Source organism: Dyella sp. AD56 (assembly GCF_002878475.1).
Lineage (GTDB): Bacteria > Pseudomonadota > Gammaproteobacteria > Xanthomonadales > Rhodanobacteraceae > Dyella.
Genome location: NZ_NRDP01000003.1, coordinates 57,672 through 173,014 on the forward strand (window position 1 = coordinate 57,672; position 115,343 = coordinate 173,014).

The following is a 115,343-nucleotide window of genomic DNA, read 5'->3' on the forward strand; positions in this document are numbered from 1 at the left end:
GGCCGCATCGCGTTTCGATGCGCAGTTTGGAGCGGATCAGCATGCATCGGTTATGTTACTTGGCCAGCGATCGTCGCACCTGACAGCATGACGATCGCCCGCGCTGCAGTGGATGAATCGCATCCGCAAGCAATCGGCGCCGCACGCATCTTGTTAAAGCATTTAGTCGACCGACTAAGCAGCACAGGACCGCGCCAATTGAAACTTGAAGTACCGCCGAACCAATCGCATTTGCGAGAGGTTGGCTCTGTGCTCGGCTTTGTGGGGTCACCGCAAGGACATCACTTCGTTAAGTCTGCCCTTGGTCAAGTTCTAACGCAGGCGACATGGAGTGCTGGTCAAGCGGCGTTGGCCGCGAAGGGTGGTCCGCGGCTGCCTGCTCAAGCACCGACATATAACGGACCTGATCAACAATTGATTGCGCACACCCCCGATGGCAATCGCGTCCATGTTTCCCTAGATCGCCTCGAATCATTGTTGGCACCAACATTGTTCTGCCTACCCGGACGACCAGCGATAATTACCCCCGTCCGGCGCGTCTATGCAGAGCCATTGCTTGGGCACTCACGCCAAGCCTCACTCCTGCCCCAGACGTCGGCATCGCTATATGCCGATCGGATTTATTTAAGCCAGCCGAGCACCTTGAAGCACTTTAAACGCGGAACACTGATGTTTTTCTACGAGTCCGGCAAGGATGGTGGCCGGAGCCAAGTGGTCGCAGTGGGGCGGGTGCGAGAGGCCTATCTCAGGGCGTGCGACGCGCTCGATGTATCTGACCTTCAGCAGTCTGTGCTAACTACAACAAATCTTACCGACATTGGCAGGTCAGCCATGAAAACTGTCACCATTTTCGACAACATATTTCCTCTTCCCAATCCAGTTGATCTCAAAGTGCTCAAGCGATTGGGTTGCGGTCGCCCGAATGATTTGATCACTACCCACGCAATTTCCGACGAACAGCTGCAGGCTATTCTGAGCGAAGGCTTCGGTCGTGGTTAATAACGAACACATTCTGATCTCTCTGGAACCACGGCACGCCGATAACATTTTCGCAGGGCGCAAGCGTGTTGAGTTGAGGCGGCGAACGATGAACGTTTCGCCAGGAGCTACGCTTTGGATTTACGTCAAGCTGCCGGTCGGGTCGATTGTGGGGCACGCAAAAATCGAGAAGGTCCATACGTCTTCGCCTGCTGCACTATGGAGGCGCTACGGATCAGTGTCTGGATTGTCGAAGCATGAGTTCTTCGCCTATTTTGGCGATGTAGAGCAAGGAATTGCGTTGGTTCTTGAGCAATCCACTCGGCTACGAATTTCCCTTTCACTGGAGACGTTAAGAAAGGTGGCTGGGGGGTTCCAACCGCCACAGTTCTTTGCCCGTTTGACTTCCGAACATCCATTGCATGAAGCCGTGACTGCCTCAAACTAGAGCGATCAAGCACAGTGAAGACCCGGAAGCGACGTCCCCCCGCTTTCAGTAGCGGGACGAATTAGAGCCCAGTGTCACTTTAGCTGCTTCGCATAGTCGGCGGGCGTGAGCCCGCCCAAAGCCTTCTTGGGTCGTTCTTCGTTGTATTCCCGGCGCCAGGTTTCGATCTCGGTGCGTGCGTGAAGCAGGCTGGGAAACCAGTGCTCGTTGAGGCATTCATCGCGCAAGCGCCCGTTGAACGATTCGATGTAAGCGTTCTGGTTGGGCTTGCCAGGCTCGATCAACCGCAGTTGCACGCCGCGCTCATGGGCCCACACCACCATGGCCTTCCCGCAAAACTCCTTGCCGTTATCACTGCGAATGATCTTCGGTAGGCCGCGTGTGAGCGCCAAGCGATCCATCACGCGAGCGACGCCGGCACCAGAAATGGCACGCTCTACTTCGATCACGACCGACTCGTGTGTGGCGTCGTCAACCACGGTGAGGCACTTGATCACACGGCCTTCGGCCGTGCGATCAAATACAAAATCCATCGACCAGACCTCGTTGGCCTTGGCAGGGCGAAGGAGAGGCTGACGCTCGGCCACAGGCACCTTCTTGCGCTTTCGCCGGCGCACCTGCAGCTTTGCTTCCTGATACAGCCGCTCGACGCGCTTGTAGTTCACCACGAGTCCTTCCTGCCGAAGCTTCAGATAGATCATGCCGACGCCATAGCGTCGGTGGCGTTGGGCCAAACCGACGATGCGCTCGCGCAGCGCCATGTTGCGATCGGGGCGACCTTGATAGCGATAGGCGCTCGCGCTCATGCCGACGATAGCCAGCGCCCGACGCTCGCTCAGTTCTCTGCCCACCATGTAACGCACCAGCTCACGTCGGGCCGGTGCGTTCACCACTTTTTTCGCAACGCATCCTTGATGACTTCGTTCTCCAGTACCTGTTCGGCCAGGAGCTTTTTCAGCCGCCCGTTCTCTGTCTCCAGATCCTTCAGTCGCTTTGCTTCGGGCACGCTCATGCCTCCGAATTTACTGCGCCACAGGTAATAAGAAGCCTCACTGAAGCCGTGCTTGCGGCACTGCTCCTTGACTGGCATGCCGGCTTCAACCTCTCGCAGGAAGCCGATGATCTGCTCTTCGGTAAAACGCTTCTTCACGTCCAATCTCCTTCGGTTGGGGGATTGGACTCCAAATCGAATCGCTACTCAAAAGCGGGGGGACGTCGGGTCGGCAGCACCATTGCCGTTGTCAACGGCCCCATGCTCGCGGCGGGTTCACAGACGAACTCCAGCACCTGGATTGCGCAATGCAATACACCCAACGGCACCGTCAACGGTGTTCTGACGAGCACGCCATGGCCGCAAATCAGTCCAGGACTCTATGGCACCAATGTCGCCGGCATCGGTGTTCGCATACAGCGTGGTGGTTTGACCATCCCCGGCAGCACGACCTATACGATTGCGAATTTTCCGGGTGCCACAGCGGCGCCCTATGGTTGGTACTGGTTTGCTGGACCGTCCATGGTCTACACCTTCGTAAAGACCGGACTCGTTACGGGAGGGAGCGTCAAGGCAACCGATATTCCCAATTTCAGCGAGAACTTTGATGGCACGACGACCTTCATCTACTCGGCAACGAGCGGTCAGATCACATTCTCCGCGGGCGCATGCACAACCCCAGACGTGCCCGTGACGTTGAAGCCCATGCCAGTCAGCAGCTTCGCCGGCATAGGCAGTACCGCGGGGGCGACGCGATTCGTCATTGCTGTCAACGGCTGCCCGCCGGGGCTGAACTCGATTCAGTACAGCCTGAACGCGGCATCAGGGGTCGGCGTACTTGACGCCCAGTCCGGCGTCATTGGCCTTGGCAATAGCTCTTCTGCCACCGGTGTCGGGTTGCAGATCAGTGATGCCAACAACCACCCGGTCGAGCTCGGCGCCCTGGTCGCTGCGACCGGATACAACTCTGGCTTGGGGGGTAACTTCAACATCCCGCTCAGCGCTTCGTACTATCGGGTTTCATCCGCAGTAACACCGGGCACCGTGGTCTCCGCGGCCGTGTTCACCATGAGCTACCAATAGGCGCTTCTTCCTGACTAATCCGGAGCAGCTCGCCACGTCCAATTACTCCATCGATCATGCATCACATGTCGTTCCATGCGAAGCGACATACGGGCGATGGTCATGTCGGTGGCGTCTGGTGCGGGATTAAAGTCCATATGGTGCGGCCACGTAGAATGCTTGCGTAATCGGTGAGGAAGCAGGTTGGAGCTCTTCTTCTTGCTTGTCTTATCGCTGTCTATGGATATGTTCTTGTCTATTTAGACGTCTGTAGTAACTCAAGTTCCGATCATTCAATTAGGTAAGTATGAAATGCGATCTTTAGGTGTAATCCATGGATTACAACCATTGAAGGTTCATGCCGCGACATTAATTTTTCTTCTCCATTGGCATTGTTTCTAGTGCCGAACGCAGCAAGGATGTGGGTTGCCAATGCATGATTGTCTTGGCCGATCAGTTCATCGCTGCAGCCTTTGTCTGTCTGTCTGTATTGTCCTGATCTGGCAATTGCATCAGCTCGGTGCGATCGCTTGACGAGGCGAAGTGATCAGCGTTGGCACCTTATTGTTCACTGACCGGTTTGGAGTTGATGTATGAAAAAGATCGATAAGAACGATTTGGCCAAGGCTGCTGTAGCTGGTGGCTGCTGCAAGTGTCCTTGCACAAAGACCCCCAGTGGCGGCGGTGGAATCTAAGGCGCCGCTTTGCATGAAATGAAGGCCGGTCACGACGATTGTCGTGACCGGCCTTTACATGTTCGTGTTAATTGCGGCGCATCAAGGGAGTACTTGCGCTGGTTGATGTTTCGGGTAAAGGATCAAGGCAATGGAGGTGCGGCAACTACCCCTTTTTCGAGATATCGGTTGGCGATGGCTTGCCTATGCAGCCTCGGCCATTGTGATCACTATGGTGATCCTGGCGAGTAGCTTGAAAGTAGAGTTCAGGCGTGACGTCGCATGCGAGGTGGTTTCGCCCTCCATGCATCGAATCCACGGCGAAGGTGGATGGGTATCAGACATTTATGTTGACGCGGGGCAATCTGTGAAGAAGGGCGAGAAGCTTCTTGCGCTGCGTAGCAAGTTTTCCGACTCGGCGGACACGTCCGATCGAGCGACCACCATGCTTGCTCCGAAAGACGGGGTTGTCTTATTCGTCAATGCTCGAAAAGGGCAGTTTCTTCAGCAAAACGACACCGCCATCGTCGTTGAAGAGGCGTCGCGAGAACCACTGTTCGTGGTTATGCGCATTCCTTCTGAACAGCGCGGGTTCATTCGATCAGGACAGCAACTAAGGATTAAACTTGATGCTTTTCCCTACGGGCGCTTCGGTACACGGAGTGCGACGGTTGACTCGATATCGCTGACGACGATTGGGAGCGCTGCCGCTACGCGAATGTTTGATGACAGCGGAATCTTCAGCGGCGCAGACGGTGACTATGTTGCCTGGGCGAAGCTCGGCGAGCGTTCGTTTCGCTATGGTGGCGAGGAGCTTGGCATACTTCCAGGGATGCGCGGCAAAGCCAGCGTTGTCGTTGGTCGTATGACGATCGCAGAGTGGCTCTTCGCTCCGTTGTTAAATGTAGAGCGAAGCTGACCTATGCGTGTGATCTATCAGAACGAGGTCGCCGAATGCGGTTACGCCTGCCTTGCCATGGTTCTTACGCATTTTGGTCGTGCGACTGAGGTCAAAGAAATATCGGCGTTTCGCCCCATTTCAGCAAATGGTCTGAGCCTGCTCGATCTGTATGACGTGGCCACGGATTTCGGTCTCGAGGTGGAGGCCTACCAGTACAGCCCGGACCATATCGGTGAGATTCGCCGGGGCGCTATCCTGCACTTTGGTGGAGCGCATTTCGTCATCTTTGAGAGCGCGCGGCGTGGCTATGTCAGGGTGATTGACCCCGCGGTAGGCCGTCGGCGAATTGCCTATGACGTTTTTTCTGCTGCGGTGTCAGGTTATCTGATTCAGTGTTCACCATCGCCGGATATGCCGCGTGTAAAAGCACGTTCAAAAGTACGAGCGTCGCTAGAGCGCGTGCGCCTGCTAAATCCCGAGCTCACTGCCCGCATACGCAAGGTATTGTTCGTTGCCATCGGCACGCAGTTCGCGATTCTTGCCACGCCGTTCTTCGGAGGTATGGCACTCGACTACGTCGTGGCATCCGACAATATCGACTTGTTGGGAACACTGGTTCTCACATTCGCTAGCATCTTTGCCATGGGGACGCTCGGTCATTTCGTGCAGGGCTATCTGACTGAGGTGGTGTTTGTTGGAGTGCGGATGAACATGGCCGAGGGTCTCGTTGGCCATCTGTTGAGAAACCCCACTTCTTTCTTCGAAAAGAGGAATGTCGGCGATCTCTTTGTGAAGGTCAAAATGCAGGAGGAAGTGGACGAATTTGCGACACGAACGGCCGTGTCCATGCGGGTCGATACCGCGGTTGCCCTGCTTGGCGTGGTGCTGATGGTACTGGCCAGCACCATGCTCACCGCAATCACTTTGAGTCTCTTCTTTATTTATGTGGCGGCAGCAATGCTGATCTTCGTGCGGATGCGCGATATGCACGCCCTGGTCATGGAAGAGTCGGGGCGCTGCGACGACGCTCTCATCGAGACCATTCGTGCCGCGTCACTCATCAAGCTTTCGGGCGGGGAGACACGTCGGGTCGGTCAGTTCATGACTCGGTTCCGTGGTTATATGTCGGCAGTGCTCGAAAGATCGCGTCTCGTCACCGTTCGCGAGTCCATTCAGAAGTTACTGGGTTATGCGGATGTGCTGGCGGTCACCTGGTTCGCTTGTAAGTTGATGTTGTCCGGAACGATCTCGGTGGGCGTGTTTTATTCGTTCATGATCTACAAGTCACTGGTGACGGAGCGGCTGACCCGCGTCATCAATGGGTTAATCACCCGCGGTCTGTTGGCGTCGGCGGCAGAACGCATCGCGGACATCGTCGATACGGATGGCGAACATTACAGCGCGCCCGAAGCGTTGCATCGAGCGCCAGAAATGCGTTCGTTCCATTCGCTTGATATGCTCAATGTGAGCTTCCGCTACGGCGTCTCCGACCCATGGATCCTGCGGGATACGAGCTTGTCACTTCGCAAGGGGGACAAGGTTGCGATCATTGGTGCGTCGGGAACTGGAAAGTCGACGATCTTCAAGCTGCTGGCGGCTTCTGAGTCGTTTCAGGAGGGCGAGATCATCCTTAATGGTGTTCGATGGCCCAATCTGGCAGTCGACGAAATTCGGCAACACGCTGCACACATGAGGCAGGGCGACATCATTCTCAACGGCTCCATTGCCGATAACGTGTCCATGTTCATTGGGCGCACTGACGAAAACCGCGTCCGTCGTGTGCTGGAAGAGGTGGGCTTGATGGATGACGTTATGCGCTTGCCTATGCGTGCACGGACGATTGTCAGCGATTCCATCGCGAACATATCCGCAGGGCAGCGTCAGCGTTTACTGCTCGCCCGTGCGTTATACATGGATCGCGAACTGTTGTTGCTCGATGAGCCGACCTCGAATCTGGACTCTGCCTCAGTTGATCGCATCGCAAGGCTTTTGTCTGGCCTTGATCGAACGGTCGTGGTCATTACGCATGACCATGCCCTCGCCGCTCATTTCGAAAGGCGCTTCGAGTTGATCGACGGTCAGCTACAGCCTGTGTGTCCCGAGGGTGACAAGGCATTCGCGGCGGATACTCAGGTCGACTATGAGGCACGCGTTCAGAGTGGATCTCCTGAGATGCCCGGACGACTTGTGCAGGATGGCCTTGTGCATGCGTAGGGGCAGGTGGGGTGATACATGGCGGCGAATCATGGAGGCGATCTGGCGCGCTCAGCGCATGATAACGAAGAGTCTTGCGCGTAGATGGCATAGGCGCATCTACGCGTATCACAACTGGCTGCTTCTGCGGGTTTCATTTGCCACGATCGCACGTTGGGCAAAGGTACGTTGGTTGTGCCGAAGCATCGTCGATGTGCGCTGGCGATGGAACGGTATCGTTCGATATGAAACGGGCCGGGACTTGTTTTCGCTTGATCGTGGCAAGTGGCTGGCGGCCATGTCGAGCGGCGTTCTGGAGAGCCTGATCGACCGACGTATCCATGTTGGGCAGCAGAAATCGGAAGGTGTGGAGCATCTACCGGATATCGTCGCGGTCGGTGACCGGATCGCTGGTGTGGTCGCGCAGCTATGGATGGAGCAATCTGGGCGGCTGGTGATCCTTTCGCCCTTCCATTACGTATCGCAGTACGCAAATGTGCTTGCCGTGCATGAAGTGCAGCGAGCGCTTGGTGTGGTCAATGTCGCGATCGTCTCGGGCGTGCCACATGATCAGTTCGGGAGCGATGAAAAGTTGACACCGGGATTGGAGATTTTGCACACGCAGGGCGACGGCGTTCGAAATAGCCTGGGAATTCGGTTTGCGCGTTCGCTGGTACGCGACAAGATGGCGGTTCTTTTCGCCGATGCCGCACCTTATTCAATGCACAGGTATCCGATGGACACGGTGGGGGTGAGCATTTTCGGTCGCCCATCGCGTATTCACGATGGTGTTTTTCGCCTTGGCAAGCGGATGCAGGTTACGTTGCTCCCGTACTACCTGACATTCACTCGTGGAAGATTTGATGTTGTGATGTTTGAGCCTGTTCCGCTTGATGTGGATGATGCCGCCCAGCGCGTAGCCGACTGTATCGGCAGTGCGTTGTCGCACAGCTACGAGGGCAGCCTGTTTGCGGGCTATCCCACGCTCTATGGATTTGCCGCTACCCGCTAATTGGGCCGTGCTTTGGCAAAAAAGACGTCTGTGTCGCAGCGTGTACCCATTCTGGGTTCTGCCAGCGAATCGCACGACACGGGACATTCTCGCTGCCAAGAAAAAAGGCGGGCCTGAAGGCCCGCCTTTTCGAAGTACTGCACTCTTTCGAGCTTAGAACTTCTGGTTGTACGACACGTACCAGTAACGGTCGATGTCGAACGCCGGGTTGTACGGCGAGCTGCCGGTGCCCGAGGTCGTGACCGCGTAGTAGTACGGACCCTTCTTGTTGAAGATGTTGTTCACACCGACCGAGAACGTACCCTTCCACGGAGCCGTGTAGCGGATCTGCGCGTCGTTGAACGCCACCGAACCCTTCTGGCTCACGCCGTAACCACCCAGACCCGGGGTCGTGTAGTTCGGCATGTTGCACTCCACCGTAGCGGTGTAGCACTTGTCCTTCAGGCCCGAGTAGTAACGGACCGTCCAGCTTGCGCCGAACTCGCGGTAATCCCAATCCAACTGCAGGTTGGAACGCAGGCGGTACATGCCGTCTTCACCGAAGAGGCTGGTGTTGCTGGTCATGTAGCCGACGTGGTTGATCGGCGTGGCGCCCGGGCCGCTGGCCGTTTCGTACTTCGTCAGGTAGGTGCTGTCCGAAGCGATGCGGAAGCGACCGAACGAGGTTTCCGGCAGACGGTAGTGGATACCGACGTCGTAGCCCTCGGTCTTCAGCGTGCCGAGGTTGGTCAGGCTTTCGTTGAGGTTGTTGATCGAACCGGCCACCAGGTTGGAGGTCGGGACCGGGGTGCGCGTGAAGCGGTTGCAGTACGACGAATCGTTCTGCACATAGCACAGGTTGGCGATGTCGTTGGCATCGACGCCGGTGATGATGTTCTTCACGTAGATGTTGTAGTAATCAACCGAGAAGTCCAGGCCTTCGACCTGATGCGGGCTGTAGACCAGGCCCAGCGTACGGGTGATCGAGGTTTCCGGCTGCAGGTTCGGGTTCGAACCGGACAGGAAAGCCGTCGGCGTCTGACCGCCAGCCGAGCTGGTGATCTGGGCGCCGGTCTGGTCGATCTGGCGGTAGCCAGCCGGCACGCCAGCGGCGGCGCAACGCTGAGCCACGGAGGAGTTGCTGGCGGCAGCGCCGAACTTGGAATCACACGGATCGAGGAAGGTCTCGAAGCTCTGACCGGTGCCACCGTACAGATCGCTGATGGTCGGCGCACGGAAGCCCTGAGCCCAGGTACCACGGACCAGCAGGTCCGCGAACGGACGCCAGCGGAAGCTGTACTTGTTGTTCGTGGTGCTGCCGAAGTTGCTGTAGTGCGAGTAGCGGCTGGCGACGTTCAGGCCCAGCTCCTGTGCACCCGGCAGGTCACGCAACAGCGGCACGTCGAGCTCGGCGTACGCTTCGTTGGTGTTGTATGCGCCGGAGGTCGGGGCGCTGGCGAGGTTGGACGTCAGGCCGGCAGCGTCGTTAGCGTCCGGGCGGAAGTCGCCCTTCTCACCGCGATGCTCCACGCCCACAGCCAGGCTCACCGTGCCAGCCGGCAGGTCGAACAGACCACCGGAGACGTTAGCGCTCCAGTCGGAGGTGTAGCTGGCCTGGCGATCGGTGCCCACGTAGTTCACGTAGTTCAGCACCGACTGCGGGGTGCCACCCGGACCGGCGAGGATGTTCCACGGCACGCAACCGGCGGCGCGATCGGCGGCGCTGGCGCAAGCCACCTGGCCGTTGATCATGGTCGTCGGGCCCAGAGCCGCGCGTGCATTCGGCAGGTAGATATTGCCGGTGGTGCGCATGCGGATGTGGTTGGCGTCGTAGGTGAAGCCCGCGTCCCAGCTCCAATCGTGATTCAGGAACTGGAAGTAGCCATCGACGCCCAGGTCGATGTGCGCCAGCTTGGACTGCGTGTCCGTGACGCGGGGCATTTCCACCGTGCGGCGGAAGAATTCGGCGTCCTCACCCGGGAACGGGTTGTAGGCGTTCTGACCGCTGATCAGGATCGGCGTGTCAGCCGAACCCGACTGGAACGGGTAGCCGGAGAGCTGGCTGGACGTGTCACGGGTGCTGTAGCTGGCAGCGCCATGCAGCGTGATGTTGTCGGTCAGCTTGTAGCGATCCTGCAGGTACAGGTTCTTCAGCTTGGTGCCGGCGCGGAAGGTCATATCCCGCTGCGTGTTGTACTTGTCGGCCGTGCTGGTGGGATCGTACAGGTGGTAGTTCGACAGGTCGCCGGTGGCGGTCGAACCGTGGTTTATCACGTACTGGTCACCGGTGGTCGGATCGACCACGCGGCCGTACTGGCCCAGACCCAGACCAGCGGTCGGGTGACGCGGACCCTGGGCGTAGGAGGTCTCAGGACGCTCCTTGTTCCACATCGGGTCGACGTTCTGGTACGAGGCGCCGACGATGATCGAGTTCTTCTCGGTGCTGTGGCCCCAAGTGAAATCGTAGTTCTGCGTCTCGCCGTCGCCCTTGCCGTTCTGGCCGTAGTAGACGTTGGCTTCGGCGCCGTCGAACTTCTCGCGGGTGATGATGTTCACCACGCCGCCGATGGCGTCGGAACCGTAGATGGAGGAGGCGCCATCCTTGAGGATGTCAATGCGCTCAATCATCGAGACCGGGATGGTCGACAGGTCGGTCAGGCCGGACAGGCTGGTGCTCCAGCGGCGACCATTGACCAGCACCAGCGTGCGCTGCGAACCGAGGTTGCGGATGTTGACGTAACGGCCGCCGACGTCTGCACCGTTGGACAGCGTGTCCTGCGGGGTGATGTCCGGCGTGCCGGCGGACGGCATGCGGGCAAGGATGTCGTTGACATTGGTCAGACCGGTCGCCTGGATGGCGGCCTTGTCCATGGTGAAGACCGGCTGAGAGGTCTCCACGTCCACGCTACGAATGCGCGAACCGGTGACGGTGACGGTTTCCAGGCTCTTGGCTGAGGACTGATCAGCTTGGGCGGGGGCAGCATCCTGTGCGGCCACCGACCACGTCTGCAGCACCAGCGCTGCGGCGATGGCAGTAGCCAGCAGTGTCTTTTGCTTCATTGTTGGAACTCCGAACAAAAAATAGCCATCAGCCAGCTCGCGAGGGCTGGACATCTGGATATGGGATGGCGCGACCAGCCTTGGGGAAGGGGTGCGTGCCGTGGCATCGCCGGGCTTGGGGGACAGGCGATGTAATCCCGAAGTTAAAACAAAGTGACGTGTAGGTGCAAGCCTGCTGCAACAGTCAGGTGATAGTTGGTTTTAGTGTGGAGGGGGCGGCGGGGCCGCGCCAAAAAAGTGAGTTGAGGCGCATGACTCGCGACGATCGCCCTCCTTTCGTGGGTGATCACAGCCACGATCCCTAAGGAGTGCGTGGCCCGCTACACTGGCGCTTTGTCGCTACCTGCTTGCCCATGACGCAGCCCTTTATCGTTGCCTTCGACCCCGTCGCCTTCAAGCTGGGGCCGCTACAGATTCACTGGTATGGCCTGATGTATCTGACTGGCTTCCTCGGTGCGTGGCTGTTTGCCGAGTACCGCCGCCAGCACGGCCGCCTGCCAGTGACCCGCGATGCGCTGGGTGACCTGGCGTTCTACGTGATGATGGGCGTGATCATCGGCGGGCGTATCTGGTACATGCTGTTCTACGCCGACATCCATTGGATATGGCAAGACCCGCTGGCGCTCTTCCGCGTGTGGGATGGCGGCATGAGTTTCCACGGTGGGTTGCTCGGCGTGCTCACCGCCGGCCTGTGGTGGTCGCGCCGTAACCATATGCATTTTTTCGACACGGTCGATTTCGTTGCGCCGCTGGTGCCAATCGGGCTGGGGCTGGGTCGCCTGGGCAACTTCATCAATGGCGAGCTGTGGGGCAAGCCGGGTTCAGTACCCTGGGCAATGATTTTCCCGAACGCCCGCTCGGCTGACGTGGATTGGGCCGCCACGCATCCGCAGTGGCAGGCGGCGTTGGCTCAGTTCGGCGGCTTGCCGCGCCACCCTTCGCAGCTCTATGAAATGCTGCTTGAGGGCGTGGTGATGTTCACCGTGTTGTTCCTCGTGTCGCTAAAGCCGCGTCCGCGTTACCTGATTTCCGGCCTGTTTGCATTGTTGTATGGCTGTTTCCGTTTCGGCGTAGAGTTCGTGCGCGTGCCCGACCCGCAGCTGGGTTACCTCGCGTGGGGCTGGCTGACCATGGGCCAGATCCAGTCGTTGCCGTTGATCGTCATCGGGCTGGTGTTGGTGGTCATGTCGCGCAAGGCGCCGACCATGCGCCTGTACAACGTCTCGATACCGACCAAGGAGTAAGCCGTGCGAGCCTATCTCGACCTGCTGCAGCACGTGCTCGATCACGGCGCGGAGAAGGCGGACCGCACTGGCACGGGCACGCGCAGCGTGTTCGGCTGGCAGATGCGCTTTGACCTGGCGGAAGGGTTCCCGCTGGTCACGACGAAGAAGCTGCACTTGCGGTCGATCATTCATGAGCTGATCTGGTTCCTGCAGGGCGACACCAATATCGCCTACCTCAAGGACAACGGCGTCAGCATCTGGGATGAATGGGCCGACGAGCATGGCGATCTCGGCCCGGTCTACGGGCAGCAGTGGCGTGCATGGCCTACTGCCGACGGTGGCGTGGTGGACCAGATCCGCTGGGTAGTGGACGAGATCCGGCGTAATCCGGATTCCCGTCGGCTGGTGGTGAGTGCGTGGAATGTCGGGGAGCTGCCGAAAATGGCACTGATGCCGTGCCATGCGCTGTTCCAGTTCTACGTTGCCAACGGCAAGCTCAGCTGCCAGCTTTACCAGCGCTCCGCGGACATCTTCCTTGGTGTGCCTTTCAACATCGCCAGCTATGCGCTGCTGACCCACATGATCGCCCAGGTGTGTGATCTGGGCGTGGGTGATTTCGTGCACACGCTGGGTGATGCGCACCTGTACAACAACCACGTGGAGCAGGCGCGCTTGCAACTGACCCGCGAGCCACGGCCGCTGCCACGGTTGCAGCTCAATCCTGACGTGCGCTCGATTTTCGATTTCCGCTACGAGGACATCGCTATCGTGGGTTACGAGCCCTACGGCGCCATCAAGGCCCCGGTGGCGGTATAAAAAAAGCGGATTAGAGTCAGCGCGGACGGTCGGGCGTGGGCTCCGGGGGTGTCATTTGAGCGGGATGGTTCACGCATCCTGCTAAGATCGGCGCCGCGCGACGGCCCCTGGCTGGTGGCGCGGGGTCAATACCGTCGATGATTCAAGGATTTCCATGGCTATTTCGCTGATTGCCGCGCTGGATGAGAACTTCGCTATTGGCCGAAAGGGCCAGTTGCCCTGGCACCTGCCGGACGACCTGCGCTGGTTCAAGGAGCTCACGCTCGGCAAGTACGTGCTGATGGGCTACAACACGGCCGTGGCCATCGGTCGCCCCTTGCCTGACCGTACCAACCTAGTGCTTAGCCGCAAACACGAGGCGCCGTTCCCGGGCCAAATTACGGTGCGCTCGCTCGCCGAGGGTTATGCGCGCGCGGGTGGCACGGGTCTGATGGTGATCGGCGGCGGCGAGGTCTACACCGAAGCCCTGCCCAAGGCGCGACGCTTGTATCTCACCTGGGTCAATGCAGCGGTTGATGGGGCTGATACGTTCTTCCCGGGCGTGCATTTCAGCGACTGGACCGAAGTCTCTCGCGTGCATCACAAGAAAGATGACAGCCACGCCTACGACTTCGACATGGTCGAATACATCCGCAACGCCTGAGCGAGTCAACGCATGACCGCTACGACGGCCGGCGCCATGCATGTCATGGCCGGCGTCATGCTCGATTCCCTGGGGCGCGTACTACTAGCGCAGCGCCCGCCCGGTAAGCACCTGGCGGGCCTTTGGGAATTTCCCGGCGGAAAGCTGGAGGCCGGGGAGGCGCCAACGGATGGGCTGGTGCGTGAACTTCATGAAGAGCTCGGCGTGGAGGCGACCGTCAGCGAATCGCTGATTCGTGTGCCTTGGCGCTACGGCGAGCGTTCGCTGCTGTTGGATGCACGCGTCGTGCGTGTGTGGCGCGGTGAGCCAGCTTCGCTGGATGGACAGGCGTTGCAGTGGTGCGACCCGCATGCGGTTGACCTGGACCTGCTCGCGCCGGCGGATCGGTATATCCTCCGCGCGCTCCAGCTACCTGCACGCTACGCCATCACGGCGGATGTGCCGCCCTCGGCAAGCGACGAATGGCGGCAGCGTGTTCGTCACGCCATTGCTGCCGGCGAGCAGATGATCCTCCTGCGTTTTCCCCAATGGCCGGTAGCTCTGGTGAGAGCGCTGGCGGCGGAGCTGCTGCCTGAGGCACGCACTCAAGGGACGCATTTGCTGTTGAGCGGTGACGTCGAGGGTGCGCTGGCGTTAGGTGAGGGCGTAGGCCTGCAGCTAAAGGCCGCGCAACTCTCGACGTTCCATGTGAGACCGTTGCCACCCACCCAGCGGATTGGTGCGAGCTGCCATCACGCGGATGATCTGCGTCGGGCGCTGGGTGTGGCCGACTTCGCTACCTTGTCGCCCGTCGCTTTGACGACGACGCACCCAGACGCCGCGCCGATGGGTTGGGCGAGGTTCGAGGCGCTGGTCGATGAATCAGCCTTGCCGGTTTACGCACTCGGCGGCATGAGTTCGGCGCAGATTGACACGGCGCAGCAGGCTGGCGGGCAAGGCGTGGCGGGTATTCGCGGCTTTTGGTGAGCGCTCAGTGCTTCGCTTGTGCGAGCGACAGATAGCGCGCATGCAACTCCGCCACGGCTTGGTCGAGCGCGGCTTCGTCGCCGCTGTTTCCGATCACGTCGTGGGCCAGTGAGAGCCGATGCTCGCGTCGCGCCTGGCGCTCGATCATGCGTCGCGCCAGTTCTTCGTCGATGCCATCGCGTTGCATGAGGCGTTGCAGTTGCAGCGATTCGGGGGCGTCGACGACGAGGACGCGATCCACCCAGCGATAGTGCTCATGGTTCTCAGCGAACAACGGGATGGCGAGCAGGCAGTAAGGGCCACGATCAGCCAGTACGCGCTCACGTAGCCACGCACGCACGCGCGGATGGGTAATGGTCTCCAGGGCGTGTCGTTCCGTGTCGTTGCCGAAGATACGTTCGCGCATCGCCGCCCGGTCGAGCTGGCCGTCCGCGTCAAGCACACTGGCCCCGAAGTGGGAAACGATAGCCGCCAACCCTTCCGAACCCGGTGCCACAACCTCCCGAGCAGCGACGTCGGCGTCGTAAGCGTGGACGCCCAGCGCTTCGAACCGTCGGGAGACCGCGCTCTTCCCGGCAGCGATGCCCCCGGTGAGGGCGACGACGTAGCCCGGGCGGGGCGTCATGACAGTCCCATCATTTGCATGTACTGCTGCAATAGCCAGCCGCCCGCGACGAACCAGAGCCAGCCGGCCGCCGCAATGAACGGGCCGAAGGGCATGGGAATGTCGCGACCGTGTTTGCGCAGCGCGATCAGGCTGCCGCCGACAATGGCGCCGATGAACGAGGAGAGCAGGATCACCGGTAACAAGGCCGTAGGTCCCATCCATGCACCCAGGGCGGCAAGCAGCTTAAAGTCGCCGTAGCCCATGCCTTCCTTGCCAGTGAGTAATTTGAACAGCCAGTACACGCTCCACAGGCTGAGGTAGCCGATGGCCGCGCCGAGAATGGCCGTTCCGGGCAGTACGAACATGGGCAAGAGACTCAGCAGCAGGCCCAGCCACAGCAGCGGGTAGTTCAGCTGATCGGGCAGGTACTGCGTGCGAAAGTCGATGCCGGCGAGTGCAATAAGCGTCCAGGTGAAGACCAGCCCGGCGAGCCCCATCCAGTTAGGACCAAACTTCCAGACGATCACTGCGCTGGCCAAGCCGCTCAGCAATTCGACCAACGGATACTGGATGGAGATAGGGGTCTTGCAGTACCGGCAGCGTCCACCAAGCAACACCCAGCCGAACAGCGGAACATTGTCGCGGATCGCGAGTGGATGCTTGCAATGGGGGCAATGCGAGGGTTCGCGCACGATACCGGGCGGCAGTGCCTCGCCATCAGGTTCCATGGACAGAGTGTCAAAGGCATCCAGTCGCCATTGCGCCATCAAGCGGGCAGGCAGGCGAAGGATTACAACATTCAGAAAGCTGCCCACTAGCAGGCCGAGCACGCCGGCGGTAACGATCCAGGCCCAGAGGGGAAGTGCGATCATGCGAACATCCGATGGCTATAAAAAAGCCCCTCTCCCGGTGGGAGAAGGGCCTGACGGTAAGGCAGGTTCCAAGAGCTTACACGGTGCTGGCGAGCTTGAAGATCGGCAGGTAAAGCGAAATAACCATGCCGCCGACGAGCACGCCCAGGATCACCATGATCAGTGGTTCGAGCAGCGTGGAGAGCGTATCGACTGCGTTATTCACTTCTTCCTCGTAGAACTCCGCCACCTTGAACAGCATGTGGTCCAGCGCACCAGATTCTTCACCGATCGCCGTCATCTGTACGACCATGTTTGGGAACAGACCGGTCTGACGCATCGACAGCTGCAGCTGGTGGCCGACAGCCACGTCCTCTCGCATCTGCTTGACCGCATCGCCGTAGACCACGCTGCCCGTGGCGCCCGCCACCGCATCCATGGCTTCCACCAGGGGCACGCCGGCGCGGAAGGTCACTCCTAGGGTGCGCGCGAAGCGGGCAATCGCGGACTGACGGAGGATGCTGCCGATGACCGGCACTTTCAGCATGACGCGATCGAGGAAGTGCGCGAACTTGATGGAGCGGCTCTTGGCCATGACCAGGGCGACGATGCTGCCGATGATGCCGAACACAACAATCCACCAATAAGACTTCATGAACTCCGAGGCATTGATGACGATCTGCGTTGGCGCAGGAAGCTCGGCACCGGCGTCCTTGAACGTCTGCGCGAACACCGGCACCACGAAGAGCAGCATGATCATGCTGACCAGCAAGGCAACGGTGAGCACCGCGATCGGATAGAACAGGGCTTTCTTGATCTTGGCCTTGATGGCTTCCGTACGTTCCTTATACGTGGCTACGGTGTCCAGTACCGAGTCGAGTACACCTGAAGCCTCGCCCGCATGGACCAGATTTCGATAGAGCTCGTCAAACTGGACGGGATACTTGGCCAGCGCCTCATGGAGCGCGGAACCGCCCTCAATGGTCTGCTTGACGTCCGTCAGCATGTTTTTGAAGCGGATGTTCTTCTGGCCGTCGGCGATGATTTCGAACGCCTGCACCATCGGCACGCCAGAGGCCATCATGGTGGCGATCTGGCGACTGAAAATGGCGACGTCGCGAGGCTTGACCGAGCTGCCGGACGCACCGAACAGGGGCTTGCCCCGTTCCTTCACGGTCTGCGGGTTCATGCCCTGGCGGCGTAGCTCGGCTTTGACGAGCGAGGCGTTCTTGGCCGCCATGTCGCCCTTCATGCGCTTGCCACGCTTGTCGAGTGCCACCCAGTCGTAGGTAGTCAGCTTGCTGATCTCAGCGCGCTGGGCGCCAAGCGACTTGACGTTCTTAGCGGTGGCCGCAGCCATGGCATTTCCCCCTGCTGGTACGGTCGGGTTGCCTCAGGATGGCAACCGTCTAATCGATACAGCTTAAGTCATTCCCCTGGACCAATTCGTGGCACCTGACGCAACTTTGGTGCGATGGGTGGTCCATCCCACGTGGCAGATGGCCGCCGACGGCGTGTTTAGTCCTTGGTGACGCGGTCGATCTCGGCCAGGCTTGTCACGCCTTTCTTGACCTTGAGCAGGGCGGAGGCACGCAGGTCGTTCACGCCGGCCCTGCGGGCAGCTTCCCCGATCTGCAGTGTGTTGCCGCCGTGCAGGATGATCTTCTGGATTTCCTCCAGCATGGGCATCACCTGGTAGATACCCAGGCGGCCTTTGTAGCCCTCATTGCAGTTGTCGCAACCTACGGCTTCGTAGACGGTTAGGCCGGCGTCGATATCTTCCTGGGTAAAGCCAGCGTCCAGCAGCACCTGCGGCGGCAGGTTGATCGGCCGCTTGCAGTCGTGCAGGCGACGCGCCAGTCGCTGGGCAATGACCAGGGTCACTGACGAGGTGATGTTGTAGGGCGCGATACCCATGTTCATCAGGCGGGAGATCGTCTGCGGCGCATCGTTGGTATGCAGGGTCGACAGCACCATATGGCCGGTCTGTGCCGCCTTGATGGCAATCTCGGCGGTTTCCAGGTCACGGATTTCGCCCACCATGATCACGTCCGGATCCTGACGCAGGAAGGAGCGCAGGGCGGCGGCGAAGGTCATACCACGCTTGACGTTCTGCTGGACCTGGTTAATGCCCTCGACGCGGATTTCCACCGGGTCCTCCACCGTCGAGATGTTCCGTTCGTTGGTGTTGAGGATGTTGAGCGCCGTGTAAAGCGAGACCGTCTTACCCGAGCCCGTAGGGCCGGTGACCAGCACCAAGCCGTAGGGCTTGTGGATGGCGTCAACGTACAACTGTTTCTGCGCGTCCTCGTAGCCTAGGACGTCGATGCCGAGCTTGGCTGCCGAGCCGTCGAGAATACGCAACACGATCTTCTCACCGAACAGCGTGGGCAGTGTGCTCACGCGGAAGTCGACCGAACGGCTCTTGGACAGGTTGAGCTTAATGCGGCCGTCCTGCGGTACGCGGCGTTCCGCGATATCGAGGCCGGACATCACCTTGATGCGCGACGAGATACGTGCGGCGAGTTTCATCGGCGGGCTGGCGACGGCTCGTAGCATGCCGTCCATGCGCAGACGCACGCGGTACTGCGTTTCGAACGGTTCGAAGTGGATATCGGATGCGCCACGCTTGATGGCATCGACCAGGATCTTGTTGACGAACTTGACGACGGGCGCATCGTCATTCGCGGTGGCATCAATGCCGGTGGATTCGGCTTCTTCGTCGCCGCCTTCTAGCGAAAGCTCGTCGAAATCCCCGCCACCCATGTCGGGCACGGCATTGCTCAGGGCAGTGAGCGCAGTGTCGATGACCTTCAACAGTTGGCTACGCTCGACGAGGATCGGTTCCACCATGCAATTGGAGTGGAACTTGATCTCGTCCAGTGCATGCGACTGCATGGGATCGGCGATGCCAACGAACAGGCGTTTGCCGCGCTTGAACAGGGGGAGGGCGTGGTGCTTCTTGATCAGCGCCTCGCTGATCAGGTTCACGGGCATGCTGGGGATGGCCAGCGCGCTGACGTCCATCATCGGCATGCCGAACTCGTCGGATGCGATACGGGTGAGTCGCGCGCTCTCCACCAGGCTGTTGTCCAGCAACCAGGCCGCGAGCGAGGTCTTGCTCTGGGTTGACTCGGCAACGGCCCGGCGCACGTCCGCCTCGGGCAGTACATCTTCCGATACCAGCCTGCGCGCAAGCCCGGTGAGGCCCGCGAGCGAGGGTTGCATTAGCGTTGACATGGCGATACGGGTCCAGCCCCCTGATAGGAAGGGAATTTACCCCAGTTGCGGGGGTAGGTCACCCGCCAGGATCAGGGCATGGGCCCCGGGGGTGATCGGGCGCACAGATCACCGTGCGGTCCGGCGCCAGAACATGGGCATGCAACGGGCGTGCCTTCCGCTGGTCGGCGTGGACGCCGCAGCGAGCTTGGGATAGAAAGACCAGCCACCTTGAAGAGCTGGACCGTTCGTGACGCAGCCTGACACCCCTTTGCCCTTCCTGGTCTTTGGTGCCCCTCGTATCGAAGAGGATGAGATCGCCGAGGTCGAAGCCTGCCTGCGCTCAGGCTGGCTAGGCACGGGGCCGCGCGTGGCGCAGTTCGAGAAGGACTTTGCCCAGTGGCGTGGCGTACAGCCCTCTCAGGTGGCGGCGGTAAATTCCTGCACGGCTGCCCTGCACGTCAGCATGGTGGCTGCCGGTCTAGAGCCGGGTAGTGAGGTCATCACCACCCCGCTGACGTTCTGCGCCACGGTCAACGCCATTCTTCATGCGGGCCTGATACCGATGCCGGCTGACGTTGACCCGATGACCCAGAACATTGACCCTGATGCCATCGAGGCCGCCATCACGCCGCGCACGCGTGCCATCCTCCCTGTGCATTTCGCGGGCCGCCCCTGCGCCATGGACCGGATCATGGCGATCGCCCAGAAACACGGCCTGATGGTGATCGAAGACTGCGCGCACGCCATCGAGGCGGAATTCCAGGGCCAACCCGCTGGCACCTTCGGGGATTTCGGCTGCTTCAGCTTCTACGTCACCAAGAACGTGGTGACTGGCGAAGGCGGCATGATCCTGGGTCGAGACGAGGAGCACATCGCCCGAGCTCGCGTGCTTGCGCTGCACGGCATGAGCAAAGACGCGTGGCACCGCTTCGGTGACCAGGGCTATCGCCACTATCAAGTGGTCGAGTGTGGTTTCAAATACAACATGATGGATCTGCAGGCGGCGATTGGCATCCACCAGCTGGCGCGGGTGGAGAAGAGCTGGGAGCGCAGACGCCAGATATGGCAACGCTACGACGAAGCGTTTGTTTCTCTGCCGATTGGCCTGCCAGAGGCGCCCGAGGAAGGAACCCGCCATGGCCATCATCTCTATACGGTGATGATCGACGCCGCTCGCTCGGGTATCGAGCGTGATGATTTCCTCGAGGCCATGACCGCGCGGCGCATTGGTACGGGGGTTCATTACCTATCGGTCCCGGAACATCCGTACTACCAGCAACGTTTCGGCTGGCGGCCGGAGCAGTGGCCGGCCGCCATGCGATTGGGACGGCAGACTGCGAGCCTGCCGCTGTCGCCGGCTATGTCCGATGGCGACGTCGAGCGGGTGATCGAGGCGGTCCGTTCGGTCATCGCGGCCTGACCTTTCCGCTGGTGCTGTCGGGCCTGGCGTGATGTGACTCAGCGCCCGCAATTTCACGCGGGAAGCTGCGCCCGGCGGATAGGCGTGGCGCTCAGGTTATGATGCCGGCTCACTCTCGGGGACACGCTCTTGAATCGTCTAAGCATCATCCTGCCCGCCAAAAACGAAGGGGCGGCGCTGAAGGATCTGTTGCCACGACTGCGCCAGGCCCAGCCAGTGGCGGAGATCATCGTGGTGGACGACGGTTCTACTGACAACACACGCGACATCTGCGCGGCCGCAGGCGTGACCTGCCTGTCGTCGCCGTACTCGATGGGCAATGGCGCGGCGATCAAGCGCGGTGCGCGCGCAGCGACCGGTGACGAACTGGTGTTCATGGATGGCGACGGACAGCACGACCCGTCGGATATCGCCCGTTTGCTGGAGAAATTGGAGCAGGGCTACGACATGGTGGTGGGCGCACGCGACTGGAGCAGCCAGGCGGGCGTGGGGCGCGGTGTCGCCAACACCATCTACAACTGGCTCGCCACACGCATGACCGGTCATCAAGTGATGGACCTCACTTCCGGCTACCGTGCCGTGCGTGCCGACAAGTTTCGCGAATTCCTGCATCTGCTGCCCAACGGGTTTTCCTATCCCACCACCAGCACCATGGCGTTCTTTCGTAGCGCGTACCCCGTGGCTTACGTGCCGATCAAGGCGGCACAGCGCGTGGGCAAGAGCCACATCAAGCCGCTCAAAGATGGCGTGCGATTCTTGTTGATTATTTTCAAGATTGCGACGTTGTACTCGCCATTGAAGTTATTTGCGCCGGCGAGCGCGGTGTTTTTCTTGCTGGGGTGTGCAAATTACGCGCGGACATTCTTCGTGGATGGACGGCTGACGAACATGAGCACGCTGATGTGGAGCGCGGCGGTGATCGTTTTTCTGATTGGCTTGATCTCCGAGCAGATCACGTCGTTGATCTACCGACGCGATGCCTAAGTCGATCTGCACGCCGCGATCATGAAGAAACTGCGCATGCTCGCCATGACAACGTCATATCCGTTGCACCCGGGTAGTTCCGCAGGCGTCTTCGTCCAAAGTCTCTATCAGCAATTGTCCGCCGGATACGCGATAGACGTGGTTTGCCCCGCCGATTCGAACCCCATAGAGGTGCCATTTTCTGATGGCGTGACGCCTGATATTCGTATTCATGCCGTGCGTTACGCGCCCAATGCGTGGCGTACGCTCGCCCAAGGGGCAGGTGGAGTGGTTACGGGCCTGCAGCGCGCGCCGTGGCGGATATTTTTGCTGCCGGGATTGCTGCTCGGATTGTTCTGGCGTGGCCTGCAGTGTGCGGGTGACGCAGATCTGATCCATGCCAACTGGTCTGTATGTGGGGCCATGGCAGGCATCATCGGGCGTTTGCGCAGGAAGCCCGTGATCACGACATTGCGCGGCAGTGATGTGGCGCGCGCAACGCGTTCGAGGTTGGATCGAATGATCCTTGGTTTGGCCGTGCGCAACAGTCGGATCGTGATCTGTGTTTCGGACGCGATGGCGGAACGACTTCGTGTGCAATTCCCGCATCGCGCTGCAGATATCCATGCATGCCTCAATGGTGCCGATGAAGCCTTCTTTCAGGTCGATAGGGCGGTTTCCGAGGGCACTGGCTTGCGGGTGCTGGCGGTCGGCAACCTGATTCGTCTGAAGGGCTTCGATGTGCTGATCGAGGCTCTCTCTCGCGCGCGTCATAGCAACCGAATGCATGTATGTATCGTCGGCGATGGCCCCGAGAGGGAGTCGTTGCTCGCTCAAGCGGCATCCCGAGGCGTGTCTTCCTGTTTCACATTTGTTGGAACCGTGCCGGCAAGCGACATGCCGAAGCGCATTTCCGACGCGGATGTGTTCGTTCTTTCCAGTCGCTCGGAAGGTCGACCTAACGTGGTCGTGGAAGCCCTTGCTGGCGGGTTGCCGGTGATTTCCACCGATCTGGAGGGTGTACAAGGAATGGTTAGAAATGGTGACACCGGCTGGCTGGTCGCAGTCGATGATGCAAATGCATTAGCCGCTGCACTGGATCAGGCGGCTGCTGATCGCGCGGAACTTCAACGCCGCGGCGAACGCGCACGTGCGTTCGCGTGCACCCAGATTGGAACATGGGCGGATACTGCGCGCTGTTACGAGTCGTTGTTCCAGACAGCCATGAACGTGGACGAGAGGCAGCGTTCCTCATGTGCGGAATAGCCTTTCTCCAGGCCCCGACGGTCTCGCCAGCGGAGCGTCGCGAACGCATGGACGAAGCCTTGCAGAGGCTGAGGCAACGCGGTCCCGATGAATCCGGCTGCTTTGTCGGCGACGACTTCATCGCCGGACACACGCGCCTAGCGATCATTGATGTCAAGGGTGGCCACCAGCCCATGCGTGATCCTAGTGGGCGTTGGGTTCTGGTATTCAACGGTGAGATCTACAACTACCGGGAACTGCGGGCGCAATTGGCGGAGCGATGGAATTTCCGGGATGACAGCGACACTGAGGTGTTGCTGGCCGGGTTGGTCACGGAAGGTGCACGGTTTGTCGAGCGCCTGGATGGTATGTGGGCATTCGTGTTGCACGATTCCGCTTCCGGCGACGTGTTGCTTTCAAGGGATCGCTTCGGCAAGAAGCCTCTGTATTACCGCCGCCACGGCGCGACCTTTGCCTGCGCGTCCGAGCTGCCGGCACTGGCGGTGCTGACTCCGGATGTTGCTGTCAGGGAAGATGCTGCGGGCATCGCGGACTATTTCCGCTACGGTTACGCATTGCCCGGAAAGACGTGCGTGGCCGGTGTCAGTGAGATTTTGCCGGCCCACACTCTGCGGCTGCGCGCGGATGGCTCGAGCGTACATGAGCGCTATTGGGCGCCATCGGTCGAGCCCTGGACGGGCAGTTTCGGGGAGGCGGCCGAGCAGATCCGCGAACTGTTGACGCAAGGCGTGCGCCGCCGTCAGTTGGCGTCTGATGTGGAGGTCGGGGCGTTTCTTTCCGGCGGAGTCGATTCCACCACCGTGTGCGCGCTCGCACAGGCATCGGGGTTCGGAAGGCTGCGAACGTTCACGGCGGGCTTTGCCGAGCCAACCTTCGATGAGCGGGCGCCAGCGGCCCGGGCAGCCGCCGAGTTGGGCACGCTGCACACGGCTGAAGAGATCAAGCCAGATATGGCGGCGATCCTTGCAACGGAACTTCCCCGTCGCATGGGCCAGCCGTTCGGCGATTCCTCCCTGGTTCCCAGCGCATTGGTCGCTTCGGTGGCAGCCCGGCACGTAAAGGTGGTTCTTACGGGCGATGGCAGCGATGAGATCTTCGGCGGGTACGCCAGATACATGGGCCGATTGCTCCGCCAGCGATATCACATGCTGCCGGCTTCGTTGCGTTCGATGATCGAGCGTGGCGTGCTAGCGACGCCAGAGCCCTACGCGCATCACAGCGGCAGCCTTTTGAAACGTGCGCATCTTTTCGTGAGGTTGGCTCGAGAGGACCGGGATGCCTACATAGGACCGCCGGCCATCCGCAAGGAAACGCTCGCGCAACTAGTGCCCGGGTTGGGCGCAGGAAACTCGATGTCCGATCGACCCTGGCCAGATGATCCGAATGAACTTCGGCACATGCTGCTGCAGGATTGCTTGGTCTATTTGCCCCAGGACATCCTGCAGAAGGTTGATCGCGCGACAATGATGTATTCGCTCGAGGCTCGCAGCCCCTTCCTGGACAAGGCGCTTTTTGAATTCGTGATTCGCCTGCCCTGGCAATGGCACTTCTCCGGCATGCGAGGAAAGCGCCTGCTGCATGCAGCCATGCGCGGCCGCGTGCCCGACTTCATCTGGAAGCGTCGCAAGCAGGGATTCGCATCGCCGGTCAGTCACTGGCTGCGCAATTGGCTGGGAGATGAACTGCTCGCCATGACGGATTCGGAAGACACGGGTGTCGTGGATGCGGCGGGGTTGCACGCGTTGCTGCGCGAGCATCGTGCAGGGCGTGCTGATCATTCCCAGCCCCTGTGGCTGGCCTATGCCTACCTGCGCTGGCGCGCAGGTTGATCGCGTGATCACCCGCGCCCACCGCATACTGCTCGTCTTGCCGAGCCTCGATCGAGGCGGCGGCGAGCGTGTGTTGCTGCAACTGGCGGAATCGTTCGTGGCGGAGGGACGGGAAGTTCACGTGGCTGCCTTGCTGGGCGGTGGCCCGCTGCGCTCGGCTGTTCCAGCGGCTGTGACGTTGCATGAGTTGATCGATGCGGTTGATGCACCCAAGGGGCTTGCGCTGGCATGGAAGGCACTCCCCAGGCTGGCATCGCTCATCCGCACGGTGAAACCGCATGCCGTGTTGAGCACGATCACAGGCACGAATCTGTTGACCGTCCTGGCTTGCATGCACGCGCGCATGCGCATGCGGCTTGTCTTGCGGGAGGCATCGAGTCTCGTCAACACCAAAAGTGCCTTGAAACGACAAGCGATGCGCTGGCTCTACAAGCGCGCTGACGGACTGGTTGCGGTGTCAGAGGGGGTTGCCCAGGATCTGCATGGGCTGGGTCTTGCGGATGACCGTATCCACGTCATACGCAATCCGGTCGATGTCGAACGGTTGCGTCAACTCGCGATAGCCGACTTGCCGGCAGCGGTGCAGGACAAAGCACCATATATTGTCTCGCTGGGGCGTTTGACCGAAGCGAAAGATTTTCCCACCCTGTTGCAGGCGTACGCCATCAGTGCGTTGCGCAGTAGCCATCGCCTCGTCATTGTGGGGGGCGGCGAACAGCGTGCGAGCCTGGAAGATGTTGTGCGAAATCTCGGGCTGACGGATCGTGTCGTCTTCACCGGCGCGATGGACAACCCGTATCGCGTGTTGGCGGAAGCTGATTTGCACGTTCTTTCCTCCCGCTGGGAGGGCTATCCGAATGTCCTGCTGGAGGCCTTGGCGTTGGGTGTTTCCGTGGTATCCACCGACTGTCCTCATGGGCCCCGTGAAATACTCGAATGCGGGCATTATGGCCGCCTCTCCCCTGTGGGTGATGCAGCGGCGTTGACGGGTGCAATGGATGCGGAGCTGGCGCAGCCGTCGCCCCGCGGTGATGCGGTGATCGCCGCACACAGCCCCCAGGTCATTGCGTCACGCTACCTGGCTTTGCTGGACGGTGGGGCGGGAGTGCTGCAGTCATGAGTCGGCCGTGGAGAATGTGGCGCAACGCGGCGTATGTCGTGCTCGTCATCATTGCGGCGGTGTTGGTCGTGCATTGGTGGCCGGAACTTGCAGCGATCTGGCGCAAACAGGCGCTGACCTTCGTCGGCACCATCGTGATCATGATCTGCGGCACGCTGGTGCAGGCGCGCAACTTCCTGGTGTTCCTCGATACCCCTGTTCGTCTGCGAGTCCGGCGCTTCGTGTCGGTGTGGGCATGGGGGGCGTTGGCGAACTACGTGGCCCCGTTCCAGGCCGGCGGTATCGCGATTCGTGTGGCATGGCTAGGGCGGCACAAAGTGAGTGTTGCGGACAGCCTGCTGGCAACCTGGCGTCAGCTCGCGTTGAGTTTGTGGGTCGCACTTGCCGGGCTTGCGATTGGATTGCTACTTATCGGCGACCCACGCGGCCGCTGGCCGGCCACCGTGCTGTTTCTGCTGTGGCTGGCCGCTTTCTTCATGCGCAAACTATGGTTGAAGTGGTTGGACAACCTGACGCGTCCGGCATGGCTGGCGAATCGAAAGCAACTCATGCATCGGGCTGTTACTGGTCTATCTCCAAGTGGACTCATGGGTGTCGTTGCCCAGTACGTTCTGGGCACACTGTTACTGTATTGGGTGTATGCGGGGTTTGATGCCTCGATAGGTTTCGGGCAGGCGCTTATTTTGGCGTGCTTGGTGTATGCGTCATCCCTCGTCTCTATCTTGCCTGGCAACCTGGGAGTGACCGAGGCGATCTACATGCTGGGTGGTCATGGGTTTGGCCTGGATCTGGCGCAGGCAGGTGCTTTGGCGATATTGATTCGCGCTGCGCACGTGGCGACGAATTTGCTGATTGCACTGGTAGGTATGCAGTTTGGCGGGGATGGATCTGGGGCAGTGCATGAATAGTTCTTGGCAAAACCGGCTTGGCCAACTTCCGGTTGAAACGGTGCGGGATTGTTTGCTGTGTGAGGGCGAGCACGGAGTACCCGATCGGCGATGGTACGAGTACCTCGATCTCATGCCGCCCTTCGATGTGGTGCGTTGCCCCGTTTGCTCCTTGCGCTGGCTGAGCCCCCGGCCTAATGCGGAGGGCTACGCAACGCTCTATACGGATGCCATGTACTTCGGTGGCGCCGGAGCCTCACCGGCCGATTACGAGTCCGCGACGAAGGCGCGGCTCGACTATATGCGTGCCAGAATTTCGCGCATTGAACGCATGTCCAACAAAGAAGGGCCGTTGTCGATTCTCGACTACGGCGCGGCGACTGGTGATTTTGTTCGAGCGGGTCGCGATGCGGGGAATGATTGCATTGGCATCGAACTGTCCGCGGATGCTCGGGCTGTCGCAGAGCAGAAGAATGGTGTGACCTTGCTGTCGATCGATGCCGTCGAAGAGATGTTCGGCCCACGATTCGACGCCATCCATATGAATCACGTGCTTGAGCACATGCCCGATCCGCTTGCGCACGCGCGCTGGTGTGCGCAGGTTCTCAAGCCAGGCGGGCTATTCGTGCTCGAGGTGCCGCAGCAATTCGACAATGACCTTGATCGGCTTCGTCGTGGGCTTCGTGTTGGTGGAAAGCAATCGCGATTCGATGCTTACTCGCTACACCATACCTATTTCTTTACTCCATCTACGATGGAGGCCCTGCTTGTCAAAGCGGGCTTCAAGGTTCAGAGCTTGGCTACCTTCAATAAAGCCAAGACGCCTCTATGGCCGTTGTCGCCTAAAAATTACGTGCTCAGGCCGCTTCTCGGTATGGCGGATAGATTGCATGCGGGCGGCAACATCATTGAAGTATTCGCACGACGAGTTGATTAAGGCGGCGGCGGTGAGGATGGCCAATCCCAGTCACGCATGGCCGTTGTGGATCTATATGATCGATCGAAATTCTGCAGCCCTTTGAACGCCATAGCATTGGGTTAACGCCATAGCATTGGGTTGCTGCTTTCCAAAAGAAATCACCGTTTCATGATGACGCCCTGGCCAGTGGCCAGGTGCAAGACCTGGATGCCTTCTGACGCTGCCAGCTCATCCGCGGCGCGCGTTGCACCGGGACAGGTCTTGAATCCATAGTCATCCATGACAATAACGCCACCCTTGACGAGTCGAGGATAGAAGAAATTGAGGCTGTCGCGGGTCGGTTGATAAAGATCGACATCGATGTGAACGAGCCGAAATTCACGATCGGCCACTTCGGCAAATCGCTCGGGAATCCAGCCAGGCAATATTTCGACAGAGTTGTAGCGGGCAAGGTTATGCCGCACGGTCGCCTCGCTCGCAGTCAGGTCGCCGCCGCCTTCGGACCAAGGCATCACGGACTCCGCGACGTTTAGATCCGTTGCTTCCGGCGCGGAAAGCCCTTGGAATGAATCAAACAAGTACAGTTTTCCATGCGTGGATGCCTGTGCGATGAAGAACGCAGAGGTGCCGACGTAACAGCCACATTCGGCCAGGTCTCCTGGCAGCGCATTGTTGAGCTTCACGTACTCGCGCAGTGTCCACTTTCTGTCCTGCGAGTATGGATTTTCCGGTGACATGCGGTTGAAGTCACCCAGGAATGCCTTGTCGTCACGCCAAAGCTTGTGGTCTTCGCTGATTGGGAAATCTCCGAAGATGGCCGCAGTAGCGCGAGCCATTTCCTGGCGTACTCGCCTGCGTTGCGCTGGGTTGCCAGCGACAAGCCATTTCACGGCTCTGCCCAAGCGGGTTGGAGTGATCATCATGACGGGCGATTCCGGTGCTTGAGGTAATATTTGTTGGCAGAGAGTTGATGTGCGGATGCATCCAAGTGGATGCGTTGGGCAGCGTCAGGCTCGGCGCTTGAAGACGAATTCGTTGCAGCCAAGTCCATGGGTGAGGACTTGTCGCTGCAATGCAAATCCCTTCGCTGACAGCAAGCTCACGACATCTTCCGGTTTGGCGACTTCGAATGGATATCCGCCCAGCCAGTCGCTCCAGTCGTGCGTGATCGACATGCCCCGTTTGCGCGCATAGTTGCGGATATGGCTGCCGGGAAATTCTCGTTGGCGGACGTCCAGCGCCAAACTGTACAGCCAGAACAGTGGAAAGAACGTGGCCTTGACCAGCCAGCGTCCAAGGGTGCCCCTGCAATAACAACGCTTGATGCTGTGCCAGATCCGAGAGCGCATGCCCTGATCGTTGTACAGAGCAATTAGCAGCGTTCCGCCGGGAGCGACATCCTGCTGCGCCAGATCAAGGGCTTGCCACATTGCGCCGGTGTGATGCAGTACGCCCCACGAATAGACCAGATCGAATGTCCCGAGTGACTGCATGAAAGCCGTATCGAGCACAGAGCCCTGCGTCACGGTCCAGCGTTTGTCGCCGACGCCGTAAAGCCGGTGCAACTCTTCGGTGCAGTCTACAGAGTCGGGGTCGTAATCGAACGAGACCACTTCGGCGCCAAGCTGATGCATGGCGAGACTGGACAGGCCACTGCCAGAGCCAATATCGAGCACGCGCCAGCCCCGCAGATTCTCTCGACCCAGCAACTCGCAGATGGCGGTGCGTGACTGATTAATCCGATGCTCATCCAGCAAAGACAGGAAGGAACGCCAGTTTTTTCCGAAAGCGAAGCGCATGAATCGTGTTTTGTCCTGTTGGGTATTGCCAGTATCGTGATGGTCGATGTAGGTGCTTCGAGTTCGTGGTCACGAATTCTATCGCAGCGTGTCGCTCGAGGCCGGTGGCGCGGGCTTATCGAGAAGCGCCTGCAGTGACTGGATGGTGGCATCCAGTCTTCCGCCTAAATTCATGGTTTGCAGCTGTTCTAGTGCCGTACGCGCCTTTGCGTCGTCTCCATTAGCTGCCAGCATGCGCACCAGTGTGACGCGGTAGCTTGGTTCACTAGGAGAAGAATTCACCGCGCCCTCGATCATGTGGAGCCCCAGGGTGTGATTGTCCAGCACGTTCCAGGCATAGCTACTGTAGGTGGCCTGCAATCTGGCGCTGGGTGCAGGATGTGAAAGCGCCACTTCGAATGCCTGCACCATGCGATCGGTGGGAAGGGGGCAGGAGCCATCCCGGGCGCATTCTGCCAATGCGGCCAATGAGCTTTCGTCCTGCACGCCGGATTTTCGCGCCTTGAGCTTGGCGATCATGCTGTCCCACCACTGTGCCTTCAGTGGTAGCCCCATGCGTGAGTTCATGAAAATCAGGGCCTGCTGGGGCAGGATCGACGATTCGGGGAGGTTTGCCGCTCTTTCCAGTGGAGCGTAGGCCAGTTTGGTATAGGGCGAGGCAGAGTCGTAGTGCGAATAGATAATGTACGTGCGCCCCAGCTCGTATTGCGCACGTGGCGAGTCAGGCGCCCGCTCGGCAAGCTCTTGCGCAAGGCGCAGTGGATCGCTCCAGGCATAGGCGGTGAGGGCGGTGAGGCCTGTCCACCACAGCATCAAGCCGGCAAGCACAGTGCGACTCAGGTACGACGGCGTCGCCGAGCCGCTCCCGGTCTCTGCCAGCCAAGGCACGACGGCCAACAACACGCCGAAACTGGCGAAGTAGTTGCGATGTTCGTACACGAGCTCCAACTGCAGGATGGTGCCGGTCAACAGCTGGCAGCCCAGGAACAGGGCAATGCCGAGAGCCACCATCGGTCGCCGCTGGCGTAACCAAAACACCAGCACGACAAGCGCGGCCAAGACGAACAGACTGGCCAGTGTGGTCCAGGGCGAAAGCAATCCGGTCGAGATGCGGAAATCGTCGTGGTAGAACGACAAGGCATGCGGTGTGGGCAGCACCGTCCACACTAGATAGTCGCAAACGACACGTGCCTCGCTGAGTAGTCGCTGGCCGAGTGTGAAATCTCGAGCAGCCCAGTTGGCGGGATTCAATACATGCGGAATCTGCCACGCCAGTCCGGCGATCATCGGGATGATCAGCAGTACTATGAATAGGCTGATGATGTATCCATTCTGCGCCCCGTCGCTGGCGGTGTGCGTTTGATCTTGGCGGCGGAAACCGAACACGATCCATTCGATCAAGAAAGCATACAGCGGCAGCATCACCGCCGTTTCCTTGGCGAGCATGCCTATGGCAGTGGGGATGATCAGGCTCGTAGTGCAAATCCAGAAGCCGCCCCATTCTGATTTGCTCTCGTCGGTAGTGGTGGTGCTGGCCAGCATCCATTGCCTTCCCGCCACGTAACCAATCAGTCCCAGAAGCACAAATAGATTGGCCATGCTCTCCTCGCGCTGCACCACATACAGCACGCCGGTGAGATTGATGGGCAGAAGCATCCATCCGGCGGCTGTCAATGCGGCAACGATGGAAACAGGAGAGGCTTCAAGCCCGCCTCTTGTGTGTTTGTTAGCAGCAGATGGGGCCGTTCTTACGATGGTGAGCAAACGTCGCGTGAGCAAGAAGACCAGCACGCCGTTCAACAAGTGAATGATGAGGTTGATCAGCTTCCAGCCGAACGGATCCAAACCACCCGCCAGATAGTTCGCGGCGAAGCTCAGCGAAGCCAGTGGCCGCTTGAAATCGCTGGCCGGCGAGGACAGCGCGGCTCGTACGAGGACGGGCACACTTACCTCATGCGGCTGCACACCGGGGTTGTCCACGATGTTGGGGTTGTCGTCGAACAGCCAGTAACCCTGGAGGCCGGGCCAATAGACGATCATGACAATGAGCAGCGAGAGAGGCAGGAGCCCACGCGCGGCATACGCTTTCCAGGAGGAGCTCATTTCGTTGAAGTTGAGGGCTGGACGGCTATTGTGGCGCACAAAGCGCCACAATCAGACTATCTGGCTTTCCCGGCCGTTTCGTGTGGATTCTTGCGCATCTTCTCGATTTCAACGATTTCGTCTGCATTGATTGCACGATCATCCACCAACAGGCGGCGCAGCAGCGGCAGGCGGTTGTAGTCGGTGCTGTGTAATACGCTTATGGCCTGGTCGTACAGGTGGGCGCTGACCAGGTATTTGGCCTCTAGGCGTGGAATATTTGCGTCTGGGTCGTTCTGGTAGGTGGCCTCAAGCTCGTGAATGGCCATGCCAAGGTTTCCCTGGCTGACCGCCCAGTAATGCCTCTGGTAGTGCAGGAAGCCGGCTGCAAAGCCGTTGTCGGCGTATAGAGGGTTCAATAGCAGTGCATCGGTGAGGCCAAGCCAAGCCTTAGACGTAAGCACAGGGCACGACCCTTGGGTCGCCATCGTGCGCAGCGTTTCGATGTTCTCTAATCCACCCTGGTCGAAACCTGTCGCGCGTAGTAGTGCGTCCAGCTCGTCCAGATCAGTCTGCGACAGGTCGCCTTGTGCGCATTTGAGCAGGGCGCGATCTTCGGCCAATGAGATGTCGTTTGGGTGTTGTTGAAAGGCCTTGTCGAGTACTTGCATGGCGGCGGTCGGCTGGCCGTGCTTGTAGAGCCGATCGACGAGATAAGTCTGTGCACGAATCGAGTCCGCTTGGGAGTTGGCCCAGATCAAGGCCAGACTATCTTCCGAGGCATACACACGAGCGCTCAGTCCGGTCGTGATGCAGCAGGCCAGTAGCCAGAGGCCGGAAATCATGTACAGCGTGCGTTGCTGTCGCTCTTGCTCTTGGGGTAGCCGTGCTGCGCTCAGTGCAAAAGCCATCACGGGACCGACCAGCGGCATGTAGTTGCGGTGCTCGAAGTACAGCTCCAGCATCACCGTGGAGCTTTCCAGCAATTGGCCACCGCTATACCAAAGTACCGCTAGCGCGAAAAGCGGCCACCGGCGTAGGCCCGCCAAGGCTGCCACCAGCGCCGCGATCAGTGCCAGCAGGGCGGGCAGCGTGGTCCATGGTGAAAACAGACTGCGCGACACGGCATAGCCGTCGTGATACAGGCCGTACAGTCCGAAGCGCGGCAGGAAAATCTTGCCGAGGTAGTCGAACAGGATGCGCGGTTCGGTCAGTAGACGCTGCCCCACGGTGAAGTCGCGTGTGCCGGCGTGTCCCCATTCGTTGGGAAGTGTCCAGAGCAGATAGCCGATCACGAATAGCACGACAGGCCAGATCAGTAGGCGTCGCAGCCAGGCAACCATAGTGGGGAGGCGCTGAACGTCCGAACGCAATAGCGTGGCATCCAGCACCAGCACATACACCGGCAACAGGATGCCGTTCTCCTTGCTGAGGAACGCTAGGCCCATGCATGCACCCAGCCCCAGCAGCATCCACATGCCACGTCGCCATGCAGGTGCTTCGGTCGCTAACAGTCCCCGCGTGTAGGCCAGCAGGCCAAGTAGCATGAACATGGCCATCAGCAGAGTCATGCGTTGCACAACCAGCACCACGCCCGAGAGCTGGATGGGGTTGAGTAGCCAAGCCGCGGTCGCCAAGCATGCGGCGACGTTTGCGCGGTTGTCGAGCGAATCAGGCGTGATCTTGTTGAGTAAGTAATGGCGTGCGACTCGCCGGACCAGAGCGAACACCAGCAAGCCGTTGAGCAGATGGATGCCAAGGTTGACGACGTGGAACGGGAATGGATGGTCTGGCCAAGAGGCTTTCTGCAACAGAAAGCTCAGCATGGCCACAGGTCTGCCAGGAAAATTGCGCGGCTGGGACAAGTAGATGCCCAAGTCTCGCCAGCTTGATACGAGATCGATGCTGTCCAGCGCCGCCAGGTTGGGAAAGTCGTCAAATAGGAAGGGGCCATGCATGGCCGGCCAGTACAACAGTGCACAGGCGATCAGCGTGATCGTCAGCCCAAGCAGGGCGCGTGTTCGGGCGGACATCAGAAATCCCAGTAGATCAAAGGGTGGCGTAGCCATTAGGGCTATGCCGGGCAAAGGCTACTGGCAGGTTTGGGGAAGGTAAATCAGGTCCGCATCGCTGGTGCACTGCCAGTTTATGGCGCCGTCCGCGCTTCCAGTCATGGTGAGCTTGACCTGTTTGCCTTGTAGCCTGGGGGCCACGGTTTGGTTTCGCATCAGGGCCGTGATCACGCAGCCAGCGCCGCCTGCCGTGATGTTGATGCTGGCTACGTAGTGGCCACTATAGCTGGCTGCTGCCGGTAACCCGTTTGCCCCGGGCGTTGGGCAGCCTCCGGTCTGGGTGTAGTAGTCGGCCACATCGGTTTTCATGCCATCCGCGAGCGTGAACGCCTCGCTCAGTTGCGCCTTTCCGGTCGAATTGGTGTAGACCGAGATCGCGATGCTGGCAAGGATCGCGATGATGGCTACCACGATCATCAATTCGATCAAACTAAAACCGCGCGCATGTTTCATTTTGGTATGCCCCCTGATGATGCCGCAAGCTGAAGCAAGTGGCAGGCCAGCGGTTGTTGTTGAACGTGCGCGACATCGCAAGAAAAGAAAACCCCTCGAATGAGGGGCTTTCGGATGGAGCATGTACGTGCGTGCTGTATCAGTTGCCTACACAGGCCGTCGGCTCGTACTTGGTGGGGATCTTGCTAGCATTGCCCTGGTCGCAAAGCCAGCTGAACGAGCCGCCGTTGTCGGTGCCGGCGATGATTACCGTTGCGCCATTCAGCGGCGTCGAAACCGACGGCGAAGCCTTGAAGAGGACGGAGATTTCGCAGCCAGTCTTGGCAGCGTTCGGTGCGACAGTCGCGGACTTAACGTACTTGCCGCTGTAGCTCAAAATATTGGAAGCTAGGCTGCCATTCGTGCCATTTGCGCCGCCGACCGCCGGGCATGAGCCTGTCTGGTTGAAGTACTCCACGATCGGTGTCTTCAAGCCGTCAGCGATGGTCTGCGACTCGGAGAACTGCGACTTGGTGATGTAGCTCTGGTACTGCGGGATAGCGATGGCGGCCAGGATCGCGATGATCGCCACGACGATCATCAGTTCGATCAGGGTAAAGCCCTTCTGCACGTTCTTCATGGTGGTTCCTCTGTTTTTGGTTAGCTAACCGGTAGTGCCCCCTGAGCCCCGGTCCCGATTCCCCCTAGGCGGGAACGGACCCCTTTACGCGGTCTGGAACGACCAGGAAGCTCGTGACGGCTGCAGCATGTTCTATGCCACGTTTGTCATTTGGTGGTTACCCGCAGTGTGGCGGGTGTGTGGATTGTGCATAGGGTCACGGGCCCGGACAACCTGAAAAGGCCTACGTTCTTGCAGGATTGTCGAGCATGTCTCGGTGCGCCTATGTCGCCTGCTTCTGCAGGGCAGAAAGTGACGCTGCGCGTCAGTGGATTATGAGACGCCCGTCTCGAAGTGCTCTGGATGGTCACTGTGAGATGGCTTCAGGGGCGCTTTGGCCCTTTGGACCTTATGGTCTGAGATGGTGGTGTCGGCCACATACGCAGTCAGGCGAGCGCTTGTCGCACCGTGCCTTGCGTCAAGCTTCCCTGCCTCTTACCGTCGATGTTTTCGCAACATCCAGGAACTCCGCTCATGAAAACCCTGTTTGTAGGGCTGGCGCTCGCGCTAGCTGCTACTTCCGCCGTGGCGGCCGAGGTCGAAAGCCACGGCACCCATCCTTTCGGTATCCGTGATCTGGTGATGATGGATCGCGTCGGCGACCCGCAGCTCTCGCCCGATGGCCACCAGGCGCTGTATACCTTGCGCGCCACCGACTACGCCGCGAACAAGGGCATCACCTCGATCTATGTGCTCGATCTCGCCAAGGGCAGCACGCCGGTCAAGTTGGCGGAGAAGGCCTCTTCGCCGCGTTGGTCTTCGGATGGTTCGGCGATCTACTACGTGGCAGAGAAGGACGGTGTGTCACAGCTCTGGCGTCGCCCGCTCGGTACATCAGCCACCGCAACGCAGGTGACGCATGCGCCGATTGATGTCGATGGCTACAAGCTCTCACCGGATGGCAAGAAGGCACTTCTGACCTTTGGCGTGTTCACTGATTGCGCCGATCTTGCTTGCACCAAGGAGCGTCTGGACGGCCGGGAGAAAGACAAGGCCTCGGGCACTGTGTACGACAAGCTTTTGGTGCGCCATTGGGATACGTGGGCCGATGGCCGACGCGCCCAGCTCTTCATCACCGACCTAGATAATCCGTCCGAGCAGCCGATGCGGCTCACGCGCGGCATCGATGGCGACGTGCCAAGCAAGCCCTTCGGCGACGACGGCGAATTCAGCTTCTCGCCGGACGGCAAGACGGTGTACTTCGATGTGCGCATTGCGGGCAACAGCGAGCCGTGGTCGACCAACTTCGACGTCTACAGTGTGCCGGCGGATGGTTCGGCCGCGCCGCGCAACCTGACAGCGGACAATCCGGCTTGGGATGCGTTCCCGGTGCCATCGCCGGATGGCAAGACGCTGTACTACCTGGCCATGAAGGTGCCGGTGTCCGAAGCTGACCGCTTCCGCATCATGGCGCTGGATCTTGCCAGCGGCCAGAAGCACGAAGTAGCGCCCAATTGGGATCGCTCTGCAGGCGGCATGCAGGTTTCGGCGGACGGCAAGACGCTTTATGTGACTGCCGACGACAATGGCCAGCATCCTCTGTTCGCCGTGGACGCTGTCAGCGGCAAAGTCACCACGCTCGTCACCAATGGCGAAGTGGGTGCCTACTCCTTAGGTAAGTCGTCGTTGCTGGTGCAGCGTGACGATCTGAAGCGTTCGGCTGATCTCTACACGGCTGACCTGCAGGGCAAGGGCCTCAAGCAGGTGTCGCATTACAACGTCGAGCGCCTCAAGAAGACGCAGATGGGTGAGCCCGAGTTCTTCACGTTCAAGGGGTGGAACAACGAAACCGTGCAGGGCTACGTGGTTAAGCCGGTCGGTTACAAGTCCGGCAAGAAGTATCCGGTCGCCTTCATCATTCATGGCGGTCCGCAGGGCGCCATGAACAATGCGTGGAGCTATCGCTGGAACCCGCAGACTTACGCGGGCCAGGGCTTCGCCGTGGTCACCATCAACTTCCACGGCTCCACCGGCTACGGCCAGGCGTTCACCGATTCGATCTCGGGTGACTGGGGTGGCAAGCCGCTGGAAGACCTCAAGGCTGGATGGAGCGCCGCGCTGTCCAAGTACGGCTTCCTCGATGGCGATCGCGCCTGCGCACTGGGCGCCAGCTACGGTGGCTACATGATTTACTGGATGGCTGGCGTGTGGAACCAGCCGTGGAAGTGTCTGGTCGATCATGACGGCGTGTTCGATGCGCGCGCCATGTACTACGACACCGAAGAGCTGTGGTTCGAGGAACGCGAGAACGGCGGCACGCAGTACGAGCACCCAGAGAACTACGAGAAGTTCAACCCCGTCAACCACGTCAAGGATTGGCGCGTACCGATGTTGGTGGTTCACTCGGCCAAGGATTTCCGCATCCCCGATACACAGGGCCTGGGTGCATTCACTGCGCTGCAGCGTCGCGGCATTCCCAGCAAACTGCTGCATTTCCCCGACGAGAATCATTGGGTGCTCAAGCCGCAGAACAGCGTGCAATGGCATGAGACGGTGAATGCGTGGCTGAAGGAGTGGACGGCGAAGGACGCTTCGGCGACGCCGGCCAAGTAATCACCGCGTTCTGAAAGTAAAAACGGCGACCTAAGGGTCGCCGTTTTTACTTCGTTGTCGGAGTGCTTTGGCGCGCCCCCCTAGGGTCAGAGCCAGCGATTTCGCTTGAGCGTAATGTAGATCGTCACGACGATCGTAAGCACCAAGCCGATGATCACTGGATAGGCCCATGGCTTGGCGAGTTCAGGCATGTGCGTAAAATTCATGCCGTACCAGCTCGTGATCAGAGTAGGGGCGGCGAGCATGGCCGCGTAGCCGGCCAGGCGCTTCATCACCTCGTTCTGACCAAAGGTGACCAGGGACAGGTTCACGTTGATAGCGGCGGCGAGCATTTCACGCATGGCGCTGATCGATTCGTTGACGCGAAACACGTGGTCGTATACGTCTCGGAAATAAGCGCGCAGTTCGTCGGGAATGAGTTGCGGGTGCTGGCGTACCAACTGGCTGATGATGTCCTGCATGGGGGCTACCGCCAGCCGCAACGTCATCAGGTCGCGCTGCATATCGTATAGGCGGCGGATGGTGCTGCGCTTGAAGGTGTCGGAGAAGATGTCCTTCTCTAGTTCCTGCAATTCTTCGCGGAAGTCGCGCACGATGGGGAGCAAATTGTCGACGATGAAGTCGAGCACGCCGTAAAGGCCATAGGCTGGGCCGAGCGCTAGCAGCTCGGGTGTGTGCTCGCAGTTACGCCGGGCGGGGGCGTAGGAAAGCGAGGCACCGTGGCGTACCGTGACCAGATAACGCGGCCCCAGGAAGACGTGCGTTTCGCCGAAGGCGATGTGTCCGCTGACCAACTGCGCGGTCTGTACCACGATGAACAGTGAATCGCCGTAGGCTTCGATCTTAGTGCGCTGATGCGCGTGCTGGGCGTCCTCGATCGCAAGATCATGCAGATCGAACTCTTCCTGGAGCTTTTGCAGCAAGGTCTCATCTGGCTCATGCAGCCCCACCCAGACGAACGTATCGGGTTCTTTCAGCACTTCGCTGATGTCATCGAGGCTGGTGTCGCCGATGCGCTGCCCGTCAAAACGATAGGCAACACAATTGACGACCATTGATGAGGGCGCTGACTCAACTGTGGGTTTGGCGACGGTCATATGCATAGGCAAATGATGCGCCGCCATCGAAGTCTGGGCAACGACAGCAGCTCAGGCAGTCGGGTTGCTCGGCTCAGAATGACGACGCATGCACCACGCCATCACAAGCCATACCGGCAGCGCGAACAGCAGCCAAGGCTGGTTCTGTTGCACCACGCCGGGCAGCAGATGCATCAGGCAGGCGGCCAGTACGGCTAGCAGTTGCAGGGCAATCAGTCCGTTGGCCAAGCGCGAAACGGCGAGGCGCTTGCGCGAGCGCCACAACGCGGGCAGCAGGAAGAACGCCAGCGGGTTGAACAGCAGTAGGTTGGCGTTGGCCCACGCCGAATGATGTGTAGTGAGCGCCCAGAGAATTAGCAGCGTTACGCCGACGAAACCGGCCAGTACCAGATAGACACTGCCCAGCAGGGCGTAGACGATCGGTGCGAAGCGGCGGGTGGCGAGCAGTAGGGCAGCGAAGACGAGGCCGGCCAGAGCCAGCGGTAGGCGAAGGTCGGGCGCCGTGGCCGGCGGTGGAACGAGGCGGTTCGGTGAGAGTTCCTGCTCGTCCAGCACTAGCTGCTGCGCTTTACCTTCGACGCCAGTCACGGTGACGTGGCTGATCTCGTGTTGCAAGACCTCTGGCAGGAAGCTCTCCTGCCAGGCATTGAGCGGCTGGTCGGCATAGGGGCCCAGGCCGAGATCGAGGATCAGCATGAGCCAGGCCTGCTGGCTCATCAGGCGCGCTGTCTGCTGGCGGAACGTCATGCCGCCCGGGCGCGCTTCGAGCTGCGGTTTCAGGGTGCCGCCGAGTGCCTTGTCCAGCGCGTCACGCACGCGCGTGGCGCAATTCCGAACGTAGTAGTCGTATTCGTAGCGCACGTTTTCCGGCTGCAGATTCCACAGCAGGTAGTCGCGCAGGTCGGCCGCCTGTGCCGGCGTGAAGGCGAGGTGCTGGCGCGTTACCGAGCGTCCGACGTCGACGTAGTAGTGCTGGTCGACGTCCGAGGGTGCGGCGTCCATCAGGTAGTGCATCTGGCCGCGTGCAAAATTCAGCAGAAAGCCGCTCTCATCGAAGTCGAACACGCCGTAGTTGAAGGTGACGGCTTCACCGCTCACGGTGTCGCGCAACTCGATGGCGTCGTGCCCAAAGCGCTCCCAGTAGGTGTCGCCCGGTCCGTAAGTGATCAGCGACACTTCCAAGTTGCTGCCGGGCGCGTTGGCCACGCCCGCACGGGCGTGCGATGGCCAGAGCAGCGCGCAACACACGACCAAGCCGACGAAACCGCTGATGAAGCGGCGCACGATCGATGCCGCCGGCATCCTGCCCCGATGGTGCACGATCAACCGTCCTTGAGGCGTGTTACGCGGAAGGCCTGCACGCGCCGGTCGTCCGCTTCGGTGACGTGAAATTGGTAGCCGCCTATGGTGATTTCCTCGCCCACTTCCGGCAGATGGCCAAATTCGGAGGTACACATGCCGCCGACCGTGTCGAACTCTTCATCGGAAAAGTTGGCGCCCGTCTGTTCGTTGAAGTCGGCGATAGGGGTGAGCGCGCTGACGGCCCAGCCCCCGTCCGACTGCTCGTGCATCAGCGTGGGTTCTTCCTCGTCGTCGTGCTCGTCATCGATCTCGCCGACGATCTGCTCAAGCACGTCTTCGATGGTGATCAGGCCGGCGACGCCACCGTATTCGTCAACCACCAGCGCCATGTGGTTGCGTGTATGGCGGAACTCCGCCAGCAGCACATTCAGGCGCATGGATTCGGGAATGAGCACGGCCGGGCGCAGCACGCTGGCGATGTCGAAATGGTCGCCATTGCCGACGAAGCGAAGCAGGTCCTTCGCAAGCAGGATGCCGAGGATGTCGTCCTTGTCTTCGCCGTGTACGGGGAAGCGCGAGTGGCCGGATTCGACGACGGTGTCGAGAATCTCGCTCAGCGGTGCCTCGGCGGAGAGCATCACGATCTGGGTGCGCGGGATCATGACGTCATCCACGCTCAGCTCGGTGACCTTAATGGCACCCTCGACCATGGTCAGGGTGTCAGGAGACATCAGGCCATTGGCCTGGGCGGTGCGCAGCTCGTCGATGAGCTCCTTCCGGTTGCGCGGTTCGCCGGAAAACATGTGGCCCAGTCGATCCCACCAACTGCGGTGGGCCGGGCCGCTGGTACTGCCAGGGTCCTCGTTCATTACTCGTGTAGATGCTGCCCGATACCGGGCGGAACAGTCAGTCTAGCCGAAAATTCGTGACGATTCAGGAACAAGGAGCGGGAGGGGCGAAGCCGGGACCGGGCCGGGGGCGCTAGGCAACCCGCTCCTGCGGGTAGTGGGCTCGTGGCTGGCTCATCGCGCCTGTTCCGTCGGGTTGATGGCTTGCCCGGTGAGCGGGTTCCAACCTTTGGCAGCCAGGGCGGTCCACGCGGTCGCACCGAGGTGCGGCTGGTGGTAGTAGAAGAAGTCGGCGTAAGTAGAGGTGGGGCCGATCGCGAAGTCAGTGGCGATGCGCGCCTGTGGCGTCGCGTAGAGCATGCCGCCAGCGCTGCGTTGGGCTAGGAGCAACCGCCACAACGTGTCGGGCACGGGTTTTCCGCTGGCGAGCAAGGCAGTGGCGACTTGGGCCGTTCCTTCTGTCCACACGCCGTCGGGGTGGCGCCGATAGCCGTAGCCGTCACCACTGCGATGCTGCGATTCGACCCACGACCACACCTGGTTCCATTCGACGGGGTGCGGGTTGAAGGCAAGCAGCGGCCAGACTTGTGCATCGAGGCCCGACTTGTCGCGGGAGAGTGTCCTGCCGTCGTCCAGCGTACCGACCAGGAAGCGGTGCTGTTCCGGGTCCCACATCGACTTCACGAAGTCACCCGCTGTCTTGGCTTGTTGGGCCAGCGCGGCATCGCGGGTGTAGCGCCCCGCCCAGGTAGCGGCGGCATAGACGTCCAGGTTGTGTTCCGTGGCCTTCCAGTGCTGTTGGCGCTGCGCGTTGTCGTAGCCAAATAACCCGCCTTCGTAGGCGGGTGGCGCGCTACCGAGCGTATGTGCCTGGATCCAGCGTAACTGGGCGATGGCGCCGTCGAGATAGCGCCGATCGTGGGTGCTGTCGTACACGGTGAGCATCAGCAAGGCGGCCCAGGCCGCATTGCCGGTGGCGGTGCCTACTTGATAGGGATCCTGGCTCCAGTAATTGCCCTGGCTTTGCCAGTAGCCGGGGAGCTCGACTTTCCCGCTACCTATCGAACCAGCGAGATAAGCGTTGCGCAGTCGCCCGTCGTTGAAGGTTGGGTCGTGCGATGCCGCAAGCAGCAGCGCGTTGGCGATGCGACGGGCCTGAGCCTGGTCGCCACAGGCAGTGAGTGCGATGCCCGCGAGGGCGTTGTCGTAGACGAATGCCACGTTTTCCAGCGCGCGAACCGAACCAGGTGGTAAGCCCGGATAGCTAGGCAGAAGCATCGGCCCATCGCCCGGCACGGATGCGGCCGCTGCATGCATGGCACTACATGTCGCCTGGGCTAGTGTCTGCCGAAGGGCGTCGGTCGACAGCGCGGGCGGGGAAGCGATCGCCGCCAACAGAAGTCCCATGGCGAGCAGAAGACGTCGTTGCATTTGTATGCCTGCTTCCATCGCGCTGCTTAGTGCCGGCAGATACGCTGCGAAAGGGCGTGCCGGCCGGCGTGCTTGTGGACGAGTCGTATTCAGTCGGCGTCGTCGACGGTGTAGGGATCATCAATGCCGAGTCCGGCCAGCACTCGTGTTTCCAGCGCCTCCATGGCCTCGGCCTCGTCATCCTCGATATGGTCGTAGCCGAGAAGGTGCAGCACGCCGTGCACGGTCATGTGCGCCCAGTGGTTGCGGGCTAGCTTGCCTTGCTCGGTGGCTTCCTTGGCAACGACAGGCGAACAGATCACCAAGTCGCCGATCAATGGCGATTTGACGCCCGGTGGCAACTCGACCGGAAACGACAGGACGTTAGTGGCGTAGTCCTTGCCGCGATAGTCGCGGTTGAGCGTACGGCCTTCCTTCGCATCGACGATGCGGATGGAAAGCTCCGTTGCCTTGCGCCGTTTCGCACCGCGCAGAGCGGCTTCCACCCACTGGCGGAAACTGGCCGAGGTGGGAACACCCTTGCGCGAGGCGGCATAGCCGACGGACAGCGTTAGTGGCGTACTCACCTCGGCGGCTCCTCGGAACTCTGTTCGAAGGCCTCGTAGGCGCGCACGATCTTCGCCACCAGCGGATGACGTACTACGTCGCGCGATGTGAAAAAGGTGAAGCTGATGCCGTCCACGCCGCGTAGCACTTCAACGGCGTGGCGCAGACCGGAGCGGACGTTGCGCGGCAAATCGACCTGGCTCACGTCACCGGTGATTACCGCGACCGAGCCGAAGCCGATGCGCGTGAGGAACATTTTCATCTGCTCGACGGTGGTGTTCTGCGCTTCGTCGAGGATCACGTAGGAGTCGTTGAGCGTGCGGCCGCGCATATAGGCAAGGGGCGCAATTTCGATTACGTTGCGTTCGATCAGCTTGGCCACCTTTTCGAAGCCGAGCATTTCGTACAGTGCGTCGTAGAGTGGCCGCAGATACGGATCGACCTTCTGCGAGAGATCTCCTGGCAGGAAGCCCAGCTTCTCGCCCGCCTCTACCGCGGGACGCACCAGCAGCAGGCGCTGCACGCGATTGGCTTCCAGCGCTTCAACGGCACTGGCCACGGCGAGATAGGTCTTGCCAGTGCCGGCGGGGCCTACGCCAAAGCTGATGTCGTGCGTGGTGATGGCGTGCAGGTAGCGTGCCTGGTTTGGGCCACGCCCCTTGATGACACCGCGCTTCACCTTGATGCTGACGTCCTGTGCGCTATCGGCGGCGTCGTTGGCGATGGCGTCAATGCCGGACTCGGCAAGGTGTAGGTTGATCTTCGCGCCGTTGAGCGACTCGTTCTCGGTCACCGCATAAAGCGCGCGCACCACCTTTTCGGTCGCGCGCGAAGCACCTTCTTCGCCGATCACCTGGAATAGGCTGCCACGGTGGTTGATTTCCACGCCCAAGCGCAATTCGATCTGGCGCAAGTGCTCGTCGAAGGGGCCGCAGAGGTTGGAAAGCCGGGCGTTGTCTTCCGGCTCGAGGGAGAAATCGCGTTGATTGAGGCCGTTAGTCATGTTTTTGTGTCAAAGATGCCGATGCATCACGTAGACATCGGTCGGGCCATGTGCAGCGTGGCGGAACGCGCCCGGCACCTGCCCGACGATGCGGAAACCGTGGCGCTGCCATAGGCGCACCGCGGTGGTATTGGTTGAGACGACAAAGTTGAACTGCATAGCGGTGAAGCCCGCGTCGCGGGCCTGCATCATGGAGTGCTCGCACATGGCGGAGGCTACGCCCTGTCCGCGTGCCGCAGAGGAGACCATGTAGCCGGCGTTGGCCACGTGATCGCCAAGTCCAGGTTGGTTGGGGCGGAGCATGTAGCAGCCAAGCACGAGTTTCGCTCGTTCGGCGATGAAGCAGTGCGTGGGCGGCGAAGTCCACCAGTCGCGCGCCTGTTCAAAACTCAGGTCGGGCGGGTAGCTATAAGTGTCCCCCGCAGCGACAACGCTGCGGAACAGCGGCCAGGCGAGGGTGAACTCGTCTGGTCCGATTTCGCGAATCGAAAGCGCAGGCGTCACGAGGCCAGGGCGACGTCTTCGTCGGCGAGCTTCACGCGGCCACGCAGCGAGTTGCTCATCGCCTCGGTGATCACCACGTCGACGAACTGGCCGATCATGCGCGTGCTGCCCGGGAAGTTCACGAAGCGCATGTTCTCGGTGCGGCCGGTGACTTCGTTCGCGCTCTTCTTGCTGACTTTTTCCACCAGGACACGCTGCACGGTGCCAATCATGGTTTCGTTAATCTGGCGCGCGTTGTCGTTGAGCTTGGCCTGCAGGCGGGAGAGTCGCGCGTGCTTCACTTCCTGCGACGTGTCATCCGCCAGGTTAGCTGCCGGCGTACCAGGGCGCGAGGAGAAGATGAAGGAGAAGCTCTGGTCGAAGCCGATGTCTTCGATCAACTTCATGGTCTTCTCGAAATCGTCGTCGGTCTCGCCAGGGAAGCCCACGATGAAGTCGGACGAAATGCAGATGTCTGGGCGCACCGCGCGCAGCTTGCGGATTTTCTGCTTGAACTCAAGCGCCGTGTAGCCGCGCTTCATGGCGGCAAGGATGCGATCCGAACCGGCCTGCACTGGTAAGTGCAGGAAATTGCACAGCTGCGGCACGTTGGCGTACGCCTCGATCAGCGAGTCGGAGAACTCCAGCGGATGTGAGGTGGTGAAGCGAATGCGACCGATGCCGTCGATCTGCGCGATAGCGTGGATCAGCACGGCGAGGTCGGCGGTGCCGCCATCGTGCGTCGGGCCTCGATAGGCGTTGACGTTCTGGCCAAGCAGGTTCACTTCGCGTACGCCCTGCTCGGCGAGCTGGGCGACCTCCACAATCACGTCGTCGAACGGACGGCTGATTTCCTCGCCGCGGGTGTAAGGCACCACGCAGTACGAGCAGTACTTGGAGCAGCCTTCCATGATTGACACGAAGGCGGTGGGGCCTTCGGCGCGCGGCTCGGGCAGGCGGTCGAACTTCTCGATCTCGGGGAAGCTGATGTCCACCTGCGGCTTGCCGGAGGCTCGCTGCGCCTCGATCAGGTCGGGCAGGCGGTGCAGCGTCTGCGGGCCAAATACCAGATCTACATAGGGCGCGCGCTTGATGATGTCCTGGCCCTCCTGCGAGGCCACGCAGCCGCCGACGCCGATCAACACCGCTTTGCCACCTTTCTTGTGCTCCTTCCAGCGTCCGAGCTGGCTGAAGACCTTTTCCTGTGCCTTTTCGCGGATGGAGCACGTGTTGATCAGGATGACGTCCGCCTCGGATTCGTCCTGCGTCAGTTCCAGACCGTGCGAGGCCTTGAGCACGTCGGCCATCTTGGCGGAGTCGTACTCGTTCATCTGGCAGCCGTGAGTCTTGATGAAAAGCTTGCCGGTCATGGGCTTGGGTACCGTCGTTCAAGGAGGCGGCGGGTAGGCCGCCGAACCCCACAGTTTACGCGCCAAACGTCCCAGTCGCCACTGGAACGGGCTTGCCAGATCAATCACTTAAGTGGCCTGGATGCCTTCTCCAGGTCTGCAAAACGGGTAATGCCGCACGAATCAGCCTTGTCCCGCTTGGCGGACGCCCAGCGCGAGAGCACACTGCCGCCGGGCCCGGTTCTTGCGCTACACGCCGGGGAGAAGTTGGCGAAGGGGGATCGATGTCGGTGTTTGACCGGGATGAGGCCGCCGCCAAGGTTGGGCGGCCCGAGGGAAGTCCGTGACCGGGCTGTCCACATCACGGCTGCGCACGCCGATGCGCTGGCTGGTGGCTGCCTGCGCGATCCTGATGGGGTTCTTGGTGTTTCCTCGGGCGGGTCATGCCGGGGCGTTGTATCGCTGCACCGGTTCGTCGGGTGAGGTGGTCTTCAGTAGTAGCACTGCCGGTTATCAGGGATGCAGCCGCATCGCGGGCGCATCCGAGCCGGTGCGTAGAAAGCCAACGGCCACGTCTTCTGCCCCGTCACTGACCGGGGTCAAGGACTCGGCCGATACCTCTGCAAGCAAGGCGTTGGTGGCGAGCACGCCGCAACCCCCGTCGGTGGCTTGGGTGAAGGATTCCGTCGATACCACCGCGCGTGTCGTTCCGCCCGCGCAGCCGTCCCAGTCCACCACGCCCACCGGCAAGCCAGGGCAGTGGAGCTACAGCGAAGCCAGCCCCGCTCGAAGTGATTCGGTGCCCGACAAGCCAGTCGCAGACGTGGCCGATGATGGCAGTCGCGTCTTGCGTGGCGCGGTCTACCGCGTGGTGCGCAAGGACGGCAGCGTGGAGTACACGAACCTGCGGCCCGCCGGTGATCAGGGGCGCGCAGTGACCATGTTGTTCAGCTATATCGCCACCTGTGCCGCGTGCAATCTGCATTCGAACATCCGCTGGGATTCGGTGGCACTCAATCTCGGTGCCTATGCGGATGTGATCCAACTGGCGAGCCAAGAGTCGGGTGTGGACGAGGCCTTCCTGCGGGCCATCATCCATGCAGAGAGTGCATTCAATCCGCGGGCGCTTTCGATCAAGGGTGCACAGGGCCTGATGCAGCTGATGCCCGCCACGGCCACCAATATGGGTGTGCGCGATGCTTTCGATACAGCGCAGAACATTCGCGGCGGCGCCCGTTATCTCGCCTTGCTGATGCGCACCTTCAATGGCAACGAGCGCCTTGCGGCGGCGGCTTACAACGCAGGCCCCGGAAACGTGCAGAAGTACAACGGTGTGCCGCCCTTTGCCGAAACGCAGGTTTACGTGGAGCGCGTGGGCACGCTACGCAAGCGCTATGGGTTGGCTATCCATCCATCCGGTGGTCGCGTACCGGTGGCAGCTGCTGGGATGTCAGCCATCCAGTGACGCCGTCGGCGTCATCGGTGGGCGCTGGGCCAGGATCACCTCAGTGTGGAACGGCGCGCCGTTGCGCAGGCCAGAGACTTCCACCTTGCTGCCGGGCTTGAACGCGGCTTCGTGGCGGCGCAGGTCAGCAGGATCGACGATGTCTTCCGTGCCGATGCGCAGCAATATGTCGTGTGGCTGGATGCCGGCCTGGGCCGCCGGGCCACCGGGGTAGATGTCGGTGACCTGTGCGCCGCGCGCCGCCGCCGGCAGGCCGCTGTCGGCGGCGACAGGTACGAAGGTGTAGTCGGCGCCCATCCAGCCGCGGACGACATGACCCGAATCGATAATCTGATCGAGCACGCGCTTGGCGCTGGCCACGGGGATGGCGAAGCTGATGCCTTCGGCGTTGGCGGCTTTGCCGATGAGTAGGGTGTTGATGCCCACCAGTTCGCCGTCGGTGTTGACCAGAGCACCACCCGAATTACCGAGGTTGATCGCCGCGTCCGTCTGGATAAAGTCTTCGGGGCTGGACGTATTCAACTGACGCCCGATGGCGCTGATGATGCCCATCGTTACCGTCTGGTTGAGGCCTAGCGGGTTGCCGATGGCTAGCACGACATCGCCCGTGCGTCCGGGGCGTTGATCGGCGATGTGGATCACCGGCAGGTTGCCGGCGTCGATGCGCAGCACGGCGAGGTCGGTCTCCTGATCGGCGCCAACCACGGTGGCCTTGGCGACGCGGCCGTCGTACAGCAGCACCTGGATGTCGTCGGCATTGGCGATGACGTGATTGTTGGTAAGCACGTAGCCCTGCTGCACGATCACACCTGATCCCAGACTTTGCTCACGCCGCTTGTAGGCGGGGCCCGCAGGGCGTCCGCCGAACAGGCGCTGGAGCACGGGGTCCGTGTACATCTGCACGGCTTGCTCGGTCACCATCTTGTTGGCGTAGATGTTCACCACCGAGGGCGCCGCCTTGGCGACGGCATCGGCGTAGGACATCGGACCGCTCGAGTGTGTCGGCGCCGGTGTGCTTACGGAGTCGGTGGTCGGGTGTACAACCCCGAGATGTTCCCGCAGTCGATTGCCCACGTTCGGCAAGACCAGGCTGATGATGAAGGCAACCGCCAGCCCGAGCACCACGAAGCGAGCAATGAATGCGAGCGTGCCAGCGGCATGTTTCATGTCGTTAAAGCGTTTCGCAGCAAGGTGTTAGAGAGTGGTGTGTACAGGTGTCGCAGGCGTTGCGGCTTTATTGTACGAGCCATGCCATGACGCTAGACTAACGCGATTTGCGGGAGTCAGATTCTGCTGGCGCTTGCGAAGCGGGTTGTTCCGGGGTTTCCCCGGTGCGCCAGGCGCCTGACAACGGAAGGCTTGTGGCTCTGCTGCATGCTCATCGTGCTGGTACCGCGCGTGCCTGCTGTTCTCTAAGGGGGAGACTTAGGGGGATTTTCCGGTCGCAGCATGTAGTCTCTTGCTGTCGGACTTGATCGACGCGCTTGGCAAGCACCTGTGGAACTCATTAAGTTCCGCGTCTCAATGGCATAAGTACCGGAGAGCCTGATGGCGAACGAAGTCGTCGATCACGGCCGCCGCCGCTTCCTCACAGCGACCACGGCAGTGGTCGGAGGTGTGGGAGTCGTCACGGCAGTCGTGCCCTTCATTAAGTCGTGGGAACCCAGTGCGCGGGCTAAGTCCGCAGGTGCCCCGGTCACTATCGACATCAGCAAGGTCGAAGAGGGCCAGCGGGTAACGTACCCGTGGCGTGGCCTGCCAGTGTTCGTGGTCAACCGCACAAAGGTGCAGCTCGACGCGCTGCCCAGCCAGGACCCACGCTTGGTCGATGCCAAGTCTGACTCCAGCTCGGCCGAACAGCAGCCCAAGTACGCGCAGAACGAAGCACGTTCGATCAAGCCCGAGTGGCTGGTGCTGGTGGGGCTGTGTACGCACCTGGGCTGCGTGCCCGATTTCGTGCCGGTGATGAAGCCCGAGCCGTTCGATCCCGACTGGAAGGGTGGTTTTTACTGCCCCTGCCACAAGTCGCGTTACGACATGTCCGGTCGCGTCTACCAGGGCGTGCCTGCACCGAAGAACCTGTTGGTGCCTCCGTACCATTTCGTTGACGACACGCACATCCAGGTTGGCGTGGATCCGAAGGAGGCAGGCTGATGGCCAACGTATTCACGCGTGTCGGCGATTGGGTCAACGAGCGGGCACCGGGCCTCATGCCCATGTACCGCAAGCACATGACCGAGTACTACGCGCCGAAGAACTTCAATCTTTGGTACTACTTCGGTTCGCTGGCGCTGGTGGTGCTGATCAACCAGATCGTCACCGGCATCTTCCTCACCATGAACTACAAGACGAGTGCGGCGGAAGCCTTCAACTCGGTTGAGTACATCATGCGTGACGTGGAGTGGGGCTGGCTGATCCGCTACATGCACTCCACGGGTGCCTCGCTGTTCTTCGTGGTGGTGTTCCTGCACATGTTCCGCGGGCTGATGTACGGCTCGTACCAGAAGCCGCGCGAATTGGTGTGGCTGCTCGGCATGCTGATCTTCCTGGCGCTGATGGCCGAGGCCTTCATGGGCTACGTGTTGCCGTGGGGCAACATGTCGTTCTGGGGCGCCAAGGTGATCATCTCGCTGTTCGGTACCATCCCGGTGATTGGCGGGTCCTTGGTCGAATGGATCATGGGCGATTACCTGCCGGCCGATGCCACGCTCAACCGCTTCTTTGCGTTGCACGTGATCGCATTGCCGATCGTGCTGCTGCTGTTGGTGGTGCTGCACTTGGCTGCGCTGCACGAAGTGGGTTCGAACAACCCGGACGGCGTGGACACCAAGCATGGCCCGAAGGGCAACCGCTGGGATCCGAAGGCGCCGATGGACGGCATTCCGTTCCATCCGTATTACACGGTGAAGGACCTGTTCGGCCTCGGCTTCTTCCTGGTCATCGCGGCGTTCATCATCTTCTTCGCGCCAACCTTTGGCGGCTGGTTCCTGGAGCATGACAACTTCATTCCGGCCAACAACCTGGTCACGCCGACGCACATCAAGCCGTCGTGGTACTTCACCCCGTTCTACGCGATTCTGCGCATGATCCCGTCGTTCTTCGGCACGGCCTTCTGGGGTGTGCTGGGCATGTTCGGCGCGATCGCGTTGCTGTTCGTGCTGCCATGGATCGATGCTGGAAAGGTGCGTTCCATCCGTTATCGCGGCACCGGCTTCAAGGTGGCGCTGATGACATTCGCGGCCTCGTTCATCGGCTTGGCGCTGGTGGGTGCGGGTGTGGTGGGCGAGCTGACGACTGAGTGGGCGCCCAAGGATGCGACGTTCTGGGAAAACCTGTTCGGTCGCGTGATGACCATCGTCTACTTCGGGTACTTCGTCTTCCTCTGGATCTACACGCGGCTCGGCTGGGAAAAGACCAAGCCAGTTCCGGAGCGGGTGGTGTTTGACCATGACTAAGCGGCAGCCCTCGATGAAGAAAATCATTTCCACGATCGCGCTCACCGTTGGCCTGCTGGTCGGTACCCAATCCGTCATGGCGCAGGAAGAGGGCGGCCTGCCCTCCGCCGGTACCAACATCCGCGATCAGGCTTCGCTGCAGCGTGGCGCCAAGTTGTTTTTCAACTATTGCGTGGGTTGCCACTCGCTGAAGTACGTGCGCTATTCGCGCATGGCCGAGGATCTGGGTCTGTCTGAAGACGAGGTGATGAAGAACCTCAACTTCACGGGCGCCAAGTTCGGTGACGTCGTGATCTCGCACATGCCGGAGGATTCGGCCCAGCAGTTCTTCGGCAAGGCACCGCCAGATCTTTCGCTCGAAGTGCGTGCCAAGACAGCCGACTGGGTCTACGGCTATCTCAATTCCTTCTATGTCGACCCCACCCGTCCGGTGGGTTGGAACAACACGGTGTTCCCGAATGCCTCCATGCCATTCCCGCTGTGGGAGCTGCAGGGCATCCAGACGGCCGTGAAGAAGGAAGGCAGCGACGACGTGGAGAAGCTTGAGCTCTCCCAGCCAGGCAAGCTCACGCAGCCCCAGTACCAGCAGGCCGCTCGTGACCTGACCAACTTCCTGGAGTACGCCGCCGAGCCCGCGGCCCTGCAGCGCCAGCGCTATGGCATCTGGGTGCTGCTCTTCCTGGCGGGCTTCACTTTCCTGGCATATCTGCTAAAGAAGGAGTACTGGAAGGACGTCCACTAAGACGTCACCTTCCAGAGCCTACGGTACGGCGGCCTGCGAGTCCCACACGGGCTTCAGGGTCGCCGTACTTACTGACGCCGATGGGGAGATCGCGCATGGTCCAAAGCGCTCGTTCGCGTACCGCACTCGCCCTATACACCACCGCAGATGGCATCCAGTGCCATCGGACGCGCCTGGTGCTCGCTGCCAAAGGCGTGAGCTATGACCGGGTGATCGTCGATCCCGCCAAGCCGCCGGAAGATTTGCTCGACCTCAACCCCTACGGCACCATGCCGACCCTGGTTGATCGTGACCTGTCCCTCTACAACACCGCGGTCGTCTGCGAATACCTCGACGAACGCTATCCCCACCCCCCATTGATGCCGATCGACCCGTTGTCGAGGGCGCGTCTGCGTCTGGCGAACGTGCGCATCGAGCTGGACTGGCTGCCCGAGATGGATGCCATCAGGGCGGGTGGGCGACCGGCGGACGCTGCCCGCAAGCGGTTGCGCGAGCACCTGCTGTCGACGCTGCCACTGTTCAAGGCCTCCCGTTTCTTCCTGAATCCGGAAATGAGCCTTACCGATTGCCTGGTGGCGCCCGTAGTGTGGCGGCTGCCGTGGCTGGGGGTAGATCTGGGAAGGGAGGGCAAGCCTATCCTGGACTATGGCGAGCGCCTGTTCGCCAGCCAAGGCTATGCCCGCAGCATGACGGCAGAAGAAAAGGCCATGCGACCCTGACTCACCCAGGGCCATCGGTCTTCGCGTGAGCTGTTCCGAGCCCCTACGGGCCGGGCGACGGGCGTTTTATAGCGACGGTGCGACAACTGGCCGTGCCTTGGCATTACACTGACGCCGTCCCATTGGCGCCCCCCGGACCCCGTCCCGCGAGGCGGCGCCCTCCATAGGTTTTTGAATGACCGACGACAAGCTTCCGCCGATGTCCTCCAATCGTCCCTATTTGCTCAGGGCGATTTACGACTGGATCAGCGACAACAATCTGACCCCCTACGTTCTCGTGGACGCCGGGCGGGAAGGGGTGCGAGTGCCACCTCAGGTCATCAAGAACGGTCAGGTCGTGCTGAACCTGGCGATGCGCGCTGTCGCCAATCTGGATCTGGGTAACGACTGGATCAGCTTCCAGGCGCGTTTTTCAGGCGTGAGCCACAACATCCATATCCCAGTTCAGGCCGTGCTGGCGCTGTATGCGCAGGAGAACGGGCAGGGCATGATGTTCCCGGCCGAGGAAGGGGGCGACCAGCCGCCACCGTCTTCGCCTGATCCCGATGACACGCCGCCACCCTCCGATGGCGACCAGGCCATTGAAAAGCCCAAGCGCAATGCGCCCTTCCTGCGGGTGGTGAAGTAAGCCACCCATGAGCGGGTGCCGGCCAAGCCGTCGCCCAAGGCTTCAGTGCAGCTGATTGTCCTTGTGCAGACGGGGGCGCAGAGGGATGACGTTGTTGCCCATCGCCGGCGGCGGCTCGTGTTCGGTCAACAGGCCTGGCAGGTGGGTCTGGATAGTCGGCAAGCTCAGGCCACTGAGCGTGCGCCCGATCAACCAAAGCTTTCCCGGTTCGCGATCGTTGCCATCGATGCTCACTTCGAACGTATAGCAGCGTTCCAGTAGCAACTGGCCTCGCTGACGGAGTAGCCGGACGCCCCGCAGGCCGACGCTTTCATCGAGCAGTTGCAGCCCGTGTTGGCGGCACTGCAAGCGTGCTTCCTGCGCAGCCTGTTCGCGGCCACGGGCCAGTTTGAGCCACAGGCCGATGACGGCCAGCAACAGAAGCAGGATAAACAGGTCAGAAAGCTCGCTCATGCGGCGAGAGTGTAGGCGTTGCGGGCCGCTTGCAAGGGGCGCGATGTGAACGCAACCCCTTGCGAAACGGAACGTCCTACGGTCAGTCCAATTGCAGGCGAAGCGACAGGTCTACGGCGCGCACGTGCTTGGTGAGCGCGCCCACCGAGATGTAATCCACGCCTGTGCTCGCATACCCACCGATGGTGGATAGGTCCACGTTGCCGGATATCTCGAGCTCAGCCTTCCCCTTGGCGATGGCGACTGCTTCGCGCATCAGGGGCAGGGTGAAGTTATCGAGCATGATGCGGTCGGCGCCGGCATCCAGCGCCTGCTGCAACTCGTCCAGGTTCTCCACCTCGATTTCCAGCAATAGCGTGGGGTGCAGGTGGCGAGCAGCGTCGGCCGCCGCCTTGATGCTACCCGCGGCGATGATGTGGTTCTCCTTCACCAGGATGGCGTCGTAGAGACCCACGCGGTGGTTGTGACCGCCGCCGCAACGCACTGCGTATTTCTGGGCGAGCCGAAGCCCGGGCACGGTTTTGCGCGTATCGAGCACGCGCACGCCGGTGCCAGCGACAGCGGCCACATGCGCGGCGGTTGCCGTGGCGGTGCCGGAGAGTAACTGTAGGAAGTTGAGCGCCGAGCGCTCAGCGCTCACCAGCGCGCGCGCCTTGCCGCGTAGCCGGCAGATCACGGAGCCAGCGGCGACGCGATCGCCGTCGCGAACGGCCCATTCGATCTCAACCTGGGGGTCGAGTCGGCGGAAGCAGGTGTTGAACCAATCGATGCCCGCCATCACCGCGTCTTCGCGACAGGTCAGCGTGGCGCTGGCCGAGGCATGGGCAGGCAACAGGTCCGCGGTGGCGTCGCCGGTGCCGATATCCTCGGCAAAGACGCGCGTGACATCCGCCTCGATCAGGTCGGCGGACGGTGCAGCAAGTTGTGATGAAGTCATTCGGTCGGGGCTTGAGAGGGGGCTGGTTGACTGAGGCGACCGACGATGGCGTCCAGCGCACGGTCGAACAGTGCGCTGGATTCAAGCACGCGCGCCGTAGCGCTGGCGAGTGCCTGGGCCAATTCATGCGGGGCGTAGTCGGCCACCTTCAGGCCGCGACGGTTCACGAACAGGTAGCGCCCGCTCATCGGGCTGATCCACGAGAGCTTTGCGCGCTCGATGGTTTCCGGGCCCGTCACGAACTCCAGCCAGGTGCCGGGCTTGAGCTCGGCCACGAGCTGCATTTCCGGTGTGTCCATGGCCGGCTCGGGTTCGGGCTCCGAGCGTGACAGCTCGGCCTCCGACTCGGCGATCGGCTGGATGCTCTCCGGAATGGGCAGGGTCGTGGACTCTTCCACGGCCTGCACTTCGGCCTCCGACACGGCTTCGCCGAGCTGGTGGCGGTAATACGTATGCAACTGGGCCAGCAGGCGATCGATGTCGCTTTCCTGGAAGGCCACGTTGGCCAAGCCGCGACGCAGCGCGCGCTCGATGCCCGGCAGCATCTGTCGCAGTGCGCGACGCTCGTCGAGCGTGCGGGCTGGCTTGGTGCTTTCGATGAAGTCGTTGGCGAAGCGCAAAGCATCGCGGAATTCGCTCGATTCCTCGCCCTGGCGAAGAATGGTCAGCACCAGGTAGTTGGCCCATGCGCGCGACAGGATGCCGTGGATCAGCGGCGGCAGGTGCTGGCCTTCTATACGGCTGAGGATCTCGCGTGCGGCGCGGCGACGCGCCTGCTCGAGCTTCTCGCGCCCGCGGGTGGACTCGGCTACTCGTTGTTCGGCCAGTTCCGCGCGGCGGCGGCTGATGTCCTGGAACTCCTGCAGCTCAGCACACAGGCGTTCGAAGATGGTCATGTCATCGTCGAAGTCCTGCAGCAGGCGGTCGACAATGGATTTGATCTTGTCGTGCAGGCGATGGTCGCGATCGGACTCCGCCGACCACCCCTTGGCTGCGTCGGCAAGCGCATCGAGCAAGCGACGCGCCGGGTGCTGACGGTGTGCGAACAGTTTGCGGTCGAGGATCGCGGCCTTGAGGTACGGAATCTGCAGGCGTGCCAGCAGCACCTGCATGTCGGTCGGCAGGTTGCGGTCTTCAAGAATGAACTCGAACAGCATGCCGACGAGATCGATGGTGTCTTCGTCGATGGTCGACACCTGGCTCGGCTTTTCGCCGCGCAGGGAGCCGATCTGGGCGAGCAGGTGTTCCTTCAGCCGCTGCACTTCGCCGGCAAGCTCGCTCGAGTTGCCAGTGTTTATCGGCATCTGTTGGCTGATGGCTGCCTGACTTTGCAGCACGCTGAGTGCGCCGATCAGCTCATTGGCGCTAGGCAGTTGCACGGCGCCAGCGGGCAGGCGCTGCGTGCCGCCGGAAACCGGGGGCGTGCGGCGCGCGCTGAACAAAGTGCGCAGGGTCTGGATGAGCTCGCTCGATGCGCCAGCCTCGTCGTCGGCAAGGAAGGTTGCCTCGGCTGCTCCCACCCCGGCGGCTTCAGCTGCCTGGGTGGCGGCGCCTGCAGTGCGTGGCGCGCCACCGGAGCGAGAGATCTCGTGGCGCAGCTGCGGCAGCACGCCAGCCTGTACCAGTTCGGCGTTGATCTCCTGGTAGAGCTCGTCGAGCGAGGCCAGCACGTAGCGGTCAAACAGCTTGTAGATGATGAGCTTGACGCGCATTTCCGCGTTGAGCTCGCGCATCGCCTGGCGGAACGCTTGCGACAGCGCGGCCGGGCCCACCGGGTTGGTGGCGTCGTCGATCTTGACGCCACCATAGATGACCGAGAGGCGCTGATTCACGGCGAACAGGTCGCGCGTCAGGCGCGTTTCGTTCTTGCCGATCATGCTGGTGATCGCGAGCGATTCTTCCAGCTCGTTGTCGGCCACCAGCGAAAGTTCCACTGAGCCCAGCGGCGCCGATACCGAACCATTGCTGCCAGCGTTGTTGCGGTAGCTGGAGGCGAAATCGCTCAAGTCGCGGGAGATCTGCCCAAGAAAGCCGCGCTCCACTATCGGCCTGCGCTTGCGCACTTCGCGCATGCCGTCGAAATAGTGCATCTGCGCGGCGTTGTTCTCCGCCTTCTCGGCCAGGTCGAAAAGCGCGTCATCGACATGCTCGAACATGCCGTTGATCAAAATCTGCAGGCGGCGGCCGGCGATGTCCCTGATGGTGTTCAAAAGGGCGCCTCCGCGCTCGCTGGAGGGATCCAGGCGCTGGGTCAGGCTGACGATATTGGATGATTCACTGGCGTCTTTCATCGCCCCACCCCCTGAAAGTGATGCCGACGTGCATCCTAGCCGCGTACGACAATACACCACCCTACAATAAGGGATGGCGGCGGCGGCTGTCATTGGCCGTATCGATATATGTCGACACGTTCACAAGATGCGGGTTTTTGCGGTACCAAGACCCCCGGGCGGGGTCAGGCGGCTGCCGGGAAGTCAGTGAGCTGCAAGGTTCCGATACCTTCCTCGGGGAGCATCACGGGGATGCCGTCCTCGACCCGGTAGACGACCTTGCGGTCAGTGGTCACCAAGCCTTCGGTCAAGGGGGCCGCAACGGCCACGCCGGTCACGGTCTGCACTTGGCCGGCAGCGATGGCCTTGTTCAGGGCATCGAGCTCCTGACGCTGCAGGGGGCGGACGGGGACCTTGCTGACGGGGCAGCAAAGGATGTCGAGAAGGCGTTTGTCCATGGGGAGCGGGATCGTGCCGAGACGCGGAAAGTCCGTACAATAACCCTTTTGGATGGCTTGGGTCATGACCTCGACTTCCCTCCCGCCGCGCGTGGGCGTTGTGATGGGCTCCCGTTCCGACTGGGAAACCATGGAGCATGCGTCCAGCGTGCTGGCCGAACTGGGCGTAGCGCACGAGGTGCGCGTGGTCTCTGCGCACCGTACGCCTGACCTGCTGTTCCAATACGCGGAAGAGGCAGTCGGTCGCGGTATCCAGGTCATCATTGCCGGCGCCGGTGGCGCCGCCCATCTGCCGGGCATGCTGGCTGCCAAGACGCGGTTGCCGGTCTTCGGCGTGCCGGTGCAGTCCAAAGCGCTGAACGGCATGGATTCGTTGCTTTCCATCGCCCAGATGCCGGCGGGTATCCCGGTCGGCACGCTGGCTATCGGCCGCGCCGGTGCGGTGAACGCTGGCATTCTCGCCGCCTCGGTGCTTGCACTGCATGACCCGGTCATCGCTGCGGCGATGGATGCCTATCGCACCCGCCAGACACAGACCGTGCTGGATAATCCGGACCCGCGCGCGTGACCGCCCGTCGCCAACCCGTCCTCGGCATTCTGGGTGGCGGCCAGCTCGCCCGCATGCTCGCCCTCGCCGCCGCACCGTTGGGTGTGAAGACGCTAGTGGTGGATAGTGCCTCCGACGCCTGCGCAGGGCAGGTGGCTCCGCTGGTGGTGGCGGACTGGACCGATTACGGCGCGCTGGATCATTTCGCGCGCGAAGTCGACGTGGTTACTTTCGATTTCGAGAACGTCCCGGCTGAGACCGCGCACTGGCTTGCGAAGCGCGTCGCCGTTTTTCCTGCGCCGCGTGCACTCGCTGTCGCGCAGGATCGTCTGGCAGAGAAAACCCTGTTCCGCGAGTGCGGCCTGATGACGCCGGCCTTCCAGACGGTGGACACGCGTGAGGGTTTGGACCAGGCGTTGGCGGCCGTGGGTGCGCCGGCCATCCTCAAGACCCGCCGCCTTGGTTACGACGGCAAGGGCCAGTTCCGCATCAAGACACTGGCCGATGCCGACGCCGCCTGGGCCGCGCTGGGCGCACAGGCCCAGGCTCATGGTCTGATTCTCGAAGCCTTTGTGCCGTTCGATCGCGAGCTGTCGGTGATTGCCGTGCGCAGTCGTGAAGGTGATTTCCGCACCTGGCCGCTCACGCAGAACTGGCATACCGAAGGCGTGCTGTCGCTGAGTCTGGCCCCGGCCTCCGATATTGCCGCGCTACAGGGGCGTGCGACCGACCTGGCGCGCACGTTGGCGGAGAAGTTGGAGTACGTCGGCGTGTTCGCGCTGGAGCTGTTTGTGAAGAACGGCGAGTTGCTCGGCAATGAAATGGCCCCGCGTGTGCACAACTCCGGTCACTGGACCATTGAGGGTGCACTGACCAGCCAGTTTGAGAATCACGTGCGTGCCGTGCTCGGTCTGCCGCTGGGGGATACCTCGGCACGTGGTCTGTCTGCGATGTTCAATTGGATCGGCGAATTGCCGGATGCCGCACCCGTGTTGGAAGCCGTGGACGCGCATTGGCACGACTACGGCAAGCAGCCGCGTGTCGGCCGCAAGGTGGGACATGCCACCGTTTGTGCGCCCGATGCAGCGCGGCTGGTCGAACGCTTGTCTGGCATTGCGCATGCGTTGGGGCGTGATCAGCAGGCCGATCCGGCGGTGGGCAAGTTGATGGAAAGCAAGTGAGCGCTTGATTGCTGTGGGAGCGCACGTGCGCGCGACTGCAGCGGTTGAGCATGTCACTTTGCCGGGTTGTCGCGTGCAAGCGCACTTCTACAAAATCAACCCGTGACGCATAAAAAAACGGGGCCAGTGGCCCCGTTTTTTGCTGGATTCCCCGGAAGGATCAGGCCAGGTTCTTGGCCGCGAAGTCCCAGTTGACCAGGTTCCAGAACGCCTCGATGTACTTCGGACGGGCGTTACGGTAGTCGATGTAGTACGCGTGTTCCCACACGTCGCAGGTCAGCAGCGGCTTGTCGCTGCCGGTGATCGGCGTAGCGGCATTCGAGGTGTTGACGATGCCGAGCGAACCATCCGGACGCTGCACCAACCAGGTCCAGCCCGAGCCGAAGTTGCCAACGGCCGACTTGGTGAACTCTTCTTTGAACTTCTCGACGGAGCCGAATGCCTTGTTGATGGCGTCGGCCAGCTTTCCGGTCGGCTCATTGCCGCCCTTCGGGCTGAGCGAGTGCCAGTAGAAGGTGTGGTTCCAGACCTGGGCGGCATTGTTGAACACGCCACCGGAAGACTTCTTGATGATGTCTTCCAGCGAGGCGTTCTCGAACTCGGTGCCCTTGACGAGGTTGTTGAGGTTGGTCACATACGCCTGGTGATGCTTGCCGTAGTGGTACTCCAGCGTTTCGGCGGAGATGTTCGGCTCCAGCGCATTCTTTTCATAGGGCAAGGGGGGGAGTTCGAATGCCATGTTGTGGCTCCTGGGCGTTGGCTGAGGAAAGAGGTCGGGCTTGGAATGGCCGAGGACCGGCGACCCGCACACGACTGATACACTAGCGATCTCACTGCATTCTAGCGATGAATGATGAGTGCCTGCTTCATATCTTTTCACGGCTCGCGCCGGGAGCTGTTTGCCCGTCAGCCAAGAAAGAACGAGGGAGTGTATGTCGATACACGACCAAGTGATGACGCGGGTTGGCGGGCAAACAGACCCGGCCCATAGGGTTCGCCGCCTCAGCCCGCCTCAGAGCGAGCTGAGCCTTGACCTGACCACCCGTCAGGCGCTACGACTCACCTCGCTCTGAGGCGGGCTGAGGCGACGAACGCGGGCCATGAAAAGATATGAAGCAGGCACTTAGTTATGGACGTTAACGAGCGAATCAAGGCCGTGCTGGCCGAACATGCCATCGTGCTCTTCATGAAGGGCACGCCGCAGTTCCCCATGTGCGGCTTCTCCAGCCGCGCAGCGCAGGCACTGAAGGAAGCGGGTGCGCAGTTCCATGCCGTCAACGTGCTGGCCGATCCGGAAGTCCGTGCGGCGCTGCCGCATTACGCGAATTGGCCGACGTTCCCACAGCTCTTCATTCAAGGTGAGCTGATCGGCGGTTGCGACATCATGGAGGACTTGAAGGTCTCCGGTGAACTTGCCCGCATGGCCGCCGATGTCGCGGGAGCCGATTCCTGATGGCGCTTCCGTTGCTTCGTTTGCCGGACGGCTGGGCGCTGGCCCCTGGTTCACTGGATGGCCGGGTCGTGCTGGTCACTGGCGCCTATGGTGGGCTCGGTGCCGCCGTTGCTCGTGCGGCCGCACGGGCCGGTGCCACGGTCGTCATTACCGGCCGCCGCAAGCGCCAACTAGAGCAGCTTTACGACGCCATGGTGAGCGAAGGGTTGCCGGAGCCGGTGATCCATCCGCTCGATCTGGAAGTGGCGACACCCAGCGATTACGAAGCGCTGGCCGATGGTCTTGAGCGCGACTTTGGTCGGCTCGATGGTGTCGTGCATGCTGCTGTCAGCTTCAAGGAGTTGACGCCGCTGGCCGTGCACAAGCCCGACGACTGGTTGCGGGTGATGCACGTCAACGTGTCTGCGCCCTTTGCATTGACGCAGGCGTGCTTGCCATTGCTCACGCGCGCGCCGGACAGCGCCGTGGTATTCGTGCTCGACAATCCCGAACTTGTTCAGCGCGCACATTGGGGTGCTTACGGCGTATCGAAGTCTGCGTTGGAGCGACTGGTGGAAATACTCCATCAGGAAACCGAATCATCGTCGTTGCGCGCGCATGCACTGGTGCCCGCACCCATGCGTACTACGTTGCGCCGCGCAGCGTATTTCGGCGAAGACACCATGATCCAGCCGCTGCCAAACGCGACGGCGGAAGCGGTAGTGCATTTGCTGGGCGAGCAGGGTAAGGCGACGCGTGGCGCGGCGCTCGACCTGCGCGTACGGGCATGACCATGACACAGGAGTCCTGCTGACATGGAAGCGCAGATGACCACGCTATCGGCGGCGATCCTGCTGTTCCTCATCATGGATCCGCTGGGGAACATCCCGATCTTCCTGAGCCTGCTGAAGGACGTGCCGCCCAAGCGCCGCCGCAAGGTGATGATCCGCGAGCTGCTGATCGCACTGGGCGTGCTGCTAGGGTTCCTGGTCGGGGGGCAGCACATTCTCAAGGTGCTGCAGTTACGGCAGGAATCCATCAGCATCGCCGGCGGCATCGTGCTGTTCCTGATCGGTATCCGCATGGTGTTTCCGCCCGCCGATGGCGGCGGCATCTTCGGCAAGCCGGGGGAGGGTGAGCCTTTCATCGTGCCTATGGCGATCCCGGGGGTGGCCGGACCCTCTGCCATGGCAGCTTTGTTGCTGCTTACCAATACGCAGCCGGGCCGCACCGCGGATTGGGCGATTGCTTTGTTGGGCGCTTGGTTGGCAACGGCCGTGATCCTGCTGTGTTCCACCTACCTGTTCCGTTGGCTGGGTGAGAGTGTGCTTACCGCGCTGGAGCGTGTGATGGGCATGCTGCTGATCGCGCTGTCAGTCCAGATGTTCCTGAGCGGTGTGGCAGCGTATTTGCATCTGGCTGTTTGAAACGCGGCCAAATGCCACCAGTGCGATCTTTCGTCCTATCCGCATAACCTTGCTGTCATAATCCGCCACCAGCATAAGGAAAATTCCAGGAGGCGGTCATGCTCAGCGTTGAACAGACCCTCACCGAACGTCTGCCATGGTTGGCGCAACATCCACTGATCCGCCGGCCAGTCGCTGGCATGCTGGGCCGACTGGCCGATGAGGATGGTTTCAACCGTACGCTGGTAGCCGCCGGTGATGCCGAAGGCTTCGATTTCGTCGAGCGCGTCCTCGATGTGCTTGGCGTCAGTTACTTTGTCAACCCGCGCGAGCGCGAGAACATCCCTGTCGAGGGCGGCGTGTTGATCGTCGCCAATCATCCGCTCGGGATGATCGACGCCCTGACCTTGCTGCAGATGGTGGGCTCGGTGCGCAGCGATGTGCGCATCCTGGCCAACGACTGGCTGATGTCGATCGAGCCGCTGCACAAGCTGCTGTTGCCGGTCGATGTGTTCGGTAAGGGTGCGGCTTCGAAGATGCGCGACATCTATCGCGCACTGGATAATGGCGAAGCGCTGATCGTGTTCCCCGCCGGTGAAGTGTCGCGCGTGCGCCCATCAGGCGTCAGCGACGGGCGTTGGTCCGAGGGCTTCGTTCGCTTGGCGCAGCGCAGCAGCGCGCCGGTGCTGCCGATCCACATTTCCGCCCGCAATTCCGCCATGTTCTATGGCCTGTCGATGCTGGCCAAGCCGCTAAGCACGGCCATGTTGCCGCGCGAAGCCATTTCACCGACGAGCAGGCGCGTGGGTCTCAGCGTGGGCCGGCTCGTATCGGCTGACGAACTCGAACAGCACAGTGGTGGTTCGACCAAGCGCGCGGCCAAGCTGATGCGTCGCCACGTGTATCGCGTGGGTCGCCATCGTGGCCTGATCTTTGGCGGGCAGGCGCCTTTGGCGCATCCGGAGCCAACCGAGCGAGTCGCGGCCGAACTGCAGTCGCAGGCGGAAAAGCTGGCTGATCTCAGCGACGGCAAGCAGATCCTGTTGTTCAAAGGGGCTTCCGACAGTGCCGTATTGCGTGAAATCGGCCGTTTGCGTGAGCTGACGTTCCGCAAGGTCGGTGAGGGAACGGGCGCGCGCCGCGACCTCGATGCCTACGATGCGCATTACGAACATCTGGTGCTGTGGGATCCGAAGGTGTTTCGCATCGTTGGTTCCTATCGCTTTGGTCATGGTGGACGGCTGATCGGTGAGCGCGGCATGGGTGCGCTCTATACGGCCAGTCTCTTCAATTATTCGCCGGCGTTGGAATCGCGGCTGGCACAGGGTCTGGAGCTGGGACGCAGTTTCGTCGCGCCCGCCTATTGGCGCTCGCGTGCGTTGGACCAGTTGTGGCAAGGCATTGGCCTTTATCTTCAGCGGCACAGGGAACTGCGCTACTTGTTCGGCCCGGTGAGCATGTCAGTCACTCTGCCGCGCGAAGCGCGCGAATGGATCGCTGCGGCGCATCAACACTACTTCGGTGCACCTGGGTTGGCGTCCGCACGGCAGCCGTTCGTGGTGTCGCCGGCGATTATCGACTTGGTGCGCGACGCATTGGCGGGCCTGGATCCGGCGGCGGGCCTTGGCAAGCTCAAGCATCACCTCGACGCGTTGGGTGTGAGCCTGCCGGTGCTTTATCGACAGTACGTCGACCTGGTCGAACCCGAAGGCGTGCAGTTCCTCGACTTCGGCGAGGACCCGGGCTTCTCCGGGTGCGTGGATGGCCTGGTCATGCTCGACTTGGCGACCCTGAAACCTGCGAAACGCGCTCGCTATCTGGGTAAGTAGTAGTAGCTGCTGTCCGTGTTGCATTCCTTGCGGTTTGCCGCGGGGATGCCGTGATCTGGCGTCGATTATTTCGACTCGCGGCCCCGCAAAGTGGGGCCGCGTGATCCAACGGTAAATTTCTTGTAAAATACTTATGTAATCCTTACGGCGTTGACCAGAACACAAGGGGCTTTTGCCGTTCTGGTTAACGGTCACAACTGATTTCGTAATTTCGCCCGATCTTTAACCGATCGGGCTTTTTTACGCCCGGAGGAAACGTTTAAAATTACGTTAAATGGCATGAAATTGCGTTTATAGGCAAATACTTGCGCAATATCTTTCGCTTTTGTCGAAGGATTTTTCAGCCATAACCGTTTGCGCGATCTCTTACTGCTGCTGCGGCCTCCGGGAAGGCAGCTGACCTCCCTTTTTTTGTCAATTCTGGAATGACGACGATGAAACGAAACCACCTCTCCATGGCGATCGCCACCATGCTTTGCATGGCGGCTGGCTCCGCGCTTGCGCAGGATGCCAACAGCCAGGCGGCCCAGACGGCCAACAGCAAGGAAGCGACGGCGCAGCGTGCTGGTGCGTCGAGCACGTCCAACACCACCACGTCGAACGACACCAAGCGCGCTCAGCAGCTGGACACCGTGACGGTGCAGGCGCAGAGCCTGTCGCTGGGTGGCGGCCTGATGTCGGTGCAGACGGCGCCGAAGGCGGTTTCGACCATTTCGCGCGACGCGATCGTCAAGGCAGCTCCGGGTGGCACCTTCGTGCAGATGATCGACAGCATTCCGGGTGTGAATGCCTCGACCGACGACGTGAGCGGCCTGGCCAACGGTAACTACCAGATCCGTGGCTTCACCAGCGACGAAATCGGCACCACCGTGAACGGCGCGCCGATCAACGACAGCGGCAACTACAAGGTGTACTCGACCGAGTACGGCGATACCGAGAACATGGGTGACATCACCGTGCTGCAGGGCTACCCCGACGTCGACACGCCGATCGCGGGTGCCGCTGGCGGCGCCATTTCCTGGGTGACCATCGATCCGTCGCATACCGCCGGTCTGGACTTCGCCCAGAGCCTGGGCAACCACGACTATCGCCGCACCTATCTGCGCTTCAACACCGGCGACCTCGGGCCGGTGCGCGCCTGGTTGTCCTATTCCAACAACAGCTCCGATTTCTGGCGCGGCCCGGGCGACTTGAACGTCACCAAGGTTGACGGCAAGGCGCTGTGGACGATCAACGACGACAACTACATCTCGGCCTCGTTCCAGTACAACCGCGAGCGCAACTACAGCTACGACAGCCTGACCAAGGCTCAGGTCCGCTCGGGCGGCTATTTCCAGAGCTACGACGAGAACTACAGCCCGACCGATACGTACTACTGGAAGCTCCACACCAACCCGTTCACCAGCTGGCTTGCCAGCATGGACGGCGAGTTCAAGCTCGCTGACAGCCTGCGCCTGTCGGTGGTGCCGTACTTCTGGTACGGCAACGGCGGTGGCGGTGGCGGCTACAAGTTCACCGAATCGGCCAAGCCGCAGAACGTGATCGGCACCGCCGACCAGGATCTCAATGGCGACGGCAAGATCGGCGGCAGCGCAGTGGCTTACGACGTCAGCCAGACGTTCACCTACCGCCCGGGTGTCATCGCCAAGTTGAACCAGGACTTCGGCATGAACGACAGCCTGGAGTACGGCTTCTGGTACGAGCGCACGCGCCAGCAGCAACAAGAGGTCTTCACCCCCGCCGTGGGCGGCGAGCCGGCCGATTTCTGGGGCAACACGGACCTGATCAGGTACTCCAACGGCGTGGTGCAGCGCCTGTACCGCGAGTACACCACGTCGGAAATCAAGAAGTTCTTCGCGACCAATACCTGGACGCCGGACGACAAGTGGACGATCACCGCGGGCGCGGCCTACTTCTGGGAATCGCGTGACGGCTACGACTTCGAAAACTGGGGCAGCCAGAGCACCAATCCGAAGCTCAACCAGTACGGCGGCGAAGGCAGCGCGACCTATCACAAGATCAGCCCGACCGCTGGCGTCAAGTATCAGCTGAACGATCAGAACCAGTTCTACATCGGCGCCGGCCGCACCTACCGCGCCCCGATCAACGGCGCGTTGCTGCAGAACGTGGCCGTGGCCGACAACCCGAAGAACGCGGCCAACGCAGCTGCTGGCACCTACGGCAACAAGCCGGAACAGGCCACCACGATCGACCTCGGCTGGCGCTTCTACGCTGACCAGTTCTCGGCCAACGTCGATGCTTACACGTCGCACCTCGTCAACAAGCAGATCTCGGGTTACGACAACACCACCGGCCAGACGGTGTACCTGAACCTGCCGAAGATGCACATGCGCGGCGTGACGGCTGAAGCCAGCTACAAGTTCCTCGAAGACTGGACCCTGTACGGCAACTACTCGTACCAGAAGGCCATTCTCGACGGCGACGTGAACACGTTCGGCGATGGCACCTTCGCGACCAAGGGCAAGACCTTCCTCAACACGCCGAAGAACTCGGGCTACGTGCGCCTGGGCTACGACCATGGTCCGTTCTGGGCCAGCCTCGACGCCAAGTACCGCGGTCCGATCTGGGGTGACTGGATGAACACCGAGCAGGTCGGTGGCTACACGACCTTCAACTTGAATGCGGGCTGGAAGTTCGACGACTTCGCCACCTGGCTGCGCAACCCGTACATCAAGCTCAACGTGTTCAACCTGACCAACAAGCGTGCGCTGACCAACGCCAACAACATCGGCGCGTTCCTGGCCAGCAACCCGGGTGGCGTCTACAAGGATCCGAACACCGGCTCCGCACTGTTCGCCTCCGCACCGTACTACTCGCTGCTGGAAGACCGTACCTACATGGTCACCTTCGGTATCTCGTTCTTCTAAGCGAACCGAACCAGCACGCAAGCGATGGTCCAGAAACCGCCTCCTTCGGGAGGCGGTTTTTTTGTGTCTGAAGAAAAGTTGGCGAGACAGCGATCTATTGCGAAATTCGCAGGAACTAAACGCAAGAAGTGTGAGTTGTTCGTCAAGAAGTTACGAAATTGTAATATACTGCGGTTACATTCGTCGTGATGAGCCCCGGTCGGCATATGATGCCGGGCACCCCGGGCGCATCTAAATTTATTAGGGAATCAGTCACTTAAGACGGTGGCGGAGGGGCATGGGACTCCTCTGGTCTGGTCCCATGCCTTTTTTGCGAATCTCTTAGGGGTCGAATCTCGATGAACCACTCTTTGCGCACAAAATTGCTGCCCGTAGCAATTGCGACGCTGCTCGCCACCGCTCCGGTCTTTGCCCAGGACACCTCCTCTTCCATCAGCGGTCGCATTGTCGACGGCAGCGGCCAGCCGGTTGCCGGCGCCACCGTGCAGATCGTCCATGAGCCCACGGGTACTACCAAGACCACCACCACTGACGCGGCCGGCCGTTACACGGCACAGGGCCTGCGCGTGGGCGGTCCGTTCGACGTGAAGGTCAATAAGGACGGCACGCAGACCGAACAGGACAACGTCTATCTGCAGCTGGCCCAGGACACCGCGGTCAATCTGACGATGGGCGTGACCGCTGCCACCGCCAATGCGCAGAACCTCACGGGCGTGACCGTGTCGGCCAACTCGCTGTCGCAGACCTTCACGCCGGAGAACAAGGGCATCAGCACCAACATCTCGCGCCGCGAGCTGGACGCCGCCCCCACGCCGGGCCGCTCGATCCAAAACATCGTGCGCATGGATCCCCGCGTGGTCATCACCGACCGCGCCCGTGGCGAAATCTCGGCCGTTGGCCAGAACAGCCGCTACAACAACATCACCGTCGACTCGGTCAGCGCCAACGATCCGTTCGGCCTGAATGCGAACGGCCTGCCGACCCTCGGCACGCCGATCTCGCAGGACACCATCGAGGAATACAACATCTCGACGGCGAACTACGACGTGGCCAACCGCCGCGGCCTGGGCGCCAACGTCAACGCCGTGACCAAAAGCGGTACCAACGACTTCCACGGCTCGGTCTACTACGCGTTCCAGAACACCGACATGATCGGTGACAACGAGCAGGACAAGCCTTACGCCGGCTTTAGCCGCCAGTGGACGGCCGGTGGCACCGTGGGCGGTCCGATCATCAAGGACAAGCTGTTCTTCTTCGCCTCGATGGAAAAGAGCCAGCAGGTTGGTTCGGGCAGCCCGTATGGCCCGCAGGACTCTGGCGCAGCGACGCCGATCAAAGGCCTGACCAACCAGCAGGTTCAGCAGGTGCGTGACATTGCCGCCAAGTACGGCATGAACGACATCGGCACGGTGGGTGGTGGCAACTCCAACCTGACCGATAAGCGCTACCTCGCCAAGGTCGACTGGAACATCGCCGACAACCACCGCGCCAGCTTCACCTATAGCGAGACGAAGGAAAACAAGCCGATCATCACCGGCAGCCAGACCAAGCTGGTGCTGTCCAGCGGCTGGTACAAGACCAACGTCGACAACAAGAGCTACGCGCTGCACTTCTACGACGACTGGTCGGACATCTTCTCGACCGACACCACTGTCTCGTATGCCAACTTCAACCAGAACCGCGGCCCGTACAACGGCGTGGCCATGCCTGACATCACTGTCTACCCGACGCAGTACGGCAATCCGGCGATCGAGTTCGGCACGGAATATTCCAGCCAGGCCAACGTGCTGAAGGTGAAAACCTTCAATGCCGCGTGGGCAGGTACCCTGTATCTCGGCGACCACACGCTCAAGGGTGGTTTCGACTACGAGAAGGACAAGTACTACAACTTGTTCCTGCAGAACTACTACGGCAGCTACGTGTTTGAAGAAGTCCCGGGTGGCAAGGGCGCCACCGGTCTCAGCAACTTCGCCAGCGGCCAGTACTACCAGTACCGCTACAACCGTCCGGCCAACGGCCTGAGCCTGGATGATGTGGCTGCCCGCTACAACCTCAACCAGTGGGGCGTCTTCCTGCAGGACACCTGGCAGGTCACCAACAACTTGTCGTTGCAGTACGGCGTGCGCGTTGACGTGCCGCTGATGGACGACAAGCCGCTCTATAACGCGGCCTACGCGGCTCCGTCGGGTGTCAACGCGAAGGGTCAGGCGATCGGCGGTTTCGGCCAGACCAACCAGAACACCATCAACGGCCATCGCGTCGTGCAGCCGCGCATGTCGTTCAACTACACCTTCAACACCGAGCGGATGACGCAGTTGCGTGGTGGTGCCGGCTTGTTCGTGACCAATCAGCCGGGTGTGTGGCTGGGCAACATCTTCTCCAACTCGGGTATGACGCAGACGCAGTACAACTGCGGCCCGACGCAGTCGGCACCGTGCAACACCAAGCTGCCTGCCTTCAGCACGGATCCGAACCATCAGAACAATGGTCCCGCAGGCGCGGGCGTGATGACGGTCAACACCATCTCCAAGGACTGGAACATCCCGACCGCGTGGAAGATCAGCCTCGGCGTGGACCGTGAGCTGCCCTGGTACGGCCTGATCGCCACGGCGGACTGGGAGCACATCAAGCAGCGCGATGCCATCTGGTTCCAGAACGTGAACCTGGGTACGCCGACCGGGGTGCTGCCGGACGGCCGCAGCTCGTATTACGGTCAGCTAACCGACCCGGCGACGACCAAGCCAGGTCCGCGCGCGAATGCCAACCAGGCGTTCTCGGGCCAGATGATCAACCTCGCCAACACCGACAAGGGCAGCGCCGACAGCATCGCTCTGTCGTTGAAGAAACCGTTCTCGGAAGATTGGTCGGGCATGGTCGGTTTCACCTGGAGCCGTTCGACCGAAGTGAACCCGGGTACGTCCTCGGTGGCGAACTCGAACTACAGCAACAACTACGTCTACAACTCGAACGAGAACGTGGCCAGCACCTCGAACTACTCGGTGCCGCGTCGTGTGATCGCCTCGTTGAACTGGCAGCATCGCTTCTGGGGTGACTACACCACCAGCGCCAGCATTTTCTACGACGGTCACTCCGCATCCCCGTATAGCTGGACGTTCGGCAATGACGCCAACGGCGACGGTTACACCAACGACTTGGTCTACATCCCGCGTCCGGGTGAAGTCCAGTTCCGTCCGGGTACCGATCCGAAGCTGATCCAGCAGTTCTGGGATTACATCCAGAAGAACGATTACCTGAAGGATCACCAGGGTGACGTGGCCAAGCGTAATGGCGACCGCGCAGGCTGGATCAACCAGATCGACCTGAGCTTCAGCCAGGAAATCCCGGGCATCTTCAAGGGCAACAAGGGCATCGTCCGCCTCGACGTCTACAACTTCACGAACCTGCTGAACAAGCACTGGGGTATCGAGAAGCGTGTGAACTTCCCGGGTGGCCGTGCACTGGCTGACTACGCCGGCGTTGATCCGAAGACGGGCAAGTACATCTACAACATCGATTGCGGCGGTAAGGCATCGTGCACCACGTACAACCAGGGTAATGGCTACCAGCCGCTGGCGGTGCCGACCTACATCAACAACAACGACGACCTTGCCCAGCGCTGGTCGGTCCTGTTGACGGTGAAGTACGCCTTCTAAGCGCATTAGCTTGCGAAGGTGTTAGTTCCGGCCGGCGCCCCTTGGGCGCCGGCTTTTTTATTAATGGAGGCCTGCCGAATGGCTTGACCCTGCCATGCCTGGCGCGGGAAGCTACGCGGTCCGCCGCGTTTTGCACGGACGAGCGAGCCGCGAGGGCGCGGCGAGGAGAACGGTTGAATGAATGACATGCAAGCCGGCAAGGCCGGTCGCCCTGGCACCGTGAGCGCGCGCATTTCGCCCGCCGGTGGCCTGGATATCCTGTCCCGCAATGAAGTGGCGCGCTTGCGCGACGCCAGCGGTTCGGGCCTGCACGCCTTGCTGCGCCGCTGCGCGCTGGCAGTGCTCACCTCGGGCAACATGAGTGACGATCCGCGCTCCATCCTGGAGCAGTTTCCCGATTTCGACATCCAGGTGCTGCAGCAGGATCGCGGCATCAAGATCGAGCTGACGCATGCGCCGGCCCAGGCCTTCGTCGATGGCCAGATCATCCGCGGCATCAACGAGTTGTTGGTGGCTGTGGTGCGCGACATCGTTTACGTGTCGACGCAGATGGAGCAGGGCAATTTCGATCTGGACGACAGCGTGGGCCTGACCCATGCCGTGTTTGAGATCCTGCGCAACGCCCGCATCCTCAAGCCGCAGATCGACCCGAACCTGGTGGTGTGCTGGGGCGGCCACTCAATCTCACGCGACGAGTACGAATACACCAAGCAGGTGGGCTATCAGCTCGGCCTGCGCGGCATGGACATCTGCACGGGTTGCGGCCCTGGCGCCATGAAGGGCCCGATGAAGGGCGCCACCATCGCCCACGCCAAGCAGCGTCGCCGCAACAATCGTTACATCGGCATCACTGAGCCGGGCATTATCGCGGCCGAGTCGCCGAACCCGATCGTGAATCACCTGGTGATCATGCCGGACATCGAGAAGCGCCTCGAAGCTTTCGTGCGCATGGGCCACGGCATCATCGTGTTCCCCGGTGGCGTGGGCACCGCGGAAGAGATCCTTTACCTGCTGGGCATCCTGCTGAATCCGGACAACGCCGGCGTGCCTTTCCCGTTGATCTTCACGGGGCCGAAGCAGTCCGCGGCGTATTTCGAGCAGATCGACCGCTTCCTTCGCCTGACCCTTGGCGAAAGCGTCACCCAGCACTACCAGATCATCGTCGACGACCCGGCTGCCGTGGCCCGCGCCATGGTTCGCGGTATCGACAAGGTGCGCAACTATCGTCTGGATACCAAGGACGCCTTCTTCTTCAACTGGGCGCTCAGCATCCCGTACGCCTTCCAGCTGCCGTTCCGTCCCACGCATGAAGCTATGCGTGAGCTGGCGATCCACCGTGACCGTCCGCGCCATGAGCTGGCGGCTGACCTGCGCCGCGCGTTCTCCGGCATCGTGGCCGGTAACGTGAAGGAAGATGGCCTGCGCGCGATCGAGAAGTTCGGTCCGTTCGCCATCGACGGCGATGCAGACATCATGGCCTCGCTGGATGAGCTGCTGAAGGCCTTCGTGGCCCAGGACCGTATGAAGCTGCCGGGCGGCACGGCCTATGTGCCCTGTTACCGCGTACTGACGGGCAAGGCGGCTTGAGCCCTGTCTGAAATAGTTAAGACGGCTTGACAGCCCGGAGCTGGATATTCAAACTATCTAGCTCACCCCGCCCGAATAGCTCAGCCGGTTAGAGCACTTGACTGTTAATCAGGGGGTCGTTGGTTCGAGTCCAACTTCGGGCGCCATATTTAAAAAAACCTCGCCTTCATGGCGAGGTTTTTTTATGCCTGATGGGCAGTGCACTCCGCTGGTGACGCGGGTCCCGGGGCGTCGACGTGCGCTAAAGGCCCCGTGAAGGTTTTGTGGTGGCCTCATGGCCGCGATGCGCCATCAGGACTGCATCACAAGGTTGCGGCGTCCACCGTTGCCTAGACATCCGTTACACCAGCGGATGCCGAAGATGTCGAGCACTCGGGACTCGTACGGCGGGAGCTAGTGCTATCCATCGCCGTTGCGGGTGCGCTGGATCATGGCGAGGTGCGGCATGAAACGCGGATGGTCCATCGTCATCGGGGTGCTGTGGCTTGCCGGCTGTGCGAGTACGGGCGATCTCACCCATAACAAGCCCGTCTTTCAGGGCAGTACCACGAAGCTGGATTCGGTTTACGCGGCTTGCGTTCACTCGCGTTGGGTGGCCATCTCACCGACGGCCCACATCGTGGAGTCGCCTGTGGAACTGCAGGTGGTGGCGGGTAATGCGACGGCGAATATCGAGGAGCAGTTGATCATTCGCAGCAAGGCCATGGGGGCGGACGTCGTGCTCTATGAGCGCCTTCAGATACTGGCCTTGCGCGGATATCGCGAGGCGGCGAAGGCGTGTCTCTAGCTGTCCGTTGCGCATCGATACGCTTGATCGTCGCTGGCCTTGGCGCTGGCGACACGTCCCACGATGGAAACCGTGATCGTCAGGGCGTCCTCTGTATGCCCCTGCCCGCAAAGGGTGAAACTGACATTGCTGCCGCCCGTGGTGCCATCGGGCTGGAAACGGACGCGCTTGCGTCCCCCGGTGCTTGTGATGATCAGCTGGCGATAGCCGTTGTGCACCCACGATGGCGGCCCGTCCAGCTGGTCTGCATTGGTGCTGAGATAGCGCCCGATCGCCCAGCCGTGTTCCCAGTGTGTGTCATTGGCGCATGTCGCGTCGCTGGCCAAGGGGCAGAACAGGATGCGGCGCCCGCTGGTGATCGCCAGGCTGCGCGCGTGTTGAAGCGACGCGATCAGCTCCAGTTGGGCCGTGACGACGCGATGGCGGGCCAGCATCCGGCTGAAGGAGGGGATGGCGATACACAGGAGCACAGCGATGATGGCCAGTACCACGATGCTCTCGATCAGGGTAAATCCGGCCCCTGGCTGCCGATGGGCCCTTTCCCTTTGAATTCGCACATGAACTGCCCAGTCGCTGGAGACCATGAGCCTAGCCAGGGCGTCAGGGATGTTCAGTCATCCCAGGCCTTGGGTCGATGTCATAGCCTGCTGACAGGTCCTGTCAGCAGGCTGATTTAAAATGCCAAGACGCGACCGCATGTAGAACGCCATGACAGACCGCTTCGAACTCGTCTCCCCCTACAAGCCCTCCGGTGATCAGCCCGAGGCCATCCGCGTGCTCAGCGAGGGCTTCGAGTCCGGTCTGGCGGCGCAGACACTGCTGGGCGTCACCGGCTCGGGCAAGACCTACACCATCGCCAACGTCATCGAGCAGGTGCAACGGCCGACCATCGTGATTGCGCCCAACAAAACGCTGGCGGCGCAGCTTTACGGCGAGTTCAAGGAATTCTTTCCGCATAACGCGGTGGAATACTTCGTCAGTTATTACGACTACTACCAGCCCGAAGCGTACGTGGTGGCGTCCGATACCTTCATCGAGAAGGACGCCTCGATCAACGACCACATCGAGCAGATGCGCCTGGCCGCCACCAAGGCGCTGTTGTCGCGCAAGGACTCGATCATCGTTGCCACGGTGTCGGCCATCTACGGCCTGGGCGATCCGGAGGATTACCTCTCGCTGCGCCTGATCCTCGCCAAGGGCGAACGCATCGATCAGCGCGCGCTGATTCACCAGCTCACTGAGTTGCAGTACACACGCAACGAGATGGATCTGCGTCGCGGCACGTACCGCGTGCGCGGTGAGATCATCGATGTGTTTCCCGCCGAATCGGAAACCGAGGCGCTGCGCATCGAACTGTTCGACGGCGAAGTGGAAAACATGTCGCTGTTCGATCCGTTGACGGGAGACACGATTCGCAAAGTCCCACGCTACACGGTCTATCCGCGTACGCACTACGCCAGCACGCGTGAGAGCGTGTTGAACGCCATCGAGACCATCAAGGTCGAGCTGAAAGATCGGTTGGAGCAGCTCTACAAGGACAACAAGCTTGTCGAGGCACAGCGTTTGGATCAGCGCACGCGCTTCGACCTCGAGATGATGACCGAGGTCGGCTACTGCCAAGGCATCGAAAATTACTCACGGCATCTGACACGACGTGGTCCCGGTGAGCCGCCGCCGACCCTATTCGACTATCTACCGGCCGACGCGTTGCTCGTAATCGACGAATCACACGTCACCATTCCGCAGTTGGGCGCCATGTACAAGGGCGACCGATCGCGTAAGGAGACGCTGGTGGAATTCGGTTTCCGTTTGCCATCGGCGATGGACAATCGTCCGCTGCGCTTCGAGGAATGGGAAGCGCGTGCGCCGCGTTCGATCTACGTGTCAGCCACGCCGCGTGATTACGAGTTGCAGAAGTCGGGCGACGCCGTCGTTGAGCTAGTGGTGCGCCCCACCGGCCTGATCGATCCGGAAGTGGAAGTACGCCCTGTGCGCACGCAGGTCGACGACTTGCTGGGCGAAGTGCACAAGCGCGTGGCGATGGGGGATCGCGTCCTCGTCACAACGCTGACCAAGCGTATGGCCGAGAACCTCACGGAGTACCTCAGCGATCATGGCGTGAAGGTGCGCTACCTGCATTCGGACATCGAGACCGTGGAGCGCGTGGAGATCATTCGGGATCTGCGCCTGGGCGAGTTCGACGTGCTGGTTGGCATCAACCTGTTGCGCGAGGGCCTGGATATGCCTGAGGTCTCGCTGGTGGCGATCCTCGACGCCGACAAAGAAGGCTTCCTGCGCTCCACTGGCTCGCTGATCCAGACCATCGGTCGTGCCGCGCGCAACGTGCGCGGCAAGGCCATCCTTTACGCCGACAACATCACCCGCTCCATGAAGGCGGCGATGGACGAGACGGCGCGGCGCCGAGAAAAGCAGCAGGAGTACAACGAGGCCCACGGCATCACACCTCAGTCGGTGGTGCGACGTATTGCCGACATCATGGAAGGTGCCCGCAGCGAATCGCCGACGCGTGGTCGCGGTCGACGTGGCGAGCGCCAGGGGGCTATGGCCGTCGCGGAGAATGGCGCCGATTACGCTGCCCTGAGCGCAGACCAGGCCTCGGCCATGATCAAGAAGCTGGAGGCGCAGATGTACAAGCACGCCGAGAATCTGGAGTTCGAAGAGGCGGCCCGCCTGCGCGATCGGATCCACAAGCTCCGCGAACGGGCCGGTTGAGCCGGGCTTTGCTGGGGTGGTTGTCCCCGGCCCATGGAGCACGTATACTGCGCGGCTCGCACGGCATGCCGGCGAGAACCGGGCGGTTAGCTCAGCGGTAGAGCACTACCTTGACATGGTAGGGGTCACAAGTTCGATCCTTGTACCGCCCACCAATTCAGTTTCCGCGTACTGCGTGGAACCAAGAAGAGGAATCCGAAAGGGTTCCTTTTTTTGTGCCTGGTTTATGGCCGGGCGCGTCGGTGGTGGCGGTTGACTCATCAGGACATGTTGCCGCGCACCGTGTGCATTCCTTGACGCAATGCGAGTCCCGGTTTGATCCTTGGCCGACTATCGCCACTCGCAACGAGGCGGTCCTGCCATCCCGTTGCGCTTACCGTTTGCTTGAGGGAACCGTGATGACGTATCTCTGGGTCAAGAGCTTCCACGTGGTGTTCGTCATCGCATGGATGGCTACCGTCTTTTACCTGCCGCGTATTCTCGTGAATATCGCCGAGGTGGGCGACGAGCCGGCGGTCAAGGCACGCTTGATCCTGATGGGGCGTCGCCTGTATCGCTTCGGGCACAACATGTTCGGTATCGCGTTTCTGTTCGGGCTGGCGCTTTGGGAGGGCTGGCGCGTGTTTCCTCAAGCGTTGCCGAACGTGGTGGCGTCGCTGCACTGGATCGACGCCAAGCTGACGCTGGTGGTGTTGATGCTGATTTATTTCGGCTGGACCGGGCGCTTGCTCAAGCGTAGCGAGAAGGGTGGTTCGCTGCCTTCGTCAAAGACGTTGCGCATCATGAACGAGCTGCCCGTGCTGGTGTTGCTTGGCATCGTGTTCCTGGTGATCGCCAAGCCGTTCTGATCATTCGTTGCATTTCTTATGGGACGCAGCGCGTGCGCTCCCACCGTGATGCTGAGCAGTGGTTACTCCCCGCGCTGGAAGTATTCCCTGTACCAGGCCACGAAGCGCGCCACGCCTTCCTCAATCGTCGTGCTCGGTGCGTAACCCACGTCGCGGCGCAGGGCCGAGACATCGGCCCAGGTATCCGGCACATCGCCCGGCTGCATGGGTAGCAGGCGCTTTTCCACCGTGCGACCGAGGTGCTGCTCCATCAGCTCGATGAAGCGCAGCAGCTGCACCGGCTGGTCGTTGCCGATGTTGTAGACGCGATAAGGCGCGCTCGACGTGCCCGGGTTCGGCCGCAGAGCGTCGTAGCCGGCATCTGGTCGGGCGACGTGATCGAGCGTGCGGATCACACCTTCGACGATGTCGTCGATGAAGGTGAAGTCGCGGCTGTGGTTGCCGTAGTTGAAGACATCGATCGGCTCGCCGCGGCTGATGCGGTCGGCAAACAGCATGGGCGACATGTCGGGGCGGCCCCAGGGGCCGTACACGGTGAAGAAGCGCAGGCCCGTGGTGGGCAGGTCGTACAGGTGGCTGTAGGTATGCGCCATCAGCTCGTTGGCTTTCTTGCTGGCTGCGTACAGGCTGACGGGATGGTCGACGGCGTCCTCGATACCGAAGGGCATCTTGCGGTTGGCGCCATAGACAGAGCTGGAGGATGCATAGACGAGGTGCTCGACCTTGCCATGGCGGCAGGCCTCCAAGACGTTCACGAAACCCACGAGATTGCTTTGCACGTAAGCCTGTGGGTTCTTCAGCGAGTAGCGCACGCCCGCTTGTGCGGCCAGGTTCACCACGCGCTGGGGCTGGAAGTTCGCAAAGGCGCGGTTCACCGCCTCGGCATCGGCCAGATCGGCCCGTAGATGCGTGTAGTTGGCGTGGTTGGCGATGCGAGCGAGTCGGGCCTCTTTCAGCGCGGGGTCGTAGTAGTCGTTGTGGTTGTCGATGCCATAGACCTCGTCGCCGCGCGCCAGCAGGCGCTCGGCAAGGGCGGAGCCGATGAAGCCGGCTGTGCCGGTGACGAGAATGCGCATGCGGAAACCTCGGGGGTCGACGGGGCGGGCATTCTATCGCTGCCGATATTGAGACAGAGTCGGCGCTGGCTGATTTGACATCGCTCGATGGGCTAAACTAGCGTTCCGTACGTACCCACCCGGAGACAAGGTGGCCCGCGCTTCGAGCGCCGGTCGAGCGTGTGACATGGCAACTACCACCTTCCAACGCTGATTCGAGCCACGCCTTGTTTCACACAAAGGGCGCGTGGCGCTCTTTATTTTTGTCTGCCATCCAGGCAGGCAAGGACAAACTGGCCATCCATGGCCGGACTCTTCAAATAGAGCACGTTCCTTTGGGACGTCTTTTTTAGGTGCGAACATGATTGAAATCACGCTACCCGACGGCAGCAAGCGCCCGTTCGACCATCCGGTGACAGTGCAGGACGTAGCTGCCTCCATTGGCGCCGGCCTGGCCAAGGCGACTCTCGCCGGTAAGGTGAACGGCAAGCTGGTCGATGCCAGCTTTCCCATCGAGAACAGCGCCAGTCTCGAAATCGTCACGGAGAAGAGCCCGGAGGCGCTGGATATCCTTCGCCACTCCACCGCGCATCTGCTGGCGCAGGCTGTGCAGCGCCTGTATCCGGGCGCGCAGGTCACCATTGGTCCGGTGATCGACAACGGTTTCTTCTACGACTTCGCCTATGAGCGCCCGTTCACGCCCGACGATCTGGTCAAGATCGAGGCGGAGATGGAAAAGATCGTCAAGGAAGCGCTGCCGGTGACGCGTAGCGTGAAGTCGCGCGATGAGGCGGTGAGCTTTTTCCGCGGTCTGGGCGAGGAGTACAAGGCCGAGATCATCGAGAGCATCCCTGCCAATGAGGAATTGTCCCTGTATTCGCAGGGCGATTTCATCGACCTCTGCCGTGGCCCGCACGTGCCCAACACGGGCAAGCTGCGCGCTTTCAAGTTGATGAAGGTGGCCGGCGCGTATTGGCGCGGCGATTCCAACAACGCGATGCTCACGCGCATCTACGGCACGGCGTGGCTCAACGACAAGGATCTGAAGGCCTACCTGCACCAGCTGGAGGAAGCCGAGAAGCGCGACCATCGCAAGATCGGCAAGGCTCTCGACCTTTTCCATCAGCAGGAAGAAGGCCCGGGCATGGTGTTCTGGCACCCCAAGGGCTGGGCGATCTGGCAGCAGGTGGAGCAGTACATGCGCCGCGTGTACCGCCAGAGCGGCTACCAGGAAGTGCGCTGCCCGCAGGTGCTGGACGTGTCGTTGTGGAAGAAGTCCGGTCACTGGGACAACTACCAGGAAAACATGTTCTTCACCGAGTCGGAGAAGCACACGTATGCCCTGAAGCCGATGAACTGCCCGGGTCACGTGCAGATCTTCAACACGTCCCTACATAGCTACCGCGACCTGCCGGTGCGGTACGGCGAGTTTGGTGCCTGCCATCGCAACGAGCCCTCGGGCGCGCTGCACGGCATCATGCGCGTGCGCGCCTTCACGCAGGACGATGGCCACGTGTTCTGCACGGAAGCGCAGATCGAGTCCGAAGTGACGGCCTTCCACCAGCAGGCCATGAAGGTGTACGACGACTTCGGCTTCGAGGACATCGCGCTGAAAATCGCGCTGCGTCCGGACAAGCGTATTGGCAGTGATGAGGTATGGGATCGCGCCGAAGAGGCCTTGCGCGCCGCGCTGGGCGCCGCTGGCGTCAAGTGGGAGGAGCTGCCGGGCGAGGGCGCCTTCTACGGCCCCAAGATCGAGTACCACATGAAGGACTCCATCGGCCGCGCCTGGCAGGTGGGTACCATGCAGGTGGACTTCATGATGCCCGAGCGCCTGGGCGCCGAGTACGTGGACGAGAGTTCACAGCGCCGTCACCCAGTCATGCTGCATCGTGCCATTGTGGGGTCGATGGAGCGTTTCATTGGTATCCTGATCGAGCATCATGCCGGTCTGCTGCCCACTTGGCTGTCCCCGCTGCAGGCCGCCGTGTTCAGTATTACGGACGCTCAGGCCGATTATGTCCGCGAAGTAGCGCAAACCCTTGTCGATAAAGGTTTCCGGGTTCACGCCGATTTGCGCAATGAGAAGGTCGGCTATAAAATCCGCGAACATACGTTGCAGAAAGTCCCTTACCTGCTGGTGGTCGGAGATCGCGAGAAGGAATCAGGGGCCGTTTCCGTGCGTACGCGTTCGGGCGAAGACCTCGGCAGCATGCCGTTGGTCGCGTTTATCGAACGCCTGGAAGCCGAGACCCGTCGCTAAGCGCGCGGGCCGGCACTTTTAAGAACTCTTCTGGAGGATTGTGGTATCGCTACCACCGACACAAAGGGCAATCGCCGTAACCTTGAGATCCGCGTCCCGCGCGTTCGCGTGATCGGCGCAGATTCGGAACAGCTAGGCATCCTTACCCGCGACGAGGCACTGGCCTTGGCTCAAGAGGCGGGCATGGACCTGGTCGAGATCCAGCCGAACGGCGACCCACCGGTCTGCCGCATCATGGATTACGGTAAGTTCAAGTTCGAAGCCCAGAAGAAGGCCCAGGCGGCCAAGAAGAAGCAAAAGCAGGTTGAAATCAAGGAAGTGAAGTTCCGTCCGGTCACGGACGTGGGCGACTACCAGATCAAGCTGCGCAACATGCTTCGCTTCCTCGAAGAGGGCGACAAGGTCAAGGTCACCATCCGCTTCCGCGGCCGTGAAATGTCCCATCAGGATCTGGGCCAGAATCTGGCCAGGAAGATCCAGGAAGATGTCGGCGAGAACGGTGTGGTGGAGTCTTTCCCCCGCCTGGAAGGTCGTCAGATGGTCATGATGATCGGGCCGAAGAAGAAGTAAGTTTCTGTAAATTAAAGAAAAGGCGGCCAGTGGGCCGCTTTTTCTTTTGGGTATTTCGCGGCACTGGGCTTTCTCCGTCACCTTTCCGGGGCGCGCGCTCAGCGCTAGCAAAACCCTGATTTCCTGCGTATAATCGCCGGTTCGACCCACCAGGACGGGTCGTGAACCGATGCTGGCAGGACGGAAAGAGCGCTTCAAAGCGCCGCCACATCAGTCAGAAACCGGGGCCTAGCCCCATCAAGGAGCATTCCCATGCCCAAGATCAAGACCAACCGGGCGGCTGCGAAGCGTTTTCGCAAAACCGCGTCGGGCAAGTTCAAGGCCGGTCACGCCTTCAAGTCGCACATCCTGACCAAGAAGTCGACCAAGCGTAAGCGCGGTCTCCGTGCCACCAACCACGTCAAAGCTTGCGACACCAAGGGTGTAGCACGCATGTTGCCGTACTTGTAAGGCGAGGAGATAAACCATGGCTCGTGTAAAGCGTGGCGTTACCGCCCGTCGTCGTCACAAAAAGATCATTGGCCGCGCGAAGGGTTACTACAACGCCCGTCGCAAAGTCTTCCGCGTTGCTAACCAGGCCGTCATCAAGGCTGGTCAGTACGCCTATATCGGCCGCAAGCAGCGCAAGCGTCAGTTCCGCGCTCTGTGGATCGTCCGTATCAACGCTGCGGCTCGCCAGTTCGGCCTGTCGTACAGCCGTCTGATCAACGGTCTCGCCAAGGCCGGCATCACTGTCGACCGCAAGGTGCTGGCGGACATCGCCGTGCACGACATCAAGGCGTTCGGCGCGATCGCAGAGAAGGCGAAGGCCAGTCTGGCCGCTTGATCGTCTTGCGCACTGCGCACTGACGATATGATGTGATCAAGCGGGGAGGAGGCCACCAGCCTCCTCCCCGTTTTTGTTTGGGCAGCTCGCGATGTTGCTCCCTCTCCCCACTGGGGAGAGGGCCGGGGTGAGGGGAGACGTCTTGCCACGGTTTTCAATCGAAGCACGAAGCGCGCTTCGATCGGGCGATATCGCTAGAGCGGCCCCTCACCCTAGCCCTCTCCCCAGTGGGAAGAGGGAATAAAGCGAGAGTCGCATCGATGGATGACCTGGATAGCCGCGCGGTAGCCGCGCTGGCCGATATCGACAAGGCCGATACGCTGGAGGCGCTCGACGCGCTGCGCGTTAGCCTGCTGGGCAAGAGCGGTATTGTCACGGCCGCGCTGAAAGCATTGGGCGCACTCTCGCCGGACGAGCGCAAGGCGCGCGGCGCTGAGGTCAACCGCATCAAGGATCGCCTGGCCGACGCGCTCGCCGCGCGCAAGCAGGTGCTCGAGCAGGCGGAGCTTGATCATCGCCTGGCCTCGGAAACCATCGACATCACGCTGCCGGGTCGCAATGGCGAACGCGGCGGCATCCACCCGATCACGCGTGCGCTCGAGCGCATCACAGCCATCTTCTCACGCCTGGGTTACCGGCGAGCCGATGGTCCGGAGATCGAGGACGACTGGCACAACTTCGAGGCGCTGAACTTCCCGCTGCACCATCCGGCGCGCGCCATGCACGACACCTTCTATTTTGGCGACGGTCGCCTGCTGCGTACGCACACCTCACCAGTGCAGGTGCGCTCTATGCAGGGCCGCCAGCCGCCTATCCGCATCATCGCGCCGGGAAAGGTCTATCGCAGCGACTCGGACCAGACCCACTCGCCGATGTTCCATCAGATCGAGGGCCTGCTGGTTGACGAGACGTCCAGCTTCGCGGACCTCAAGGGCACGTTGGCTGAATTCATCCGTGCGTTCTTCGAGCGTGATTTCGAAATGCGTTTCCGTCCGAGCTACTTCCCCTTTACCGAGCCCTCGGCCGAAGTGGACATCCGCTGGGATGCGGAGGACGGCAGCACGCGTTGGCTGGAAGTGCTGGGCTGCGGCATGGTGCATCCTAACGTGCTGAAGAATTGCGGCATCGACCCGGAGCGCTACACCGGCTTCGCGTTCGGCCTGGGTGTGGAGCGTTTTGCGATGCTTCGCTACGGCGTCTCCGATCTGCGCGCGTTCTTCGAGAACGACCTGCGCTTCCTCAAGCAGTTCGCGTAAACGCAGCAGGAACCGATACGCATGAAATTCTCCGAAAACTGGCTGCGTCACCATGTGCCGACGAAGGCATCGCGTGACGAACTTTCCGCGACGCTAACGGCGATCGGTCTGGAGGTTGAAGACGTCACCGCGCTGGGCGACTCGCTCGACGGCGTGGTCGTGGCCCGCATCGTCAGCGCCCAGAAGCATCCCGAGGCAGATCGCCTGCAGGTGTGTGAAGTGGACACCGGCAACGGCACCGTGCAGATCGTCTGCGGCGCGCCCAACGCGCGCCCGGGCCTCGTGGCGCCGCTGGCGACGGTGGGTGCCACCTTACCGGGCGGCATCGCCATCAAGGCGGCGAAGCTGCGTGGCGTCGAATCGTTCGGCATGCTTTGTTCGGCCAAGGAGCTGGGCATCGATCCGGATGCGTCCGGCCTGCTTGAACTCCCGGCCGATGCGAAGGTAGGTACACCGCTGGCGACGTATCTCGGCTTGCCGGACGCCAGTATCGAAATCAAACTCACGCCCAACCGCGCCGATTGCTTCAGCGTGCGTGGCATCGCTTTCGATGTCGCCGCCGCGTTGGGTGGTGAAGTCATTCCGCTGGATGCCCAGGCTGTGCCGGCGCAGAACGAGGCAGCCATGCAGGTTGTACTCGGTGCGGGTGAGCGCGTACCGCGTTTTGTCGGGCGTGTCATCGACAACGTCGACGCGAGCGTGTCGACACCGGTTTGGATGGCCGAACGCCTGCGCCGCAGTGGCCTGCGCCCGATCAGCTTCCTTGTTGATGTCACGCAATACGTCATGCTGGAACTTGGCCAGCCGATGCACGCGTTCGACAAGGACAAGCTAGAAGGCGACATCGTCGTCCGCCCGGCTCGCGCGAACGAGAAGCTGGCACTGCTCGATGGCCGCACCGTTGAGCTGAGCGACGATTTCCTCGTTGTTTCCGACAGCGTCGGCGGCAAGGGCGCTCGGGCGGTGGCACTGGGCGGCATCATGGGTGGCTCGGAGACGCGCGTCACTGAGACCACGCGCAACGTGTTTCTCGAGGCAGCCCACTGGATTCCCTCGGCCATCATCGGCCGCAGCCGCAAGCTAGGTATGCACACGGATGCAGGGCATCGCTTCGAGCGAGGCGTCGATCCAGAGCTGCCGGGCATTGCCGTTGAATACGCCACGCGATTGATCCTCGATATTGCCGGCGGCGTGCCCGGCCCGTTGGTGGACGTCACCCTGCCGGAACACCTGCGATCGCCTGAGCCGATCCTGCTGCGCCGTGCGCGTTTGGCCCGTGTGCTGGGCCTGACCGTCGCCGATGCCGAGGTGGTACGCATCTTCACGGCGCTGGGCATGAAGGTCGAGCTGCAGGCCGATGGCTGGAAAGTCACCGCGCCGAGCCGTCGTTTCGATATCGAGCGCGAGGAAGACCTGATCGAAGAGGTCGCGCGCATCCACGGCTACGAAAACATTCCGACGCATACGCCGGCCGGCGCGCTGACGCTGGCCGCTGAGCCGGAGGGCCGCCTCAACGAGTTGGCCGTGCGCGAACAGCTGGCCGCACGTGCTTATTACGAGGCGGTGAACCTCGCTTTCATCGGTCACGACGTGCTTCAGCGCTGGGGCATGACCGAGCAGTTGGTGCCGTTGGCCAATCCGCTGTCGGCGGATCTTGCCGTGATGCGTCCTTCGCTACTTCCGGGCCTTATCGTTGCGCTCTCGCACAACCGCGCCCGCCAGCAGGAACGCGTGCGCCTGTTCGAACTGGGTCGCACCTTCCGCATTGATGCGGAGGCGGCCGCCCGCAAGGACGCGCCGACCGAAACGCCGATGCTGGCCATCGTCGCTTGCGGCACGGCTCATGCGGAGCAGTGGGGCGAAGCATCCCGCTCGCTCGACTTCCATGACCTGAAGGGCGACCTCGACGCCCTGATCGCCTGGGGTGGCGAGCCGGAGCGTTGGGCCATCCACGCCGATGGGCTGCCGGGTTGGCTGCATCCGGGTCGCGGTGCCCGCGTAACCCGCGACGGCAACACGGTGGGCTTCCTTGGTGCGCTGCACCCCCAGCTGGCTAAAGCCCTGGACCTCGGCGCCGATGTCCATGTGCTGGAGCTGGCGTTGGAGCCAGTGCTGGCCCGTCGCCTGCCCAAGGCACAGCCTGTGCCCCGGTTCCCGTCCGTTCGCCGCGATATCGCGGTTGATGTGCCAGAAGAGGTGACCTGGTCACAGATTGAGCAGGTAGTCCGGAAGACCTTGGGCGGCCAGCTGAAAGAGCTGTGCCTATTCGACCGTTACAGCGGCAAGGGAGTCGAAGTAGGCCGAAAGAGTCTCGCTATGGGCTTGATTTTACAGGACGCTTCACGCACGCTTACTGACGACGACGCTGACCGTAACATTCGCGAAGCAGTCGTAGCGTTGGAGATGGCATGCAAGGCGAAGTTGCGAGGATAAGATGGCGCTGACCAAAGCGGAGATGGCCGAGCGCCTCTTTCTTGAGGTAGGCCTCAACAAGCGTGAGGCAAAAGAATTCGTAGACGCCTACTTCGAGGTCGTCCGCGAGGCGTTGGAAAAGGGCGAGCAGGTGAAGCTGTCGGGTTTCGGCAACTTCGACTTGCGTCAGAAAAACCAGCGGCCGGGGCGCAACCCCAAGACGGGCGAGGAGATTCCTATTTCCGCTCGTCGTGTGGTGACGTTCCGACCGGGTCAGAAACTCAAGGTGCGAGTCGAGGGCTATGCTGGACCAAGGGAATAACACCGAGCTGCCGGCGATCCCGGCGAAGCGCTACTTCACGATCGGTGAGGTGAGCGAACTGTGTGGCGTCAAGCCGCACGTGCTGCGGTATTGGGAACAGGAATTTCCCGCACTCAATCCCGTCAAACGTCGCGGCAACCGTCGCTACTATCAGCGTCACGATGTACTGATGATCCGTCAGATTCGTGGCCTGCTATACGACGAAGGCTTCACCATCACGGGTGCCCGTGCCCGTCTGGAAGGTCCGCAGGCGCGCATGGAATCAAGCATTTCCCACCAGATCGTGCGCCAGGTGCGCATGGAACTGGAAGAAGTGCTGGCGCTGCTGCGCCGCTGAGTTTCATCCGAGGCTTCCGGTACTACCAGCCAAGCTGGTAGACTTGTCCTCTTGCCGTATCGTCGGGGCGTAGCGCAGCCTGGTAGCGCATCTGCCTGGGGGGCAGAGGGTCGTGGGTTCGAATCCCGCCGTCCCGACCAATTCGGCAACAGATAGCAGAACGGCGCCTGGGGCGCCGTTTTTGTTTCCGTGGGTTTCTCGGCTCTCAGTAGAGCACGCGACTACGCAGCGTGCCCGAGATGGCTGCTAGCTGGTCTTTCAGTTCGGCCGATTGTTTCTCGTCGGCGGCCACATCAATCACCACGTAGCCCACTTCGCCGTCCGTCTGCAGGAACTGGGCATCGATATTGATGTTGCCGGCAGAGAACAGCTCGTTGATGCGCGAAAGTATGCCGGGCACGTTGCGGTGGATGTGCAGCAGGCGGCGGCTGCGCGGGTGCTCCGGCAGCGATACCTCCGGGAAATTCACCGCTGACAGGGTGGAGCCGTTGTCGCTGTAGCGCACCAGTTTGGCGGCGACTTCGATGCCGATATTGTCCTGCGCCTCCAGCGTGCTGCCGCCGATATGCGGGGTGAGGATGACGTTGTCCATCCCCACCAGTGGCGACACGAAGGCATCGTCGTTGCCCTTCGGTTCCACCGGGAACACGTCCACCGCCGCGCCGGCCAGATGCTCCGCGCGCAAGGCTGCGGCCAAGGCGTCGATATCCACGACGGTGCCACGAGAGGCATTGATCAGCAGCGAACCCTTGCGCATGCGGGACAGTTCACGGCTACCGATCATCAGCTGCGTTGAGGGCGTCTCTGGCACATGCAGGGTGACGACATCGGCGCGCTCGAGCAGGTCCTCGAGACTATCCGCCGCCCGCGCGTTGCCGAGCGAAAGCTTGGATTCGATGTCGTAGAAGATCACCCGCATGCCCAGACTTTCGGCCAGTACGCCGACCTGCGTGCCGATGTGGCCGTAGCCAACGATACCCAGCACCTTGTCGCGGACCTCAAAGCTGCCGGCCGCCGACTTGGTCCAGCCGCCGCGATGGCACAGAGCGTTCTTCTGGGGGATGCCGCGCAGCAGCATAATAGTTTCAGCGATAACCAATTCCGCGACGCTGCGCGTGTTGGAGTAGGGCGCGTTGAATACCGGCACGCCGAGCCGGCGCGCACTGCCCAGGTCCACCTGATTGGTGCCAATGCAGAAGCAGCCCACGGCAATTAGCCGTTTAGCCTGCTGAAGTACTTCATCCGTCAGGTGAGTGCGCGAGCGGATGCCGACGATGTGCGCTTCCGCGATGCGGGCCTTGAGATCCGCTTCCGGTAAGGCTTTTTCGTGGTATTCGATCTGGCTATAACCGGCGCGGTGGAAGCTTTCGACGGCACTGCGGCTGACGCCTTCCAGCAGGAGCACCTTGATGTCTTGTTTCGGGAACGAGGTCTTCATGGGCCATGGCGCGGTGGATGACCCGGTCACTATGCCAGACCTTGAAGCGCTTTTGCGGCGTCGCAACACTGGACGATGCAAGGCTGCGCTGGCAGGCTTGCAGGGCACTCCGGGGAACACCACATGACTGACGCTCGACTGGCCGCGCTTGCCGCTCGGTTGCCCAACCTTCGCCTGCTGACCGATCCGGCCGACCTGGAGCACTACGGCCGTGACTGGACGCGCCGCTGGACACCCGCGCCGCTGGCTATCGCGTTGCCAGGCGACGTTGCCGAGGTGCAGGGCATCGTGCGCTGGGCTAATGAGCAGGGCGTCGCCGTGGTTCCATCGGGCGGCCGCACGGGCCTTTCCGGTGGCGCGGTCGCGGCGCATGGCGAACTGGTGTTGAGCCTGGAACGCATGAATCGCGTGCTCGCTTTCGACGCCGTGGATCGCACGCTTACGGTACAGGCAGGCATGACGCTGCATGCCGTGCACGAAGCGGCGAAGGAACAAGGGCTGATCTATCCGGTGGATTTCGCCGCGCGCGGCTCGTGTTCCATAGGCGGCAATATCGCCACCAATGCGGGCGGCATCCGTGTGATCCGTTATGGCAATACGCGGGAGTGGATCGCTGGCCTCACGGTGGTCGCCGGCAATGGCGAATTGCTGCAACTCAATCGCGGCCTGATCAAGAACTCCAGCGGCTACGATCTGAGGCAGTTGATGATTGGCTCGGAAGGGACGCTCGGCGTCGTCGTCGAGGCGACGTTGCGGCTCACCGATCCGCCGCCGGCTTCGCAGGTGATGCTGCTGGCATTGCCGAACATGGACGCGCTGATGGAAGTCTTCGCGCTGTTCCGTTCCCGTCTCACGCTACAGGCATTCGAGTTCTTCACCGATGTGGCGCTGTGCCACGTGCTGGCACACGGCGCGCAGCGCGCTATCGATGGGGATCACCCCTATTACGTCGTTACTGAATTCGATGCGGACGAGTCATCACAGGATGCCGCACTCGCCGCGTTCGAGTACGGCGTGGATCACGGCTGGATCAGCGATGGCGTGATCGCGCAGAGCGAAGCGCAAGCCGCTGCGCTGTGGCGCCTGCGCGAGGGCATTACCGAAAGCCTTGCGCCACATCGCCCGTACAAGAACGACATCTCGCTGCGCATCAGCGCGCTGCCAGTGTTCCTGCACGAGATCCAGGCACTACTTGGACAGGAGTATCCGCACTTTGATGTGGTGTGGTTCGGGCATATCGGCGACGGTAACCTGCACATCAACGTACTGCGTCCGGATGATCTTTCTGACAGCGACTTCATCGCTCAATGCGAGCATGTCACGAAGCTGCTCGCCGACACCTTGCAGCGCCACGGCGGCAGCATCTCCGCCGAGCACGGCATTGGCCTGGTGAAGCGCGCCTACCTGGGCAGCACGCGCAGCGAGGCGGAGATCGCCCTGATGCGTGGCGTGAAGCAGGTGTTCGATCCCAAGGGGCTGCTCAATCCGGGCAAGCTGTTCATCTGATCGGTTCAGGCGGGTGGTCGTAAGCAAGGTCTAAGTCACGCGTTGCATGCTTTGGGGACCCCGTCACCAACAGGTCTCCCATGCACCGCCCCCTTCGCAACGTCCTTGCTCTCGCGCTGTTCGCCGCCTGTTCTTCGCATGTTTTTGCCGCACCACAGGCGGCCCCGTTCCAGGTCATTTCGCAGCTGCCGCTGGGCGGCGCTGGTGGCTGGGATTACCTGAGTTTCGACGAGCAGCACCGCCACCTGTTCGTGACGCGCGGTGATCGCGTGGAAGTGGTGGATGTGGACCAGAACAAGCGTGTCGGCACCATTCCGGGCACGCAGGGCGTGCATGGCGTGGCGCTCGACCCGTCCACGCATCGTGGCTATACCAGCAATGGCCAGTCGGCTTCCGTGACGGTGTTCGATCTCAACACGCTGGCAGTGCTCGCCACCATCAAGGGCACCGGCGAGAAGCCTGATGCGATTACCTACGATGCGATGTCGAGGCACGTTTTCACCTTCAACGGCAAAGGCAAGTCCTTCAGCGTGATCGATCCGGCGAACAACACCGTGATCACGACGGTGCCGTTGTCCGGCAAGCCGGAGTTTGCGGCGACGGACGAAGCAGGCCACATCTACGTGAACAACGAAGACACCGCCGAGCTGATCAAGATCGATACGGCGACGAACAAGGTCGTGGGCACTTGGAAGCTCGGTACCTGTGAGTCGCCGTCCGGCCTGGCCATCGATCGCAAGCACCACCGGCTCTTCTCCGTCTGCGACAACAAGCAGATGGTGGTGAGCGACGCGGATGCGGGTAAGGTCGTCACCAGCGTCGCCATCGGCGAGGGCTCGGACGCGGTGGTCTTCGACGACGCCACCGGCATGGTGTACAGCTCCAACGGCGAGAGCGGCAACATCACCGCCGTACACCAGGACGATGCCGACCACTACAGCGTGGCCGCGACCATTCCCACTCAGCCGAGCGCGCGTACGTTGGCACTCGATCCCAAGCTGCATCGCCTGTACTTGTCGGCCGCCACGCTGGCCGGCCCGGCGCAGGAAGGCCATCACCCGGCCATCAAGCCGGACAGCTTTACCGTGCTGACCGTGGGCGCGCCGTAACGCCTGTCCGGGCTACTGGCGGGCCGCTGGACGGTTCGGGCGAAAGGGGGCGGCGTGTTAGCCTAAACAGCCGTCCCCGTTCGCTTCAGGAGCCCCAGCATGTCGCAGGAACTTCGTACCCTGTACCCCGAGATCGAGCCGTATGACACCGGGATGCTCAAGGTCTCGGACCTGCACACGCTGTACTACGAGCAGAGTGGCAACCCGAACGGCAAACCGGTGGTGTTCCTGCACGGCGGTCCTGGCGGTGGCACTAACCCGAAGTGCCGTCGCTTCTTCGATCCGGCGGTGTACCGCATCGTGCTGTTCGATCAGCGTGGGTGTGGCAAGTCCACGCCGCACGCGGAGTTGCATGACAACACTACGTGGAACCTCGTCAACGACATCGAGCGCATCAGGAAGCACCTAGGTATCGATCGCTGGCAGGTGTTCGGCGGTTCGTGGGGTTCCACACTGGCGCTGGCCTATGCCGAAACGCATCCGGAGCACGTAACCGAACTCGTCCTGCGTGGCATCTTCATGCTGCGTCGCTGGGAGCTGGAGTGGTTCTACCAGAAGGGTTGCGATGCGCTGTACCCGGATGCGTGGGAGACCTACCTGCACGCCATTCCGGAAGCCGAACGCGGTGACCTGATGAGTGCCTACTATCGCCGCCTGACCAGCACCGATCCGGTGGTGCGCGTCGAGGCTGCACGTGCATGGTCGGTGTGGGAAGGTGCGACCAGCTACCTGTATCAGGACGAAGGCCACATCCAGTCCAGCGGTGAAGACGAGTTCGCGCTCGCCTTTGCGCGCATCGAGTGCCATTACTTCGTGCACGGTGGCTTCTTCGAACATGACGACCAGTTGCTGCGCAACGTGGGACGTATCCGTCACATCCCGGCGGTGATCGTGCAGGGCCGTTACGACGTGGTGTGTCCGATGCGCAGCGCGTGGGATCTGCACCGCGCCTGGCCAGAAGCGGATCTGCACGTCGTGCAGGATGCCGGCCACTCGGCGTTCGAGCCCGGCAATATCTCTGAACTGGTGAAGGCCACGGACCGCTTCCGCGGCTGATCGTCCCTCAGGTGATTTCTCAAACCCCCGGCCGGCAACGACCGGGGGTTTTTCATGGGGTCCCAGCGAGCTTGGGGAATACGTGCAGGCTGACGTGCGCACGCTTGGCCTGGCGCTTGGCGCGTGCGGCCAGCATGGCGATGGATTGCGCCCGCTGCGGCAGTGGCGGTGCCAGTTCGACCGCACCCATCACGACGGTGGTGCACGGGAAGAATTGAGGATCACCCCGGCGATCCTTTCCACGCAGCCCGCCGTGGACTAGGTCGTCCACATCAAACAATTGGGGCGAGCGCGCGTTGAAGGCGTCGATGATGCGCTGGCAGCGTGCTTCCCAATCGCCGCTCTGGAACAGCACCACGAAATCGTCACCGCCGATATGACCGACGAAATCAAGCGACGGATCGACGTGTTCGCTTAGCAGGCTCGACAGCAGGCGGATCATCTCGTCGCCACGCGAGTAGCCGTAGTGGTCGTTGAAGGGCTTGAAATCAGTGAGGTCCACGTGCACGACAGTGAACGTGTCACCCCCGTCGATCAAGCGTTCCAAATGCTCCGTGGTGGGGATGTTGCCCGGCAGGAAAGTCAGCGGATTGGCGTGGCGCGCCGCCTCAATGCGCAACTCACTCACACGGCGTACCAGTGCTTCACCGGTGCCGAGGCCAAGATAGTGTCCCTTGCGGGTGACGATGAAGCCGTCGGCCAGATAGCGCTGGTCTTCACCGCGCAACACGTCGGCCAGGCTTTCCAGGCTGCGGTTTTCGTCGCAGACCAGCGGTGCACTGTTCATCAGCGCGGTGCATGACTTCCTCGCCAGCAGCTCGCGTGCAAAGGGTTGCGCCATGCGCTCGTTGACCAGCCGGCGATTGATCAGTCCGATGGGGTGGCCGTCCTTCACCACGGCGACGGCGTGCAGTTCTGGGTGCTTCACAAACAGCGCCATGACTTCATCATTCGTCTGCCGTGGTAGCACCGCCGGCGCTTCCATCAGCAGGTGACTTACCTGGGTCGGGCGCTGGGTCACGGGGCCGCGCGGGCGCGGCAGCACCGGCACGGCGGCGGTGCGCAATACCTGCCGGACTTCGGAGCTGACCTCGTACACGGCACGTTCGGCAGGGTGACCGATCAGGAAGCCCTGCGCGTAGGGAATACCCAGGTCGCGCATCACACGCAGATCTGCCGGGTCTTCCACGCCTTCGCCCACCAGATCGGTGCCGAGCGACTCGGCGACCTGGCAGAGCGAGCGCACGATGGCGAGCCGTCCCGCGCTGCGCGACAGCCCATTGATCAGGTAACGATCGATCTTCACCACGTCAGGGTGGATCTCGTTCCACATCTCGAAGTTGGAATGACCGTTGCCGAAGTCGTCAAGCGCGATGCGCATGCCGTGCGCGCGCAGATAGCCCAGTGCATGCGCAAGGCGGGCAGGGCTTTCCACTACGTCGCGCTCGGTCACCTCAATGGTTACGCGTGCCGGATCGAGGCCGCACGACGACAGCGCCGCGAGCACATCGTCCGGCCGCAACGAGTCGTGCAGAATCGCGTGCGCGCTCAGGTTCACCAGTAGACGGCCCGGAGCCGCCTGGGCTTCGAACGCGCTGCAGAGCGTACGTGCGGCGTGCAGCTCCAGTTCCGCCAGTCGACCTTCCATGCGCGCCAGATCCAACAGGTCGAGGATGGAAATATTTCCCGGCGCGAAGGCGCAGCGGCTGAGACCTTCGTGCGCGACAACCTCGAGCGTGTCGACGCGCACCACGGGCTGGAAGACTGGTCGAAGGCTTCCTGCGAGAAGTGCGCGCTCGAGCATGGCGTGCGGCTTGTATTGGTAAGCGAGACTGACTGACATGCCCTGCTGGATGTCAGGCCGCGATGGCCTGAGCGTTTTGCGTCATTGCGGATGGAGGACGCGCGTCGTGCGCCGTCCCATGATCGCCGCCCTTTTCGGGGAGACGGAAGAAGGCGACTTGCCGCATTAGCGTGTCAGCATCGGTGGCCAATGCGCGCCCGGTGAAGTTGATGTCTTCCACTAGATCGGCATTCGCCTGGGTGATGCCGTCCATCTCCATGACGGCGCGGTTGATCTGGGTGATGCCGCTGACCTGCGACTGGCTGGTGCGAGAAATCTGCATGACGCGTTCGGACATGCTGCCCATGCCGGACACGATACCGTCCAGCGCCTCGCCGGAACGGGACACGCGCTCGCGTGCGATGTCGACCGCTTCGCTACTGCGCTCTACCAGGCGGCGGATGTCCTTGCCCGCATCGACGCAGCGACGCGCCAGTTGCCGCACCTCCGTCGCTACCACGGCGAAGCCGCGGCCGCGCTCGCCGGCCTGCGCGGCTTCGATCGCCGCGTTGAGCGAGAGCAGGTTGGTCTGGAAGGCAATGCTGTCGACCAGATCGACGATTTCCGAGATATCGCGGCTGGCCTTTTCGATGGCGAGCATCGAGTCGATGGCCTCGCTGGCCACGTGACGTCCGTGCTCGGCGTGTGCCAGCGCGTCGCGTGCCGCCAAGGCTGCACCATCGGCATGGCCGGCGCCCTGTGTAGCCGTGTCGGCCATCTGCGCCATCGAGGCGGCGGTTTCTTCAAGGCTGGCGGCCTGGGCCTGCGTGCGCTCGCTTAGCGCGTCGTTGTCCTGTGCAAGGCGGCGCGCGCGTTCGCCCACGGATGCCGCGCCCGTGCGAACCTGGGTGAGCACGCGGGTGAGTTGTGTATCCATCGACGCCAGTGCGCGCAGCAGCTTGCCTAGTTCGTCGTTCGCGCCGGCTTCTACCGCTTCGCCCAGCGTACCGGCAGCGATGCGTTCGGCCACGTGGGTGGCACGGGTCAGGCGCTGCATCAGCGAGCGCATCAGTGCACCGTCCATCACGATGGTGACGACCAGTGCCACACCCAGCAGGACGAGCAACAGGATCATGCCGTCGCGGTCCGCCGCATGCTGCATCCCCACCTGCTGGTTGCCCTTGGCCAGCGCAGCCTGGAACAGATTGGCGAAATCGCTTTGCAGCGGCTCGTACGCCGGCTGCACCTCGGTGGTGAGCTTGAGGCCGGCGATATCGAACTGACCGGCATCGAGCAAGGCGAGCGTCTCATCGATCGCGCGGTCGGCATCGGCGCGATGCGCGGCGGCCACTTTGAGCGTCTGCGCCTGTTCCTGCGCCAGTTCACTGTCGAGCAGCGCTTTCCAATGGCGCTCGCCATCCACGCGATCCGCGTGGATGCGCGTGTGGGCGTCATCCACGGCGGAGGGCAGTTGGGACATGACGGCGTGCACCAGCACCTGCAGGGTGCTGTTGTAGTCGTTCTGCACGCGGCCTACATCGGCCACCGGGCTGAGCGAGCCTTCCACCAAACCCTGGATACGCGTGTCGGCGCGATGCAGTTGCACTACACCCGCCACGCAGGTGATCGCCAGCAAGGCCACGATGGCCAACAGGCGCAGCAACAGGCGCTGACGTAGCGTCAGTCCGGTGATCCGCTTGGATAGCTTGAACATGGGGGGAATCCGGGGGTGAGGGTACTGCAAGAGCTGTCGGCTCCCCGCGCGGCAACTTTAGCCATAAATCAAAAAAAATATTCTTCTAATTCAAATTGTTATGGTGATTTCGGGGTGGCATGGAAGCGCGGCAAAGATCGCACGGGAAGATGTCGACCCCATGACTTTTGTGCTGCACTTCTCATTCCGTCGGACCACAAAAAAGCCCCGCCAGTGATGACGGGGCTGTTGGATGGTGTGCGGTGAAGGCGCTTAGCTGGCGGGCAGTTGCTTGGTGCCGAAGATCTTGTCACCCGCATCGCCGAGGCCGGGCAGGATGTAGCCGTGCTCGTTCAAGCGCTCGTCGATGGACGCCGTGTAGATCTCCACATCCGGGTGAGCCGCCTCGATACGCTTGAGGCCTTCGGGCGCGGCGACCAGGAACAACCCCTTGATGCGCTTGCAGCCGGCGGCCTTCAACATGTCCACCGTGGCGACCAGTGTGCCGGCGGTGGCGAGCATGGGATCGACGATGATCGCAATGCGCTCGTCCATGCGGCCGGTGAGCTTCTCGTAGTAAGTGATCGGCTTGAGCGTTTCCTCATCGCGCTGCAGACCGACCACGCTGACCTTGGCGGCGGGGATCATGTCGAGCACGCCGGGCAACATACCCAGGCCTGCGCGCAGGATCGGTACGATGGTGACCTTCTTGCCCTTGATCTGATGCACGGTGAGCGGGCCGGCCCAGCCTTCGATGTGCTGCTCGACCGTTTCCAGATCCTTGGTGGCCTCGTAGGTAAGCAGCGAGGCCACTTCAGAGGCGAGTTCGCGGAACTCCTTGGTGCTGATGCCGGCGCGGCGCATCAGGCCGAGTTTGTGCTGGATCAGGGGATGGCGGACTTCGACGATCTTCATGGGTAAACCTGGCTGCGTGGGTCGTGCAATTGTCACTCACGCTGCGTGACGAGGGCGAGGGGTTTGCGCAAAGGGAAGCGGCGTTCGATGCCCGCCTGCTCGATCAACGCGGCATCGTGGCTCACCAGGATCAGCGAACCGCGATAGGTGGCCAGTGCCTGTTCGAGCAGGTGGCGGCTGTCCAGGTCGAGATGGCTGTCCGGTTCGTCGAGCAGCAGCAGGTCGTAGGGCTCCAGTGCACTGTCCAGCGCAAGCAAGGCCAGCTTCACCCGCTCGCCGCCGCTCAAGTGCCGGGCAGGCAAATCGGCCCGCTCGGCGCGCAGGCCAATGCCGGCGATGTATTCGCGATAGCGCGTGGGGGTGTGGCCGGGTGACAGCGTGCGCAGGTTGTCCAGTGCGCTCAGGTCGTCCTGTAGCAGGCTGTAGTGCTGGTCGATCAGCAGCACGCGCGCGCCGCGCCGCATGCGCCCCGCACGTGGCGACTGGTGGCCCATGATGATGACAAGCAGACTCGACTTGCCGCTGCCGTTATCACCGCACAGATGTAGGCGCTCACCTGGTGCGAGGTGCAGATCGATGGGCTCGGCGTGGCCGTGCGGGAGGATCACATCTTCGAGCAGCAAAGACGCATGCGTGGCCGGAAGCGTGCCCAAGTCGAATCGCTGGGAGCGATGCAAGTCAACGCGTGTCCGTGCTTCAGTCAGTCGTTCGCGCTGTCGCTCTTGTTGTGATCGCTGTGCGGTGCGCAAGCGGGCTCCGGTGTCTTCCGAGCGTTGCTTGCGACGGTCCAGCAGAATGGTGGCGATGTTGGCGTTGCCGCGCTCGCGGTCGGCTTTGTGCTGGCGTTGCTCAAGACGCTCGCGATCTTGTTGCTGCCGGCGATCAAGCGCCTTTTGTTCGCGCCGCGCATGATCCAACTGCTGTTCCGCCGCCTCGGCTTCGGCCTCCCGCTGCGTCAGGTACGCGGCGAAGCCGTCGCCATAACGCTGCATGCCGCGCGGGGAGAGGTCATCGATGGTCTGGGCATCCGCCAGCAATTCGCGATCATGGCTGATCAGCAAATAGCCGCCCATATGCATGCGCAGGCATTCACGTAGCCAGTGACGGCTGCGCCGGTCCAGGTGATTGCCGGGTTCGTCGAGTATCAGGAAATGATGTGTCTGCTCGAACATGGCGGTCAGCCGCAGGCGTACGCGTTCGCCACCACTGAGGCTTTCCCATGGGCGCGTTTCATCACCGGGCACGCCGGCCTCGTCGAGCCAGCGGCGCAGGCGTTCGCGTATGCCCCAGTCCTCGTCGATCGTTTGGAAATCCAGCGGATCGACGCTGCCTGACTCGATGCGCTGCAGGGCATCCAGCTTGCGATTCACGCCGAGTGCCTCGGCCACGCCTCCGGCGAAGACTGGCCATCGCTGTGGCAGGTAGTCGAGTGCCATGTGGCGGACCACGCTGCCCTGCGTCGGTGCGACTTGACCAGCGAGGATGCGCGCCAGCAGCGATTTGCCGCTGCCGTTGCGTCCGACCAATGCATGGCGGTCGACAGTAAAGGTTACGTCCAGATCCTGGAATACGGGATCGCGCCCGGGCGGCGCGAAAGTGAGTTGGTGTGCGTGTATGGCAATAGCTGTCATAGACCCTCCGGTAGGGGAGTGGCATACGACAGGGGGTCTGCGCGAAAGCGCGCGGGGATGTCGACCGCCCTGTCACTCGTAGCCAGACGCAACGCGCGCACGAAGGCGGCGTGTCAGTCGGCAAGGGAGTGGCTTAGAGGCGCATGTCGGCGGCGAATCCCAGTGGAAAATGAGTGCGCAGCATAGCAGGGCTTGCTTAAGCACAAATAAAAAAGGGTGCCGACCAAGGCCGGCACCCTCGCAACACGCTCGGGCTTTAGTGAGCGGCGCTGGGCTGGCTGCTCAGACAGGTGCTCATGAACTGCTTGCGTGCGTCGCCCTTGAGCGACTTGGCTTGCGGGTCGGCGTTACAGGATTTCATCTTTTCCTGTTGCGTCATCTTGGTTGGCGCTGCGGCCGGGCTTTCGCCCTTCAGGCAACTGCTCATGAAGGTCTTGCGGTCGTCACCGGTCTTACCCGTCGCCTGCTTGTTGCAGTCAGTCATGCGTTGCTGCTGTGCATTCTTGGCAGGCGCGCTGCTGGTTGCGGCCTGGGGCGCGGCGAAAGCGGTGGATGCGGCAAAGGCCAGCGCGACGCTGGCTACCATCAGGCTCAAACGCGAAGACATGCGGGTACCCTCCTTGATGACCGGCGAGTGCCGGTGGCGCAAGTCTATGCCTGCAGGCAGGTCGTCGGGGAGGGTCATTCCAGGCCAGCGCTACAGATCATTCAGCCATGCAGCAGCCTGATATCCCTGTGCTGGAAGCGAACGGTGTCACGGGCCATAAAGAGAAAAGCCACGCCCGTCGCCGGGCGTGGCTTTTCAGTGGGCAACGGTTAGGGCTTAGTGGCCCCAGCCGTGTCCTTTGCCGTCGTCATCGTCGTCATCGTCCCGATGCTCGTCGTAGCCACGGGGCTTCTGTTGGCCCAGCTTGCCCGGCACGAACAGATCCACCACGAAGCCGTCATGGTCGGACACGCCGATCGCCTTGCGCGCGTCAGTGGCCGTGACAGCGTCGGCGGCGGTCTGTGCCGGTGCATCGAGGTCGGCACGGCCGTACTGCATTTCTACGAAGCGAAGTCGCGCGGCATAGTTCAGCAGCGCATGGTCCAGCACCTGCACGGTCGGCACTTCGCGCCCCGAGTTGCCGGAGCCCGCCTGGGTGTAACCCTGGATGGGCCCGAACTTCTCGGTGAACAGGAACGAATAGCGATCGTTCTTCGGCACCGACTCCACCGCATTCCACAGCGCCGGCTGCACGATGTTCTTGCCGAGTTTCAGCTGGTTCTCGCTGTCTTTGTACTTGCCAGAGATCAGCCCGACCACGTCGACCCAGCCATCGCTGAACTGATAGGCATTGAAGTCGCCCACCACCATCAGTGGCTGCCACGGATTGGTGGTCTGCAGCTTCTGCACCTGACGAGCCAGCGAGGATGCCTGCAGGAAACGCTTCTGACGGTCACGCACGGCGCCAGCGTCATCCTTGTCGACATTGGTGCGCGCCTTGGTGTGCACCGAGATCACCTGGAAGCGCACACCACGAGCCTCTGCGGTGAGCAATAGCGGCGGGTGGTCGTGCACGAAGGCGGTCTGCCCGTTGTCGTTCCAGTTTTCGTCGGCTGCCAGTTGCTGTACCGACACCACACGGACGCGGTCGCTGCGTACCAGGAAACCCACGTTGATGCCGCTGGGGTCATGTCCCGGCAGCAGATAGGCTTGGTACTTGGTGCGGTACTCGCCGTTCAACTGCTGGGCGAGGCCCTGCAACACTGACAGGCTCTTTACTTCCTCCACCGACAACACGTCCGGCAGTTTCAGCACGCTGCCGATGTAGGCCGACAGACGCTGCGTCTTCAGGGCTACCTCGTCAGCGGTCGGCTCCTTGCTGTTGCCGCTGCAGGTGAAGGTGGTGTTGAAGTCGCTGTCGCAGAAACGCTCGGTGTTGAACGCGCCGATTCGCAGTGCGTAGGGGGCGGTCGGTGACACCGAACGCGGCATCTCCGCAGCGCGCTTGAGCGTGATCTTGGTCGGGATAAAGGTGTACGCGCCGAAGTCGTACGAGATGACACCTTCTGCACGGAACGTGCTGCCCGCCACGAACGGGGTATTCGCCGGCACGGCACCGAAGTCCGCCGTATTCATCTTGAACACTTCGGGGTTGCCGCTCCAGTTGGGGAGTTCCACGCCCGCGGGCACCGGCACGCCGTAGCGCACTCCCGGCAGACGCAACGAACGCTTGCCGTTCGCCGTGATGCTGACTTCGGCATACGGCTGCGTGCTGAAACGCTTGTTGCCCGTGTTGATCATGCCGTTCTCGATCACCACGCGCATGCCAACGAAGCACTGGAAGTTGGTGGCGCCGCACGACAGCTTGTCGGGATTGGACGAAGGGATCTTGTCGCCAAACACCACCGGCGCCGGCAGGCGGCTACCGTGTGCCTTCACGGTGACGGTCGCGTTCTTCAGTTCGGGCAGGTTGTAGTAGTTGTCGACGGTGGCATCCACATCCACCACGTCGCCCACTGCCACGGTCGGCTTGCCGCCGGTATAGACGTAGATGCCGTTGGAGGTGAGCGGATCGGCGTCGGCGCGTGCATCCGGCGTCTGCATGGTGAAACCCGCGGGACCGACAGCGGTGACGACGTTGACCGTGGTCTTCACCGGCTTGCCGACCAGCGGAGAAATCTGTTCGCGACCCTGGATCTGCCAGATCTCGGCGGCGACCGGGATGTTGTAAAGGATGGCGCCCAGCGCAGTGTCGCGCGCCAGCGGGATGTTGCCGCCCGGCTGACTGAGCTTCACTTCGAGCGCTTTGTCGTCGCTCGGCGTGGTGCGGCCGTGCACCACCACGTTGAAGCTGGCCTGGGTCTGGCCCTCGGCGATCTTCAGGGTGGTATCGAGTGCGTCGTAGTCGCCATTGGCAACGGTGGCCGTGCTGTCGTGGGTGGTCGCCTGCACGGTCACGCCGCCGGCCGGAGCGGGCTGAGTGAGGGTGACGGTGAAAGGCATCTTGACGTCGGTGGCGCCTTGCACGGTGACGCTGGCGTCGGCGATGGAGAACGACTGGCCCATCACCACGCAGGTGCTGGTGCTGTTGTGCGGCGTGGTGGGCGAGACGACGACGAAGTCCGCCTGGTTATTGCCGGTGTTGCGCGGCAGGCCGGCGGCGTCGGTGCTGCGGGCATAGCCCTTGTCGGCGTTGGTGGTGCCCAGAGAGGCTAACGGCGTACTCGCCTGATAGGCCGAGCCGGCCGACAGACCCACTTGGTCGATCAACTGGCCCGCGCCATTGAGGATGGCCAGGCCGCCGTCATCGGTGACGCCCGTGCTGTACTTGATGTCGCCGGCCACGTTGCCGGAGTAGCCACCGCTGGCGCCGTTGGCCAGCAACAGATAACAACCCGCGCCAATGGACGTACCGCTGGGCAGCGTCAGGCGTGTGCCTGTGGTGCCGCTCGCGTTGGATGCGTTGAACTTGTAACCGGACAGGTCCAGCGCCTTGCTGCCGCTGTTGAACAGCTCGACGAATTCGTCGTTGCCGCCGGCCGGACCACGGACTCGAAATTGGATGATGCTCAGATCGTCTGCGTGTGCGGCAGTCGCCGACAGCATGACGAGCAGCGCTGCCACCAGGGCGCGCCGGACGTGCGTAGCTTTCATTAACCACTCCCTTTACCTGGGGCCGGGATGGACCCATCGGGGACGAGGCTAGTAAGTTATTGCGGCAGTTTCGCGAAGGAAGTCGCAGCTTCGTTCGTTTTTGCGAAGCCCGTGGCGTTTTCAGGGCTTCCGCATCAAGCGGACGCGGCGCAATGCGGGGAAGCAGCCAGCATCGCCGCCGTCGGGCGGGCGATGCTGGCTCCGGGTGTGGCTTATGCCGCTTCGGACTTGAGCTTGCGCGGACCGTGCAGCAAGGCCTGGCGAACGTGCGAAACAACCAGGTCGACTTCGTCGCTGCTCACCAGGAAGTGCGGGGTGAAGCGCAGCGAGTTGGTGCCGCCGTGGATCACGCCCACGCCGCGTTCGCGCATGTATTCCTCGATGGAGTGCGCGCCGTAGCACTTGAACTCCGGCGACAGCTCGCACGAGAACAACAGGCCAGTGCCCTGCACCTTGGTGATCAGGCCGCCCAGCTCGTTCTTCAACGTGTTGAGCTTGTCGACGAATTCCTTGCCGCGCACGCGAATGTTGTTGCGCACCTCGTCGGTGAGCTCGTTGAGCGTGGCGAGCGCCACGTCCAGCGCGCGCGGGTTGGCCGTCATCGTGTTGCCGTAGATGCCCTTGCGGTACAGGTCGGCGGTGCGCTCGGTCACGGCCAACACGGACAGCGGATACTGGCCGGCGTTGAGTGCCTTGGAGAAGGTTTCGAAATCCGGCGGCGCGAGCTTCTCGAAGCCGGGATAGTCGGTGATCGACAGCACGCCGTGCGCACGCAGGCCGGCCTGGATGGAGTCGATCAGCAGCAGCGAACCGTGTGCTTCGGTGAGTGCACGAGCCTTCTGGTAGAACTCGGGCGTGACCGCGCGGCCCGGATCGCCTTCGCCCATCACGGGCTCAAGGAACATCGCCTCGATGAACCAGCCGTTCTTGTCCGCGTCGGCAAACACGGCTTCCAACTGCGCCATGTCGTACGGCTGCACGGTGAGCAGCGTGTCCTCATGGCGATAGCTGGCCAGGTGCTGCAGGTACGTCTTGCGGGTGGAATCGGAATAAAGCGCCGGCTTGTCGGTGCGACCATGGAAGGCACCCTTCACTGCGACGCGCTTGATGGTACGGCCCGCATGACGGCCGCCGGCATCGGTGAGCAACTTGGCGTTGACGTCGGCGATGCGGCAGGCGAGGCCCACGGCTTCGGAGCCAGAGTTGAGCGCCAGGTAGCGGGCGTACGGGTTGCTGCCGCGGTTGCGGCCCAACTCGCGGTCCATCGCCTTGGCGAAGCGCATCTGCGAGATGCTCGGCGTCATCACGTTGGCCATCACCTGCGGGCGCGCAAGCGCCGCGTCGATGGCTGCATGGTTGTGGCCAAAGCCAAGCATGCCGTAGCCGCCGTTGTCGTGGATCACCGCGCCCTTGAAGCTGACCACCCACGGGCCGCGCGCAGCCGCCGGCAGGTACGGGTTGATGGCGTCGTCCGGATAAAAATTGACGAATTCCGTCTGCGACTTCGTCAACTGCTCGGCTTCATCAAGCTTGAGGAAGTCGCCCAGTTCGCTACGCAGTTCGCGGTGACGCGCTACCGCGTCGCCGATGGCCTGCGCCAGTTCAGGGTGGCTCACCGCCAAACGCTCGATGGTGGCGTCGTCGAGGCCAGTAGTCTGCGGTGCGCCGCCGAATTCGCGCAGTTCGCGCAGCTGATCAATCACGCCCATGGGTTCCTCCTTCAAGGTCGACTTGCCTGCCGTCCCGATGGCATGCGTGTCGACGTGTCAACGAATGCATGGTGGAAACGCGTGACTGTTCAGCGTTTCCGTGATCCGGGGGGATCATGTCGCATTGCGATCCATCACGGATGTGGCAACGCAACGACCTACTGAGCATAACTCGGCGTTGTCGCCGCCGTAACCCCGGGTGACGCTTGTCACCTGCGTTCCCTGACGTGGGCAACTGCTGACAAACCCTTGCGCTGCCTAGCATGGCGGGTAGGAAGGAGGAGCCATGACCAAGCCCGTCGAAGTCATCGCCAGCTTGTCTGGCGCCATCAAACGTTACGGTGTTTTAACAGCGCTGGACGGTCTCAATCTCATGTTGCACCGCGGCGAACTGCTGGCGCTGCTCGGTCCCAACGGCGCAGGAAAAAGCACAGCCATCAGCCTATTGCTCGGGTTGGTGCGCACGGACGCCGGCAAGGTGGAACTGTTTGGCCGTGACCCGCAGCAGATCGATGCGCGACGACGCATCGGTGTGATGCTGCAGTCGGCCTCTTTGCCGGCAACCTTGCGTGTATCTGAACTGTTGCGGCTGACCATGAGCTACTACCCGGCGCCGCGTTCGTTGGACGAAACCGCGCAACTGGCCGGCGTCGCGGATCTGTTGTCGCGCCGCTATGCCGCCCTCTCCGGTGGACAGCAACGCCGCGTGCAATTCGCGCTGGCGATCTGCGGTCGGCCGGAGTTGCTGTTCCTCGACGAGCCTACGGTCGGCTTGGACATCGATGCGCGACAGACCTTGTGGGCGGCGATTCGCCATCTTGTTGCGGAAGGCTGCGCGGTGGTGCTCACCACGCACTACCTGGAGGAAGCCGAGGCGCTGGCGCAGCGCGTGGTGGTGCTCGGCAAGGGTCGCGTGCTGAGCGACGGCAGCGTCGATGCGCTGCGCTCGCGCGTAGTGATGACTCGCATCCGTTGCATCAGCGATCTCGATGCGGCGGCGCTGATGCGTTGGCCGCACGTCTCGCATGCCGAGCGCGATGGTGCGCATCTCCATATACACAGCGACGCACCGGAAAAAGTATTGCGCCGCCTGCTTGATGCCGACCCGGCCTTGTCGGAACTGGAAGTACGCCGTGCGGGCCTTGCGGAGGCCTTTACTGAGTTGACCCGCGAAGACGCCGCTGAAAAGGAGGTCGCGTAATGTCCATCACCGTCATCGATGCCCAGCCGGTTGCGAGCGATATGCCTCTACGCCGCCTGTTTGGCGCCTACCTGGCCGAAGCACGCAGCGAATGCGTGCGCTATCTTCGCGCCCCCGGTTTCCTGCTGCCGGTGTTGTTGTTCCCAACCATGTTCTACCTGCTGTTCGGCATCGTGATACACCAGAACGCCGAAGGGGACGCCGCGCGCTACCTGCTCGCAAGCTACGGCGTATTCGGCGTGATGAGCCCAGGCCTGTTCGGCTTCGGTGTCTCGCTCGCCATGGAGCGCGAGAACGGGCTGCTCACACTCAAGCGCGCGCTGCCCATGCCGCCGGGCGCCTACCTGCTTGGCAAGATGGTGATGGCCATGCTCAGCTCTGGCGTGATCGCCGTGCTGCTGTTGGCCATGGCCATCGGTCTTGCACACGTGCCGCTGGATGCCGCGCAGGCAGGGTGGTTCCTCGCCACGAGCATGTTGGGCGTGTTGCCGTTCTGTGCGTTGGGCATGCTGGTGGGCACGCTGGTGAAAGGGCAGGGCGCGCCGGCCATCATCAACATCATCTATCTGCCGATGTCCTTCCTGTCCGGCCTGTGGATTCCGCTGCCACTGCTGCCGTCCGCGCTGCAGCGGATCGCGCCCATCTGGCCGAGTGCGCACTTGCAGGCGCTGGCGCTTCGCGCGCTTGGCATGGGGCATGCCGCGGTTGGTTCCAACGTAGCCGTGCTGTTGATCTTTGGGCTGGCGTGCTTCGCGTTGGCAGTACGCCGCCTTCGTCGCCTCGGTTGAAGTAGCATGCGCAAAGGGCAGGTGGATCAAGGGGAGATAGACACAGTGCGAGAGCGGCTGCGAGCTTGGTTTACCCCTGCGCCAGATTCCTTGGTGGCTATCGGCGTCCAGAAGGGCAAGTCGCCCTGGACGGATGCCATCCATCTGCTGTGGTCGGTCTGGGTGTTCGTGACCCCGGTGTTCGACAAGTACACGTGGCGATGGGCGCTGCTCACGCTTATTACCTATCCGATCTTCCTGTTCTTGTACGCGCAGTGCTGTGTGTCCTCTCGCCGCCGCTCGCGCTCTTTCGCGCTGGCGTTGGTCGCGATGTCGCTGCTGTTGTTGCCGTGGTACGCCAGCGCGCTGACCTATTTCGTGTATGGCACCATCATGTTGCGCAGCTGCCGGATGGAGCTGCGTCGCTACATGGCCTCACTGGTGCTGCTCAACGCGGCGCTCATCACCGAGGTGATGCTGCTGCACTACGTGTGGCAGGCGGTGATCTGGATACCGGTGACGTCGATCATCATCGGCCTGGTCGTGCATGCCGAGCGTTTGAGCGATGAGAAAGAAGCCGAGTTGCGCCTTTCGCATGAGGAAGTCCGCCGGCTTGCTGCATTGGCCGAGCGGGAGCGCATCGGGCGCGATCTGCACGACTTGCTTGGACACACCTTGTCGCTGATCACGCTGAAGCTGGAGTTGTCGCGCAAGCTATTCGATCGCGACAGCGAGGCAGCCAAGCGTGAGTTGGCGGACGCGGAGCGAGTGGCGCGGCATGCATTGTTCGAAGTGCGTACAGCCGTATCCGGAATCCGCGCGACGGATCTCGCCGCGGAGTTGGCGGCGGCACGGTTGATGTTGGAGTCCTCGGCGGTGTCGTTCGAATCCGGAGAGCTACCGCCGTCCTTGCCGGTGGAGGTGGAGCGGAGCCTGGCGCTGGTGTTGCGCGAGGCGGTCACCAATATCGCCCGCCATGCGCGTGCCAGCCGGGCGCGCGTGAATGCCGTCGTGGTCAATCAGAGCCTGCGCCTGAGTATCGAAGATGACGGGCGCGGCGGCATCGATGTACACGGAAACGGCCTCAAGGGCATGCATGAACGCGTGCGCGCGCTGGATGGCACGTTGGTGGTCGTTTCTCCGCCGGGGCAGGGCACGCGGTTGGAGATCACCGTGCCGTTGCGTTCGCGCTCGGTATTGCGAGATGTCCTGGCGGAAGGTGGCGTGCCGGAAGAACGTGCCACGAATTGGACGCCGCAGGAGCGGCACGCGACATGAAGGCCTGGTTCGATACCCATCCCGATTCCCTGCTCGGCAAGCTGGGCTCGCCCAGTTACCTGCGCTGGGAGTCCATGGCGAACTTGTTCTGGGTGATTGCTTTGTTCGTCGGTCCGATGATCGATACCGGATCGAGCTGGAAACGCTGGCTGCTCCCGACCCTGATCTCCGCGCCGCTGTACCTGTACTTCCACTACCGGGTGTACACCGGACCGTATCGCTTGCTAGCCATGTACGCGAGCGCGATGGCGGTGTTGGGACTCATCGTGTGGCCGTTCAATGGCGTGGCCATGGGTTATCTCGTGTCGGCGGTGATGTGCCTGGCCTATCTGCCGTCCTTGCGTCGGTGGCTGGCTGCGCTGGCGATACTGGCCGTTCCAACCGTCATCATGGCGCAGCGGCAGCACATATCGGCATGGATTCTGTTGCTGGTGGGCTTTGTGGCGGTGATGTCCGGCTTCGGGCACTTCCTGCGCATGAACAACCATCGCAAAGACGCTGCATTACGCCTGTCGCAGGAAGAAGTCCGCCGCCTTGCCACGTTGGCCGAGCGCGAGCGCATCGGTCGTGACCTGCATGATCTGCTCGGGCATACGTTGTCGCTGGTGGCGCTGAAATCGGAGTTGGCGCGCAAGCTGGCCTTGATCGATCCGGAACGCGCCCAGCGCGAGATGGAAGAGGTCGAACGCGTCGCGCGTCACGCGCTGGCAGAAGTGCGCACAGCCGTCACCGGTATGCGGCGCGGCGATCTCGCGGCTGAACTGGTATCGGCACGTCTGATGCTGGAGGCCTCGGGTGTCGACTTCAACGGCGCCTTGCCCGATGACGTATGCGTACCCGCACAAGTCGAGGCCCCGCTCGCGCTGGTGCTGCGCGAGGCGGTGACCAACATCCACCGCCATGCAAAGGCGCGTTCGGCGAAGGTGGGTTTCACCGTCGAGAAGGGACGCCTGCAGATGCAGGTCAGCGACGATGGTTGCGGTGGCCTGAGCGCGCACGGCAACGGCGTCAGCGGCATGCGTGAGCGCATTCAGGCCTTGGGCGGAAGCCTGCAGATCGAGTCGCCGCCGCGTCGCGGTACGGTGCTGACGGTGCAGGTGCCCTCGATCAAGAAAAACATTGCGGACGCCGCGCCCCGTGCGCCGTCCGTCGAGTCGAACAACAGGAGTGCTGCATGATTCGTGTATTGCTGGCCGAGGACCAGGCGATGGTGCGTGGTGCGCTGTCCGCGCTGCTCAGTCTCGAAAGTGACATCGAGGTGCTTGGTTCCGCAGCGGATGGCGAAGCTGCATGGAGGGAGGTGCAGCGATTGAAGCCGGATGTGCTCGTCACCGACATCGAGATGCCGGGCCTGACCGGGCTGGAACTGGCCCAGCGCATCCAGCGCCATGAGCTGCCCATCAAGGTGATCATCGTGACCACGTTTGCTCGTCCCGGCTTTCTGCGTCGCGCGCTCGATTCCGGCGTGTCGGGCTATTTGCTGAAGGACGCGCCGGCGGAAAATCTCGCTGAAGCCTTGCGCATGGTCCATCGCGGTGGGCGTGCTATCGATCCGCAGCTCGCACTGGAGGCATGGTCGGAGGCTGACCCCCTCAACGATCGCGAGCGGCAGGTACTGCGCCTTGCTGGCGAAGGACAATCAGCCAGCGATATCGCCGCCCAGCTCAACCTGTCGCACGGCACGGTGCGCAACTATCTGTCCGAGGCCATCGGCAAGCTGGGCGCGACCAACCGTATCGAAGCCTATCGGCTGGCCCGGCAGAAAGGCTGGTTGTAGCCAGCGCCTGCGCGTTCGGGTGCAATAGCGCCAGGAAGGTTTCCGGCGAGCGCATCTTGATTCCCCTGTTGTCCCGATGGATCGGCCGGTTGGCATGGCTGTTGGTTGCTGCCGCTGTTGCTGCGTGCACAGGCCGATCGACGCCGCTCGCCAACGATGCCTACGTGTGGCAGCGACAGTGGACGCCTGCGCTGGTGCGCGCCGTGGCCGAGGATGGATCATCCGTGCGCGCATGGCGCGTGCTGGCCGGCGAGATGGATGGGCAGGGGCGATGGCGCGTGTTCACGCCCGACTGGAACGCGCTGGCGGCGAGCGGCAAGCCCGTCGTTGCCGTGGTACGCATCGAAGGCCAATTGCAGCAGTGGGACGAGGCGATGCTGCTTGCGGACGTGCAGGCAATTTTGGCTACGTGGCGGCAACAGAAGTTCGTACTGGCCGGCGTAGAAATCGATCACGATTGCGCTACCTCGCGGCTGCCCGCGTACACGCATTTCCTCCAGGCACTGCGGCCATCGTTGCTGCCCAACGAGCGGCTGTCGCTGACGGCCTTGCCGACATGGCTGGACAGCCCCCATCTGGACGCGTTATTGGCGCAGGCGGACGAAGCCGTATTGCAGGTGCATGCCGTGCAATCGCCGCGCGCCGGGCTGTTCAATCCCGATACTGCGCGAGGCTGGTTGAGTGCTTTCGCGCGACACACCCATAAGCCGTGGCGCGTGGCCCTGCCGGCCTACGGCACGCGCGTGAGTTGGGATGATCAGGGCCGCGTGTCCGTCATCGAAAGCGAGCGACCTACGCTGGTTGGCACCGAGGGTGCGAGCGAATTGTTTGCCGACCCGCGCGTGATGCAGCGCTTCGTCTCGACACTGGAATCGGATGCGCCGGAGGGCTTGGCCGGCATCGTCTGGTTCCGCCTGCCGACCGGTGAGGATGCACGCGCATGGAGTGAGGCCAGCTGGCGGTCCGTGCTTGGGCGGACGCCGTTGAAGGCTTCGCTGACCGCTATTGCCGGCGGCACGGACGATCCGCATCGCTATGACGTGCGGTTGGTCAACGAAGGCGACGCGGATCTGCCGCTGCCTTCACTCGTCCGCGTCGAAGGTTCTTGTGCGGCGGCTGACGGCATCAACGGTTATGGCCTGCAACGTAGCGGACAGGGTCTGTACCTGCAGCGCACGCGGGTCGGCGTGCTGCGGGCAGGGCGCCAACTCGCGGTGGGGTGGCTGCGATGCGATACGCCGCCAACGCTTCATGTTGAATCCTGAGCTCGATTTGCGGGGGCTTTCCGCCATAATTGCGCGGTCTGGGCGCGGAGCGCCCCCTATCAGGTAGAACCATGTACAAGCGCCCATGGATTGTCGCTGCGGTGGTGGCCGGCCTCGCCGGTGCCGTTGCCTGGGCTTGCGGCCCGATGTTTCCCAACCAGTTGCTGGATCAGCGCGAGGCGACACTGAAGTCTGTGCCGCAGAACAGCTTCGCGTTCGAGGCGCAGCACCTGTTGCCGGCCACCGACAAGCTGGTCAGTAACGAGCCCCCTCCGTACGGCGGCGACGACAAGAAAAACGATGACGCCGAAGCCAAATCGCTGGGCGTGAGTGTGGCGCAGCTGGCGCGCATCAAGTCGCTGCGGGAGCTTCATACCGGCGACGAGGCGTTCGAGCAGGGCAAGGATCTGCCCGCGGACCTGCGTGCTTATGTGGCCGGTGCGCTGGATTTCAGCCGTGACCAGCAGGACGAAGCCGCTGCCCGCTTCGAGCAGGTGCTGGCCCTGCCGCCGGATCAGGCAAAGCTGCGCTCGGTCTGGGCCGCCTACATGCTGGGCCGCATCCATGCGGCGAAGGCCAATGGCGCGGCGTCTAACGCCACTGTGTTCCAGCGCGAACGCGCGGCGGCGGCCAAGGCCTTCGGGCTCGCCCGCACGCGCGCGGTGGATGGCGCATCCGATACGCAAGGGTTGGCTGTTTCCAGCTTTGGCGAGGAAGCGCGGCTCTATCTCTACGATCATGGTACGCAGTGCAGTTGGGGCGTTCTGTACGGCGCGTCGGAGGATGTCGTCGATGGTGCAGACGGCGACAGCGACAAGGACAACCAAGCCCCGGCCAAGACCGATGGCTGCGGCAATGGCCTGACGGCGGACGACCTCAGGCGCGCGATCACGCTCTACGCGGCGCAGGCTGGGCATCGGTCGGACAGTGCGGTGAATTCGCTGATCGCCGTGGCCGACTTCAGCATGCGCCAGCCGCAACTGATCGATCCGCTGATCGACAGCCCGGTGCCGCAGCGTCTGCTGGTCGCCTATGCACTGGCGCGCATGGAGGGTGCATCGGACGACACGTCCGCGAGCACCACCACGGCCGCGACCAAGCCGAAGATCGATCCCCGCCTGACGGCACTCGTGCAAGCCATCGAGAAGCGCGGGCTGGACCATGTTGCCGGTGCGGACCGGCTCGCCTCGCTGGCCTATCAGGTGGGCAACTACGATCTGGCTGCGCGGCTGGTCGACAAATCCTCCGGCCCGCTGGCCGAATGGGTGCGCGCCAAGCTTGCGCTGCAGAAGGGCGACATGGCGGCGGCGAGCGCCGCGTACGCCGCGGCGGCGAAGGCCTTTCCGAAAACGGACGATCCGCAGGCTGCCATCGAGCCGGCCAACGCTCACCTGATCCCCGGCGAAGACGGTGTGCTGGCTCTCGCACGTGGCGAATACGTCGAGGCGATGGGCCACCTATACGACGCGGCGTCGGCCGTGGGTGGTGATGGTAATGAGTACGAGGATGAAGGCGATGCCGTGGGCATGGGCTACGGCAACGATGCCTCCTACGTCGCCGAGCGCGTATTGACGGTCGACGAACTCAAGAGCTTTGTCGACGCGCATGCACCCGAGTCGCCCAATCCGCCCAAGGACAAGCAGGCCGACACGTACTACCGCATGCAGTTTCCTTTGGCCGACAACGTGCGCTGGTTGCTGGCGCGTCGCCTGATGCGTGCGGGCCGCTACGACGAAGCGTTCGCGTACTTCCCCAAGGATGACGATCCGCGTATCACCACGCAGGACGACAACGGCAAGTCGGAGCCGGCCAACCTGCGCAACAAGGCCCGCGCGTATGCCAAGGCCATGCACGACGGCCAGCACGCGTGGACGGACATCGGCAAGGCGCAGGGCTTGTATGCCGCCGCAGCGATCGCTCGCGAGAACGGCATGGAAATCCTTGGCTACGAGCAGGGTCCCGATTTCCAGGACAACGGCGGCTCGTTCCAGGGCGGCAGTGGCCAGACGCCCGACTCGCTGAAGCAGCACTACGTGACCGACGGCGAGCGCCAGCGTTATGCCGAGAGCGTGGCCAAGCCCGACTATCGCTTCCACTACCGCTACATCGCGGCGGACGAGGCATCGCAGGCCGCTGACTTGCTGCCGCCCCGTTCGCAGGCCTTTGCTGCGGTGCTGTGCAAAGCCACCGGCTGGATGCTGGACGGCCCGCCGGATTACGAGGATCACTACCAGTACTACGGCGATCCCGCACCCAGTCAGCCGTCCGAGCGGGAGCGTCGTGCCATGGCGTTCTATCAGCGCTATGTGAAGCAGGGTGCGTACGTGAGCTGGGCGACCGACTTCGGCCACACCTGTGAAGAACCGAATTTCGACAGTGCCCGCGCGCTCAAGCGGGCCCAGCAGGTGCGAGCAGTCAAGCACGCTGTGCGGCACTACTTCCCGTACGAACTGGGCGCTTTCGTGCTCGTCGTGGCTGGTTTCGCGGCTTGGCTGGTGCGTCGCAGGAAGCGCAAAGCCCAGGTTTGAAGGGCAGGGCGGGGTTTTGCGCGATAATGTCCCATTCGACGCAAGTACCCCGCCCGTGAAGAAAACCGATTTCGATTTTGAGTTGCCGCCCGAGTTGATTGCCCAGGCACCGCTGGCCGAGCGTTCGGCCAGCCGCATGCTGGTGCTCGACATGGAGGCGCAGGCGCGCCAGGACCGCATGTTCCGCGACCTGCCGACCTTCCTGCGCGAAGGCGACCTGCTGGTGTTCAACGACACGCGCGTGTTGCCTGCGCGCCTTTACGGGCGCAAGGACACCGGCGGACAGGTGGAAATCCTGATCGAACGCGTCACCGGCGCGCACGAAGCCACCGTGCAGTTGGGTGTGAGCAAGAAGCCGAAGGAAGGCGGGCGCATCGAGCTGGCCGACGGCAGCCATGCCGTGGTGTTGGGGCGCGACGGGCCATTTTTCCGTTTGCGCTTCGAGTCGCCCGATCCCCTGGAACGCCTGCTGCTGCGTCTGGGTGAAATGCCGCTGCCGCCGTACATCGAACGGCACGCGGATGCCAGCGACATGGAGCGCTACCAGACCGTGTTCGCACGTGAGCCCGGCGCGGTCGCTGCACCCACAGCCGGCCTGCATTTCGACGAGACCATGCTCGCGACCTTGCGCGAGCGTGGCGTCCAGTTCGGCTACGTGACCTTGCACGTGGGTGCAGGCACCTTCCAGCCTATACGCGCGGACGACATCAAGGATCACCAGATGCACCGCGAGTGGCTCAACGTGGGCGCGAGTCTGGTGGAGCAGATCCGCCGCACGCGGGCGGCGGGCAATCGCGTGATCGCGGTGGGCACGACGGTGGTGCGCGCGTTGGAAAGCGCCGTACGTGAAGGCGAATTGCAGCCTTTCGCTGGGGAAACACAGATCTTCATCTTCCCTGGTTACCGGTTTTCCAGCGTCGATGGCCTGCTGACCAACTTCCACTTGCCGCAGTCGACCCTGTTGATGCTGGTATCGGCGATGGCGGGGCGCGACTTCATGCTGGCTTCGTATCGGCACGCGGTGGAGCAGAAGTATCGGTTCTTCTCCTATGGGGATTCGATGCTGATTCTGCCGCGAGGTAGCTGAGCTTTTCTCCCTCTCCCCTTTGGGGAGAGGGTTGGGGTGAGGGGCCAATCTGGCCTTATCGTTTCATCTTTTAGCCGTCATTCCGGCGCACCCCTCAAAGGGGGGCAAGCGTCGGGAACCAGTGCCGTCAGTAGTCGACTGTCGCCTCGCACGTGATCGTGACCTGGCCGCTTACGCAGCGGGCGTTTCGATCTTCTGCCGAAGGCCGAGTCACTTTTCTTTTGCTGGCCCAAAAGAAAAGTAACCCAAAGAAAATGGCCTTCAGAGCTCCGGTAGCGTCGTGTTGAATACGAGCCTTGGAGCTCGAGGTATTCGGCAGCAGGCGATCTCCTTATTGGGGGTGCGGCTACACCGCAACGCATCGATGCACTGAGGAGCTCTGCATGGCGTGGGGATAAGCCCGAACGGTTGAGGAATCGTGCGATTTGGCAACCTTCGCCTCTACACAGCGGGTACTCCGGAGCGCTTCGCAACGCGCCGAAGCGAAGAGGGCTTAAAGCAGCTTAAAGCAGGTAGTCGCTACGCTTCTCGACCGGGTGTAGATCTCGACGCGCTAGGCACAGCCTTAATTGCACTGAGATACAAACGCCACGTACCCCACCAGTGCGATGTGCAGCGCAACTGCACGAGCCGTGCGCTTGGCGCTTTTGACCTTCGGGCCCCCTTGAGCGGCGGTGAGGGGTGGACGAAAAGGCCCCGTAGGGGTGCCGGGCAGGACGCCCGGCACTTTTCGTCGGGGCAGGAGCCCCGTCGAAAAGCCCGGACGCCCCTCACGGACTGGCCGGCTTCACCGGCCAGCGCCGCGATGGGGTTGCCGTTTCTTTTGGTTACTTTTCTTTGGGCAAGCAAAGAAAAGTGACCCGGACTGCGGCAGCAGTTCGGAAGCCCGCCGCAGGCGAGCCAGGTCACCAGAACATGGCAATCAAGCGATACCGCCACCGGAACCTGGCGCACACCCCCTTTTGCGGTGTGCGCCAGGAAGAAGACAACAACGGTAAACCTCCCTGAAGCACGAAATCGCCGGACAAGCGATAATTCCCCTTATGACTTCCATGACTTTCGAACTCCAGGCCACCGATGGCGCGGCCCGTCGCGGCCGTCTCGTCTTTGACCGCGGCACGGTGGAAACGCCGGCCTTCATGCCGGTCGGCACCTATGGCTCCGTGAAGGCGATGACGCCGCGGGATATCCGCGAGGTCGGCGCCGAGATCATCCTGGGCAACACCTTCCATCTGTTCCTGCGCCCCGGCCTTGAGGTGGTGGAGCAGTTCGGCGGCCTGCACAAATTCATCGGCTGGGACAAGCCGATCCTGACGGACTCCGGTGGCTTCCAGGTCTTCTCGCTGGCGCACAAGCGCAAGATCACCGAGGAGGGCGTGGCGTTTGCCTCACCGGTGGATGGCTCCAAGGTGTTCCTGTCGCCGGAAGAATCGATGCGCATCCAGAAGGTGCTCGATTCGGACGTCGCGATGATCTTCGACGAGTGCACGCCGTATCCCGCGACGGAAAAAGTGGCGTCCACCTCGATGGAACTCAGCCTGCGTTGGGCCGAGCGTTCACGCCGCGCCTTCGACGATCTGAAAAATCCCAATGCCTTGTTCGGCATCGTGCAGGGCAGCGTGTACGAGAACCTGCGCCAACGCTCGGCCGAGGGGTTGATCAACATCGGCTTCGACGGTTATGCGGTGGGCGGGCTTGCCGTGGGCGAGCCCGAGGCGGAACGCAATCACGCGCTGGATTTCACCGTGCCCCTGCTGCCGGCCGACAAGCCGCGCTACTTGATGGGCGTGGGCCGTCCCGAGGACATCGTGGAAGCGGTGCGTCGCGGTATCGACATGTTCGACTGCGTGATGCCGACCCGCAACGCGCGCAACGGGTTCCTGTTCACCGCCGAAGGCACGTTGCGCATCCGTAACGCCAAGTACGCGCTGGACACCCGCGTCATCGAGGAAGGCTGCGATTGCTACGCCTGCAGCAACGGCTTCAGCCGGGCCTACCTGCGCCACCTGGATCGCTGCAATGAAATCCTCGGCAGCCAACTCGCCACCATGCACAACCTGCGTCACTACCAGCGCCTGATGGCTGGTCTGCGTGACGCGATTGCTGACGGCAAGCTGGACGACTTCGTGGCTGAGTTCTATGCGCGCAGGGCTGGGGGCGTGGCGGCTTAACCGAGGCGTCATTCCGGCCTGCGCCGGAATGACGGGGTAGGGCGCTTGAGGGAACCTTGGGTGCCGCGCCCCGATCCTGCCCCTTGGAATCCGCCCATACCGACGCCAGAACCTTCGACGGGTGGGCCTTGCAGCGCATGCAGGGTCCGGGGGCGCGTGGCATAATCCACGATCTTTTATCAGGTGTTGTCAGAAATGTCTGTCAATACCGCCACTTGCGAGACAAGCTGATGAATCTTCCGATGTCGTTCCTGCTGGCTCAGGCCGCTCCCGCAGCCGGTGCCCAGGGCAATCCCTTGATGGGCCTGGCTTTGCCGATCCTGCTGTTGGTGGTCATGTTCTTCGTCATGATCCGCCCGCAGATGAAGCGCCAAAAGGAGCATCGCGCGCTGCTCTCCGGTCTGGCCAAGGGTGACGAAGTGGTCACGAACGGCGGCATTGCCGGCCGCGTGGAAGAGATCGGTGAGAGCTTCGTCACGGTCGAAATCGCGCCGAACGTGAAGATCAAGCTGCAGAAGGGCGCCGTGCAGCAGGTCCTGCCCAAGGGCACGCTGAAGTCGTCCTGACGACTTGCCGGGGCGGAGGGGCCTCGGTCCATACGAAGCATTGCTCGCCGCGGCTGCCTCAGCCGCGGCTTTTGACGGATTCAAGGCATGAGTGATTTTCCACGCTGGAAATATGCGCTGGTCGCCATCGTATTGGCGCTCGGCATTGTCTACGCGTTGCCCAATGTGTTCCTGCCGGTGCCTGCCGTGCAGATCACGGCCAACCGTAATGGCACGGTCGACCAGGCGCTTGAGCAGAAGGTATCCGACACGCTGCAGAAGGCGAACGTCACCAATACTGGCATTGAGCTCAATGGCGACCATTTGCTTGCCAGCTTCGCCAACCCCGACGTGCAGAAGAGCGCCGCTGACGCGATCAAGGCTGCGTTGGGCGACGACTACACCGTGGCGTTCAACCTCAAGTCCACCGTACCGCACTGGCTGACCGCTATCGGCGCGAAGTCGATGCCGTTGGGCCTGGACTTGCAGGGCGGCGTGCACTTCCTCATGCAGGTCGATCTGGACGACGTGGTCGACAAGCAGGAAGCGCGCTATGCGGACGACATCCGCAGTCTGCTGCGCGAAAAGAACATTCGCTACGAGTCGGTAGTCCGCAACTCGCAGCGTGGGCAGGGTGTGTCCGTGGTGTTGAAGTCCGCGGAAGACCGTGCCGCTGCCGCTACCGCGATCACGGCGGATTATCCCGACCTCACCGTGACGGATGGCAGCACCACTGGCGACCGCTTCCCGCTCAACGCCGTGGTGCGCCCGGACAAGCTGCGCGAGCTGTCGCTGAACACGATTCGCCAGAACCTTGGCACCCTGCGCAACCGTATCAATGCGCTGGGCGTGTCCGAGCCGATCATCCAGCAGCAGGGCGACAGCCGCATCGTGGTCGAGCTTGCCGGCGTGCAGGACACGGCCGAGGCCAAGAAGCTCATCGGCGCCGTGGCCACGCTGGAATACCGCTCGGGCTACGGTACGCCGCAGCAGGCCATCGACGCTGCCCGCACCGGCATCGTTCCGCCCGACGCACGCCTCTATAAGGATCGCGACGGTCGTCCGTACCTGCTCAGCAAGAACATCATCGTCACTGGCGACCAGCTGGTGGATGCGTCGTCCACGTTCGACCAGCAGAGCGGTTCGCCCGCCGTGTCGGTGACGCTGAACGCCGCAGGCGCCAAGAAGATGTTGGACTTCACCACCGGCAACGTCGGTAAGCCGATGGGCGTGGTGTATGTGGAGCGCGTGGTCGACACCAAGATGGTCGACGGCAAGGAAGTGCGCACGCCGAAGGTCACGGAAGAAGTGATCAACTACGCCACCATCAATGGCGTGTTCGGCAAGAACTTCCAGACCACCGGTCTGCGCAGTCCGAAGGAAGCCTCCGAGTTGGCGTTGCTGCTCAAGGGTGGCTCGCTCGCCGCCGCTGTCGACATCGTCGAGGAGCGCGTGATCGGTCCCAGCCTTGGCCAG

The 115,343-nt window shown here is 61.9% G+C and carries 92 protein-coding genes, 3 tRNA genes and 1 pseudogene (2 of these 96 cut by a window edge); 60 read left to right on the top strand and 36 right to left on the bottom strand.

Features of this window, described 5'->3' with window-relative positions; genetic code table 11:
• On the top strand, positions 1-999 hold the final stretch of the coding sequence (locus tag DyAD56_RS23500) for a GNAT family N-acetyltransferase (protein WP_158241238.1). Its footprint begins 1,065 nt before the window's first position; only the last 999 of its 2,064 coding nucleotides appear in the window; its start codon lies beyond the left edge, outside the window; the stop codon is at positions 997-999.
• Positions 1,000-1,487: 488 nt separating this feature from the next.
• On the opposite strand, the pseudogene DyAD56_RS02840 reads toward DyAD56_RS23500, so the two are convergent.
• Positions 1,488-2,516, bottom strand: a pseudogene (locus DyAD56_RS02840) (IS3 family transposase).
• A gap of 84 nt (positions 2,517-2,600) precedes the next feature.
• Here DyAD56_RS02840 and DyAD56_RS02845 point away from each other — a divergent pair.
• From DyAD56_RS02845 to DyAD56_RS02860, 4 genes are all read left to right on the top strand, one after another.
• Entirely contained in the window at positions 2,601-3,500 is a 900-nt protein-coding gene (locus DyAD56_RS02845; protein ID WP_158241239.1) for a fimbrial protein, read from the top strand.
• 804 nt (positions 3,501-4,304) lie between these two features.
• The gene (locus DyAD56_RS02850; protein ID WP_102301244.1) at positions 4,305-5,072 is read left to right on the top strand and encodes an efflux RND transporter periplasmic adaptor subunit; all 768 of its coding nucleotides are present in this window, start codon (positions 4,305-4,307) and stop codon (positions 5,070-5,072) included.
• 3 nt (positions 5,073-5,075) lie between these two features.
• Complete coding sequence (locus DyAD56_RS02855) at positions 5,076-7,268, top strand: peptidase domain-containing ABC transporter (protein ID WP_102301245.1); 2,193 nt, start codon at positions 5,076-5,078, stop codon at positions 7,266-7,268.
• 31 nt (positions 7,269-7,299) lie between these two features.
• The gene (locus DyAD56_RS02860) at positions 7,300-8,259 is read left to right on the top strand and encodes a hypothetical protein (RefSeq protein WP_233202259.1); all 960 of its coding nucleotides are present in this window, start codon (positions 7,300-7,302) and stop codon (positions 8,257-8,259) included.
• Between the two features lie 153 nt (positions 8,260-8,412).
• On the opposite strand, the gene DyAD56_RS02865 is transcribed toward DyAD56_RS02860, so the two are convergent.
• Positions 8,413-11,298: a TonB-dependent receptor gene (locus tag DyAD56_RS02865; protein ID WP_102301246.1), complete on the bottom strand. Its 2,886-nt coding sequence runs from the start codon at positions 11,296-11,298 to the stop codon at positions 8,413-8,415.
• 353 nt (positions 11,299-11,651) lie between these two features.
• Between DyAD56_RS02865 and lgt the strand changes: the two genes are divergently transcribed.
• The 4 genes from lgt (at position 11,652) to DyAD56_RS02885 (ending at position 14,949) form a co-directional block, all read left to right on the top strand.
• A complete protein-coding gene (gene lgt, locus DyAD56_RS02870; RefSeq protein ID WP_102301247.1) occupies positions 11,652-12,542 on the top strand; it encodes a prolipoprotein diacylglyceryl transferase in 891 nt (296 codons plus the stop codon).
• A gap of 3 nt (positions 12,543-12,545) precedes the next feature.
• The gene (locus DyAD56_RS02875) at positions 12,546-13,340 is read left to right on the top strand and encodes a thymidylate synthase (protein ID WP_102301248.1); all 795 of its coding nucleotides are present in this window, start codon (positions 12,546-12,548) and stop codon (positions 13,338-13,340) included.
• 154 nt (positions 13,341-13,494) lie between these two features.
• Entirely contained in the window at positions 13,495-13,983 is a 489-nt protein-coding gene (locus DyAD56_RS02880; protein WP_102301249.1) for a dihydrofolate reductase, read from the top strand.
• Between the two features lie 12 nt (positions 13,984-13,995).
• The gene (locus DyAD56_RS02885) at positions 13,996-14,949 is read left to right on the top strand and encodes a Nudix family hydrolase (protein WP_102301250.1); all 954 of its coding nucleotides are present in this window, start codon (positions 13,996-13,998) and stop codon (positions 14,947-14,949) included.
• A gap of 4 nt (positions 14,950-14,953) precedes the next feature.
• On the opposite strand, the gene coaE is transcribed toward DyAD56_RS02885, so the two are convergent.
• From coaE to pilB, 4 genes are all read right to left on the bottom strand, one after another.
• Complete coding sequence (gene coaE, locus DyAD56_RS02890) at positions 14,954-15,574, bottom strand: dephospho-CoA kinase (protein WP_102301251.1); 621 nt, start codon at positions 15,572-15,574, stop codon at positions 14,954-14,956.
• Complete coding sequence (locus DyAD56_RS02895; protein ID WP_102301252.1) at positions 15,571-16,428, bottom strand: A24 family peptidase; 858 nt, start codon at positions 16,426-16,428, stop codon at positions 15,571-15,573. The genes coaE and DyAD56_RS02895 overlap by 4 nt, the downstream gene beginning before the upstream one ends.
• A gap of 76 nt (positions 16,429-16,504) precedes the next feature.
• On the bottom strand, positions 16,505-17,767 hold the full coding sequence (locus tag DyAD56_RS02900) for a type II secretion system F family protein (protein WP_102301253.1): 1,263 nt from the start codon (positions 17,765-17,767) through the stop codon (positions 16,505-16,507).
• Between the two features lie 158 nt (positions 17,768-17,925).
• Complete coding sequence (pilB, locus tag DyAD56_RS02905) at positions 17,926-19,647, bottom strand: type IV-A pilus assembly ATPase PilB (RefSeq protein WP_102301254.1); 1,722 nt, start codon at positions 19,645-19,647, stop codon at positions 17,926-17,928.
• A 229-nt stretch (positions 19,648-19,876) separates the two neighbouring features.
• Here pilB and DyAD56_RS02910 point away from each other — a divergent pair, with 229 nt between their 5' ends.
• From DyAD56_RS02910 to DyAD56_RS02940, 7 genes are all read left to right on the top strand, one after another.
• Positions 19,877-21,049: a DegT/DnrJ/EryC1/StrS family aminotransferase gene (locus DyAD56_RS02910; RefSeq protein WP_233202260.1), complete on the top strand. Its 1,173-nt coding sequence runs from the start codon at positions 19,877-19,879 to the stop codon at positions 21,047-21,049.
• Between the two features lie 129 nt (positions 21,050-21,178).
• Positions 21,179-22,033: a glycosyltransferase family 2 protein gene (locus DyAD56_RS02915; RefSeq protein WP_102301255.1), complete on the top strand. Its 855-nt coding sequence runs from the start codon at positions 21,179-21,181 to the stop codon at positions 22,031-22,033.
• Positions 22,034-22,054: 21 nt separating this feature from the next.
• Positions 22,055-23,278, top strand: a complete 1,224-nt coding sequence (locus tag DyAD56_RS02920) for a glycosyltransferase (RefSeq protein WP_102301256.1) — start codon at positions 22,055-22,057, stop codon at positions 23,276-23,278.
• Positions 23,279-23,325: 47 nt separating this feature from the next.
• Positions 23,326-25,107, top strand: coding sequence for an asparagine synthase (glutamine-hydrolyzing) (gene asnB / locus DyAD56_RS02925; protein WP_233202261.1), 1,782 nt, complete (start codon positions 23,326-23,328; stop codon positions 25,105-25,107).
• A 4-nt stretch (positions 25,108-25,111) separates the two neighbouring features.
• On the top strand, positions 25,112-26,227 hold the full coding sequence (locus tag DyAD56_RS02930; RefSeq protein WP_158241241.1) for a glycosyltransferase: 1,116 nt from the start codon (positions 25,112-25,114) through the stop codon (positions 26,225-26,227).
• On the top strand, positions 26,224-27,135 hold the full coding sequence (locus DyAD56_RS02935; RefSeq protein ID WP_102301259.1) for a lysylphosphatidylglycerol synthase domain-containing protein: 912 nt from the start codon (positions 26,224-26,226) through the stop codon (positions 27,133-27,135). Before DyAD56_RS02930 ends, DyAD56_RS02935 begins: the two co-directional genes overlap by 4 nt.
• Positions 27,128-28,051 carry a class I SAM-dependent methyltransferase gene (locus DyAD56_RS02940; RefSeq protein ID WP_158241242.1) on the top strand — a complete coding sequence of 308 codons (924 nt, stop codon included), beginning with the start codon at positions 27,128-27,130 and terminating at the stop codon, positions 28,049-28,051. Before DyAD56_RS02935 ends, DyAD56_RS02940 begins: the two co-directional genes overlap by 8 nt.
• A 140-nt stretch (positions 28,052-28,191) precedes the next feature.
• Here the strand turns inward: DyAD56_RS02940 and DyAD56_RS02945 are convergent, their stop codons facing one another.
• The 6 genes from DyAD56_RS02945 to DyAD56_RS02970 all read right to left on the bottom strand — a co-directional run bounded on the left by DyAD56_RS02945 (position 28,192) and on the right by DyAD56_RS02970 (position 35,058).
• On the bottom strand, positions 28,192-28,956 hold the full coding sequence (locus tag DyAD56_RS02945; RefSeq protein ID WP_102301260.1) for a TylF/MycF/NovP-related O-methyltransferase: 765 nt from the start codon (positions 28,954-28,956) through the stop codon (positions 28,192-28,194).
• An 84-nt stretch (positions 28,957-29,040) separates the two neighbouring features.
• Positions 29,041-29,832 carry a class I SAM-dependent methyltransferase gene (locus tag DyAD56_RS02950; RefSeq protein ID WP_102301261.1) on the bottom strand — a complete coding sequence of 264 codons (792 nt, stop codon included), beginning with the start codon at positions 29,830-29,832 and terminating at the stop codon, positions 29,041-29,043.
• 78 nt (positions 29,833-29,910) lie between these two features.
• Positions 29,911-31,872 carry a hypothetical protein gene (locus tag DyAD56_RS02955; protein WP_233202262.1) on the bottom strand — a complete coding sequence of 654 codons (1,962 nt, stop codon included), beginning with the start codon at positions 31,870-31,872 and terminating at the stop codon, positions 29,911-29,913.
• 119 nt (positions 31,873-31,991) lie between these two features.
• Positions 31,992-33,947 (bottom strand): hypothetical protein, encoded by a 1,956-nt coding sequence (locus DyAD56_RS02960; protein WP_102301263.1) that lies wholly within the window; start codon positions 33,945-33,947, stop codon positions 31,992-31,994.
• 57 nt (positions 33,948-34,004) lie between these two features.
• Complete coding sequence (locus tag DyAD56_RS02965; protein ID WP_102301264.1) at positions 34,005-34,439, bottom strand: pilin; 435 nt, start codon at positions 34,437-34,439, stop codon at positions 34,005-34,007.
• Between the two features lie 139 nt (positions 34,440-34,578).
• The gene (locus DyAD56_RS02970) at positions 34,579-35,058 is read right to left on the bottom strand and encodes a pilin (protein WP_102301265.1); all 480 of its coding nucleotides are present in this window, start codon (positions 35,056-35,058) and stop codon (positions 34,579-34,581) included.
• 513 nt (positions 35,059-35,571) lie between these two features.
• Between DyAD56_RS02970 and DyAD56_RS02975 the strand changes: the two genes are divergently transcribed.
• Positions 35,572-37,650 carry a S9 family peptidase gene (locus DyAD56_RS02975; protein ID WP_102301266.1) on the top strand — a complete coding sequence of 693 codons (2,079 nt, stop codon included), beginning with the start codon at positions 35,572-35,574 and terminating at the stop codon, positions 37,648-37,650.
• An 86-nt stretch (positions 37,651-37,736) separates the two neighbouring features.
• On the opposite strand, the gene corA is transcribed toward DyAD56_RS02975, so the two are convergent.
• The 8 genes from corA to miaB all read right to left on the bottom strand — a co-directional run bounded on the left by corA (position 37,737) and on the right by miaB (position 45,730).
• Positions 37,737-38,705: a magnesium/cobalt transporter CorA gene (gene corA, locus DyAD56_RS02980; protein WP_102301267.1), complete on the bottom strand. Its 969-nt coding sequence runs from the start codon at positions 38,703-38,705 to the stop codon at positions 37,737-37,739.
• A gap of 93 nt (positions 38,706-38,798) precedes the next feature.
• A complete protein-coding gene (locus tag DyAD56_RS02985; protein WP_102301268.1) occupies positions 38,799-40,049 on the bottom strand; it encodes a DUF4105 domain-containing protein in 1,251 nt (416 codons plus the stop codon).
• A 20-nt stretch (positions 40,050-40,069) separates the two neighbouring features.
• Positions 40,070-40,918 (bottom strand): transporter associated domain-containing protein, encoded by an 849-nt coding sequence (locus DyAD56_RS02990; RefSeq protein WP_102301269.1) that lies wholly within the window; start codon positions 40,916-40,918, stop codon positions 40,070-40,072.
• Between the two features lie 153 nt (positions 40,919-41,071).
• On the bottom strand, positions 41,072-42,328 hold the full coding sequence (locus DyAD56_RS02995) for a hypothetical protein (protein ID WP_199178866.1): 1,257 nt from the start codon (positions 42,326-42,328) through the stop codon (positions 41,072-41,074).
• A gap of 89 nt (positions 42,329-42,417) precedes the next feature.
• Positions 42,418-42,894, bottom strand: coding sequence for an rRNA maturation RNase YbeY (gene ybeY / locus DyAD56_RS03000; protein ID WP_102301270.1), 477 nt, complete (start codon positions 42,892-42,894; stop codon positions 42,418-42,420).
• A complete protein-coding gene (locus tag DyAD56_RS03005) occupies positions 42,891-43,877 on the bottom strand; it encodes a PhoH family protein (protein ID WP_102301271.1) in 987 nt (328 codons plus the stop codon). Before DyAD56_RS03005 ends, ybeY begins: the two co-directional genes overlap by 4 nt.
• A 9-nt stretch (positions 43,878-43,886) precedes the next feature.
• Complete coding sequence (locus DyAD56_RS03010) at positions 43,887-44,381, bottom strand: GNAT family N-acetyltransferase (RefSeq protein ID WP_102301272.1); 495 nt, start codon at positions 44,379-44,381, stop codon at positions 43,887-43,889.
• Positions 44,378-45,730 carry a tRNA (N6-isopentenyl adenosine(37)-C2)-methylthiotransferase MiaB gene (gene miaB, locus DyAD56_RS03015; protein ID WP_102301273.1) on the bottom strand — a complete coding sequence of 451 codons (1,353 nt, stop codon included), beginning with the start codon at positions 45,728-45,730 and terminating at the stop codon, positions 44,378-44,380. The genes DyAD56_RS03010 and miaB overlap by 4 nt, the downstream gene beginning before the upstream one ends.
• A 322-nt stretch (positions 45,731-46,052) precedes the next feature.
• Here miaB and DyAD56_RS03020 point away from each other — a divergent pair, with 322 nt between their 5' ends.
• Positions 46,053-47,174 carry a lytic transglycosylase domain-containing protein gene (locus DyAD56_RS03020; protein WP_233202263.1) on the top strand — a complete coding sequence of 374 codons (1,122 nt, stop codon included), beginning with the start codon at positions 46,053-46,055 and terminating at the stop codon, positions 47,172-47,174.
• Here DyAD56_RS03020 and DyAD56_RS03025 read toward each other — a convergent pair.
• On the bottom strand, positions 47,160-48,341 hold the full coding sequence (locus DyAD56_RS03025; RefSeq protein WP_102301274.1) for a trypsin-like peptidase domain-containing protein: 1,182 nt from the start codon (positions 48,339-48,341) through the stop codon (positions 47,160-47,162). The two genes, DyAD56_RS03020 and DyAD56_RS03025, sit on opposite strands and share 15 nt — an antisense overlap.
• A 381-nt stretch (positions 48,342-48,722) precedes the next feature.
• Here DyAD56_RS03025 and petA point away from each other — a divergent pair, with 381 nt between their 5' ends.
• The 5 genes from petA (at position 48,723) to DyAD56_RS03050 (ending at position 52,718) form a co-directional block, all read left to right on the top strand.
• Positions 48,723-49,328, top strand: coding sequence for a ubiquinol-cytochrome c reductase iron-sulfur subunit (petA, locus tag DyAD56_RS03030; protein WP_102301275.1), 606 nt, complete (start codon positions 48,723-48,725; stop codon positions 49,326-49,328).
• Positions 49,328-50,629 carry a cytochrome bc complex cytochrome b subunit gene (locus DyAD56_RS03035; RefSeq protein WP_102301276.1) on the top strand — a complete coding sequence of 434 codons (1,302 nt, stop codon included), beginning with the start codon at positions 49,328-49,330 and terminating at the stop codon, positions 50,627-50,629. Before petA ends, DyAD56_RS03035 begins: the two co-directional genes overlap by 1 nt.
• Before the next feature lie 13 nt (positions 50,630-50,642).
• A complete protein-coding gene (locus tag DyAD56_RS03040; RefSeq protein WP_102301277.1) occupies positions 50,643-51,371 on the top strand; it encodes a cytochrome c1 in 729 nt (242 codons plus the stop codon).
• Positions 51,372-51,466: 95 nt separating this feature from the next.
• A complete protein-coding gene (locus tag DyAD56_RS03045; protein ID WP_102301278.1) occupies positions 51,467-52,090 on the top strand; it encodes a glutathione S-transferase N-terminal domain-containing protein in 624 nt (207 codons plus the stop codon).
• A gap of 175 nt (positions 52,091-52,265) precedes the next feature.
• Positions 52,266-52,718, top strand: coding sequence for a ClpXP protease specificity-enhancing factor (locus DyAD56_RS03050; protein WP_233202264.1), 453 nt, complete (start codon positions 52,266-52,268; stop codon positions 52,716-52,718).
• A gap of 42 nt (positions 52,719-52,760) precedes the next feature.
• Here DyAD56_RS03050 and DyAD56_RS03055 read toward each other — a convergent pair whose 3' ends face one another.
• The 4 genes from DyAD56_RS03055 to DyAD56_RS03070 form a co-directional block, all read right to left on the bottom strand.
• Complete coding sequence (locus DyAD56_RS03055; protein WP_102301279.1) at positions 52,761-53,171, bottom strand: DUF3301 domain-containing protein; 411 nt, start codon at positions 53,169-53,171, stop codon at positions 52,761-52,763.
• An 82-nt stretch (positions 53,172-53,253) separates the two neighbouring features.
• Positions 53,254-54,108, bottom strand: a complete 855-nt coding sequence (nadC, locus tag DyAD56_RS03060) for a carboxylating nicotinate-nucleotide diphosphorylase (protein ID WP_102301280.1) — start codon at positions 54,106-54,108, stop codon at positions 53,254-53,256.
• Complete coding sequence (locus DyAD56_RS03065) at positions 54,105-56,399, bottom strand: DUF1631 domain-containing protein (protein WP_102301281.1); 2,295 nt, start codon at positions 56,397-56,399, stop codon at positions 54,105-54,107. The genes nadC and DyAD56_RS03065 overlap by 4 nt, the downstream gene beginning before the upstream one ends.
• A 164-nt stretch (positions 56,400-56,563) precedes the next feature.
• Complete coding sequence (locus DyAD56_RS03070) at positions 56,564-56,836, bottom strand: Trm112 family protein (RefSeq protein ID WP_102301351.1); 273 nt, start codon at positions 56,834-56,836, stop codon at positions 56,564-56,566.
• Positions 56,837-56,900: 64 nt separating this feature from the next.
• Here DyAD56_RS03070 and purE point away from each other — a divergent pair, with 64 nt between their 5' ends.
• Positions 56,901-57,404, top strand: coding sequence for a 5-(carboxyamino)imidazole ribonucleotide mutase (gene purE / locus DyAD56_RS03075; protein ID WP_102301282.1), 504 nt, complete (start codon positions 56,901-56,903; stop codon positions 57,402-57,404).
• The gene (locus DyAD56_RS03080) at positions 57,401-58,564 is read left to right on the top strand and encodes a 5-(carboxyamino)imidazole ribonucleotide synthase (protein ID WP_102301283.1); all 1,164 of its coding nucleotides are present in this window, start codon (positions 57,401-57,403) and stop codon (positions 58,562-58,564) included. Before purE ends, DyAD56_RS03080 begins: the two co-directional genes overlap by 4 nt.
• A gap of 160 nt (positions 58,565-58,724) precedes the next feature.
• On the opposite strand, the gene sodB is transcribed toward DyAD56_RS03080, so the two are convergent.
• Positions 58,725-59,303 (bottom strand): superoxide dismutase [Fe], encoded by a 579-nt coding sequence (gene sodB / locus DyAD56_RS03085; RefSeq protein WP_102301284.1) that lies wholly within the window; start codon positions 59,301-59,303, stop codon positions 58,725-58,727.
• Between the two features lie 390 nt (positions 59,304-59,693).
• On the opposite strand from sodB, the gene grxD reads away from it, so the two are divergent.
• The 9 genes from grxD (at position 59,694) to DyAD56_RS03130 (ending at position 72,146) form a co-directional block, all read left to right on the top strand.
• A complete protein-coding gene (grxD, locus tag DyAD56_RS03090) occupies positions 59,694-60,017 on the top strand; it encodes a Grx4 family monothiol glutaredoxin (protein ID WP_102301285.1) in 324 nt (107 codons plus the stop codon).
• Complete coding sequence (locus DyAD56_RS03095) at positions 60,017-60,787, top strand: SDR family NAD(P)-dependent oxidoreductase (RefSeq protein ID WP_102301286.1); 771 nt, start codon at positions 60,017-60,019, stop codon at positions 60,785-60,787. Before grxD ends, DyAD56_RS03095 begins: the two co-directional genes overlap by 1 nt.
• Before the next feature lie 36 nt (positions 60,788-60,823).
• The gene (locus DyAD56_RS03100) at positions 60,824-61,423 is read left to right on the top strand and encodes a YhgN family NAAT transporter (protein WP_102301352.1); all 600 of its coding nucleotides are present in this window, start codon (positions 60,824-60,826) and stop codon (positions 61,421-61,423) included.
• A 98-nt stretch (positions 61,424-61,521) separates the two neighbouring features.
• Positions 61,522-63,231: a lysophospholipid acyltransferase family protein gene (locus DyAD56_RS03105; protein ID WP_102301287.1), complete on the top strand. Its 1,710-nt coding sequence runs from the start codon at positions 61,522-61,524 to the stop codon at positions 63,229-63,231.
• Between the two features lie 434 nt (positions 63,232-63,665).
• Positions 63,666-66,119, top strand: a complete 2,454-nt coding sequence (locus DyAD56_RS03110; protein WP_102301288.1) for a TonB-dependent receptor — start codon at positions 63,666-63,668, stop codon at positions 66,117-66,119.
• 338 nt (positions 66,120-66,457) lie between these two features.
• Positions 66,458-69,772, top strand: a complete 3,315-nt coding sequence (locus DyAD56_RS03115) for a carboxypeptidase regulatory-like domain-containing protein (protein ID WP_102301289.1) — start codon at positions 66,458-66,460, stop codon at positions 69,770-69,772.
• Positions 69,773-69,949: 177 nt separating this feature from the next.
• Complete coding sequence (ppnN, locus tag DyAD56_RS03120) at positions 69,950-71,359, top strand: nucleotide 5'-monophosphate nucleosidase PpnN (protein WP_102301290.1); 1,410 nt, start codon at positions 69,950-69,952, stop codon at positions 71,357-71,359.
• A 69-nt stretch (positions 71,360-71,428) separates the two neighbouring features.
• Positions 71,429-71,505, top strand: a tRNA-Asn gene (locus DyAD56_RS03125).
• A gap of 299 nt (positions 71,506-71,804) precedes the next feature.
• Entirely contained in the window at positions 71,805-72,146 is a 342-nt protein-coding gene (locus DyAD56_RS03130; protein ID WP_102301291.1) for a hypothetical protein, read from the top strand.
• On the opposite strand, the gene DyAD56_RS03135 is transcribed toward DyAD56_RS03130, so the two are convergent.
• Positions 72,143-72,730: a GspH/FimT family pseudopilin gene (locus DyAD56_RS03135; RefSeq protein WP_102301292.1), complete on the bottom strand. Its 588-nt coding sequence runs from the start codon at positions 72,728-72,730 to the stop codon at positions 72,143-72,145. The genes DyAD56_RS03130 and DyAD56_RS03135 overlap by 4 nt on opposite strands.
• A 124-nt stretch (positions 72,731-72,854) precedes the next feature.
• Here DyAD56_RS03135 and uvrB point away from each other — a divergent pair, with 124 nt between their 5' ends.
• The 3 genes from uvrB to DyAD56_RS03150 all read left to right on the top strand — a co-directional run bounded on the left by uvrB (position 72,855) and on the right by DyAD56_RS03150 (position 75,727).
• Positions 72,855-74,879 (top strand): excinuclease ABC subunit UvrB, encoded by a 2,025-nt coding sequence (uvrB, locus tag DyAD56_RS03140; protein WP_102301293.1) that lies wholly within the window; start codon positions 72,855-72,857, stop codon positions 74,877-74,879.
• 80 nt (positions 74,880-74,959) lie between these two features.
• Positions 74,960-75,034: transfer RNA gene (locus tag DyAD56_RS03145), tRNA-Val, on the top strand.
• A 240-nt stretch (positions 75,035-75,274) separates the two neighbouring features.
• Entirely contained in the window at positions 75,275-75,727 is a 453-nt protein-coding gene (locus DyAD56_RS03150) for a CopD family protein (protein WP_199178867.1), read from the top strand.
• 62 nt (positions 75,728-75,789) lie between these two features.
• Here the strand turns inward: DyAD56_RS03150 and DyAD56_RS03155 are convergent, their stop codons facing one another.
• Positions 75,790-76,803, bottom strand: coding sequence for an NAD-dependent epimerase (locus tag DyAD56_RS03155; protein WP_102301295.1), 1,014 nt, complete (start codon positions 76,801-76,803; stop codon positions 75,790-75,792).
• Between the two features lie 340 nt (positions 76,804-77,143).
• Between DyAD56_RS03155 and thrS the strand changes: the two genes are divergently transcribed.
• The 9 genes from thrS (at position 77,144) to DyAD56_RS03200 (ending at position 84,908) form a co-directional block, all read left to right on the top strand.
• Positions 77,144-79,045 (top strand): threonine--tRNA ligase, encoded by a 1,902-nt coding sequence (gene thrS / locus DyAD56_RS03160; protein ID WP_102301296.1) that lies wholly within the window; start codon positions 77,144-77,146, stop codon positions 79,043-79,045.
• Positions 79,046-79,090: 45 nt separating this feature from the next.
• Positions 79,091-79,615: a translation initiation factor IF-3 gene (gene infC, locus DyAD56_RS03165; RefSeq protein WP_255409191.1), complete on the top strand. Its 525-nt coding sequence runs from the start codon at positions 79,091-79,093 to the stop codon at positions 79,613-79,615.
• Between the two features lie 252 nt (positions 79,616-79,867).
• Positions 79,868-80,065, top strand: coding sequence for a 50S ribosomal protein L35 (gene rpmI, locus DyAD56_RS03170; RefSeq protein WP_038615747.1), 198 nt, complete (start codon positions 79,868-79,870; stop codon positions 80,063-80,065).
• Between the two features lie 16 nt (positions 80,066-80,081).
• Complete coding sequence (rplT, locus tag DyAD56_RS03175; protein WP_017463630.1) at positions 80,082-80,441, top strand: 50S ribosomal protein L20; 360 nt, start codon at positions 80,082-80,084, stop codon at positions 80,439-80,441.
• A gap of 260 nt (positions 80,442-80,701) precedes the next feature.
• Positions 80,702-81,697: a phenylalanine--tRNA ligase subunit alpha gene (pheS, locus tag DyAD56_RS03180; RefSeq protein WP_102301298.1), complete on the top strand. Its 996-nt coding sequence runs from the start codon at positions 80,702-80,704 to the stop codon at positions 81,695-81,697.
• A 21-nt stretch (positions 81,698-81,718) separates the two neighbouring features.
• The gene (pheT, locus tag DyAD56_RS03185) at positions 81,719-84,130 is read left to right on the top strand and encodes a phenylalanine--tRNA ligase subunit beta (RefSeq protein ID WP_102301299.1); all 2,412 of its coding nucleotides are present in this window, start codon (positions 81,719-81,721) and stop codon (positions 84,128-84,130) included.
• A gap of 1 nt (position 84,131) precedes the next feature.
• Positions 84,132-84,431, top strand: a complete 300-nt coding sequence (gene ihfA, locus DyAD56_RS03190; RefSeq protein ID WP_019467382.1) for an integration host factor subunit alpha — start codon at positions 84,132-84,134, stop codon at positions 84,429-84,431.
• On the top strand, positions 84,412-84,768 hold the full coding sequence (locus DyAD56_RS03195) for a MerR family transcriptional regulator (protein ID WP_019467383.1): 357 nt from the start codon (positions 84,412-84,414) through the stop codon (positions 84,766-84,768). The genes ihfA and DyAD56_RS03195 overlap by 20 nt, the downstream gene beginning before the upstream one ends.
• Positions 84,769-84,831: 63 nt before the next feature.
• Positions 84,832-84,908, top strand: a tRNA-Pro gene (locus DyAD56_RS03200).
• A gap of 65 nt (positions 84,909-84,973) precedes the next feature.
• Here the strand turns inward: DyAD56_RS03200 and serA are convergent.
• Positions 84,974-86,206: a phosphoglycerate dehydrogenase gene (serA, locus tag DyAD56_RS03205; RefSeq protein ID WP_102301300.1), complete on the bottom strand. Its 1,233-nt coding sequence runs from the start codon at positions 86,204-86,206 to the stop codon at positions 84,974-84,976.
• A gap of 123 nt (positions 86,207-86,329) precedes the next feature.
• Between serA and DyAD56_RS03210 the strand changes: the two genes are divergently transcribed.
• From DyAD56_RS03210 to pip, 3 genes are all read left to right on the top strand, one after another.
• Complete coding sequence (locus tag DyAD56_RS03210) at positions 86,330-87,712, top strand: FAD-binding oxidoreductase (RefSeq protein WP_102301301.1); 1,383 nt, start codon at positions 86,330-86,332, stop codon at positions 87,710-87,712.
• Positions 87,713-87,792: 80 nt separating this feature from the next.
• The gene (locus DyAD56_RS03215) at positions 87,793-88,821 is read left to right on the top strand and encodes a YncE family protein (protein WP_102301302.1); all 1,029 of its coding nucleotides are present in this window, start codon (positions 87,793-87,795) and stop codon (positions 88,819-88,821) included.
• Positions 88,822-88,920: 99 nt separating this feature from the next.
• Complete coding sequence (pip, locus tag DyAD56_RS03220; protein WP_102301303.1) at positions 88,921-89,877, top strand: prolyl aminopeptidase; 957 nt, start codon at positions 88,921-88,923, stop codon at positions 89,875-89,877.
• A gap of 52 nt (positions 89,878-89,929) precedes the next feature.
• Here pip and DyAD56_RS03225 read toward each other — a convergent pair whose 3' ends face one another.
• The 7 genes from DyAD56_RS03225 to DyAD56_RS03255 form a co-directional block, all read right to left on the bottom strand.
• Entirely contained in the window at positions 89,930-91,720 is a 1,791-nt protein-coding gene (locus tag DyAD56_RS03225) for a phosphodiesterase (protein ID WP_199178868.1), read from the bottom strand.
• Between the two features lie 13 nt (positions 91,721-91,733).
• A complete protein-coding gene (locus DyAD56_RS03230) occupies positions 91,734-93,374 on the bottom strand; it encodes a methyl-accepting chemotaxis protein (RefSeq protein ID WP_102301304.1) in 1,641 nt (546 codons plus the stop codon).
• Between the two features lie 252 nt (positions 93,375-93,626).
• Positions 93,627-94,268 (bottom strand): uracil phosphoribosyltransferase, encoded by a 642-nt coding sequence (upp, locus tag DyAD56_RS03235; protein ID WP_102301305.1) that lies wholly within the window; start codon positions 94,266-94,268, stop codon positions 93,627-93,629.
• Between the two features lie 32 nt (positions 94,269-94,300).
• On the bottom strand, positions 94,301-95,899 hold the full coding sequence (locus tag DyAD56_RS03240; protein ID WP_102301306.1) for an ATP-binding cassette domain-containing protein: 1,599 nt from the start codon (positions 95,897-95,899) through the stop codon (positions 94,301-94,303).
• Between the two features lie 256 nt (positions 95,900-96,155).
• Positions 96,156-96,506 carry a PsiF family protein gene (locus DyAD56_RS03245; protein WP_233202265.1) on the bottom strand — a complete coding sequence of 117 codons (351 nt, stop codon included), beginning with the start codon at positions 96,504-96,506 and terminating at the stop codon, positions 96,156-96,158.
• A 216-nt stretch (positions 96,507-96,722) separates the two neighbouring features.
• Positions 96,723-99,539 carry a lamin tail domain-containing protein gene (locus DyAD56_RS03250; protein ID WP_102301307.1) on the bottom strand — a complete coding sequence of 939 codons (2,817 nt, stop codon included), beginning with the start codon at positions 99,537-99,539 and terminating at the stop codon, positions 96,723-96,725.
• Positions 99,540-99,751: 212 nt separating this feature from the next.
• Complete coding sequence (locus tag DyAD56_RS03255) at positions 99,752-101,248, bottom strand: aminotransferase class III-fold pyridoxal phosphate-dependent enzyme (RefSeq protein ID WP_102301308.1); 1,497 nt, start codon at positions 101,246-101,248, stop codon at positions 99,752-99,754.
• Positions 101,249-101,534: 286 nt separating this feature from the next.
• Between DyAD56_RS03255 and DyAD56_RS03260 the strand changes: the two genes are divergently transcribed.
• From DyAD56_RS03260 to secD, 11 genes are all read left to right on the top strand, one after another.
• On the top strand, positions 101,535-102,449 hold the full coding sequence (locus tag DyAD56_RS03260) for an ABC transporter ATP-binding protein (RefSeq protein ID WP_102301309.1): 915 nt from the start codon (positions 101,535-101,537) through the stop codon (positions 102,447-102,449).
• On the top strand, positions 102,449-103,237 hold the full coding sequence (locus DyAD56_RS03265; protein WP_102301310.1) for an ABC transporter permease: 789 nt from the start codon (positions 102,449-102,451) through the stop codon (positions 103,235-103,237). Before DyAD56_RS03260 ends, DyAD56_RS03265 begins: the two co-directional genes overlap by 1 nt.
• A gap of 93 nt (positions 103,238-103,330) precedes the next feature.
• A complete protein-coding gene (locus DyAD56_RS03270) occupies positions 103,331-104,494 on the top strand; it encodes a sensor histidine kinase (protein ID WP_102301311.1) in 1,164 nt (387 codons plus the stop codon).
• Positions 104,491-105,672, top strand: a complete 1,182-nt coding sequence (locus DyAD56_RS03275) for a sensor histidine kinase (RefSeq protein WP_102301312.1) — start codon at positions 104,491-104,493, stop codon at positions 105,670-105,672. The genes DyAD56_RS03270 and DyAD56_RS03275 overlap by 4 nt, the downstream gene beginning before the upstream one ends.
• Complete coding sequence (locus DyAD56_RS03280; RefSeq protein ID WP_102301313.1) at positions 105,669-106,271, top strand: response regulator transcription factor; 603 nt, start codon at positions 105,669-105,671, stop codon at positions 106,269-106,271. Before DyAD56_RS03275 ends, DyAD56_RS03280 begins: the two co-directional genes overlap by 4 nt.
• Positions 106,272-106,327: 56 nt before the next feature.
• Entirely contained in the window at positions 106,328-107,536 is a 1,209-nt protein-coding gene (locus DyAD56_RS03285) for a DUF3142 domain-containing protein (RefSeq protein ID WP_233202266.1), read from the top strand.
• A gap of 71 nt (positions 107,537-107,607) precedes the next feature.
• Positions 107,608-110,064, top strand: a complete 2,457-nt coding sequence (locus tag DyAD56_RS03290; RefSeq protein ID WP_102301315.1) for a hypothetical protein — start codon at positions 107,608-107,610, stop codon at positions 110,062-110,064.
• 55 nt (positions 110,065-110,119) lie between these two features.
• Positions 110,120-111,151: a tRNA preQ1(34) S-adenosylmethionine ribosyltransferase-isomerase QueA gene (gene queA / locus DyAD56_RS03295; RefSeq protein WP_102301316.1), complete on the top strand. Its 1,032-nt coding sequence runs from the start codon at positions 110,120-110,122 to the stop codon at positions 111,149-111,151.
• Positions 111,152-112,194: 1,043 nt separating this feature from the next.
• A complete protein-coding gene (gene tgt, locus DyAD56_RS03300) occupies positions 112,195-113,322 on the top strand; it encodes a tRNA guanosine(34) transglycosylase Tgt (RefSeq protein WP_102301317.1) in 1,128 nt (375 codons plus the stop codon).
• Between the two features lie 230 nt (positions 113,323-113,552).
• Positions 113,553-113,888, top strand: a complete 336-nt coding sequence (yajC, locus tag DyAD56_RS03305; protein ID WP_102301318.1) for a preprotein translocase subunit YajC — start codon at positions 113,553-113,555, stop codon at positions 113,886-113,888.
• Between the two features lie 87 nt (positions 113,889-113,975).
• A protein-coding gene (secD, locus tag DyAD56_RS03310; RefSeq protein ID WP_102301319.1) for a protein translocase subunit SecD crosses the window boundary here: on the top strand, positions 113,976-115,343 show its 5' portion. It continues 504 nt past the right edge of the window; only the first 1,368 of its 1,872 coding nucleotides appear in the window; its start codon is at positions 113,976-113,978; its stop codon lies off the right edge, out of view.

Coding starts and splice junctions, on each gene's coding strand:
- DyAD56_RS02850 (WP_102301244.1), top strand. CDS start 4,305: ATGGAGGTGCGGCAACTACCCCTTTTTCGAGATATCGGTTGGCGATGG.
- DyAD56_RS02855 (WP_102301245.1), top strand. CDS start 5,076: ATGCGTGTGATCTATCAGAACGAGGTCGCCGAATGCGGTTACGCCTGC.
- DyAD56_RS02860 (WP_233202259.1), top strand. CDS start 7,300: ATGGAGGCGATCTGGCGCGCTCAGCGCATGATAACGAAGAGTCTTGCG.
- DyAD56_RS02865 (WP_102301246.1), bottom strand. CDS start 11,298: ATGAAGCAAAAGACACTGCTGGCTACTGCCATCGCCGCAGCGCTGGTG.
- lgt (WP_102301247.1), top strand. CDS start 11,652: ATGACGCAGCCCTTTATCGTTGCCTTCGACCCCGTCGCCTTCAAGCTG.
- DyAD56_RS02880 (WP_102301249.1), top strand. CDS start 13,495: ATGGCTATTTCGCTGATTGCCGCGCTGGATGAGAACTTCGCTATTGGC.
- DyAD56_RS02885 (WP_102301250.1), top strand. CDS start 13,996: ATGACCGCTACGACGGCCGGCGCCATGCATGTCATGGCCGGCGTCATG.
- coaE (WP_102301251.1), bottom strand. CDS start 15,574: ATGACGCCCCGCCCGGGCTACGTCGTCGCCCTCACCGGGGGCATCGCT.
- DyAD56_RS02895 (WP_102301252.1), bottom strand. CDS start 16,428: ATGATCGCACTTCCCCTCTGGGCCTGGATCGTTACCGCCGGCGTGCTC.
- DyAD56_RS02900 (WP_102301253.1), bottom strand. CDS start 17,767: ATGGCTGCGGCCACCGCTAAGAACGTCAAGTCGCTTGGCGCCCAGCGC.
- pilB (WP_102301254.1), bottom strand. CDS start 19,647: ATGTCAACGCTAATGCAACCCTCGCTCGCGGGCCTCACCGGGCTTGCG.
- DyAD56_RS02920 (WP_102301256.1), top strand. CDS start 22,055: ATGAAGAAACTGCGCATGCTCGCCATGACAACGTCATATCCGTTGCAC.
- asnB (WP_233202261.1), top strand. CDS start 23,326: ATGGACGAAGCCTTGCAGAGGCTGAGGCAACGCGGTCCCGATGAATCC.
- DyAD56_RS02935 (WP_102301259.1), top strand. CDS start 26,224: ATGAGTCGGCCGTGGAGAATGTGGCGCAACGCGGCGTATGTCGTGCTC.
- DyAD56_RS02940 (WP_158241242.1), top strand. CDS start 27,128: ATGAATAGTTCTTGGCAAAACCGGCTTGGCCAACTTCCGGTTGAAACG.
- DyAD56_RS02945 (WP_102301260.1), bottom strand. CDS start 28,956: ATGATGATCACTCCAACCCGCTTGGGCAGAGCCGTGAAATGGCTTGTC.
- DyAD56_RS02950 (WP_102301261.1), bottom strand. CDS start 29,832: ATGCGCTTCGCTTTCGGAAAAAACTGGCGTTCCTTCCTGTCTTTGCTG.
- DyAD56_RS02955 (WP_233202262.1), bottom strand. CDS start 31,872: ATGATCGTCTATTGGCCCGGCCTCCAGGGTTACTGGCTGTTCGACGAC.
- DyAD56_RS02960 (WP_102301263.1), bottom strand. CDS start 33,947: ATGTCCGCCCGAACACGCGCCCTGCTTGGGCTGACGATCACGCTGATC.
- DyAD56_RS02965 (WP_102301264.1), bottom strand. CDS start 34,439: ATGAAACATGCGCGCGGTTTTAGTTTGATCGAATTGATGATCGTGGTA.
- DyAD56_RS02970 (WP_102301265.1), bottom strand. CDS start 35,058: ATGAAGAACGTGCAGAAGGGCTTTACCCTGATCGAACTGATGATCGTC.
- DyAD56_RS02975 (WP_102301266.1), top strand. CDS start 35,572: ATGAAAACCCTGTTTGTAGGGCTGGCGCTCGCGCTAGCTGCTACTTCC.
- corA (WP_102301267.1), bottom strand. CDS start 38,705: ATGGTCGTCAATTGTGTTGCCTATCGTTTTGACGGGCAGCGCATCGGC.
- DyAD56_RS02985 (WP_102301268.1), bottom strand. CDS start 40,049: ATGCCGGCGGCATCGATCGTGCGCCGCTTCATCAGCGGTTTCGTCGGC.
- DyAD56_RS02990 (WP_102301269.1), bottom strand. CDS start 40,918: ATGAACGAGGACCCTGGCAGTACCAGCGGCCCGGCCCACCGCAGTTGG.
- DyAD56_RS02995 (WP_199178866.1), bottom strand. CDS start 42,328: ATGCAACGACGTCTTCTGCTCGCCATGGGACTTCTGTTGGCGGCGATC.
- DyAD56_RS03005 (WP_102301271.1), bottom strand. CDS start 43,877: ATGACTAACGGCCTCAATCAACGCGATTTCTCCCTCGAGCCGGAAGAC.
- miaB (WP_102301273.1), bottom strand. CDS start 45,730: ATGACCGGCAAGCTTTTCATCAAGACTCACGGCTGCCAGATGAACGAG.
- DyAD56_RS03025 (WP_102301274.1), bottom strand. CDS start 48,341: ATGAAACATGCCGCTGGCACGCTCGCATTCATTGCTCGCTTCGTGGTG.
- petA (WP_102301275.1), top strand. CDS start 48,723: ATGGCGAACGAAGTCGTCGATCACGGCCGCCGCCGCTTCCTCACAGCG.
- DyAD56_RS03035 (WP_102301276.1), top strand. CDS start 49,328: ATGGCCAACGTATTCACGCGTGTCGGCGATTGGGTCAACGAGCGGGCA.
- DyAD56_RS03040 (WP_102301277.1), top strand. CDS start 50,643: ATGAAGAAAATCATTTCCACGATCGCGCTCACCGTTGGCCTGCTGGTC.
- DyAD56_RS03045 (WP_102301278.1), top strand. CDS start 51,467: ATGGTCCAAAGCGCTCGTTCGCGTACCGCACTCGCCCTATACACCACC.
- DyAD56_RS03050 (WP_233202264.1), top strand. CDS start 52,266: ATGACCGACGACAAGCTTCCGCCGATGTCCTCCAATCGTCCCTATTTG.
- DyAD56_RS03055 (WP_102301279.1), bottom strand. CDS start 53,171: ATGAGCGAGCTTTCTGACCTGTTTATCCTGCTTCTGTTGCTGGCCGTC.
- nadC (WP_102301280.1), bottom strand. CDS start 54,108: ATGACTTCATCACAACTTGCTGCACCGTCCGCCGACCTGATCGAGGCG.
- DyAD56_RS03065 (WP_102301281.1), bottom strand. CDS start 56,399: ATGAAAGACGCCAGTGAATCATCCAATATCGTCAGCCTGACCCAGCGC.
- DyAD56_RS03070 (WP_102301351.1), bottom strand. CDS start 56,836: ATGGACAAACGCCTTCTCGACATCCTTTGCTGCCCCGTCAGCAAGGTC.
- purE (WP_102301282.1), top strand. CDS start 56,901: ATGACCTCGACTTCCCTCCCGCCGCGCGTGGGCGTTGTGATGGGCTCC.
- sodB (WP_102301284.1), bottom strand. CDS start 59,303: ATGGCATTCGAACTCCCCCCCTTGCCCTATGAAAAGAATGCGCTGGAG.
- grxD (WP_102301285.1), top strand. CDS start 59,694: ATGGACGTTAACGAGCGAATCAAGGCCGTGCTGGCCGAACATGCCATC.
- DyAD56_RS03095 (WP_102301286.1), top strand. CDS start 60,017: ATGGCGCTTCCGTTGCTTCGTTTGCCGGACGGCTGGGCGCTGGCCCCT.
- DyAD56_RS03100 (WP_102301352.1), top strand. CDS start 60,824: ATGACCACGCTATCGGCGGCGATCCTGCTGTTCCTCATCATGGATCCG.
- DyAD56_RS03105 (WP_102301287.1), top strand. CDS start 61,522: ATGCTCAGCGTTGAACAGACCCTCACCGAACGTCTGCCATGGTTGGCG.
- DyAD56_RS03110 (WP_102301288.1), top strand. CDS start 63,666: ATGAAACGAAACCACCTCTCCATGGCGATCGCCACCATGCTTTGCATG.
- DyAD56_RS03115 (WP_102301289.1), top strand. CDS start 66,458: ATGAACCACTCTTTGCGCACAAAATTGCTGCCCGTAGCAATTGCGACG.
- ppnN (WP_102301290.1), top strand. CDS start 69,950: ATGAATGACATGCAAGCCGGCAAGGCCGGTCGCCCTGGCACCGTGAGC.
- DyAD56_RS03130 (WP_102301291.1), top strand. CDS start 71,805: ATGAAACGCGGATGGTCCATCGTCATCGGGGTGCTGTGGCTTGCCGGC.
- DyAD56_RS03135 (WP_102301292.1), bottom strand. CDS start 72,730: ATGGTCTCCAGCGACTGGGCAGTTCATGTGCGAATTCAAAGGGAAAGG.
- uvrB (WP_102301293.1), top strand. CDS start 72,855: ATGACAGACCGCTTCGAACTCGTCTCCCCCTACAAGCCCTCCGGTGAT.
- DyAD56_RS03155 (WP_102301295.1), bottom strand. CDS start 76,803: ATGCGCATTCTCGTCACCGGCACAGCCGGCTTCATCGGCTCCGCCCTT.
- thrS (WP_102301296.1), top strand. CDS start 77,144: ATGATTGAAATCACGCTACCCGACGGCAGCAAGCGCCCGTTCGACCAT.
- rpmI (WP_038615747.1), top strand. CDS start 79,868: ATGCCCAAGATCAAGACCAACCGGGCGGCTGCGAAGCGTTTTCGCAAA.
- rplT (WP_017463630.1), top strand. CDS start 80,082: ATGGCTCGTGTAAAGCGTGGCGTTACCGCCCGTCGTCGTCACAAAAAG.
- pheS (WP_102301298.1), top strand. CDS start 80,702: ATGGATGACCTGGATAGCCGCGCGGTAGCCGCGCTGGCCGATATCGAC.
- pheT (WP_102301299.1), top strand. CDS start 81,719: ATGAAATTCTCCGAAAACTGGCTGCGTCACCATGTGCCGACGAAGGCA.
- ihfA (WP_019467382.1), top strand. CDS start 84,132: ATGGCGCTGACCAAAGCGGAGATGGCCGAGCGCCTCTTTCTTGAGGTA.
- DyAD56_RS03195 (WP_019467383.1), top strand. CDS start 84,412: ATGCTGGACCAAGGGAATAACACCGAGCTGCCGGCGATCCCGGCGAAG.
- serA (WP_102301300.1), bottom strand. CDS start 86,206: ATGAAGACCTCGTTCCCGAAACAAGACATCAAGGTGCTCCTGCTGGAA.
- DyAD56_RS03210 (WP_102301301.1), top strand. CDS start 86,330: ATGACTGACGCTCGACTGGCCGCGCTTGCCGCTCGGTTGCCCAACCTT.
- DyAD56_RS03215 (WP_102301302.1), top strand. CDS start 87,793: ATGCACCGCCCCCTTCGCAACGTCCTTGCTCTCGCGCTGTTCGCCGCC.
- pip (WP_102301303.1), top strand. CDS start 88,921: ATGTCGCAGGAACTTCGTACCCTGTACCCCGAGATCGAGCCGTATGAC.
- DyAD56_RS03225 (WP_199178868.1), bottom strand. CDS start 91,720: ATGTCAGTCAGTCTCGCTTACCAATACAAGCCGCACGCCATGCTCGAG.
- DyAD56_RS03230 (WP_102301304.1), bottom strand. CDS start 93,374: ATGTTCAAGCTATCCAAGCGGATCACCGGACTGACGCTACGTCAGCGC.
- upp (WP_102301305.1), bottom strand. CDS start 94,268: ATGAAGATCGTCGAAGTCCGCCATCCCCTGATCCAGCACAAACTCGGC.
- DyAD56_RS03240 (WP_102301306.1), bottom strand. CDS start 95,899: ATGACAGCTATTGCCATACACGCACACCAACTCACTTTCGCGCCGCCC.
- DyAD56_RS03245 (WP_233202265.1), bottom strand. CDS start 96,506: ATGTCTTCGCGTTTGAGCCTGATGGTAGCCAGCGTCGCGCTGGCCTTT.
- DyAD56_RS03250 (WP_102301307.1), bottom strand. CDS start 99,539: ATGAAAGCTACGCACGTCCGGCGCGCCCTGGTGGCAGCGCTGCTCGTC.
- DyAD56_RS03255 (WP_102301308.1), bottom strand. CDS start 101,248: ATGGGCGTGATTGATCAGCTGCGCGAACTGCGCGAATTCGGCGGCGCA.
- DyAD56_RS03260 (WP_102301309.1), top strand. CDS start 101,535: ATGACCAAGCCCGTCGAAGTCATCGCCAGCTTGTCTGGCGCCATCAAA.
- DyAD56_RS03265 (WP_102301310.1), top strand. CDS start 102,449: ATGTCCATCACCGTCATCGATGCCCAGCCGGTTGCGAGCGATATGCCT.
- DyAD56_RS03275 (WP_102301312.1), top strand. CDS start 104,491: ATGAAGGCCTGGTTCGATACCCATCCCGATTCCCTGCTCGGCAAGCTG.
- DyAD56_RS03280 (WP_102301313.1), top strand. CDS start 105,669: ATGATTCGTGTATTGCTGGCCGAGGACCAGGCGATGGTGCGTGGTGCG.
- DyAD56_RS03290 (WP_102301315.1), top strand. CDS start 107,608: ATGTACAAGCGCCCATGGATTGTCGCTGCGGTGGTGGCCGGCCTCGCC.
- tgt (WP_102301317.1), top strand. CDS start 112,195: ATGACTTCCATGACTTTCGAACTCCAGGCCACCGATGGCGCGGCCCGT.
- yajC (WP_102301318.1), top strand. CDS start 113,553: ATGAATCTTCCGATGTCGTTCCTGCTGGCTCAGGCCGCTCCCGCAGCC.